Source organism: Sporomusaceae bacterium, assembly GCA_031460455.1.
Classification (GTDB): domain Bacteria; phylum Bacillota; class Negativicutes; order Sporomusales; family UBA7701; genus Anaeroselena.
Window position 1 is genome coordinate 1 of record JAVKTQ010000015.1, and the last position, 86,896, is coordinate 86,896.

General features: G+C 56.4%; 79 protein-coding genes, 2 tRNA genes and 1 rRNA gene. 12 read left to right on the top strand and 70 right to left on the bottom strand.

Going from position 1 to position 86,896, the window contains the following annotated elements; translation table 11 throughout:
- Positions 1-134 precede the first annotated feature (134 nt).
- The 3 genes from rrf to RIN56_16975 form a co-directional block, all read right to left on the bottom strand.
- Positions 135-251, bottom strand: a 5S ribosomal RNA gene (gene rrf / locus RIN56_16965).
- A gap of 12 nt (positions 252-263) precedes the next feature.
- A tRNA-Cys gene (locus RIN56_16970) sits at positions 264-338 on the bottom strand.
- Between the two features lie 5 nt (positions 339-343).
- Positions 344-418, bottom strand: a tRNA-Gly gene (locus RIN56_16975).
- Positions 419-584: 166 nt separating this feature from the next.
- On the opposite strand from RIN56_16975, the gene RIN56_16980 reads away from it, so the two are divergent.
- Positions 585-776 carry a hypothetical protein gene (locus RIN56_16980; protein MDR7868493.1) on the top strand — a complete coding sequence of 64 codons (192 nt, stop codon included), beginning with the start codon at positions 585-587 and terminating at the stop codon, positions 774-776.
- Between the two features lie 60 nt (positions 777-836).
- Here RIN56_16980 and RIN56_16985 read toward each other — a convergent pair whose 3' ends face one another.
- From RIN56_16985 to RIN56_17130, 30 genes are all read right to left on the bottom strand, one after another.
- A complete protein-coding gene (locus RIN56_16985) occupies positions 837-977 on the bottom strand; it encodes a hypothetical protein (protein ID MDR7868494.1) in 141 nt (46 codons plus the stop codon).
- A gap of 48 nt (positions 978-1,025) precedes the next feature.
- On the bottom strand, positions 1,026-1,565 hold the full coding sequence (locus RIN56_16990; protein ID MDR7868495.1) for a hypothetical protein: 540 nt from the start codon (positions 1,563-1,565) through the stop codon (positions 1,026-1,028).
- Positions 1,543-2,748 (bottom strand): amidohydrolase family protein, encoded by a 1,206-nt coding sequence (locus RIN56_16995; protein MDR7868496.1) that lies wholly within the window; start codon positions 2,746-2,748, stop codon positions 1,543-1,545. The genes RIN56_16990 and RIN56_16995 overlap by 23 nt, the downstream gene beginning before the upstream one ends.
- A gap of 27 nt (positions 2,749-2,775) precedes the next feature.
- Complete coding sequence (locus RIN56_17000) at positions 2,776-3,729, bottom strand: methylenetetrahydrofolate reductase (GenBank protein ID MDR7868497.1); 954 nt, start codon at positions 3,727-3,729, stop codon at positions 2,776-2,778.
- Positions 3,726-4,394: a methylenetetrahydrofolate reductase C-terminal domain-containing protein gene (locus tag RIN56_17005; protein ID MDR7868498.1), complete on the bottom strand. Its 669-nt coding sequence runs from the start codon at positions 4,392-4,394 to the stop codon at positions 3,726-3,728. The genes RIN56_17000 and RIN56_17005 overlap by 4 nt, the downstream gene beginning before the upstream one ends.
- Positions 4,391-4,837 (bottom strand): hydrogenase iron-sulfur subunit, encoded by a 447-nt coding sequence (locus RIN56_17010; protein MDR7868499.1) that lies wholly within the window; start codon positions 4,835-4,837, stop codon positions 4,391-4,393. Before RIN56_17010 ends, RIN56_17005 begins: the two co-directional genes overlap by 4 nt.
- Positions 4,834-9,267, bottom strand: a complete 4,434-nt coding sequence (locus tag RIN56_17015; protein MDR7868500.1) for an FAD-dependent oxidoreductase — start codon at positions 9,265-9,267, stop codon at positions 4,834-4,836. Before RIN56_17015 ends, RIN56_17010 begins: the two co-directional genes overlap by 4 nt.
- Positions 9,268-9,272: 5 nt before the next feature.
- Complete coding sequence (locus RIN56_17020; GenBank protein ID MDR7868501.1) at positions 9,273-10,139, bottom strand: CoB--CoM heterodisulfide reductase iron-sulfur subunit B family protein; 867 nt, start codon at positions 10,137-10,139, stop codon at positions 9,273-9,275.
- Positions 10,136-10,693: a 4Fe-4S dicluster domain-containing protein gene (locus RIN56_17025; GenBank protein ID MDR7868502.1), complete on the bottom strand. Its 558-nt coding sequence runs from the start codon at positions 10,691-10,693 to the stop codon at positions 10,136-10,138. Before RIN56_17025 ends, RIN56_17020 begins: the two co-directional genes overlap by 4 nt.
- Positions 10,694-10,737: 44 nt before the next feature.
- The gene (locus RIN56_17030; protein MDR7868503.1) at positions 10,738-12,015 is read right to left on the bottom strand and encodes an OFA family MFS transporter; all 1,278 of its coding nucleotides are present in this window, start codon (positions 12,013-12,015) and stop codon (positions 10,738-10,740) included.
- Between the two features lie 60 nt (positions 12,016-12,075).
- The gene (locus RIN56_17035; protein MDR7868504.1) at positions 12,076-13,743 is read right to left on the bottom strand and encodes a formate--tetrahydrofolate ligase; all 1,668 of its coding nucleotides are present in this window, start codon (positions 13,741-13,743) and stop codon (positions 12,076-12,078) included.
- A 64-nt stretch (positions 13,744-13,807) separates the two neighbouring features.
- The gene (folD, locus tag RIN56_17040; protein MDR7868505.1) at positions 13,808-14,659 is read right to left on the bottom strand and encodes a bifunctional methylenetetrahydrofolate dehydrogenase/methenyltetrahydrofolate cyclohydrolase FolD; all 852 of its coding nucleotides are present in this window, start codon (positions 14,657-14,659) and stop codon (positions 13,808-13,810) included.
- A 135-nt stretch (positions 14,660-14,794) separates the two neighbouring features.
- A complete protein-coding gene (locus RIN56_17045) occupies positions 14,795-15,493 on the bottom strand; it encodes a DUF1638 domain-containing protein (protein ID MDR7868506.1) in 699 nt (232 codons plus the stop codon).
- A 40-nt stretch (positions 15,494-15,533) separates the two neighbouring features.
- Positions 15,534-16,253: a GntR family transcriptional regulator gene (locus RIN56_17050; protein MDR7868507.1), complete on the bottom strand. Its 720-nt coding sequence runs from the start codon at positions 16,251-16,253 to the stop codon at positions 15,534-15,536.
- A gap of 3 nt (positions 16,254-16,256) precedes the next feature.
- Positions 16,257-18,053, bottom strand: a complete 1,797-nt coding sequence (locus tag RIN56_17055) for an ASKHA domain-containing protein (GenBank protein MDR7868508.1) — start codon at positions 18,051-18,053, stop codon at positions 16,257-16,259.
- Positions 18,054-18,261: 208 nt separating this feature from the next.
- Positions 18,262-18,531 carry a CooT family nickel-binding protein gene (locus RIN56_17060; protein MDR7868509.1) on the bottom strand — a complete coding sequence of 90 codons (270 nt, stop codon included), beginning with the start codon at positions 18,529-18,531 and terminating at the stop codon, positions 18,262-18,264.
- Between the two features lie 64 nt (positions 18,532-18,595).
- Positions 18,596-19,387: a methyltetrahydrofolate cobalamin methyltransferase gene (locus tag RIN56_17065; protein ID MDR7868510.1), complete on the bottom strand. Its 792-nt coding sequence runs from the start codon at positions 19,385-19,387 to the stop codon at positions 18,596-18,598.
- Positions 19,388-19,420: 33 nt separating this feature from the next.
- On the bottom strand, positions 19,421-20,395 hold the full coding sequence (locus RIN56_17070; protein ID MDR7868511.1) for an acetyl-CoA decarbonylase/synthase complex subunit delta: 975 nt from the start codon (positions 20,393-20,395) through the stop codon (positions 19,421-19,423).
- A gap of 31 nt (positions 20,396-20,426) precedes the next feature.
- On the bottom strand, positions 20,427-21,179 hold the full coding sequence (locus RIN56_17075) for an AAA family ATPase (GenBank protein ID MDR7868512.1): 753 nt from the start codon (positions 21,177-21,179) through the stop codon (positions 20,427-20,429).
- Positions 21,164-23,068, bottom strand: coding sequence for an ASKHA domain-containing protein (locus RIN56_17080; GenBank protein ID MDR7868513.1), 1,905 nt, complete (start codon positions 23,066-23,068; stop codon positions 21,164-21,166). The genes RIN56_17075 and RIN56_17080 overlap by 16 nt, the downstream gene beginning before the upstream one ends.
- A gap of 21 nt (positions 23,069-23,089) precedes the next feature.
- Positions 23,090-24,424, bottom strand: a complete 1,335-nt coding sequence (acsC, locus tag RIN56_17085; GenBank protein ID MDR7868514.1) for an acetyl-CoA decarbonylase/synthase complex subunit gamma — start codon at positions 24,422-24,424, stop codon at positions 23,090-23,092.
- A 78-nt stretch (positions 24,425-24,502) separates the two neighbouring features.
- A complete protein-coding gene (gene acsB / locus RIN56_17090) occupies positions 24,503-26,632 on the bottom strand; it encodes an acetyl-CoA decarbonylase/synthase complex subunit alpha/beta (protein ID MDR7868515.1) in 2,130 nt (709 codons plus the stop codon).
- A 20-nt stretch (positions 26,633-26,652) separates the two neighbouring features.
- Positions 26,653-28,608, bottom strand: a complete 1,956-nt coding sequence (gene cooS / locus RIN56_17095; GenBank protein ID MDR7868516.1) for an anaerobic carbon-monoxide dehydrogenase catalytic subunit — start codon at positions 28,606-28,608, stop codon at positions 26,653-26,655.
- A gap of 24 nt (positions 28,609-28,632) precedes the next feature.
- Positions 28,633-29,400 carry an AAA family ATPase gene (locus RIN56_17100; GenBank protein ID MDR7868517.1) on the bottom strand — a complete coding sequence of 256 codons (768 nt, stop codon included), beginning with the start codon at positions 29,398-29,400 and terminating at the stop codon, positions 28,633-28,635.
- Between the two features lie 63 nt (positions 29,401-29,463).
- Positions 29,464-30,108, bottom strand: a complete 645-nt coding sequence (locus tag RIN56_17105; GenBank protein ID MDR7868518.1) for a DUF3786 domain-containing protein — start codon at positions 30,106-30,108, stop codon at positions 29,464-29,466.
- Positions 30,109-30,262: 154 nt separating this feature from the next.
- Entirely contained in the window at positions 30,263-30,631 is a 369-nt protein-coding gene (locus RIN56_17110) for a hypothetical protein (protein MDR7868519.1), read from the bottom strand.
- Positions 30,624-31,217 (bottom strand): GTP-binding protein, encoded by a 594-nt coding sequence (locus tag RIN56_17115; protein MDR7868520.1) that lies wholly within the window; start codon positions 31,215-31,217, stop codon positions 30,624-30,626. Before RIN56_17115 ends, RIN56_17110 begins: the two co-directional genes overlap by 8 nt.
- A gap of 136 nt (positions 31,218-31,353) precedes the next feature.
- Entirely contained in the window at positions 31,354-32,490 is a 1,137-nt protein-coding gene (locus tag RIN56_17120) for a uroporphyrinogen decarboxylase family protein (GenBank protein MDR7868521.1), read from the bottom strand.
- On the bottom strand, positions 32,491-33,120 hold the full coding sequence (locus RIN56_17125; GenBank protein MDR7868522.1) for a cobalamin-dependent protein: 630 nt from the start codon (positions 33,118-33,120) through the stop codon (positions 32,491-32,493). It abuts the gene before it with no gap.
- Between the two features lie 51 nt (positions 33,121-33,171).
- Positions 33,172-33,972 (bottom strand): methyltetrahydrofolate cobalamin methyltransferase, encoded by an 801-nt coding sequence (locus RIN56_17130; GenBank protein ID MDR7868523.1) that lies wholly within the window; start codon positions 33,970-33,972, stop codon positions 33,172-33,174.
- Between the two features lie 353 nt (positions 33,973-34,325).
- On the opposite strand from RIN56_17130, the gene RIN56_17135 reads away from it, so the two are divergent.
- Positions 34,326-35,720 (top strand): sigma 54-interacting transcriptional regulator, encoded by a 1,395-nt coding sequence (locus tag RIN56_17135; protein ID MDR7868524.1) that lies wholly within the window; start codon positions 34,326-34,328, stop codon positions 35,718-35,720.
- A 51-nt stretch (positions 35,721-35,771) separates the two neighbouring features.
- Here the strand turns inward: RIN56_17135 and RIN56_17140 are convergent, their stop codons facing one another.
- The 13 genes from RIN56_17140 to RIN56_17200 form a co-directional block, all read right to left on the bottom strand.
- The gene (locus RIN56_17140) at positions 35,772-37,040 is read right to left on the bottom strand and encodes an MFS transporter (protein MDR7868525.1); all 1,269 of its coding nucleotides are present in this window, start codon (positions 37,038-37,040) and stop codon (positions 35,772-35,774) included.
- 41 nt (positions 37,041-37,081) lie between these two features.
- Positions 37,082-37,897: a methyl-accepting chemotaxis protein gene (locus tag RIN56_17145; protein ID MDR7868526.1), complete on the bottom strand. Its 816-nt coding sequence runs from the start codon at positions 37,895-37,897 to the stop codon at positions 37,082-37,084.
- 22 nt (positions 37,898-37,919) lie between these two features.
- Entirely contained in the window at positions 37,920-38,711 is a 792-nt protein-coding gene (locus RIN56_17150) for a hypothetical protein (protein ID MDR7868527.1), read from the bottom strand.
- Between the two features lie 151 nt (positions 38,712-38,862).
- Positions 38,863-40,293: an S-layer homology domain-containing protein gene (locus RIN56_17155; GenBank protein MDR7868528.1), complete on the bottom strand. Its 1,431-nt coding sequence runs from the start codon at positions 40,291-40,293 to the stop codon at positions 38,863-38,865.
- Positions 40,294-40,401: 108 nt separating this feature from the next.
- Positions 40,402-41,694, bottom strand: coding sequence for an MFS transporter (locus RIN56_17160; GenBank protein MDR7868529.1), 1,293 nt, complete (start codon positions 41,692-41,694; stop codon positions 40,402-40,404).
- Positions 41,695-41,748: 54 nt separating this feature from the next.
- Positions 41,749-42,039 (bottom strand): ferredoxin family protein, encoded by a 291-nt coding sequence (locus RIN56_17165; GenBank protein ID MDR7868530.1) that lies wholly within the window; start codon positions 42,037-42,039, stop codon positions 41,749-41,751.
- A complete protein-coding gene (locus tag RIN56_17170) occupies positions 42,036-43,319 on the bottom strand; it encodes an FAD-dependent oxidoreductase (GenBank protein MDR7868531.1) in 1,284 nt (427 codons plus the stop codon). Before RIN56_17170 ends, RIN56_17165 begins: the two co-directional genes overlap by 4 nt.
- 27 nt (positions 43,320-43,346) lie before the next feature.
- The gene (locus RIN56_17175; protein ID MDR7868532.1) at positions 43,347-44,273 is read right to left on the bottom strand and encodes an electron transfer flavoprotein subunit alpha/FixB family protein; all 927 of its coding nucleotides are present in this window, start codon (positions 44,271-44,273) and stop codon (positions 43,347-43,349) included.
- A 17-nt stretch (positions 44,274-44,290) separates the two neighbouring features.
- The gene (locus tag RIN56_17180) at positions 44,291-45,070 is read right to left on the bottom strand and encodes an electron transfer flavoprotein subunit beta/FixA family protein (protein ID MDR7868533.1); all 780 of its coding nucleotides are present in this window, start codon (positions 45,068-45,070) and stop codon (positions 44,291-44,293) included.
- 25 nt (positions 45,071-45,095) lie between these two features.
- Positions 45,096-46,235 carry an acyl-CoA dehydrogenase family protein gene (locus RIN56_17185; protein ID MDR7868534.1) on the bottom strand — a complete coding sequence of 380 codons (1,140 nt, stop codon included), beginning with the start codon at positions 46,233-46,235 and terminating at the stop codon, positions 45,096-45,098.
- A gap of 31 nt (positions 46,236-46,266) precedes the next feature.
- Positions 46,267-47,409, bottom strand: coding sequence for an acyl-CoA dehydrogenase family protein (locus tag RIN56_17190; protein MDR7868535.1), 1,143 nt, complete (start codon positions 47,407-47,409; stop codon positions 46,267-46,269).
- Positions 47,410-47,414: 5 nt separating this feature from the next.
- Complete coding sequence (locus RIN56_17195) at positions 47,415-48,989, bottom strand: acyl CoA:acetate/3-ketoacid CoA transferase (GenBank protein MDR7868536.1); 1,575 nt, start codon at positions 48,987-48,989, stop codon at positions 47,415-47,417.
- Between the two features lie 320 nt (positions 48,990-49,309).
- Complete coding sequence (locus RIN56_17200) at positions 49,310-50,725, bottom strand: sigma 54-interacting transcriptional regulator (GenBank protein ID MDR7868537.1); 1,416 nt, start codon at positions 50,723-50,725, stop codon at positions 49,310-49,312.
- Positions 50,726-51,004: 279 nt separating this feature from the next.
- Here RIN56_17200 and RIN56_17205 point away from each other — a divergent pair, with 279 nt between their 5' ends.
- From RIN56_17205 to RIN56_17215, 3 genes are all read left to right on the top strand, one after another.
- Positions 51,005-51,970 carry a hydrogenase small subunit gene (locus tag RIN56_17205; GenBank protein MDR7868538.1) on the top strand — a complete coding sequence of 322 codons (966 nt, stop codon included), beginning with the start codon at positions 51,005-51,007 and terminating at the stop codon, positions 51,968-51,970.
- A complete protein-coding gene (locus RIN56_17210; GenBank protein ID MDR7868539.1) occupies positions 51,967-53,364 on the top strand; it encodes a nickel-dependent hydrogenase large subunit in 1,398 nt (465 codons plus the stop codon). The genes RIN56_17205 and RIN56_17210 overlap by 4 nt, the downstream gene beginning before the upstream one ends.
- Positions 53,365-53,430: 66 nt before the next feature.
- On the top strand, positions 53,431-54,033 hold the full coding sequence (locus RIN56_17215) for a ferritin-like domain-containing protein (protein ID MDR7868540.1): 603 nt from the start codon (positions 53,431-53,433) through the stop codon (positions 54,031-54,033).
- A 345-nt stretch (positions 54,034-54,378) separates the two neighbouring features.
- On the opposite strand, the gene RIN56_17220 is transcribed toward RIN56_17215, so the two are convergent.
- The 4 genes from RIN56_17220 to RIN56_17235 are packed head-to-tail and all read right to left on the bottom strand — an operon-like array spanning position 54,379 to position 60,305.
- Positions 54,379-55,470, bottom strand: a complete 1,092-nt coding sequence (locus RIN56_17220) for a GNAT family N-acetyltransferase (protein MDR7868541.1) — start codon at positions 55,468-55,470, stop codon at positions 54,379-54,381.
- 58 nt (positions 55,471-55,528) lie between these two features.
- On the bottom strand, positions 55,529-56,677 hold the full coding sequence (locus RIN56_17225) for an ATP-binding cassette domain-containing protein (protein ID MDR7868542.1): 1,149 nt from the start codon (positions 56,675-56,677) through the stop codon (positions 55,529-55,531).
- A gap of 4 nt (positions 56,678-56,681) precedes the next feature.
- Positions 56,682-57,884, bottom strand: a complete 1,203-nt coding sequence (locus RIN56_17230) for an efflux RND transporter periplasmic adaptor subunit (protein MDR7868543.1) — start codon at positions 57,882-57,884, stop codon at positions 56,682-56,684.
- A 24-nt stretch (positions 57,885-57,908) separates the two neighbouring features.
- Entirely contained in the window at positions 57,909-60,305 is a 2,397-nt protein-coding gene (locus tag RIN56_17235; GenBank protein MDR7868544.1) for an FtsX-like permease family protein, read from the bottom strand.
- Positions 60,306-60,993: 688 nt separating this feature from the next.
- Here RIN56_17235 and RIN56_17240 point away from each other — a divergent pair.
- The 4 genes from RIN56_17240 to RIN56_17255 all read left to right on the top strand — a co-directional run bounded on the left by RIN56_17240 (position 60,994) and on the right by RIN56_17255 (position 63,427).
- Positions 60,994-61,677 (top strand): CAP domain-containing protein, encoded by a 684-nt coding sequence (locus RIN56_17240; GenBank protein ID MDR7868545.1) that lies wholly within the window; start codon positions 60,994-60,996, stop codon positions 61,675-61,677.
- A 162-nt stretch (positions 61,678-61,839) separates the two neighbouring features.
- On the top strand, positions 61,840-62,742 hold the full coding sequence (locus RIN56_17245) for a hypothetical protein (GenBank protein MDR7868546.1): 903 nt from the start codon (positions 61,840-61,842) through the stop codon (positions 62,740-62,742).
- A 120-nt stretch (positions 62,743-62,862) separates the two neighbouring features.
- Entirely contained in the window at positions 62,863-63,090 is a 228-nt protein-coding gene (locus RIN56_17250) for a hypothetical protein (protein ID MDR7868547.1), read from the top strand.
- A 112-nt stretch (positions 63,091-63,202) separates the two neighbouring features.
- Entirely contained in the window at positions 63,203-63,427 is a 225-nt protein-coding gene (locus RIN56_17255; protein MDR7868548.1) for an IS3 family transposase, read from the top strand.
- Between the two features lie 146 nt (positions 63,428-63,573).
- On the opposite strand, the gene RIN56_17260 is transcribed toward RIN56_17255, so the two are convergent.
- Both RIN56_17260 and RIN56_17265 read right to left on the bottom strand, forming a co-directional pair.
- On the bottom strand, positions 63,574-64,629 hold the full coding sequence (locus RIN56_17260; GenBank protein ID MDR7868549.1) for a glycosyltransferase family 9 protein: 1,056 nt from the start codon (positions 64,627-64,629) through the stop codon (positions 63,574-63,576).
- Positions 64,630-64,633: 4 nt separating this feature from the next.
- Positions 64,634-65,866 carry a glycosyltransferase family 4 protein gene (locus RIN56_17265; protein MDR7868550.1) on the bottom strand — a complete coding sequence of 411 codons (1,233 nt, stop codon included), beginning with the start codon at positions 65,864-65,866 and terminating at the stop codon, positions 64,634-64,636.
- Positions 65,867-66,008: 142 nt separating this feature from the next.
- Here RIN56_17265 and RIN56_17270 point away from each other — a divergent pair, with 142 nt between their 5' ends.
- The 3 genes from RIN56_17270 (at position 66,009) to RIN56_17280 (ending at position 67,665) form a co-directional block, all read left to right on the top strand.
- The gene (locus tag RIN56_17270) at positions 66,009-66,986 is read left to right on the top strand and encodes a glycosyltransferase (GenBank protein ID MDR7868551.1); all 978 of its coding nucleotides are present in this window, start codon (positions 66,009-66,011) and stop codon (positions 66,984-66,986) included.
- A gap of 63 nt (positions 66,987-67,049) precedes the next feature.
- Positions 67,050-67,364, top strand: a complete 315-nt coding sequence (locus RIN56_17275) for a hypothetical protein (protein MDR7868552.1) — start codon at positions 67,050-67,052, stop codon at positions 67,362-67,364.
- 25 nt (positions 67,365-67,389) lie between these two features.
- On the top strand, positions 67,390-67,665 hold the full coding sequence (locus RIN56_17280) for a hypothetical protein (GenBank protein MDR7868553.1): 276 nt from the start codon (positions 67,390-67,392) through the stop codon (positions 67,663-67,665).
- Positions 67,666-68,296: 631 nt separating this feature from the next.
- Here the strand turns inward: RIN56_17280 and RIN56_17285 are convergent.
- The 18 genes from RIN56_17285 to RIN56_17370 all read right to left on the bottom strand — a co-directional run bounded on the left by RIN56_17285 (position 68,297) and on the right by RIN56_17370 (position 86,717).
- Positions 68,297-69,238 (bottom strand): NAD(P)-dependent oxidoreductase, encoded by a 942-nt coding sequence (locus RIN56_17285; protein MDR7868554.1) that lies wholly within the window; start codon positions 69,236-69,238, stop codon positions 68,297-68,299.
- 11 nt (positions 69,239-69,249) lie between these two features.
- A complete protein-coding gene (locus RIN56_17290) occupies positions 69,250-70,230 on the bottom strand; it encodes a zinc-binding dehydrogenase (GenBank protein ID MDR7868555.1) in 981 nt (326 codons plus the stop codon).
- Between the two features lie 104 nt (positions 70,231-70,334).
- Positions 70,335-71,606 (bottom strand): TRAP transporter large permease, encoded by a 1,272-nt coding sequence (locus tag RIN56_17295; protein MDR7868556.1) that lies wholly within the window; start codon positions 71,604-71,606, stop codon positions 70,335-70,337.
- Between the two features lie 33 nt (positions 71,607-71,639).
- Positions 71,640-72,170 (bottom strand): TRAP transporter small permease, encoded by a 531-nt coding sequence (locus RIN56_17300; protein ID MDR7868557.1) that lies wholly within the window; start codon positions 72,168-72,170, stop codon positions 71,640-71,642.
- 115 nt (positions 72,171-72,285) lie between these two features.
- The gene (locus tag RIN56_17305) at positions 72,286-73,317 is read right to left on the bottom strand and encodes a TRAP transporter substrate-binding protein (protein MDR7868558.1); all 1,032 of its coding nucleotides are present in this window, start codon (positions 73,315-73,317) and stop codon (positions 72,286-72,288) included.
- An 82-nt stretch (positions 73,318-73,399) separates the two neighbouring features.
- A complete protein-coding gene (locus RIN56_17310; GenBank protein ID MDR7868559.1) occupies positions 73,400-74,329 on the bottom strand; it encodes a transketolase family protein in 930 nt (309 codons plus the stop codon).
- Between the two features lie 22 nt (positions 74,330-74,351).
- On the bottom strand, positions 74,352-75,170 hold the full coding sequence (locus RIN56_17315; GenBank protein MDR7868560.1) for a transketolase: 819 nt from the start codon (positions 75,168-75,170) through the stop codon (positions 74,352-74,354).
- Between the two features lie 23 nt (positions 75,171-75,193).
- Positions 75,194-76,222 (bottom strand): zinc-binding dehydrogenase, encoded by a 1,029-nt coding sequence (locus RIN56_17320; protein ID MDR7868561.1) that lies wholly within the window; start codon positions 76,220-76,222, stop codon positions 75,194-75,196.
- A gap of 103 nt (positions 76,223-76,325) precedes the next feature.
- Positions 76,326-77,342, bottom strand: coding sequence for a LacI family DNA-binding transcriptional regulator (locus tag RIN56_17325; protein MDR7868562.1), 1,017 nt, complete (start codon positions 77,340-77,342; stop codon positions 76,326-76,328).
- Between the two features lie 360 nt (positions 77,343-77,702).
- The gene (locus RIN56_17330) at positions 77,703-78,161 is read right to left on the bottom strand and encodes an L-2-amino-thiazoline-4-carboxylic acid hydrolase (protein ID MDR7868563.1); all 459 of its coding nucleotides are present in this window, start codon (positions 78,159-78,161) and stop codon (positions 77,703-77,705) included.
- Positions 78,162-78,171: 10 nt separating this feature from the next.
- Entirely contained in the window at positions 78,172-78,495 is a 324-nt protein-coding gene (locus tag RIN56_17335; protein ID MDR7868564.1) for a 2Fe-2S iron-sulfur cluster-binding protein, read from the bottom strand.
- Positions 78,496-78,513: 18 nt separating this feature from the next.
- Positions 78,514-80,292 (bottom strand): FAD-binding protein, encoded by a 1,779-nt coding sequence (locus RIN56_17340; protein MDR7868565.1) that lies wholly within the window; start codon positions 80,290-80,292, stop codon positions 78,514-78,516.
- Between the two features lie 45 nt (positions 80,293-80,337).
- Positions 80,338-80,616 carry a MoaD/ThiS family protein gene (locus RIN56_17345; protein ID MDR7868566.1) on the bottom strand — a complete coding sequence of 93 codons (279 nt, stop codon included), beginning with the start codon at positions 80,614-80,616 and terminating at the stop codon, positions 80,338-80,340.
- A 201-nt stretch (positions 80,617-80,817) separates the two neighbouring features.
- The gene (locus RIN56_17350) at positions 80,818-81,966 is read right to left on the bottom strand and encodes an iron-containing alcohol dehydrogenase (GenBank protein ID MDR7868567.1); all 1,149 of its coding nucleotides are present in this window, start codon (positions 81,964-81,966) and stop codon (positions 80,818-80,820) included.
- Positions 81,967-81,994: 28 nt separating this feature from the next.
- Positions 81,995-83,827 carry an aldehyde ferredoxin oxidoreductase family protein gene (locus tag RIN56_17355; GenBank protein ID MDR7868568.1) on the bottom strand — a complete coding sequence of 611 codons (1,833 nt, stop codon included), beginning with the start codon at positions 83,825-83,827 and terminating at the stop codon, positions 81,995-81,997.
- Between the two features lie 15 nt (positions 83,828-83,842).
- A complete protein-coding gene (locus tag RIN56_17360) occupies positions 83,843-85,123 on the bottom strand; it encodes a TRAP transporter large permease (GenBank protein ID MDR7868569.1) in 1,281 nt (426 codons plus the stop codon).
- 4 nt (positions 85,124-85,127) lie between these two features.
- Complete coding sequence (locus RIN56_17365; GenBank protein MDR7868570.1) at positions 85,128-85,616, bottom strand: TRAP transporter small permease; 489 nt, start codon at positions 85,614-85,616, stop codon at positions 85,128-85,130.
- Between the two features lie 66 nt (positions 85,617-85,682).
- The gene (locus tag RIN56_17370) at positions 85,683-86,717 is read right to left on the bottom strand and encodes a TRAP transporter substrate-binding protein (GenBank protein ID MDR7868571.1); all 1,035 of its coding nucleotides are present in this window, start codon (positions 86,715-86,717) and stop codon (positions 85,683-85,685) included.
- Between the last annotated feature and the right edge of the window lie 179 nt (positions 86,718-86,896).

The window sequence follows — 86,896 nt, forward strand, 5'->3', positions numbered from 1 at the left end:
GAAACCTTGTCGCTGCTTGCCTTGCCTGGTCTTTTACACCAGCTCCGCTTGCGGCGACTTTGTTATATTAACACGTCCCGGAGGGCGGTGTCAATCCATCATATCTTGGAAATTTCGCTTTATTGTCAGCGAACAATCGGCGTCTCCCTAATCTCCCGGGCCGTTGCCAGCCAAGTACCTTCAGCGTGTAAGAGCTTAACTTCTGTGTTCGGTATGGGAACAGGTGGAGCCTCTTAGCTATCGACACCGAATATGTAGTTATTTGGAGGCGACACCTAGATTCGAACTAGGGTGTAAAGGTTTTGCAGACCTTAGCCTTACCGCTTGGCTATGTCGCCGTAAATGGAGCGGAAGACGAGATTCGAACTCGCGACCCTCGCCTTGGCAAGGCGATGCTCTACCACTGAGCTACTTCCGCGTCGGAGCAATAATATATCAGGATAAAGCATAAGTGTCAACTAACATCTTTTGGAATCCCCGGAGTCCAAGGCCGCTGATGGTTCCGGTTACCTTATCGCGAACTCCTGCGATTTATTTTTCCCAAAATTTGTAAGAACATCGGCTAAACTGAAGAGTATGCGCAAATGCCGTCCCGGTCAGGGGCGGCATTTACCTTACCCAAGGGAAAAACCGGCGTGCGTCTGTCGCCCACCCAGCCGCCGGTAAAACTCGTGGGCCTCGGTCCGGGCGGCGTTGCTCGACAGCACCAGCTCGGCTTCGCCATAATCGGCGCCGAAAGCAAGGCCGGGAACCTGCGTCAGGGCCGCAGCGCCTGAGGCGCAGGCCGACAGGCGAAGGTAGGGAATAAAGAAGCAGAGCGGGCGACTCTTCCCGCTTTATTGGTTCTTTTCTTGCGAATAGTTAATCGCAAGCTCATTATAGAGGCGAAAAAGCTGAATAATCATAGCCTCCATAGTGCTTACCCTCTTTTTTAGTTCTTCTATTTCCGCAAGGCTTTCTTCATTTTGGTTTTCCATGTTAGCCCCCTTGAACTTTATAGTCGCTTTATATTACTAAACGGTCTCCTATGTTGGCTCCAATATGTAAGCAGCCATCATCGCAGCTTTATCAGCCAACGACAAAATTTTTGCCGGATCTTCCGGCCTTCCGCTCTCACCGACAACAAAAATCCCGCTTTTATTAGTCAATACAGGACAGAACTGATTTGTTGCAACTGACCCATAGTCGTTCAGGGCGATGCCCAATTGTCCCGCAATGCCTGATAGCACATCCGCTGCGTCGTTTTTACTGATAAGGACGATCGCTCCCGCCCGAATTCTAATCAGCGATTGTCCCGACGATACCGCCCGGATACAGGCCACAAAGTCGCCGACTTTCCCCTCAAAGCTAACTAATTGAGCCTGCTCATACATGCAAACATCAGGATAGCGCGATATTTGAAGGGCAAGTTTTCCCGGCAGAGCCTGTGAATACGGCAGGAACGTTACCGGATGGCCCAATTCCGCCAGTTTCAACACGACGCGCAGCGCCGTGTCCTCTCCACCCAAGACGAGCGCCCTTTTTCTCAGCGCTTTTTTCTCATTATACCGCTTGGCTATCGGCAAAAATATTAACCCCCTCTTTGAATACCTGGACAACATTGCGCAAAAAGCCCATATTATCGAGAGGATTACCGCGAATAACCAGCAAGTCGGCTGCCTTGCCAGGCTCTATCGTGCCGGTGAAATCCCCGACCCCGACAGCGCTTGCGGATTTTCCGGTCGCGGCCTGTATCGCCGCCAATGGCGACAGGCCGCAAGCGGCCAACAGCGCAAGCTCCTGCCAGACTTCGCCGTGAGCCACGCCCAAAGACCCGGCGTCCGTGCCGGCAATTATACCGCTTCCGGCATTGATTCCCCGACTGACCAACGCGTAATGCCCGTTGTATATCCGCTCCAGCCCGGCTTCGGGCATCGTTGCGGCAGGATGTGACTTGCTGCAGGCGAGCATTTGCCGTAAAGGCGAAAGCGTCGGTACCCAGTAAGCCGGGCCTTCGCCAAAGAGATCAACCGTCTTTTCGCCCATTAGGATGCCATGTTCGATGGTATCAACTTTGGCGATTAGCGCACTTCTCACGCCGACAGCGCCGTTAGCGTGAACGCTGACCGGACGGCCCAGGCGCTGTGCCTCGGCCACGGCCGCCTCGATGTCATCACTGGACAACTCGGGAACACCGGTCTGTTCGGTCCGGAAGTCCACCAACCCGGTCGCCATAAGCTTGACGCAGTCCGCGCCCGCTGCGATCTGCTCGCGGACCGCCTGGGCAATTTCCTCCGGTCCGGCTGCTTCCCGGCCACCGGCGTAGTGAAAATGCCCGCCGGGGACGGATATCGACCGGTGGCAGGTAAGCACCCGCGGACCGAGTATTTTCTTTTCGCTGACAGCTCGTTTTAAGGTTGTTGCGATGCCGTAGGGACCGCCTAAATCTCTGACGGTGGTTACTCCTTTGCGGAGAGTCAGTTCCAGGTTCCGGGCGGCCCGGAAGAGCATGATTTCCCGCCCTTCCCGCAAGCGGCACCGGCGTTTCTCGATGTCGTCGATCCCTTCGAGGAATAAATGAACATGGCTGTCAATCAGGCCGGGCAGCACGGTGTAAGGCGAGTAGTCCACCGCTTGCTCGACCTGCGCTGCGGCAAAATCATCCTCGCCGCCAACCGCAACGATTTTACCGTTATCCACGGCAATAAAGCGGTCGATGCCCGGTAGAGCGCCGCTGCCGTCAATGAGCAGTCCCGCCTTAATCAGCATGATATCGCGTCCCTCATGTCAAAACGATCAGTCGATAACAGGCCGCGCCTGCAGCCCGGCGCGGGTAACAATCTCCGGCAGGACGGCTTCCCAGCCAACCGGCATGATGTGAATTCCCTTTACCCCGGCAATATTCCGGAGCTTCGCAATCAGCTCGACGGCAATGGCTTTGCCTTCTTCCTGCGGGTTCTCCGCTTTTGCCATCCGCTCGACAAGCTCGTCGGGCACGCTGATGCCGGCCACATTTTCCTTCATATATTTAAGAGCCCGAACTGACTTCACGGGTATGACCCCGGCCATGATATTCACCCGCTGGTCAAGGCCGGCACTGCGTACAAGGCTCATCCAGTTAGCAAACTGCTCGACATCGAAAATGGCCTGGGTCTGGATGAACTGGGCCCCGGCCCGGACCTTTTTGGCCAGCCGCATCACCCTCAGTTCAAGCGGGTCGCCGAAGGGGCTTTCGACCGCGCCGATATAAAAACGCGGTTCGTTTTTCATCTCCTCCCCGCTCAGCATCTTCTTCTCGTCGCGCATCATTTTTACCAGGGCGATGAGCTGGATGGAATCAATGTCGAAGACATTTTTGGCGGACGGGTGATTGCCGAAGGATTGATGATCGCCGCTCAGGCAAAGTACATCGCGGATCCCCAGGCTATAAGCACCCAGCAGATCGCTCTGGATAGCGATCCGGTTCCGATCCCGGCAGGTCATCTGCATAATGGGATTGCCGCCGTGCCGCAGGATATGCACTGCGCCGGCGATGCTGGAGAGCCTGACGACAGCGCTTTGGTTGTCGGTGATATTAAACCCGTCGCAATATGTTCTGGATTCCTCGGTGTGATGAATTATACTGTCCGCCGAGGCTCCTTTTTGCGGGCCGATTTCCGAGGTAACGACAAATTCGCCCCTGGCGAATAGCCTCTCCAGTTTGCTTTCCGTCGTAAACTCCCGCCCGTCCTGTGTTGCCGGTTCACTCATAGGAGCACATCCTCCCTTACATACTTGCGGGGACCGCCGTCGCGGGATTTCGACCAGTCCTTCACCGGAAAGATCTCGCCCAGGGCGGCTTCCCGGCCCTGGCGCTTCAGTTGTTCATAGATAAGCGTCCAGGCGCACGGGGTGTCCGGGTTGACTTCGCATTTGCCGCCCTGCGAGCCGCCGCACGGACCATTGAGGATGCTCTTCGAACAGCGAATGATCGGGCAGATGCCGCCGGTGCGGGCCAGGATACACTCGCCGCAGAGGGCGCAGCGCTCCTCCCAGATGCCGTGTTCGGTCGTGCCGCCGATAAACTTCGTATTCTGGGCCGGGATGATTACCTTGTCCGGATACCGCTCAGCCAAGTACTGGACACCCACTCCGCAGGCCAGCGACACGACGCATTCGGCCGCCTGCACTTTCTCCGCAAGCTTGTCGACATACTCTTTGTCGCACTGGCGCTCCAGCGTTTCCGTCGCCGTATCGATCGGCTTGCCATCTTTTTTCCGCAGAATACGCAGGCTGGTGGCCAGAATATCCACTTCTTTCTGGCCGCCGGACAAGCAAACGGTTACACAGCCCCCACAGCCGACAACAAGTACCTTTTTGGCATCCTTGATGCTTTCCGCTATCTCGGCCAATGGCTTTTGTTCGGCGACGATCATGCTTCTTCACCATCTTTCTTTGTCTGGCTATGCGCCTTGTTCAAAGGACTCGGCCCCAGCGCCCGGATGCGCTCGGTCATCTCGTTGGCGATTTCCGCGAACCGCGGCCCCATCGAGCTCGACAAATTATACATCTCCAGCCGCTCGCCGCCGATGCCCAGTTCGTCGAGGAGTTTTTTAACATATTCCACCCGCTTGCGGGCTCGGATATTTCCTTTGAGATAATGGCAATCGCCCTCCATGCAGCCGGCCACATAGACGCCGTCCGCCCCTTCCTCGAAGGCGGTGAGCAGCATGTTATGCTCGATCTTGCCCGAGCAGGGAAGCTCGATCATCCGGATGTTGGCCGGGTATTGCAGGCGCATGGAGCCGGCCAGATCGGCCGCCGAATATGCGCAATAGTAACAACAGAAAGCGATTATCCTCGGCTCGAAAGCACTCACGCCGACACCTCCTTGAACAGGCCGCGAATTTTGTCAAGCACCTGGTGATCTTTGTAATGCTGGAGCTGGATCGCTTTGTTCGGGCATTCCCCGGCGCAGCTGCCGCAGCCATGGCACTGGACAGGTTCGATATAAGCCTTCCAGGAGGCGTCGATACGGGGCACACTGTAAGGGCAGATGCGGACACAGGTCAGGCAGGCGGCGCATTTGTCCTGATCGACGGTGGCGACCACCCCGCCGGCCATTAGATTGTCCCGGGAAAGGATGGTGGCGGCGCGGGCGACCGCGCCCTGGGCCTGGCAGATAGCTTCGTCGACCGACTTGGGAGAATGGGCCCCGCCGCAAAGATAGATGCCCTGAGTGGGGAAATCGATCGGCCCCAGCTTGGCGTGGGTTTCGACAAAGAAGCCGTCTTCGTTGACCGGCACCTTGAGTAGCATGCCAAGCCCCCGTGCCGTATCCGAAGGGACAGTGCCCGGAGCCAGCACTACTAGCTCGGGCTTTACGGCAATAATGGTTTTTAGGCTTGGTTCATAGAAGTCGCAGCAGAGGCCGTCGCCGTCCCTGGTAACGACCGGCTTGCGGTCGGGTGTGTAAAGGATGAAGCGGATGCCTTTGGCGCGCGCTTCCTTGTACAGTTTCTCCATGAAGCCGTAGGTGCGAATGTCCCGGTAGAGGATGAAGATGTCGGTGTCGGGCTGCCGCTCTTTGAGGGCGATGGCATTCTTCAGGGCCTGCCCGCAACAGGTGCGGCTGCAGTAATTGAGCTCGTCATTACGGGAGCCGGCGCACTGGATCATGACAATTTGCCTGGCGGCCAGCGGCTGACCGGCAGCCACCATTTTTTCGAAGGCGGTAGTGGTAACGACCCTGGAATCTTCGCCGCACAAATAGCCTGTCGGCAGCCGTTCCTGGACGCCGGTGGCGACGATTACCGCGCCGTGGTCGATACTGGTTTCCGCCCCTGTTTGCCGGGCGCGGATCGTTGTGACGAAATGTCCGGCATGACCGGAGAAGCCCACTGCCTCACTGGCGGTAAACACCTTGACCAGCGGGTGGCTCCCTGTGTCGGCGATAAGTTGCCGCAGGCGGGCCTGGACGTCGTTGCCATCGAAATCCTGATACACTTCGCGGGCATGACCGCCCAGCTCGGCTTCCTTCTCCACGATATAGGCGGCGAAGCCCTGGCGGGCCGCGGTCAGCGCGGCCGTCATCCCGGCGACGCCGCCGCCGATGACCAACAGCGAATTGATAACCGGGACGGAATGGAGGTTAAGCGCCTCATGGTGCCTAACCTTGGCCACCGCCATCCGCACAAGGTCTTTGGCCTTTTCGGTGGCGTTCGCCGGTTCGCCGCGGTGGACCCACGAGCACTGGTCGCGAATATTGGCCATTTCGAAGTAGAACTGGTTAAGGCCGGCCTCCCGCAGCATTTCACGGAAAAGCGGCTGATGGGTCCTCATGGTGCAGGAGGCCACCACCACGCGATTGAGCCCCTTCTCCTCAATTATTTCTTTCATCCGTTTAAGCGTATCCTGAGAACAGGTATAGAGATTATCCTGGCAATGAATCACGCCAGGCAGCTTCTGGGCATAAGCGACAACCTCGGGAACACTTACGACCGAGGCGATGTTGATGCCGCATTCGCAGATAAATACGCCGATCCGCGGCTCCTCCGTAGTGACGTCCCGCTCCGGCGGATAGACTTTCTCGCGCTTCAAGGTATTGCGAGCGTCGGTCAGCAGTTCGCCCGCCTTGGCGGCGGCAGCGCTGGCGCTCACTACCGTTTCGGGGATATCCCGCGGCCCCTGGAAGGCACCGGCGACATAAATCCCGGCGCGGGTCGTTTCCGTCGGGCTGAACGGGGCGGTGGCGGCAAAACCGTAGGGGTTGGCCTCGATACCGACGGCAGCCATCAGTTCGCCCGCCTGTTTCGGCGGGCGAACGCCGACGGCCAGGACGACGAGGTCGAATTCCTCGTCGACGATTTCCCCGGTCTCGCTGATATATTTGATAAACAGGTTGCCGGTTACCGGGTCTTCCTTGACGGTCGAAATCATCGCCCGTACGTAGCGGACGCCGCCTCGCTGGGCCGCGTCGACGTATTTATCGAAATTTTTGCCGTAGGAGCGCATATCGAGGTAGAAGATGGTCGGCTCGATGCCGGCGTCATGTTCGCGGGCGATAAGCGCTTCCTTGGTGGAATACATGCAGCAAATGGACGAGCAGTATTCGGCTCCCCCGTCGGCGCACTCCCGCGAGCCGACACACTGGATGAAAGCCACCTTGCGGGGGGCGGCCTGGTCCGACGGGCGCACGACATGCCCGACCGTCGGCCCGGTCGACGACAACAGTCGCTCGAATTCGAGACTGCTGATAACATTCGGGTAGACGCCATAGCCGTATTCGCCCTTCAGGGCGGCGTCATAGACATCAAAGCCGGGGGTGAGCACAACAGCGCCCACCGGAAGGTCGACCGCTTCGTCGGCGTCTGCATGGCAAATAACCTGCTTTTTGCACACCTTTTCGCACTGGAGGCATTCGGAACAGATGCCGCAGTTAAGGCACCGGTTAGCCTCCTCGATCGCCACTTCCCTGGTCATGCCCAGCGCCACTTCCCGGTAGTCGCCGGCACGGTCGGCGGCGGGGGCGAAGCGCTGCGGCCGACGGGACGCCGGATTAACGGGCGTATCCGCCGGTTGGCCGATTTTGTCCTGGAAGGACTTTTCGCGTCCGGAGTCTAGCGGGCTGCCATTGAGGTATCTATCTATAGATATGGCGGCTTCGTGAGCGCTGGCCACCGCTTCAATCACCGAGGCCGGACCGTGGGCGATGTCGCCGCAAGCGAAAACACGGGCGTCGCCGGTCGCCTTGGTGATGGGATCGGCGGCGATAGTTCCCCGCGCCGTAGCCACAGCATCCTGTCCGCGGAGGAAATCAAGATCGGCCGCCTGGCCGATAGCCATGATGACGGTGTCCGCCTCGAGGAGCATTGAACACATTTCGTCGTACTGGGGATTGAAGCGCTTATCGCCATCGAAAACCGCCGTGCAGGCCCTGAATTCAACAGCGCTTACCCGGCCATCGCCGCTGCCGGCGATGCGGCGGGGGCCCCAGCCGGGATGAAGAATTACCCCTTCGCCCTCGGCCTCATCGATCTCCCATACATGGGCCGGCATCTCATCCCGCGACTCCAGGCAGACGACATGCACTTCCTCGCCGCCCTGGCGCTTGGCCGAACGGGCCACGTCCATGGCTACGTTGCCGCCGCCGATAACGACTACTTTCTTGCCAACCCGGGAGTCCTTGCCCAGATTTATATCGCGCAGGAACCCGACGCCCGGCAGAACGCCTGTCAGCCCGGCGCCCTCAATGGGCAGGTCGCGGCTTTTCTGGACGCCGGCGGCGACAAGGATAACATCGTACTGAGACTTTATTTCATCGAGAGTAATATCTGCGCCGACCCTGGTGTTGACGCGCACCTCGATACTATGCCTCAGCAGGTTATCGATTTCCCGCTGGACGACTTCCGCCGGCAGGCGGTATTGGGGAATGCCATATTTCAGCCAGCCCCCCGGACTGGGTAACGCTTCGAAGATGGTGACGCGGTAGCCTTTGGCGACAAGGTCATAGGCGGCCGTCAGGCCCGCCGGACCGCCGCCGATAACGGCCACTCTCTCTTTGCGGGTCGGGGTGAGCGGTGGGTTTTCGGCTTTTATAAGATCGTCCCAGCCATAGTCGGCCGCCGCCCGTTTGATGGCGGCGATAGCCAGCGGCTCGTCGATCTCCCGGCGGTTGCACTCCGTCTCGCAGGGATGATGGCAGATGCGGCCGCAGATGCCGGCAAAGGGCAGCCTGCGGTGGATGACCTCCAGCGCCGCGGCGAATTTACCCTGCGAAACCAAGGCGACATACCCCTGGACGTTGGTGCCGGCCGGGCAAGTCTGGCGGCACGGCGGAGTCCCGCGCTTGTCGATCAGGAAGCGGTTGGGCACCGACTGAGGGAAAAGCTTATACACCGCTTTCCTTGTACCCATCCCCTGGTTGAAGCTGTCCTTGACGTTTACCGGGCAGGCGTCGGCGCAGTCGCCGCAGGCCGTGCATTCGTTGATATCGACGTACCTGGCGTTTTTCCGCACGCGGGCGGTGAACCGGCCCGCCTCGCCCTCAAGGCCTTCCAGCCGTGAGTTGGTATGGATGATGATATTGGGGTGGCTCAGGCAGTCGCTCATCTTGGGACCCAGCAGGCACATCGAGCATTCGTTCGTCGGGAAGGTTTTGTCGAGCTGAGCCATCTTGCCGCCGATGGATGGTTCGTCGGTAACCATGTGGACAAGATAGCCGCCGCCCGCAAGGTCGAGAGCCGCTTGCATGCCGGCGATGCCGCCGCCAAGAACGAGAACGGAGCCTATTGCATCGGTGTTTGCCATATGTGTCACTCCCCTTTCGCCAGCGCCGCCAACACCGGAGCGGGATCGATGATATGCTTTTGCAGCCACTGACCTGACGCGGCGGCGCCGAACGCCACGCCCATAAGTTCGGTGAAATAGAATATGGGCATAGGCCGGGCGACCTGGGTCTGGCGTGTGTCGAGGTTGACCTGGCACAACGGACACGCGGAAACGATGGCCTGAGCGCCGGCCCTCTCAGCTTCGGTGACCAGCTTGGCAACCAGGGTCGCCACCGCGTCGGTCCGCGAAAGCGCCAAAGCGCCGCCGCAGCAGTCGGTCTTGTACGACCAGCGTTTCACTTCGGCGCCGAGAGCCGTGAGCAGGTTATCCATCCTCGTGGGGTGTTCGGAATTGTCGAAAGCCACGACGTGTTTCGGCCTGGTAAGCAAACAGCCGTAATAGGCTACCAGCCGTAAACCCTTGAGCGGGCGAACGACTTTTGCGCTTATCTCCCGCAGCATTTCCCGGCTGCTCAGGATCTCGAGGGGATGGCGGACCTGGATGGTTGCCCCGTACTTCGCTCCCATGATTTCTTCCAGGTCGGCGTTAATTGTCATGGCCTGGCCGTCCTGCCAGCGAACGGCGTGGTCGGTGGCTCTGAGCGTGTTGTAACAGGCGGCGCATGGCGCCATGACATCGTGGCCGGCCTGCTCCGCCAGGATGAGGTTGCGCATCGGCAGGGCCGCAGCCAGGAAGTGATTGGTCGCATGGGCGCACGAGGCCCCGCAGCAGTTCCAATCGTTTAGCTCGGCCAGTTCCACGCCGAGCGTTCTGCACACAAAACCGGTGGAGTCGTCATACTCGGCGGCGGTCGAATGGAGGGAGCAGCCGGGGTAATAAGTCAATTTCATTTGCCCGCCTCCCTGGCTTTACGGAAAATCCGCTTAATTTCCCCTGCCCGCCTGATCCGGTCGGGCAACAGTTTCAGCTTGTTTCTGGCCATAAACCTGAGCCCCAGCGCAAGATCCTGGGTGAAGGACGCTGTTTTCAGCTTGAACAGGCCGATAGTCCCCGCTTCGTAGGAGCGCCCGAACTGCTCCACCGTGGCCAGGAAGGACTGATGAAACGCCGCAGTCCTTGGATCGCCGGCCTTTTTCCCGCTCGCCAGCGACATCTCCCGCAGTACGTCGTTAACTTTGGAAATGTCGATGCCGTTGGGGCACCTGGCCCCGCAGGTCCTGCAGCCAATGCAGAGCCAAATGGTGTTGCTCCCCAGAACCGCCTCTTTTTCCCCATACTTGATCAACTTCAGCAGGTCGCAGTTGTATGGTTGCATGGCAAAGCTCATCGGGCAGCCGCCGGCGCATTTCTTGCACTGGTAACACAGACTGACCGGTTGCCCCGACCTGGCTTCTATTTCCTCAGAAAACTTAAGGGCTGGAGCTATGTTCGCACCTGTCGCCATAAAGCCTCCTATCACACCATGCCGCCAAGCGATGTCTCCCGAACTTATTCGCCGATTGCTATTTCCTTTAGCGGCAGCTTGGGCACAAATCTCTTGTTACTCAGGATAAAGGTAATAAACAGGCCGACCAGCAGTAGAAGCGAAGCGGATATGAAAGAATACGGGGCTGCCTGGCCGGCATAATTATCTTTCAGGAACGCCACGATCTGGGGGCCGACGATCCCGGCCAGACCCCACGCGGTGAGGATGCTGCCGTATACGACCGGCATTTGCTTGGGGCCGAAAACGTCGAGCACGAAGGAAGGCATTGAGCCGAACCCGCCGCCGTAGCACAGCAGCACATAGCATACCAGTACGCTGAAAAGCAGCGGGGTCTTGACGAATAACAATGCCAGGAAAGCGGCAACCTGGCTGCCGAGGATGAGGCGAAAGGTCTGCACACGCCCGATTTTATCAGACAGCCCACCCCAGAAAAATCGGCCCAGCCCGTTAAATACCGAACTCACGGCAATCAGCGTCGCCCCGGAAGCGGCAAGATTGGCCAATACCTTGGGATCTTTCAGTAACGCCGGCTCGACTGATTCTTTCAAGAGATCCTGGAGCAGGGGCGACTGGAAGCTGATGAACATGATGCCGGCAATTATATTGAGGAAGAATACCGTCCACATCAGGGCAAATTTGCCGGAGAATACGCACTCTTTGGCGGTAATGTCGGCCTGAAAGCCCTGCTCGCCGGCCGACACCGCCGCGATGGCGTATCCTCGCGGCGCGTAGGCTGCGGGCGGGTTAACCAGAAAGTAGCCTGCCGGCAAGGTAACAACAAGCATGAGCACGCCGATATACGAAAACACGAAGACAAGATTTCCGCCACTAACGGCCAGGAAAGCCGGCGCCAAAACTTTGGCCATAACGAGAGCCCCTAAGCCGAAGCCCATTACCACCATCCCGGTGATGAAACCTTTCTTGTCGGGAAACCACTTGGCGGCGGTAGCTACCGGCGTCACATAGCCAAGGCCCAGGCCAATCCCGCCGACGACGCCGTAGCCTAAGTACAGCAGCGGAAGGCTTTTCACGCTAAGCGCATAGGCGGCCAGCAGATAACCTAGTCCGTACAGAAGGCCGCCGGACATTGCCAGCTTTCGCGGCCCGAATCTCGGCAGATTAACGCCCCCCCAGGCAGCCGCCAGACCCAGGCAGAAAATCGCCAGGCTGAAGGCCCATGCGGCCTGCGAATTAGTCCAGTTTCCCGCGGCCATCACCGGCTGCTGGAAAAAACTCCAGGCGTAAACCGTCCCCAGGGCCAGCTGCAGCAACGTTCCCATAACAGCCACCAGCCACCGGTTTGTACTTTTTTGCGCTTCAGGTATCATATACAGTCGCCTTTAGAACAGACCGACGATTTTGCCGGTGTTGTCGATATCCATGATCTCGGCAGCCGGTTTTTTGGGGAGTCCCGGCATCGTCATGATTTCGCCCAGGATGGCTACCAGGAAGCCCGCCCCCGCCGATACCCGCACTTCCCGCACAGTTACTTTGAACCCGGTGGGCCGCCCCAATTTTGCGGCGTCATCGCTTAGAGAATACTGCGTCTTCGCCATACAGATCGGCGTTTTGTCGAAACCGAGGGCGGTCAGCCCCTGAATTGTTTTCTCAGCGGCCGGCGCATAGGCGACATCGTCCGCCCCGTAGATTTCTTTGGCAATGGCGGCGATCTTGTCTTTGATCGGCAGCTTCTCGTCATAGAGGAACCTGAACTGCTTCGGCTTATCCATAGCGGCCAGCAGCTTTTTGGCCACAGCCTCGCCGCCGGCGCCTCCTTTGGCCCACACCTCCGACAGAGCCACCTCTGCTCCCAGCGCGGTGCACTTCTCCTCGACGAAAGCCAACTCGGCCGGCGTGTCGGTCGGGAAAGCGTTGATGGCCACTACGGCCGGCAAGCCGAACTTACCGATGTTTTCGATATGCTTGGTCAAGTTGGCCAAGCCTTTTTCCAGAGCCGGCGTATTTTCCCGGCCGAGGTCGGCTTTGGCCACGCCGCCGTGGGACTTCAGCGCCCGAACGGTGGTGACGATGACAACGGCATCAGGCTGCAAACCGGCGAAGCGGCACTTTATATCGCAGAACTTTTCCGCACCAAGGTCGGCGCCGAAGCCGGCTTCGGTTACCAGGACATCGGCCAGTTTGAGGGCGAACTTCGAGGCCATCACGCTATTGCAGCCATGGGCGATGTTGGCGAACGGGCCGCCATGAATGAAAGCCGGGGTATTTTCCAGCGTTTGCACAAGGTTGGGTTTAATGGCGTCCTTGAAGAGCAGAGTGAGCGCGCCGGCCACTTTGAGGTCGGCGACGGTGACCGGCTTGTTGTCGTTGGTGTACGCTACGATGATCCGGCTGATGCGCTCTTTCATGTCTTCCAGGTCGGACGCCAGGCACAGAATGGCCATCATTTCCGACGCAACCGAGATATCGAAGCCGCCTTCGCGCGGAATGCCGTTGGCCTTACCGCCGAGGCCGAGCACGATTTGGCGCAGCGCCCGCTCGTTGAGGTCCATGACCCGCCGCCAGGTGATCCGGCGGGGATCGATGCCAAGCTCGTTGCCGTGATGGATATGATTGTCGATGATCGCCGCCAGCAGGTTGTTGGCGGTGGTGACGGCGTGAATGTCGCCGGTGAAGTGAAGATTGATGTCTTCCATCGGCACTACCTGGGCATAGCCGCCGCCGGCCGCGCCGCCCTTCACGCCGAAGCAGGGGCCGAGGGAAGGCTCGCGAAGAGCGATAACCACTTTCTTGCCCAGGCGGCGCAGGGCATCGCCGATACCGACGGTGTTGGTGGTCTTGCCTTCGCCGGCCGGCGTCGGGTTGATCGCGCTGACAAGAATGAGTTTGCCGTCAGGACGGTCTTTAATCTTTTCCCAGGCCGACAGAGAAACCTTCGCCTTATACTTGCCGTAAAGCTCAAGGTCGTCATCGCCTAGGCCAAGCTCGGCCGCCACCTGGGTTATAAGCTTCATGTTCGCTTCTTGGGCGATTTCCACATCGCTTTTCATTTGCATCCTCCATTCATTAAATCAATTTACCCAGTAATGTTTGGCGTCTGCGCCGCCCGTCCCCTTACCTGCGCTGAAGCTCGGCGGCTTTGATGGTATTGTGAAGCAGCATGGCGATCGTCAGCGGCCCGACCCCACCCGGCACGGGAGTGATATGCCCCGCCGTCTCGGCCACATCGCCAAAATTGACATCGCCGACCAGCTTGTCGCCCACCCTGTTGATGCCGACATCGATTACCGTCGCTCCCGGCTTCACCATGTCCCTGGTGACAAACTCGGGCTTGCCGATCGCCGCTACCAAAATGTCGCCTTGCCGGCAAACCTCGGCCAGATGCTTAGTTCGCGAATGGCATACAGTCACCGTCGCGTTTCTGGCCAGGAGCAGCATGGCCATCGGTTTGCCGACAATGTTGCTGCGGCCGATAATCACCGCCCGCTTGCCCTCGATGGCAATACCCTCCATCTCAAGCATTTTGACGATACCGTAAGGAGTGCAGGGTACGAGATGTTCCTTGCCAACGCAAAGGTTGCCGACATTCATCGGGTGAAAACCGTCGACGTCTTTATCCGGCCGGATACGCTCCAGCACCTTTTCGGCATTGATATGGCGGGGCACCGGCAGCTGAACCAGAATGCCGTGGACCGCCGGGTCGGCGTTTAGGCGGTCGATAGTTGCCAGGAGTTCCTCCTCAGTAGTCGTCTCCGCCAGCCTGATAACCTCCGAATTGATGCCGGTATCGAGGCAAGCTTTATGCTTCCGGCCCACATATACTTTCGATGCCGGGTCTTCGCCAACGATAACCACGGTCAGCCCCGGAGCAACCCCATGGGCAGCCTTGAAATCCTTGACGTTTTGTTTGACCGCTTCCGTCAGTCTTAAAGCGATCGCGTTGCCACTCAAAATTTGTGCCGCCATCTCTCCCGCCTCCTCTGATCACGGTTGTGCAATAAAATGCCCTTTATTATACATATATATGTATATACATTTTTCAACGCAAGATTACAAACTCCTTTTTTGCTTAGAGAATTTTCAAATAATTATTTACCCGAGCTAACCTCGCAAACTGTTTACTTGACTGACCAGGCTGTCGTCACATGAGCCCAGATCTCCCAAATGCAACTCGTCCCCCGGTTTCAGGACCACGAACTCCCCATCCCATTGGCCGAGCAGCAGCTTATGCAGCAGCCTTAGCGAGCCGGGAGCTATCGCGTGCCTTAAGCCAAGCTTGGCGGCAAACTCCTCCGTTCTGGGAGTCACGCTATCTACCGGATATGCGCCGGTATCGATTACCATCAGGCGCAGATAATTGCCGAGCATTGTTTTCATTACTCGCAAGGCGCGACTCTCACCGTAGCGGGAAACGCAACGGTTATACTCCCACAGGATGTTCTGCTCGTAATCGAGCCAGCCTTTTGTCGTAAAGTACGTCCCCATCTCCTGGGAAATAGCCCTGCGGGTCTCGCTCGACCCCAACAGCAACGGAATACAATCTTCCACCCTGGGGACAACGATCGTGAAGGCTGAGGATTTAATCCCCAGCATGCTATTCCCGCAAAAGCCGAAAGCCATAAGAACGGTATCGACATTATCAAGCATGTCGAGGTGCTCTTGTATCCGCCGGTGCAGTGCTTCCGGTCTGTTATGCAGCCCTGCTTCGACATAAATCACCGGATAGTTCACACCGGTTTCTTTCAGGGCCAGACGAAGTTCGTCTTTAATGGTCTGACAAGCCAGGATTACTGTCCGCATGCGCTTCCCCCATAAATAATCGGGCTCTGCCCCACTGCTTTTAAAGCTGCGTGTAAGAGGTGGCCTGCAATTGATAACGGTCCTTATGGCATACCATATAGGATATTCCCAGCGGAGTGCCGTCCTTAGAATATATAACCTGTCTGATCACGAGCGCGGGAGTATTGGGTTCCGCCTCCAGCAAGCCGGCTTGTTCGGCCGTAAGAACATCGACTGATATCAGCATGTCGTTGCGGACCGGCACCGTTTCCTGGTGTTTGGCGACAACTTCGGGAAAATTTGCGTATTCGAGCTGCGTTTCCAGCAGCGGCGTCGCCCGTAAATAAGGGAGATACTTTTCCTCGATGGCAACCGGTTTGTCGTTTTTATACAATATTCGTTTTAACTGCAATACCTTGCTATCGGGGGCCAGCTTCAATTCACGGGTGTAATGTTTATCGCGGACAATTTTTACCCCCAGCAATCTATAGCGGGAATTTCCCGCGTCTGCGACCGCTTGATCCTGCAAATTAATCAGAAGTTGATTCAACCGGGGCAGGCGGACAAACGTTCCCTTCCCTTTGATAGTCTCCAGCAGTCCGGCCTCCGCCAGCAAAGCCAGCCCGTGGCGCACGGTCATCCGGCTGATACCGTACGCCTCACCCAGTTGGCCCTCGGTGGGAATCATGTCGCCATCTTTCAGCTCGCCAGACTCAATCTGACGTTTTATGTCTTCAGCCAAACGATAATAGACAGGGATAAGATTGTCTCTGTTTCTCATACTTCACCTCGAAAAATCCAGATTTGCCAAAAACATCTTTTGGAAATTAGGCTGTGCCGCCAACTCGACAAATGCAACTTCGCCGGCAATGCGTTCACACCGTGCCAGTACTTCTCTGGACATCAGGGCGCGGACTGCCCCGGCCCCGGCCGCGTTCCCTACCGGTTTAATCTGTTCCCGGCAAACACCAGGTATAAGACCGATTGTCAATGCGCTGTCGATATCAATATAATTACCGAAAGCCCCCGCGAGAAGCACCGGCAACGCAGCTGCCGGACGGGCCTTATCCAACAGGATTTCTATTCCGGTACATATCGCGGCCTTAGCCAGCTGTACCTGCCGGATATCGGCCTGGGTGACGGCAATGGCCGCGCCGGTGGCGCTGTCCGCCGCCTCGACTAATACAAACTCGCTATGGCCGGCGTTAATTCTTAGCCGTTCGGCAACTTCCGGGCACAAGTCTTTTTTAGCGTCGGCGTTAAAGCGGCCGCTAGGCATGATAATCCCGGTTTTTATCAGTTCGGCAATCGCCTTTACCAACCCGGAGCCGCAAATCCCCGCCGGCTTACCGTCACCGACAGTTTTGACCCGGACACCATTATTATCAATTGATACGTCTACGATTGCGCCGGTCGCAGCCCGCATTCCGTCACGGATATGAGCTCCTTCAAACGCCGGACCGGCGGCCGTAGCGCATGCCCACAGCTTATCCCGATTACCGAGCACGATCTCGCCATTTGTCCCGAGATCCACCAACAACACCTGGTCGGGGGAAACATCCTGCTCAGTGGCAACAATAGCCGCCGTCGTATCAGAGCCGATGAAGCTGGCAATATTCGGCAGCATGATCACTTTGCCGCAAGAGTTGATATTTAGACCGATCATACTTGGGGAAAACGGCTCGATCTGTCTGAAAACCGCCTCGTAGGGTTTTACTGCCAGACTGCGCGGCGATATGCCCAAAAGCAAGTGCCCCATGGTGGTGTTGCCAGCTATTACGACGGCGTATACTTGATCTGGCGGGATACTTGCCGAATGACAAAGCACGGCAATAATCTCATTCAAACACCTTCTGACAGCCGTTGCCAAGGCTTCAAGTCCACCCGGTGCACTGCAGGACTCGATTCGCGATATGACATCGGCGCCAAAAGCAGCCTGCGGATTTGTTGCGGAATGAGTTGCGACAATTCTCTGCGCATTAATGTCGACCAACATGCCGGCAACCGTTGTTGTCCCAATATCGATCGCTACGCCGAACAGAGCCTCGATCGTGTCTCCAGGCTCCACCGCAATAACAGCGTCGTCCATTGTGACTACCGTTATCCGGCTGGCCTTTGCAGCCGCCACCTCGGCCAATTGTCTCATTATACCGGCAGCGGCGACCCGTTCCGGAGCATTGCAAGCGCGGCCAATCATTTCCTGGAGGGAATGGCGCTTCTCCAATGTCGGATACTCTGGCGCGATCACCGTCTTGCAGAGTAGCGGCCGCCCATCGTCGTCAGGCCTGACGGTCATGCTCCCCTTTGCGCTCGCCGCAGTCGGGTTTAAGGCAATTGTTATATCCCCCCGGGGATATACCTGGCAGGCTGTATATATATTGCCCGTTTCTGAGCCGAGCGGCATTCCCTTTGAATCGCCAACCTGGCCGCGGAGTAGCCGAACCTTGCATTTACCGCAGGTGCCCTTCCCGCCGCAGTTAGCTTCCAAAATAATTCCCGCATCCGTCAACGCTCTGAGCAAAGTTTGATCGCATGAACATCGGATAGTTTTTTGCCCACCGTCTATGGTAATTTCGTACATTTTTCCTAGCCCTCCCGCGGGAAAAGCGCTCTTCTTTACGCACCTATGTAAATTATTGCCGCGGTTAATATATACAACTATACTACCACAGCCATGGGTTTTTTCCTGCATAATTCTCTCAACTGAGCAGCATCGGAAGAGAAACAGAAAAAGTTTTTCATAATAGTGGCGCTTATGCCGTTACCGTCATAAGCGCCACGAATGCAAATCAGCTGGCAATGTCAGGTTTATGGGGCTGCACCAAGCAATTTTCATCAATGTCCTCTTGGTTTTTACCTGGTTTCGCCATTCGGATACGTTCGATCGTAATCCGTTGATGTAAAAGCGACACTTCTTTTATTCGGCCATTTATCGTAACTCGTTGCCCGTAAATATTCTCCAGGCAAACTTTTGTATCATTGGGCGTCACCTTCTCGACGCTCTCCATCAATAGCTCTTCCCGGCCATCTTCACAATAATATGCATTGATATTACACATTATATAGTCCTCCGTATCCGCAAAAAATCAGTTCGCTAAAGCTCATAGCGTCCAGGCCGATTGCTTATGAATGCTGGCGGAAGACTTTCTGGTAGGAATCGCAGTAAATGTCCTTGTTTAGCACCAGCCGGCCGGTGGCGATGGCGTCTACCATCATATCGTCCATGACGTCGAGGATCGCCGAGTCAAGGCCGGCAGCCATGGCCATGGTGGCAAAGGTGCGATTGATGAGCGGCCGATGGGGCGTTTTCTGGGATACGTTCGAGAGACCTATGGTCGTCCGCGGCGCCGGATTCGATAACAGCTTGATCTGACGGATGGTTTCCAGCACCTCGACGGCGTGCTCCTGGGCTACATTGACGGGAAGAGCGATCGGATCGAGGTACAGATCTTCGAAAGGCAGTCCGTAGGCGTCGGCATTGGCCACAAGTTCCATCGCGAAAGCAGCCCGGTCCTCGGCGCTTTTCGGCACGCCTTTATTAGTCATGCACAAGCCAATGATGGCCGCATTGTAATTAACGGCCAAGGGAAACAGACGGTCGATCTCCTCCTGCTCGCACTTGCAGGAATTGATCATGCCCGGCCGCTTTAACACAGGCAAGGCCGCCTCAATGGCGTCAAAGTTTGTGCAGTCGAGGCAAAGCGGCAAGTTGGTCACTTCCTGAACCGCCTCGGCCATCCATTTGAGCGTTTTCACCTGATCTTCGGCGTTGGGACCGGTATTGATGTCCAGGTAATGGGCGCCAGCCGCCTCCTGCTTCTTCGCCCACTCTTGCAGCGGCTGGGGGTCCCACTCCTGAACGGCCTTGCCAATGTCTTTGAACATCCCGTTGATGCGTTCGCCGATAAGAATCATATGTCAGCAGCCTCCTATTTCTTGCTTATCCGTTTAAACAGCCTGCGGAACCATCAGTTCGCCGATATTTTTGCGCACAAGGCTGACCGCTTCCGGGTGACGCATTACCAGGATGTGCACGCCGCCCTGCAGCAGGGCGGTTGCTGTCATGGCTTCCCAGAGAATGCCGCGCTCGCTCTGTTCGCCCCAGGCCGGGAAGTCGCCGGCGGGGGCGTTCGCTTCCTTGGCCCGCCATGCCTCGTAGCCGACGGTGGCGATGACCGGCGTCGACAGCATCTTATCGCCTTGCAGGGCGCCAAGGCGGCCCCGCTCCAGAATGGAGTAAGTATACTCGATACCGTAGCCCAGACCGCCGGCGCCGGGATCGACCACCACATGGTCAAGGCCGAGGCCCATCTCGGTAATAAGAATGTTCAGTTGTTTACAGATATTGATATCGCAGGGGGTTAGGGCGATAACGTTGTGCTTGTGAACCATGGCCGCCGCTACCACCGATTTATAATTCTCCTGCTCGGCCACGCCGATGAGAAGGTTCTCGCCGGCGGCCGCCTCGGCCACGGCCGGCAATACGACGTTATCCTTATCTTCATTGCCGCAGCCGACAACGATGAGCGGCACGCCGACGGCCGCCAGCACGCTTTTCACGATGCTGACGCATTCTTCAGGCGACTGATTTTCCAAATCGGGGTCGGCGCCGCTCAGCTTGAGGTAGATAAGCTCGGCGCCGTATAAGTCGACGCATTTCTTGGCCCAGGCCGCCGGATCGCCCAGCACGTCGGCGAACGGCTGTTTTAATACGTCGTTCCACTGCGCGGGCACGCGGCTTTGGACCTCCATGGCGATAACGGGTTTATGGGGCATCTCGCCTTCGAAATGCAGGAACGGCAAGGCCGCGTCGCCGCCGACGGTGACGACGCTCGTCCGTGTGCCCCCCTGCTCTTTGGTCGCGCCGATGGTCACGGTGTTGATTTTGCCGGTATTTCTTTCCTTGAGAATTTGCACCGCCATTTTCTATCTCCTTTCTGACTTTTCTCAGCTTTTAGATGCGGATTTTCTGCAAAATTCCGTTCACGGCTCCGACTGCCGCCGCCTCGGCCGGCAGAGTGAACAGCGGCCGGCCTTCGAGATCATAACGGGCCACTTCGCCGTCATAAGGAATCGTGCCGATCAATGTCAACCCGGTGGCAGCTATCTCCTTTTCGAGGGCTGCCAGGTCGCCGGCCTGAGTTTTGGTGATTATGAGGTAAACTTCTTTTACCGGCGTCTTCAGGCTTTCCACAAGCTCCCGCACCCGGCCGGCCGAGCGGATAGCCCGGGCTGAGGCGTCGCTGACAACGAACAGGACGTCGATATCGCTGGTGACCCGCCGGCTGATATGCTCCATGCCTGCTTCGTTGTCCATGACTACATAGGCGTAGCTGTCGGCGAGGCCGCTGAGGTGCTTGCGCAAAATGTTGTTGGGAAAACAGTAGCAGCCGGGGCCGTCCGGCCCGCCCATCACCAGCAGATCGACATCCTTGGTTTCGACCATGGACGCCTGGAGCTTGTATTCGATGAATACCTCCTGGGTCATACCGGCAGGAAGGCCCTTGGCCCCCTTGGTCTGGGCGATTATGTCGGCGATCGTCTGGCCGCGCTCGACCCCGAGGGCTTCGTTGAGATTGGCGTTGGGATCGGCGTCGACAGCCAGGATGGGCCCTTTGCCGTTTTCGATGAGGTAGCGGATAAGCAGCGACGTGAATGTCGTTTTGCCGGTACCGCCTTTGCCGGCCACCGCTATCTGCTTTGCCATTTGGATTCCTCCTGAGTTTTCATGGGATCATCGGCGACCGATGGAAAGAGGCCTAGGTCGGTATGGGGCAGGAAGAGAGCCGAGATGAATTCTTCCATGAACAGATTGCCTGCCGACAGTTCGATGTAGGTCAGCCGGCCGGCCTGTTCCTCTGCCGCCGCCAGGGCCGCGGCCGAAGTGAGGGCGGCATAGGCACCCTGGAGGGACGTGTTGCCGAGGAAGGCGTATTCGGCGGCCGGCAGATCTGGCAAAAGGCCGATATTGACGGCGTCGGCGATGTTTAGATAGCTGCCGAAGCCGCCGGCGATATAGACCCTTTCGATGGCTTCGAGGTCGAGGTCGACCATCTTCAGCAGGCTGCGGACGCCGGCGTATACAGCAGCCTTGGCGCGCAGCAGGTTCTTGATGTCGGCCTCGGCAAGAACGATGTCGATACCGGCCGCTTCCTCCGCCCAAGCCAGGACGAATTCACGCCCGGCCTGGCCGTGGCGAAGCCTGGGAGTAGGAAGGTCCTGCTGAAGCTGGCCGGCCCGGTCGATTACCCCGGCCTGCCGGAGCTTGGCCAGAGCGTCGATGAGCCCGGAGCCGCACAATCCCTGCGGCGGCTTTCCGTCGATAGTTTTATAGCTGACTTCATAGGTTTCTTTGTCGATTACGACGCCGGCAATAGCGCCCGGCACAGCCCGCATGCCATGGGTGATGCCGGCGCCTTCGAAAGCCGGGCCGGCCGAGCAGGCGCAGCTTACCAGCCAGTCGCGGTTGCCCAGCACCATCTCGCCATTTGTGCCGATGTCGAGAAAGAGGGTCAGCGGCTCCCCGGCCGCCATGCCGTTTACGGTAACGCCGGCGACGATGTCGCCGCCCACATAACTGGCCACCGCCGGCAGGCAGCAGATGACAGCCTGCGGGTGAATGTCCAGCCCGAGCTCGCCGGCCGTAACCAGGGGAAAGTGACAGGCGGCCGGCACGTAGGGCTCAAGACGGATGTTCGCCGGCGGCATGCCGAGGAAGAGATGGGTCATGGTCGTATTGCCGGCCGCCACCACCGCCCTGATATCGCTGAGAGCCACCCGGCGCCTTTCGGCCAGGGCGACCGCAAGGTCGTTGATCGTGGCGACGATGGCCCGCTGTAGGTCGGTCAGGCCCCCAACCGTCTCGTCGGTATAGATGATGCGGGTGATAACGTCGTCGCCGTAAGCGGCCTGCCGGTTATGGCTGCCTGCCTTGCCGGCGATGCGGCCGGTGGCGAGGTCGACCAGATAGGCGGCGACGGTCGTCGTACCGACATCTACCGCCAGACCCCAGAGGCCTTTGGCGGCGTCATGGGGCTCGACGGCAATGGCTGTCGCTGCGCCTCCCGAAGAGGCATAGGTTACGTCGATATTCCAGTTGCCCGCCCGCAGAGCGGCCGGAAGCGCCCGCAGTTCGGCCAAGCCGAAGCTTATGTCGAGGCCGGTGGCCCGCTTGAATTCCAGGGCCAGCCGGTCGGCGTCGCCGGTCGCGTCAAGCAGGCTGGGCGGTGTCAGGGCAAGGCTGATCTTTTTGCAGAACGGATCGAGGGAAAAGGCCTGGTAAGCCGCATAACCGTTGGCGGGAAGATCGATGAGCACTTGCTGGCCATCGAGCCTAGAGGCAGCCGGTACTTCGACCACCAGGTCGCCGGCGACAAAAGTCCTACAGGCGACCGACAGACCGTCGCGGGCCGGCGGACCCTCTGTTTCCGTCCGGCCGCTGACAACCCTGACCAGGCATTTGCCACAGGTGCCCTCGCCGCCGCAGCCGCATTTGAGACTCGCGCCCGCGAGGCGGGCGACGGTCAATAGATCGGCGCCGACGGCGACGGATACTTTTTTGTTGTCAGGCTGAAACAGCACACTGCATTTTTCCACCAGGCACGCCTCCGGTCGGGTTTAAGCGAAATTGGCTTTGGCGAAGGCCGGAATGCCGGCCGCTTCCTGCGGGCCGACAAGCACGTTCCAGCTTGACTTTTCCTTGAGTTTGCCGCTCAGAACCGCCGTATATCCCGGGATGACGCAGGTGGTGTGGTTTACTTTGTCTTTTATGCCCGAGCTTTCCAGGAAGGCGGTGATCGAGTCGGCGCTGAACTTGCCGGAGGCCCAGGAGGTGAGGACCGAAGTGCCGTCGGTGTCCACCGGCAGAATGTAGGCCGGGATCTTGCTGGCGGCCACCTCGCCTTCGACCGCGAAGTAGGTGAGGGCGAAGTTTGTGCAGATGTATACCGGCGACTGCGGCGTGACGGCGCCGATTTCGTATATCCTGGCCTCGACGGCGATGGGTTTCTGGGGATCGGTATATACGTTCTGGCGCCAGGCGAGCAGCGGCAGTATCTGGGACTTTTCGTCGGCCTTGAGGACGATGACGCCGGCGAATTTCGCGACATAGACGCTGGCCTGGATTACTTCCTCGCGCGGATCGGCCGCGCTGGTGAATGTGATGGTCGGGTAACCGAAGGGACGGAATTTCTTCTTGATGGCCAGACGGCGGATCTGGGTCTGGTCGGCCAGCACCTGGGCGGTCTCGCGGCTGCCGGTATCGATGACCAGTTCTTTGTACAGCGGGGCGATTTTCTCCACAAGGTCGGCCGTGTCGGCCAGGTTTTTCCCCCTGACCGCCAGCGGGCAGGCATTGGCTTTGGCCAGTTCGGTCATCTGCTCGTAGTTGTCGGCGGTGGCGGCGTATACCAGCGGTTTCCTGGCGGCGACCGGCGGCAGGGCGGCGGCGATGGCTTCGGGATTCTCGCTTACAAGGACGAGCGGCAGCTCAGTCAGCGAGGCGGCTTTGGCGACCGCGTCCTTGAAGGTGGCCGGGCTGCCGGACGCGTTGACGACGGCGATCAGATCGACGGCCAGTTGCTGTCCGACCCGTTCCACCTGGAGATCGTTGATTTTGGCCACCTTGGCCGCCAGAGCGTCGGCTGCCAGGGCGTCCTCGACGGTTATCGCCAGGCCGGTGGGATGGCAAAAGGTTTTGTCGTGACGGAAGATGACGGTTTCGTCGCCGAGGGCCAATGCCTTCGCGCCGGCGCCGACGGTAACCAAGCGTATGGGCGGGGCAGCAGCCGAGCCCAGGGCCTCCTTGGCTTCCTCCGACACGTAGGGGCACTGCTCTAAGGCAGCCTTGCCGGCGGCGATCGACATAGCGAAAGCCAGGCAGGTGGGTGCGCCGCACTCTTTGCAGTTCTTTTTGGGCAGTTGCTTGAAGATGTCTAAACCGGTTAAAGCCATGGTTTTTCCCCTTTCCGGATTTCCTTTATTGCGCGACGCCGCCAGGGGTAGGCGTACCCGCCCCTGGCGCCGCAAGCATTACATTATCGGATCCATCGTAAGAGCCGGATGCCCTTTTTCCTCCAGGAAGGGCAAAATTTCATCGACGGTGCAGCCGACTGTCTCGTCGGCAATCTTGTCGATAAAGTCCTCGCCCAGTCCCTGCTTGACGGCCTGTTCGGTGAAGTCGGCCCGCAGGAACTCTTTGAGCTCCTTGGGCATCCATACGATGCGGGCGATGCCGCCGTCGGCGGTGATGAACTTATTGCTGACGATGTAGCGGCGGCCGATGCCCATGAAGCCCGGCGACTGCAGACCGCCACCCACCGAACCGGCCAGCGTCGAGAACGACATGCCGCAGGGGGTGTCGCCGGCAAATTCGCGAGTAGTGACCATGACGCCGTTGGCCTCGGGGGTTATCGCCAGGATGGCCTCGAAACAGCCGCAGGAAGTCATCGGCCGGTCCATCAGGGTGTAGAGGTTGACTTCCTCCAGTGTCCGGTTGGAGGCGTTATACAGGTACTCGTTGACGTTCTGCCACATGCCTTTTTCGGCGTCAAGGCATTCGCCCTTGGCGATCGGCTGGTTAGGTCCGGTGGGAGTGATCTCGTTGGAGGCTTTGGCGTCCAGCCAACTGACGGCGCCGCACAGGCCGACCCGCTCGGGGGTGACGATGCAGACATGATTGGGAGCGAAGGACTGGCAGAGAATACAGGAGTAGAAGGTGTCGACAGCGTCGTCGGTCAGGCCTTTGAGGCGGGCGTCGCGGGCTACGTATTTCTCGCGGGCTGCTTTGATTTTCTCCTCTACCAGGGCCTGGTCGGTTAAAAGGGTGACCTGGACGCGGTCGACGATGGCCGGGTAATCGGATTTGAACTTGGCGATCAGGATCTCGCCGAGGTCGCGGATTTTGAAACCGGCGGCGGCGGCCGTTTTGGCTATCCTGATCCAGGCCAGGTCGCGCTGGGCGACATGCCACAGGCCTTCGCCGTAGTTGACGAAGTAATGGATGCGGCGCTCGAGGACGCCCTCGAAGTCTTCCTGCATCTTGCGGCCGTAGATGTCGACAATGAGGCCGAGCGGCAGACGGTCGCCCTCGTCGATGTCGGTTATTTCCGGTCCGATGACGGTTATCTTGCCGTCCTCGATTTCGTCGGGGCCGACCATCCGCACAAGCTCGAAGGCGGTGGTCTTGCCGCCGCCAAACTCCAGGTGGGCGTCGGCGCGGCGGATAGTTTCGCCTTCGAAGGCCGGACCGACGGTGATCGGCACCGGGATGTCGACGATCTTCAGTTTGATGCCGCGAAGTTCGAGGGCGAGTTTGACCATTTTGTCGTAGTCGGGCTCGGATACGAACCAGTCGGGGATTTCCTCGGCCAGCGGTTGATCGGTGACGACCGGGAAACCCATGCCGATGGCGCCCATTTCGGCGGCGATCCGGACTTCGTCGAGTTCGCCGAGAGCCAGCACAAAGGCGAAAACCCTGCGGGCCTGGTAGGCCAGAGCCTCTTCCCGCGCCCCCGGCTTGATGCCGCCGAAGGCCAGGCCGGCGCGGTAGGCGAAGTTGACGGCGTGAATGGCCTGGGTGAAGTTGCCGAGGGGAAAGGCGATGTAGTCGACCCCCAGCTTGACGTTCTCTTCGAGGAGCTGCTCGATGATGTCGTTTACCAGGAAGATCATGAGGCCCTTGGACTGGAGGTTTTTGATGAGCTTGGCCGCTTCTTTGGAGGTGCGGGCCTTGCCGATAATGACGGCGACGCCGGGGATGGTGTTGTCGACAAGCGGCACGCCGAACTTGCGGAGGATGGGGTCGGTGAGGAAACCGGTCCAGGGAGCCTCCTCCGGCTTGGCGCCGTTCAGGTAGCGGAGGGCTTCGATGATATCGGCGGCGTAGTGGGTCGCCTCGCCGGCCAATTTGGCGTTGTCGAAGGTGAGGTCTTCGCGGATATGGGTTGTGCGGATGCGGTTCAGGATGGGCGGCAGGTCGCCGAGGACGTTCACTTCGTCGCCGGAGAGCGCGGTGATGACCGGCAGGCGGTAGGCGGTATCGGGATATTTGACCGGCGTATCGGCGCCGTGTTCTTTAATGGCTTTTTCCAGCAGGATCTGGGCGTAGCTGGTGGCGATGATCGCCCCGTCGTAAGTTGCCTTGAAGAGCACTGTAGACATCTTTTTGTTCCCTCCCTTTCCTACTGGGCTTCGCTCGCGGCGTATTTGGCCCTGGCCTCGCTGCGGATGCGCAGCTTCCAGGTGCGGTCGCCAAGAGCGGCCAGCAACTTGTCGGTGCCTTTGCGGTAATCGGGTTCCATTATGAAGTAGCCGCCGAAAACGTCTTCAGCGATGCGGGTGACGACGCCGTGCACCAGCTCGCTGCCGGTGGTAGGGGCGACGACGCCGATATGGACCGGAACGCCCATGGAGACGAACCATGCGCCGATGGCTACGGCTTTTTCGGACATTGGCTCGGGGGCCGAAGCCACGAAAGGCACCTCGGGGGTATCGACGCCGAGTTCGTTGGCCATCATGGTCAGAAGGTCGACTGCCCGCGAGTTGTCGACGCACGAGCCCATGTGGAAGATGAGGGGCAGCTCAGTTTTAAGATCGGCTTTGGCGCCGATGCGCTTGAGGAAAGCTTTGAGGCCGGGTCCGGCATAGGCATCGACCGCCTCGCCGGTCAGCAGGCCGGCCATGGCGTACGCCTGGGATGCGCAGCCAGTGCCGATCATGAACACATCGGCGGCTGCCATCTGTTTGGCGATCTCCAGGTGATTTTCGTTGTGGGTGCCTTTGAGGTTGTTGCAGCCGGCAAACAGGGCAACGCCTTTGAGCTCGCCGGCCTTGATGGCGTCGGTCAGCACGCTGATCGGGTTTTCCGGGTTGACGGCGGCGAAGAGGTCCAGAAGCGCCTCCATGCTGAAGCCGGCGACCACTTTGTTTTTCTGATCGGACAGGCTGACCTTGTTGGGGTCGCGCTGTTTGTAGGATTCGATGGCCAAACGGATAATGGCCTTGGCACTGTCGGCGGCGTGCTCCTCGTCGAACTCGAAGTGGTAAGAGCCGGGTATTTTGCTGATAGGCATGGTGGTGATGATCTTGGTGTGGAAACACTCGGCCAGGCTGCGAAGGCTGGGCATGATGCACTGGACGTCGACGACGACGGCGTCGACCAGACCGGTCATGATGGCCAGCTCCTGGGTGGCGAAGTTAGTGGCGATAGCTATGCCGGAGCGCATCAGCACCTCGTTGCCGGTGCAGCAGATGCCGGAGAGCTTGAGGCCCTTGGCGCCGGCCGCCTTGGCCTCGTCCTGCATCTCGCGGGCCACGTCGACCACCATCTGGCTGAGCAGCGGGTTGTGGCCGTGCAGACAGATATTGACCATCGCAGGGTCAAGGACGCCGAGGTTGGCCTCGGAGACGGTGGGCTGCGGCGTGCCGAAAAGAACATCGGACAGGTCGGTGGCCAGGTGCTCGCCGTCGTAGTCGCCGAGGGCCACCTTGAGGCCGCCGAAGATGATGTTAATAGGATCGCTGTCGACGCCGATGTGGGTCTGGTGGAGAAGTTCGGCGATCGAGCCGTTAATGCTCGAAGGCATGATGGTAGTGTCCTTGAATTTGCGTTTGCGGCCTTCGGTGACCGTGGTCTCGATCCAGGTGCAGGGCGCGTCGTCCAGGCGGCCGAAATCGTTGAGGGCGGCTGAGGCGACGTCATAGGCAATCTCGTTTATCTGCCGGCCCGCGGTGGCGACGCCAATGCGCTCGGCCACCTTGAGGAGCTTGGCGCTGTCGGTGATTTTGTAGTCCTTGGCTTTGCCTTCGGCCACATGCAAGACAGTATTGGCGATATGGCGGCCATGGTCGGAGTGGGCTGCGGCCCCGCCGGCGATCATGCGGACGGTGTTGCGGGCGACGATGGTGTAATCCTGGGCGCCGCAGATGCCTTTGTTGGCTCCCGGCTTCTTGGGGATGATGCGGCAGGGGCCCTGCATGCAGATGCGGCAGCAGATGCCGGTGTTGCCGAAGTTGCAGCGTGGTTCCTGAGCCTTGGCCCGGTCGAAGGTGGTGAGGTAGCCAATCTTTTTGGCTTTGACCAGCATAGCTCGCGCCGCGGGGTCGATAGTGGCTTTTTCGAACTCCATTTCCGACATGTTTCAACCTCCCGTATTGTTGAATCACTTGCTGTATTTATTGGCAACCTGGCTGTATATCGCGCGCATCGCCCGTCCCAGCGGACTGCTGTCGCCGTTCGCATCCACCGGCCCGCCGCGGGCCGCTTCCAGCACCGCCTCGTCGAAGGGCAAGAGGCCGATGATCTCCTCCGGAGCAAAAGCCGTCCGCAGAAAAGCCTCGTCCTGCGGACTGCGAATTTTGTTGCCGATAATCTTTATTTCCCGTATGCCGAGGTCGCCGGCCAGCTTCTGGACTACCTTGGCGGTATTTATGCTGTTTTTGGTGGGCTCGGTAACAACCAGCATGACGTCGACCCCTCTGGCAGTGCCGCGGGTAAGGTGCTCGATCCCGGCCCCCATGTCGAGAACCACGACATCCTGCCGGTCGAGCAGCAGCGACCCGACCAGAGCGTGAAGGAAGGTATTCTCCCGGCAGTAGCAAGCCGAACCGCCCTGCTTCACGCCACCCATCCTGAAGAATCTGATGCCCCCCAGGGTAAGGCTGTAGTCGTCGAGAATATCGTCGACCTCGGGATTCAAAGTGTACATAGCGCCGCCGCCGCTGTGGGCTGCGATGACTTCCTGAAGCTCACTGACAGGCGTCAGAGTCGCCAGTACTGCGTCGTCAAGACCCAGGGCGCTGCCGAGGCTGGCGTCGGGATCGGCGTCAACCGCGTAAACCTTGAACCCGTCGCCGGCGAAAAAACGGGCCAAGGTGGCGGACACCGTGGTCTTGCCGACACCGCCCTTGCCGGATACGGCGATTTTCATAAGGGCACCTCCCTGAAAGACCGTCATAAGACGTGTTTTGCTCATTTTAGGCAGCCATATTAATTAACTCGCAGCCAGTTTCTTGGCGGCCCGCGCGAGCTGGCGCACGCAGTAGGCGGTGGCCTCGATCAGATCCTCGGTGGGCAGGTATGACGGCGCGCTGCTGTCGTAAAGAACGGAGGCGCTGGCCGGCAGTTCTTCGTCGCCGGCCCACAGGGCAAACGTGACAGGCAGCCGCGGCAAAATATTAATTTTGAGTCCATACTGTCCGTATAACGCCCTTGTGCCGCCGATAGCCCGTCCGGCCGCCGGCAGAAGGGCCGGCTGGTCGCCGAACACACCGAGAAGATAGTTTATAATTCTTTTGTTATAAGCGTCGAGGTATATCATGCCGCCGCTGGTAATTTCCTTGAAGGAGATCAAGCGGCCGCTGAGCGACAGACCACCGGCCCGCAGCAGGTAATGTAAAAGAACGATTTTCACAGTATTAGGTACAGTCTCGCCGCTGGTCGAGACCACTTCGCCGCCGGGCCAGCTGATAAGATAGTCGTCATTCACATAGCGCAGCCTGATGGCGCCGCTGGCGCCATCAAAGCCGGCCCCGCCGCTGGCGGCCATGTCGGCTGGCTGCCAGCGCCCAAATTCGGCGCAGGCTTTTCGATAGGCGAGATCGTAAGCCTGTCTGAGGTTGTCGGTCACAACCGTCATCTCCCTTTCTCCTTTGGCCGCAAAACGCAGGGTAAAGTATATATGTATATACATTTACCATCATCAACGGCTATATGTATATACAACATTCGCCTTAAATTCAAATTTTCCTACTTTTCTGGCAAGGTTTTGTGAAATTTTTATCTAATTTGTTTCAGCCCAGGCTCAGAGCCTTTTGCAGCTCAATGTCCACCGCTTTCTCCACTGTGCTTCTGCTGTAGCCGAATAACAAAACGTTGATGGTCAGTTCTAAGCAGTCGACACCGGCATCTGCCGACTGGCTCCACGCGGGCGAAGCTTTGCTGTCTACCTGGTCAAGTCTGGTGAGCGACAAAAAAAGAAACTCATCGCCGGTCGGCCTTTTGGCCATCACTTTTATGTGTCCGAGAATAATGCCGTTATAGGATAACTTCTCGCCCACGCCCAGCAAAAACTCATTCAGCAGCCTTTCTATGTCGGTCATGGTCACCGGCCTTACGAACGTAATCTGCCGGGCCTGGCTGAAAACAGTCGCGTCACTCAAGGTTAATCACTTCCTCGAACAGCTCAGGCGCCAACGGATCTGCCGCGCTGGCAGTCAGTATCGTCGCCCGGCCAATGATCGCCCTTACGTCAGCGACCGTCTTTTCTATATCCGGTCCGGCGATATCGGCTTTGTTTACGATGACCAGATCGCTCTCTTGCACCTGGGAAACGACGAGCGGTTCGAGCACTTCCTTCAATTCCGCCCAGCGGCCGGCGTCGACGATGGTGATTGTCTTGCACTTTGCGCCGCTGGCGTCGTACCGGCGAATAAGCTTGGCGACTTTGCCCGGCACTGCCAGGCCGGTCATTTCGATTATCAGCCAGTCGGGCGTTAGGGTCCTCGATATTTCGTCAACCGCACTAACAAGGTCACTGGTTATCTGACAGCACACACAGCCGCCGAAAAGCGGCTTGACGGTAAACCCTCCTGCGGAAAGCAGTTTGTCGTCAATACCGTCTTCGCCGATTTCATTTTCGATGATAGCCACCGTCTCTTGGCCCGAGGCGGTAATCCGCTTAGCCAACTGCAAAATTACCGACGTCTTGCCCGACCCCAGAAAACCGCCAAAAAGAAGAATGCGCATATTTTCCCCCTCGCATTTTCCCGGATGTTGTTGCATGCATACCGGCCCCGGTCGCACAACGGCTTTGAAATACCCGCTGCAAAACCGGGGCCATGTTTGCTAAATCGTATTCTTTTGCATGACCGCCATCGCTTGCCTAGTTATAGCGGCCGTATTTTTCGACAGCGTCGAAAAACGCCTTGACGTTTTCATGCCTGGCGTTCATGGGCAGATTGCACCCCGACGAGTACATGAAGCCTTCACCGTTCTTGAAGGTGGTGATAAGCTTCTTGGCGTACTCGTCCAGCTCGCTGGCCGAAGCGACGGTGAACAGGGCGGCCGGCACGTCGCCCTTGATGGAGCAGTGCCCTTTCAGTATTTCGTGCGCCTTGAAGATATCGGTGGCGCCGTCAACTTCCAAGACAAACTTGCCTTTCGGCAGTTCGAGGAAAAACTCCAGGTTCTTGGTCCAGTCGGCATCACAGTGCAGGATAGGCACGATGTTTTTCTCCGCCAGCTTCTCCACCAGGATTTTCATATATGGACCGACAAACCGGTCGAAGTGTTTCTTGGAGATGAATTGTCCCGCCCCGCGGACCGCCCCGACAAAAACCCGATTGTTGCCGAGCATTTTCGTCACCGCTTCGCAGCCGGCGATGGTAGCATTGTTCACTATCGGCAGCAGCTCGTCAAGCTGGTCGCCTATCTGGAACATATCTTTATAGAATTTGTCTATGGAGCGCATCATGGAAAAGTTATCAAAGGGAACCACGCCCATAATCGCTCCCCAGGTCAGGCTCTGTCCGCGGCGGAGGGTACGATCGATCTCATCCTGGCGCAGCCTCGCCATTTCTTTCTGGGCAGCCGTTACCTCCTCGCGGCTGACCTGATGAGCCCGTTCCAGGAATGTCAGCCGGTATTCCATGAACCCTTTGTCCTTGAGCAGCGCATAATCGTCTCTGGTCATGGCTTCGAACTCGATAATCTGATACTGCGCGTTGTCCTCGAGCTCCGTACCAGGCATTCTCAGGCGGCCGGGGCCGCACTTCTGACCGACGGGCGCGTAGCGGCCGTGGATCATATAAGCGTTGCTGTCCCATACCGGGAACGCTTCCCATACTTTTTCCGTGGCCTGCATTGCTTTTTCCCAGTCCCACATATACTCTTTGTTGGTGATCCCGGCAAACTGCCCGGCGTACTGCTCGATGATCGGCGCGCATACCACCCTGTCCACCGGCTCAAGGTTGATGGTCGCGACAATCCGTTCTTCGGCGGTCATGGTGTCTCTGGCCATTTAGTTCACCCCCGCGATTTTCCTGCAGGCCTCCACTGCCTCGTAAGCGTTCTTGCACACACCGTCCGCGCCCACGTATTTCCCTACGTTGGCGTCCACCGGGCCGCCTCCTACCAGGACAATGGCGCCTTTGTCCGCCGCCTTGACTGCCGCCACCGTATCCCGCATGATGTCAAAAGCGGTCGTCAGCAGACAGCACATGCCGACGACTTGCGGCTTGTGAGCCTTAACGGCCTCAACGAATGTTGCTATCGGCACATCTACCCCCAGGTCCACTACTTTGAAGCCGTTGCAGCTCAGGATCGTCGAAACGATATTTTTGCCAATGTCGTGAATGTCGTCCTTTACCGTACCCAGAACCATGGTACCGACGGTTTTCATCTCTCCACCCTCGGTAAGGGCGGAATTAAGCAGCGCGGCCGCGCCGCCGAATACGTCGGCCGACATGATCAGCTCCGACAGGTAGTAGTCGCCGGCTTCGTACAGCTTGCCGACCCCTTCCATGCCTTTTTGCAGCTGGCCAAGTATTTCCATTGCCGGAACTCCCGCGGCAAGCTGGCTTTTTACCCCCTCCAGCACCGCATCTTCATCAAGCTCGGTCATGGCCTTGACAAGGTCGATTTTACTCATGCTATTGCCTCCTGTTAATTAATAATCGTTTTTAAACAAAGTAACGGAAAGCTATTCGTACAGCCCCTTACGATGGGCCTTGAGATATTTGGCGCAGTATTTGTCCTGTCCAAGGAGGGCCCGCGAGGCGTGAACAAGGCCCATCATCGCTTTGTCGGCGGGATTCAGTATATACCCGTCCATTCCCGCCGTCATTGTCTGCACTACAAATAGCCTGTTCAATACCCCCCGATTCGGCAGGCCGTAAGAAATGTTACTCAGGCCGCAGGTAAAATGCACCGCCGGGAATTTGTCTTTTATGAGTCTGATGGCGTCCAGTACTTCCAAGCCATGTCTGTCGTTTGTACTGAGCGGCTTGACAAGCGGGTCGAGATAAATATCGTCCTGGGCTACTCCCGCTATTTCCAAGGCCTTGACCAACTCGGTGGCGATCCGCAGTCTATCCTCAGCCGAAGCCGGCATACCAGCATCTTCGATACACAGGGCCACAACTTTGGCATTAAACTCCCGCACCAGCGGGGCAACCGCCTTAAAGCGTTTTTCTTCGGCGCTGATGGAGTTAATCATCGGTTTATAGCCGGGCTTCAACAGGCTTAGCCCCACTCTCAGTGCGCCTTCGTCCGGGCTGTCGATGCACAGCGGCGTATCAACCGCCTGCTGGATGGTCTCGACTAACCACTGCATGATTTCCAGTTCCTGCCCCACCATATTCCCGCAGTTTACGTCAAGGTAATCTGCGCCGGCGTCCGCCTGCTGACGGGCCACTTCCTGAATATATCCGGCGTTTCGTGCTTCGACCGCTTCCCGTATTGCTTTGCGGCTTGTGTTGATGAGTTCTCCGATGATTAGCATCCAATCCCTCCCTTATGAATACAAGAGCCCCCGGCCCTTGTGCCAGGCAAATATCTGTGTAGCAATATCAGTGCCAAAAGCCCTCGGCGTCAGGAAAAACCGTATTATCAGCATTTTGTTGCCTTCCGTCAGCGGATACCTGCTGATTTTGGTACCTTTGCGGCGACACCCTCGCTGATTGAACGCCGCCATATGTACCGCTGATGGTACATTGGACAAAATATCATACCAAAAATATTCCATTTATGTTTCTCTATGTAACCTTAGGCGGCAGGAATTATCCCGAACAAGTATAATTAAGTATTTTCAGACTCTTTGCATTTTTCCCAAAGCCATTACGAGGAGATGACAAGATGGCTAACGATAAAAGAACCAAAAAGGACAATACCTTGAATCTCTCCGAGTTGTTCGACAAGTTTCCCAATCCTATCTTTGTAACCGATGCGCAGGGAAATGTCTTGATCTCCAACTCCACCGCCGCCATGACATTAGGGATATCCCAGGATCAATTCCTACAAGGCAATGTTAAGGACATGGTCCAAAAGAAATATTACACCAGGTCGTACGCTATAGAAGCAGTCGAGAAAAAGTGCGCTATCGGCGGTCCGCTGATTACCGCCCGCGGTATTACCATGATGTCGTCCAGTACACCGGTGCTTGACGACGACGGCGAAGTAATTCTGGTTGTTACGACAGGCTACCCCAAGGGTATAAACCCTAAACATACCAACGACGATTATATATGCAGGCGCAAACGCGAAATGGAATATCTGCGCAGCCGCGTCCTCGACAAAACCGATATTGTTGCCGAAAGCTCGGCAATGCGACAAATTCTCCTTATGGCCCACAAGATTGCCCAGACCGAGAGCCCTGTACTGTTAACAGGCGAATCCGGTTCCGGCAAGGAAGTGCTGGCCAACTATATCCACCGGCATAGCACAAGATCACAGGAGGCATTCCTTGCCGTCAATTGCGCGACTTTTCCCGAACAATTGGTCGAATCCGAATTGTTCGGTTACGAAAAAGGCGCTTTCACCGGGGCCAACACCGAAGGAAAAATGGGCCTGTTTGAAGCGGCTCACCGCGGCACGTTATTTCTTGACGAAATCGCCGAGCTGCCTCTTGCCCTGCAGTCGAAACTGCTCAGGGTACTGGAAACAGGCGAGGTTCGGCGTATCGGCAGCAACGTCGACCGCATAATCGATTTCCGCCTGATTGCCGCCACCAATAAAGACCTTGAGCAAATGACTGAACAGGGAGCTTTTCGCAGAGATCTGTATTACCGGCTGAATGTTATTCCGCTACGCCTGCCGCCGCTTAGAGAGCGTCCGGAGGATATCCTCGCGCTTTCGGCCAAATTCCTGGCTCACTTCAACAAAAAGTACGATGTTAACGTTGAGCTCGACCCGCAAACTTTGGATATCTTCCTCAAACAGAACTGGCCCGGAAATGTGCGTGAACTCCGGAACCTGATCGAGCGCAAGGTTATCTGCAGCCTGCACGACTACCCGTCCTACTGCCTTGAGATGGCAGTATCCGATACGCAAGATCGCTCCCATTCGGTCGATATCTTCAAGCAACTTGGTCTCAGCGGCACGTTGCGGGAAGTCTTATCGGCGGTCGAACAGAAATATATCCATAACGTTCTCAAAGCGTGCGGGGGGCGCATCGGCGAGGCCGCGAACCAACTGGGGATCTACCGGACGATCCTTTACCGGAAGCTAAAGTCCTACGAACAAAATAAGTAATCGCTGCAAGGATGTATCGCCCGCGATATATCCTTGTATTTTTTATCCCGACTACACCTTGCGGATCCAGAGGGCGATCATCGCCAGCATGCCGATCAGGGCGAACACCGACATAACCATTAGCCCGCCGGTATAACTGCCGGTGACCTGGATGAAATAACCGATGATCATCGGCGTAAGAGCTCCCGCGGCGCTGCCTAACGCACTTTCCATTCCGGCACCCGCGCCCAGGGCGGCAGGTGGAACAACCTTCTGGATTATCGCCCAATGTCCCGGCAGCCCGATCATCAGCGCCGTAACGGCGAGGATGAGCCAAAGCGCGGCTTCAATCTGCCCGGTGGAGTGGGCAGCCCCATAAACGCCGACCGCGGCCCCAAGCATGTGTATAACACCCAGCGTCGCTTTGCGGGGAATCTTATCTGTCAGCCACCCGGCGGCGAGGCCCCCGATCATCGATACTGCGTAAGGAGCATTGGCCCAGTAGCCCATGCTTTTCCAGGAAAAGCCCATCGCCTGTTTCAGGAAGGACGGAATCCAGGTCAACAGTCCGAAAAAGACGGCGCAGCTGAAGATATAGAAGATTACGCACAACCAGTAATCGACATTGAAAAGAAAGCTTTTCCAGAGCTGCCACATTGATGTCCCCTGGTCGGGCTTCTGCTGCGCCAGCTTCTCTTCTTCGGCCTGCAAACCGCTCTCGATATAGGCGAGTTCCTGCTGGTTTATCCTTTTGCTCTGCCGGGGATAGTCGGTGATGAAGAACCATACGAGAATGAGCGGTATGAAGCCTAAAGCCGCCAGAACAAAGAAGCTCGACCGCCACCCCCAGGTGCCGATAACCCATACCAGGAATGGCATGGCAATCGCCGTTCCCGCTGTCAGACCTACAAGCCAGACTGAATTGGCCCTGGCCCGCTCCTGGGGCGGGAACCAATTCTTCACAACCTTCATCTGCATTGGCCAGTGCATGCCTTCGCCGATGCCGAGAATAAAGCGGGCAGCAATCATGCCGGCGAAAGCCGACACCAGACCGCCGTAAAAACAGGAACCAATCCAGAAAAGGACCGCCAGGGTCATCGCTTTGCGCGGCCCGATCCTGTCGCCTAGCGGGCTCAGCAAGAACTGCGACAGCGCATAGGTCGCCATGAATACCGACATAAGCGACCCCATTGCAACCGGATCGCCCTTAATGCCCATGTCGGTCAAAAACTTTTCGTCAGCGACCAAAATTGCTACATTGACCCGGTCGAGGTACGCGACCACCAATGTCACGAACAGGATTAGGATGACCACAATCCGTTGCCTGGTGGGTTTTTCCACTCTATATGCTCCTCTCTAAGCCCGTTTTGCCGACCGCTTATCTAAGCAATCTCGGCTACTCTTTCAATATCTGCGGCCGAATTCGCCAAATCCTGCATGGTAGCTCTGATCTGATCGGTAGCAAGCAGCTGGTTGCCGCCAAGCTCGGCCGCTTGGGAGACAATCTCGACAACGACACGGATCTCCGCCTGGATGTTCTGCAAAATTTCCCTGATATCGCGCACCGATTGGGAACTGTTGTCTGCCATCTTGCGTATCTCCTCGGCGACAACGGCGAACCCCCGTCCGTGTTCACCGGCCCGGGCGGCCTCGATTGCCGCATTGAGTCCCAAAAGGTTTGAATTGCTGGCCACATCGCTGACAAACCGGAGAATGTCGTTGGTCTTGTTGATCTCGCCCAGCACCGACTCACCCGAGGATTTCGCCTTTGTAAGGTTGCCTGCAAGCTTCTCGGCCGCTTTCGACAGCTCGTCGGTCGTCGCCGCCATCTCCTCGGAGGTCGCCGCCATTGCCTGGGCTGTAGTATGGAGCTGCTCCTGTACCTTGAGGGTGGTCGCAGTGCCTATAACCCCGGAGATTGTCCCGTCCTCTTCGATTATCGGGTAACAGATGGCTTTGAGGGGAACGCCGTACACCCGCGCCGGGATAATGCCGGTTGCTATTTTGCGGGTTTCAATGGCGTTTTTTGCCAGGCCGCCTGGCGCCGGTTCCCCGATCGTCACGTTTGCCGGAAAAGTTTTCGCGTCGGCATACTTAAGAATGATAGCTTCGGCGTCGCAGAGCAGCACACTGCAGTCCCACGCGCTCACGTCCCGGATTATTTCCATTACACCGCTCAGCGCTCTCAGCTTCTCCACAGCAATTTCCTCCGCATCAACATCATTTATAATTATTGCTCGCCTCAGGAAGACGTATGGCGGATTGCCTTCGCAGACGGTCAATCTCGGTCTGCAGCCAGGCGACCTTCTCCGTGGCGCTTCTTCCATGGTCGACTAACACATAAGGGTTCGGCATCCTGTTCCGGCTTATTGCCGGTATGCTTCCGATAACAACCTTATTCAAAGAACTGCAAGCGGCCCGTTCGCGGAGAAACCGCGAAGCCTCAGCCTGTGATGCAAAAAGCGGTACAATGTGGTCGCCGCTGACCCACGCGGCCCACCATCTTTTTTTATACGGCGCGATCAGATAATCCGGTTCGTCATCCGTCTCTATTTCACCAGGCGTCTGAAGATGCTCCCCGTACCCCAGTTCATTCATCACCGCTTCATAGTTCACCTTAGGCAGCGGCGATGTCATAAATCGGTAGTAATCGGCCAGCGTTTTCTGCCAAGAAGAAGCATAAAGAAGAAACGGTGAACTTCCCAGGGCCATTTCCAGACCGGTCACGACCATTTCCAGCAGTTGAATGCTATTTATCGAATATTTAAAGGATATTTTCCAATACCTCAGAAATTTGCCGTTCTCTTCGTCGTAGTTAAAATCTGCTTTTGCGATTATTTCCCTTACCCCGTCAGTATTATTAAAAATCTCACAGCCGATTTTAACTGTGCCCGTCTGCTCGTCATCGCCTGCGGCAACCGCTAAAAAAATCGCGTCAGGGATATGGCGTCCGCGAATTACGGATTGGCCGCGCGAAAAATAAATGCGCTCTTTTGTCAGCAGGTCGATCATTTCCCGGAGCTTATAATGCCGGTATTTGACGAGCACGAGTTACCCCCCCATGCCAGGTACCCGGAATAATGGCGAAAGCATCTCAAGAATTCCGATAGAAGCCCGAATAATTATCCGGGCTTCTATCGGATTCCGAACTACTGTCGTGATTTTAGAAGTAGCAATCGACCTTGACCATATAGGTGTTATCAAGGCTGTTCGAGGTCAGGCTGGGGGTCATGGCGCGGTTTTTGACCTTAATATCCTGGTATTCGAAGGATAGGACGACGTTTTTGTCCATGACCGTCTGATACACCAGATAAAGGGCTTTTACGTTATCGGTGCCATGCATGTACGTGTTGAAGGGAGTGGCGGCGTAGGAGACGGCGACCGTATCGAAGCCGCCGGCGCCGGAGGGGATGGTTCCGGGATCGATGCTGCGATACCCCACCATCCAGGCGCTGGCGCCCCTCACGGTCGGACGGACAAGCAGGAACGATGTCTGGTAGTAGGCGGCCGTTGCGCCCGGGCCGTTGCCGTTCGACAGCTGGATGGCCCAGCCTTTGGGGCTGCCAGCAACGCCGACGGGTTTGCTCAGGGTTGTGCCGACAAAGTCGCCCAACAGGGTCAGGCCGCTAAATTTGTACTTGAAAGACAGGTCATAACCGTGGGAAGTCGAGAAAGAGCCGCTCTCGGCCAGCATACCGGTGGTAGCCGCATTGCTGGTGCCGGGGATATCGGCCCAGTAGTAGCCGAGGCCCATCTTGAAGTCTTTCGACACATCGTAGGCAAACTGGGCGGTCGTCAGCTGATTCGGGGATTTGATGGCGCCAACGGCAGTGGAGTCTTTGATGTTGCCGGTGAAGCCGATGAACTTGGTGTCGCCGAAAGTCTTGTACAAGGTGACGCCGTCGACGCCGAGCGGTTTCCCGAGAAGGCCGTTGCCGATGAAGTCGAGGGGCGTGCGGCCCAGCCGGAAAGTGTCGAGCCCGAGAAAGCCCTTGGAAGTCAGGTTGAAAGTGTCGATATAGACGGTGGACCCGAAAGGTTCAGTTGCAACCGAATTGTTGCCGAATTTGTTGCCGTAGTTGGTGGCCAGGCGGCCCTGAACGGTGGCATTTTCGTTGATGTTGCCGCTGAATTTGAGGCGCAGCCGCCAGTCGGTGGTGTCCGCCCCGCCGAGTTTGGTGGCGTTGGGATACTTGGGATCGTTGGCGAAATAGCGGAAGCGGAGGTCGCCGCCGACAAGCCAGGTGCTGGTCTTGGCTTCCACCTTGGCCATGCGGGCGCCCATGCGGTTGAGCTCGGCCGCGAACTCGGCCGACAGCTTGTCGATAAGCTTTTTCTGAGCTTCGTCGGCTTTGTCGAAGCGGTCGATGGCCTTAACGGTGGCGATGGCAAACTCGTAGCGGTTCATGAGCTTGTCGCCGCGGAAAGTGCCGTCGCCGTAGCCTTCGATTACTCCGGCTTTGGCCAGCGTGGCTACCGCGTCATAGGCCCAGTGCTTGGCAGGTACGTCGTTGAAAGTCTGGGCGGCAAACGCGGTAGTCGAGAGCGCGAAGGTAAATAGGGCAATAAGAACGATTGTCCACAGTTTTCTCACGTTTTTCCCTCCTGATATAGAGTAACGGTTGCTTTCCGACTAACTAATCTCCCGGCCGGCATCCCCCCTAGTAGCTTTTGCGCCTCCGAGCCCTAGTTTCCAAGTTTCCTAGGCTTTGACGCTGGGAGCGCTGTCGCTGGCGTTAGGCGCTTTAGGCATAGTGGTGAATATCAGCAGGACGATACCAAGCACGCCCATAGCCACGTTGAGGTAGAAGGCTTCGTTGTAGCCTTTGAAGATGTCGAACAGCCGGCCGCCGACAATACCTGCGCCGGAAACGAGGACGGCGCTGATGGCCAGCAGGTTGCCGTTGAGTTTGGGGAAGGCGGCCGGGCCGAAGAAATGGCCGAGCATGGTCTGCTGGGCGACGAAGCACCAGCCGAAACCGGCGCCGTAGCACGCGGCGGCTATGTAAACCACCGTGAGAGACGACGGGCTGGCCTGAAGAGCCAGGAAAGAGCCGACAAAGTAACAGCATAACCCGAGCATCATGACGAAGCGGGCGGGAATCCGGTCCATCAGCCAACCGCTGATGAGTCGGCCGGCGATGCCGCCCATGGTAAAGATGCCCATAGCGAAGGCGGCGTCGGCGGGATTGATACCTTTACCGCGCAGGTGCATAATCCAGTGGGCGGTGAAGAAAAAGAACGGCCATTGGCTGCAGGCGGCGGCAAGGACAGTAAGCCAGTAGGAGGCGGTTTTGTAAGCTTCGGACGGTGTCCAGGCATATTTGGTGTAGAGCGGGTTGGCGGCGGCCGCCGCTTTCTCGGCTTCGGTCGCTTCCCGGCCGTCGGGGATCTGGCCGTGATCCTGCGGCCGTTCTTTGATGAACATGAAAGCGATGATTCCGGCGATGACACAGGCGGCGGTAACGCAGAGCCAGGCGAGACGCCAATTGCCGCCGGTGGCCTGAATGAACTTGTTTATGGCCGGCGAGGCGATGAAGCCGGCAAAACCGGAAGCGGTCATAGCGATAGCCATCGCCCGGCCGCGGTACCTGACGAACCAGCGGGTAACCGTGGTCGCCAGCGGCAGCATCGTGCCCATAGCCATGCCAAAGCCATTCAAGACACCGAAACCAATGAGGTAGTGCCAGGGCTGGGTGGCCACCTGGGACAACCATACGGTACCGATGACCAGAATCACCGCGCCCATCGCGAAGGTCTTTCTGATACCGTACTTCATTACCGCCATACCGGCGGGGATGGCGCCCAGACCGACGAAAAGGTTGGTCAGCGAAAAGCCCGCGCCGTAAGTCATCCTATCCATCGGAATATCCTTGATCATGAACGAGTTGATGACGGCGCCGCCGTAAAGCGGGAAACCAAGATTGATGAGATAGATAATCCATAATACCGCAACCATGTACCAACCGTAGAATTTTTGCTCGTTGTTACCCATTTCCAGCCTCCTTCTTTGTCTTAAGGTCCGGGATACCTCAATCAGATGTATTTTTTACCCATACCTGAACGACACCCCGAAAGTACCCCGCGGATAATTCCAGCCGGTTATTCCCTTGTCCTTGCACATAACCCGGCAGGTGCCGCACTCCAGGCAGCCCGCGTAATCGAAGTTTATTTCCCCTCCCTTCAGCGTGTAAAGCACAGCCGGGCAGACCACCAGGCACGGCTTTTCGTCACACCTAGCGCATATCGATTTGTCTAGCACGATATGCGGATGGCCCTCGTCAACGGTGAACTTGTTGAGCCCAAGGAGTTCCTCGGCACTTTGCCGCTTGATTGTCATAGCGCTCTATACCCCCTCCAGCCATCGGCCAGCAACTGGCCGAAAGTGACGTGCCGCCCGACGATCTGCAGCATGGCTTTGTCCATTCTTGCCGGCACTTTGCCGTCGACGGTGAACATAAACTTCATGGCATCGTTGGCCAACGCCGGATATTCGCTGAACATGCGCGGCATCTCGAGGATTTTGTGCCAGCCGGCGAACAGCCTCATGCTGGGCATAAGGGAAAGCTTCTCCAGCTGCTTTTCGTAAAGGGGCCCGACGGCGGCCGCATCGGCGGCCTCAATAACGGCGTTGGCTGCCGCCAGGCCGCTGACGATGGCCAGGTCGATGCCGCGGATTATCATGCCGGTGTTGATGCCGAAACCGGCAGCGTCGCCGACCATGACCAGCCCGTCGCAGTAGAGCTTTTTCGGCATGCCGCTCAGCCCGACCTCAGGGACAAGATGGGCGCCGTATTCGGCCGTCGTCCCGCCCTCGATGAGCGGCGCTATGGCCGGGTGCATCTTCAGGTCCTGAAGGATTTCCTGGATTTTTTTGCCCCTTTTTGCCGCCTGCTCGGGATTAAAGACAATCCCGAGAGAAACACTGCCTTTATTGGTGTAGAGGAACATGCCGCCCGAAGTGCCTTCGGTGCAGCCGAGCGCCAGCCTGGCCGCACCTTCGTCGCCGCTCAGGTTAAAGCGGGCGGCGATGACGTCGTCCGGCAACTCGATGATTTCCTTAACGCCAACGCCGACCAGATGGGGCGTGATGTCGTCCCTAAGTCCGGCCTTCTGGCCGATGAGCGAATTGACGCCGTCGGCGGCGATAACGACATCGGCGTACATTTCGTCCTCGCCGGCCCTGATGCCGACAATTTTTCCGTTCTCCTCAAGCAGCTCGTCCACCAGAATACCAGTGGCGACCATCGCACCCTTGGCTTCGGCCTCGGCCGCGAACCACTCGTCGAAAGGAGCCCTGAGCACCGTGTATGACTGGGGCACCTCCTCGCCGAACTCGAAGTCGGCGTAATCGACAGTCACAGCGCTCTTGGCGCCGAGCATCATTATCTGCTCGCGCACAACCTTGCGCTGCAGCGGCGCCCGTTTGTAAAGGCCCGGTTCCACCATTTCCAGAGCATAGGTGTAGAGACGGCCGCCGGTGACATTCTTACTGCCGGCGGTTACGCCCCGTTCCACCAGAAGAACGCTCTTGCCTTCGCGGGCCAGCACATAAGCGCAGGCTGACCCCGCCGGTCCGGCGCCGATAATTATTGCGTCGAATTTTTCGTCAGCCGACATTTAACCAACTCCCAACGGCGGTTATTGTTACTTTTTAAGCGCGGCGGTAATGAGCGGGGCAACTTCGTATAAATCGCCGACGATACCATAATCGGCGGCTGCAAAAATCGGCGCCTTCTCGTTCGTGTCCACCGCCACGATCACTTTGGCGTCGCGGATGCCGGCGACGTGCTGCACCTGGCCGGACACGCCCAGGCTCAAGTAGAGCTCGGCTTTGATGTTCTGGCCGGAGATGCCGATATAACGCTCGACCGGCAGCCAGTGGTAGTCCTCGGCGATGCCGCGGGTGCAGCCGATTTCCGCCGACAGCGCCTTTGCGAGGTCTTCGGCCAAGGTCAGGTCTTCCTTTTTGGCCAGGCCGCGGCCGACACAGACGATACGGGCGGCAGCGGCAATATCGACGCCCTGGCGCTCTATCGGGCAAAGCTCGCTGACTTTCACCCGCGGATCGCCCCCGGTCGCCGCGAGAGAAGTAATCTGGCCCTGGCCGCCACCGGCCACCGCCTTGTCGAAGGTGCGGGGGGCGATGGTAACAACGGCCGGCAGGACAGTAGCCTCGCAGGCCACCGCCAGTCCCCCGTACTTGAGACGGGTGGTTTGCAGCTTGTCCTCGGCAATCTCGATAGTCTGCGCTTCGGTTACCAGCCCGGCGTCCAGCTCGTTGGCGACCTTTGCGGCGATATCCTTGCCGCGGGCAGTGCCGCCAATGAGGATAACTGCGGCCAGTTCCCTGGCCGCCAGCTCGGCTATCGGCTGTGCGCAGCCTTCCGGCCAGTCCTGCCCTGTCAGCAAAACGACTTTATCGGCGCCGGCGGCGGCGAGAGCAGTTGCATCAGCCTCTGAAAGAGCGACGGCGCAGAGCGAATGATTCATTGTAGCTTTAAGTCCGAGGCCAGCGGTGACGAGTTCTAAGGCAATGGCATTATTTTCGGAGAAGATGAGTATTCCCGGCATATTAAGGCTCCTTTCCTCTAACACACGCCTTCTTTGGCAAGTGCGGCGGCAAGTTTGGCGACGTTATCGGCCTGTGCTGGCTCTTTAAAGAGGACGTTTTTGCGGTTCATGACAAAGCCCTTGACCGTAAGGGTGACTGTCTTAGCGGCAAGTTGCCTGGGCGAAAGGCCAAGGTCGGCGATTTTTATCTCTTCCGAGGGTTTCTTCGCAGCGGCCAGCACCTGCTTGAGACTGGGAATACGCGGCTTGTTTATCTCCGGCACTACGCTCACCACCGCGGGGCCTTCGACTGTTACCACTTCGGTGCAGTCGCCCAGCTTGCGGGTGGCGACGACGCGGCCGTCTTCGAGCTTGAGCGACTGGACATAGGTGATCGCCGGCAGGCCGAGACTGGCTGCCAGACGTGGCGCTACCTGCTGGTTGTAGGCGTCGGCGCTCCCTTCGCCGCAGATGATCAGGTCGTAGGGACCCGTTTTGCGGGCGGCGACGGCGAGAACGCCGGCCGTCACGTAGCCGTCGGCCTTATCGGCGGCCGGGTCGGCTATGTAGTATACCTTGTCCGGCCCGCGGGAAAGGAGGTCTTTGAGCGACTGCCTCACGGCGTCGCCGCCGAAAGTAACGGCGTCAACCGTCGCTCCCTGGCCCTCCTGCAATAACACGGCTTCTTCGATGGCGTTCTTATCGTAGTCGCTTATTTTGTATTTGGCCCGGCTTAAGTCGAGCGAGGCGTCGGCGGCATTAACCCTGATATCCTGTTCGTCCAGGACCCATTTATAGCAGACAAGTATTTTTGACATTGTCTTCTCCTTTTCAATAGAGCGTTTAGGCCAACACTTCAGCAACAATCGTTTTTTCCGGGAAGTCAGCCGAGCTGCTTTTAAGGATAACGCCTTGGACGTCGCGATAAAAACGGGAAGCCGCCATCTCTTCGCTATAGCCGTACCCGCCTTCGATCTGAATGACGTCTATAAGAGCGCTCTTGCCGATGCGACCGGCAAACAACCGGATTATGGCCGCCTCCACCGCTAGCTGTTCGCCCTTATCGACGAGATCTGCCGCATGGTATACCGCCAGCCTTGTCAGGTGAATGTTCGCAGCCATCTCGGCCAGCATGGTCTGGATGGCCGGAAAGCTGGTAATCGGCCGACCAAACTGGATACGCTGCTTACCGTACTTGGCGGCATCTTCCATTGCCGCCTGAGCGATACCGACGACGATCGCCCCCTCGGCAACGCCGGTGACCGCCTGGATCTCGGCCAGTATAGCCGCACCCGCGCCCTCGCCGCCGAGAAGGCCGTCGGCGGGGACTTTGACGTTGTCGAAAACGAGTTCGGCCCATTGGCAGCCTCTGAGGCCCATCTTGCCGATAAGCCGGTTAACCTTAAGCCCGGCAGCCTTGGCGTCCACAATGAAAGCGCTGAGGCCTTTAGCGCCAGCCTCGGGATTGGTAACGGCGAATACTATGTAGACGCCGGCTGCGCCGCCATTGGCGACATAGGTCTTCATGCCTGTCAAGCGGTATGTATCGCCCTCGCGGACAGCCACCAACCTGTCGGCGCCAACGCCGGGAGCGGCGCCGGGCTCAAGGCCGGCCATCCCGCCGAGGATATCGCCTTTAGCCATGGCCGTCAGCCAGTTTTTTTTCTGGGCGTCGCTGCCCCAACGGCTGACCGCGTAAGCGGCGGCCGACGCGTGGTTCACCAGGATAGCCGCGACAGCGCCACTGACTTTGGCGAGTTCCTCGACCGTAAGGATGTAGCTCAGGTAACCCGCTTCCGCACCGCCGTATTCGCCCGGCAGATGCAGGCCGAGAAAATCGTATTCGGCCATTTTTTTGACGACTTCTCCCGGATGGGCGCCGGTTTTATCGCATTCAGCAACCGACGGCACGACGTACTCCTGGGCGAATTCCCTAGCCGTCTGCTGTATAAGCTGTTGTTCTTCCGTTAATGTGTAACTCATGCGTTAACCCCCTATCTTCATCTCGCTTTGCCTAGTCTTTGAGAAGGATTCCCGAAATGACGAGGCGCTGGATTTGGTTCGTACCTTCGTAAATCTGCTGGATTTTGGCGTCGCGCACGAGCTTTTCCACCACCGAATCTTGCGAATACCCATACGCGCCCATGATTTCCATGGCATCCGCGGCTACCCGCATACCGGTGTCGGTGGCGAAGGTCTTGGCCATGGCCGCTTCCATGGTGTAGGGCAAGCCGGCATCCTTTAGCCGCAGGCAATTGCGGACCAGCTGCTTGGCAGCCTCGGTCCGGATGGCCATATCGGCCAGTTTAAAGGCTACGCTCTGGTTGGCGGCCAGTGGTTTGCCGTTTACGTCCAGTTGGCGTTTGGCGAATTTGACGGCTTCGTCGAGCGCACGCCGGGCAATGCCCACTCCCTGGGAGGCCACCATCGGTCGAGCCATGTCGAGGGTTTTCATGGCAATTTTCATGCCCTCGCCCTCGTTACCCAGGAGATGGTTCTTGGGAATACGGACGTTTTTCAGGAGCAGTTCGACGGTGTTAGAGCTGCGAATGCCCAACTTATGCTCAACAGCCCCAACGGTAAGGCCTGGGCGTTCTTTCTCGACGATAAAGGCGCTGAGGCCTTTAACGCCAAGTGATGGATTGGTGCTGGCGAAGATAATCATAATGCTGGCAAAACCGCAGCTCGTCGCAAAACACTTCGTGCCGTTCAGCACCCATTCGTCGCCGTCCAGCTTGGCGGTGGTGGCAACAGCGCCGGCATCCGAACCGGCCCCCGGCTCGGTCAGGGCAAAGCCCGCCAGCCCACCGGCAACGATGCGGCTGAAATACAGCTTCTTCTGTTCGTCCGTTCCGGCGATAAGCAAGGGGTAGCAGCTTAGCCCGTTACCGCCGAGCGTGGTGGCAAAACCGGCGCAGCCATAGGCCCACTCCTCAACAATCGCCGCCTGCGACACCGAATCGTAACCTGCCCCGCCGTATTCGACGGGAACAGCGTTGCAGATGAGGCCGGCTTTCTTGGCCTCCTCAACAATAAACAGCGGAAATTCGCCGCTACGGTCGTATTCGGCGGCAACCGGCATAATGTGCTTGGCGGTGAATTCCCGCGCCAGCATCTGCAATCTTTGCTGCTCTGGAGTCAGCGATTTGTCTGCCATATTCATCAACCTTTCACTTTGGCTTCGATAAGCGGCTTCAGTTCGCCCCACTTCGGCCGGAAAATGCCGGCCGGCATTGTTTTCAGGTTGGGTGAAATGCGTGGTTTGAAGTCCATCAGGGCCAGCACGTCTTTTTCGAGGTCGATCCCCGGGGCGATTTCCACAAGGGTCATCTCGCCATTCTCCAGGGTGAATACGGCCCGCTCGGTCACATACACCACCGGTTGTCCGACTTTGGCCGCATATTTGCCGCTGAAGGTGATTTGCTCGACCTGGGGAACAAATTTCTTGTTTTTGCCTTCGTTGACGATGACCAGTTTGCCGTCTTTCGCGGTAACCTCAAGTCCCCCGGCGGTAAAAGAGCCGCAGTACACCACTTTCTTGGAAGTTTGCGTAATATTGACAAAGCCGCCGCAGCCGACTACCCGGCCCTTAAATTTGCTGACATTGACGTTGCCGGACGTATCTGTCTGGGCAAGACCGAGGAAAGCCACGTCGATACCGCCGCCGTCGTAATAGTCGAACTGGGCATGATGTTCAACCACGGCTTCAACGTTATACGAGTGACCGAAATTGGGCAGGCTGGCCGGAACGCCGCCAATGCCTCCCACCTCGGTAGTCATGGTCATCAGGTCACTGACGCCTTCTTCGGCGGCAATTGCGGCGACGTCGCTGGGTATGCCAACCCCCAGGTTGACGATGGCGCCGGGAATAAGTTCCATTGCCGCCCGCCGGGCAATAATTTTACGATCGTCCATCGGCAGCTCAGGGATGTTGTTAAGAGGCACCTTGATCTCGCCGGCAAAGGCCGGACTATAATAAAGTCCTTCCGTCTGCCAGCTGCTTTCCTGTTTGCTGGCGACCACGATATAATCTACAAGTATGCCGGGAACGCGAACAGCCTTGGGGTGTAGCGTTCCGGCCTTGGCCAAATACTCTGCCTGAACAATTACGATGCCGCCGCTGTTCTTAGCCGCCTGAGCCACCGGCAGCGCTTCAACCAGCGGACCCTCCTTATCCATCGTCAGATTGCCGTGTTCGTCGACCGTAGTGCCGCGAATGATCGCGACATTTATCGGGAAGGTCGGATAGAACAGCCACTCCTCCCCTTCGAATTCCACAACTTTATTGATAGGCGCGGTGGTCATGGGATTCATTTTCCCGCCGTCCAGGCGCGGATCAACGAAAGTTCCCAGACCTACTTTCGTAAAAAGGCCGGGGCGCTTGGCGGCGATTTCACGGAAAAGATGGAGGATCGAGCCCTGCGGCAGGCAATAGGCTTCGATCTTGTTCTCGGCCACAAGACGCGACATATTAGCAGAGGAACCTATATGGGCACCTATCCAGCGTTTAACCAGACCTTCCTTGCCGAGCCTGGTTGTTCCGCGCTCCTTCCAGTCGCCGATGGCCGAGGCGTGCATTAACGTTATATTCCTGGGCTGCCCCGACTCTAGAAAACGTTTCTCGATGGCCTGTGCCACCTCTTCAGCCCAGCCCGCCAGGCCAAACCCTGTGGCGGCAACTGTCGCACCATCCTTAATCAGGTTCGCGGCCTGGTCAGCGGTTATCAGTTTTGACATAAATTCAGTCCTCCTTTGGCAATAACCAGAATAATGCACCTATATAACGCAACTTATATGCCAACAAGCGAAACACATCAAATATGCCCCGCCAACACAGTCTCAGCTTAAGGACCGCTACTTTTCACCTTAATTGAAACCAGTACCTTTTTTGGAACAATCAGACAATTACCGGCCAATCAATGTACCAAAAACGGTACATTATTTCTGATAATCACTTTCAAAAGATCGACCGCAACCCTGCCGGAACAATCTGCAAGATGACCACACATCACTAGCAAAAGTGGGTATGTACCGTTCGAGGTACATACCCACTTTTGCTAGTAACTATTTTTTGTCTTATCATAGGCCTTTAGTTTTCTGTATAATACCGTCCTATAAACACCCAGTCTCTTTGACGCCTCACCGACACGACCGCCGCAGGCCTGCAGCATATATCTGATATATCGCTCTTCAATCTTACCCATTACATCTTTAAGCGTGTATTTTGCGCCAAGTTGTTTGAAATAGTCCTGGAACAGATCACGCTGAACCCCGGCAGCCATCTTGACGCTTTCATCCGGATAGTCCTGCAGCCCGCTTATTACTCGCCGCTCGACAAGGTTTCTAAGTTCCCGCACATTGCCCGGCCAACTGTACCTTTGAAAAACTTCCAGCGTATCCAAGTCAAGTTCGGCTGCCGTCTCGTAGCGCTTGTTAAAGTCGGCCAGGAATTTCTTGGCGAGAGCCATTATATCTTCGGGACGCTCCCTGAGAGGCGGGATGCGAATCGGTATAACGTTTAGCCGGTAATAGAGATCGTTTCGGAAGCTGCCCTCTTCGGTCATTTTCTGCAAATCCTTGTTGGTAGCGGCAATTAACCTAAAGCTGATTTTTCGGTCAAAGTTACTGCCGATCCGCCTAACCTCGCTAGTTTCCAGCACCCTAAGCAGCTTAGACTGAAGATGGAGAGGCAGCTCGGAAATCTCGTCGAGAAAAAGCGTGCCCCTGTGGGCAGCCTCAAACAAACCGGTCTTCCCCTCCGCCTTGGCGCCAGTAAAAGCGCCTTTCTCATAGCCGAACAGCTCAGCCTCTACCAGATTCTCGGGAAAAGTCGCGCAATTTACGGCGATAAATGCCTCGGCAGCTTGTTTACTGTGCCTGTATATATATTTTGCCAATACCTCTTTACCTGTGCCTGATTCACCAATTAACAGCACAGTGCTGTTGGTCTGCGAAAGAGTATGCGCAGCGAGCAAAACTTGGCGCATAAGCCGGCTTTCCGCCACAATATCGGCATCATCCATAACCCGATTGCGCAGGTATTCGATTTCCCTTTTCCGGCGGTCTACAAGTTCGCTCTCCTCTCTACTCTGGCAGCTTTCACCCGAATCTCCGGGATGTGCAGTCGTAATAACAAGCGTGACCTTCCCCGCTTCATCAAACACAGGCGTGCTTGTGGAGGCATAGATGAGATTGAGGTTTGTTTTGAGGACGCCGCTAACTGCACGCTTATTCTTGACCGCTTCCATCACATTTGAGTTCGTATAGTAACCCTTGCTGACAAGCTCGTTAACGTTTGTTTTCAGCAGCCTGTCCAGCGTCATATCTAAAGTCAGGGCAGTAGCCGAATTCGCGAGCAGCACATTCCCGCGGCAATCCGTTACAAAGATCGGCTCCGGAAGATTATCCAGCACCTGTTGAAGGTTTTTAGTTTCAAGAAGGTGTTCATTTATTGTTTTACGTAATCTCGCCATATTATCTCCCGCATTGTCGGCTGAGCCGTAGCATCCTGAAGCTATAGGGATGCAATTTTTATGCCAAAATCCATATGTCGACGAACACAGATCTTCGCCGGATAAGCTAAATCATAACCGTATTACTTTTTGTAACCAGGCTCCCTTATCGTTTTAAGCTTTTCCCGTTCTATCAACGCAACGCACTTGACTTGCACCTTTGGGCGGAAATTTGACGAAGAAGTAATTGCCTGACCGTTGCCTGGCATATTCTGATATAAAACTGAATCGAGGTGACTTATGGAAAAAGCCGATTTCCTGCAATTGTGCCAAGACAACGCGGACTCTAACAGCAATACGTTATCGGCCAAAATACTGCCTGCCGTTCGACAATATCTGTCGAATAATCCTGGTAAAAAACTACCGGTAATCTGGCTGGAAACAAGCGACAGCGGCGACAACAACATTGCCTTCATGAACACGACCTATCCTTACTTACACCAGGTTTTTACCGACATGATTAATCTATTATACAGCAACACCTTCATGGCGGCCCAAGGCAGCGACGCTCTCCAGCTACTGAAGCACGCCGTCGAAGGCTACTTCGGCCCATTTACCCTGATTGTCGAAGGAGCTATACCGTTAAAAGACGGCGGCATCTACAACATTATCGCCCGAACCGAGAATGGACCAATAACAGCCCTGGAAGCGGTCCATCGCCTAGGAGCAGCCGCACAGTACGTCGTCGCAGCAGGCACATGTGCAAGCTTCGGCGGCGCTTCCGCAGCCGCTCCTAACACGACGGGGTCGGTCGGAGTAAGCCAGGTACTCAATCGGCAGGTGATAAACGTCAGCGGCTGCCCGGTAAATCCCGACTGGCTTGTGGGAACATTGGCCCACCTGTTGATGTTCGGAGTTCCGGAACTGGACGACCTCAACCGGCCCAGCCTCTTCTATGGAGTTACCGTTCACCGGCATTGCCAGCGACGTTCATACTTTGACAACAAAGAGTTCGCAGAAAACCTCGGCGATATCGAGTGCATGTTTTCCCTGGGCTGCTCCGGGCCCCGCACCGGTGCCGACTGCCCATATCGGCAATGGATCAATCACGTAAGCTGGCCGGTTAAAGCAAATACCCCCTGTATCGGTTGCACAAATCAGGACTTTCCCGATGGCTCGTCGCCTTTCTTTACTCCACTACCGCAAAAATTCAAGACTGGGAAAACTGGGCAACAGCCATCGGCCGGTAAAGGAGAGAAAGTATGAGCGTAAACAAAATTCTGCTCAGTCCCGTTACCCGCCTAAGCGGCCTGCTCAGTGTGGAACTCACAGTCGATGAAGGAACTATTGTTGAGGCCGATGTCAGTAGCACCATGTTCCGCGGCTTCGAATATATCATGCGGAACAGGCATGTCACAGACGCGGTTTATATGACCCAGCGTATCTGCGGCATCTGCTCCACCGCCCACGGAGCGGTGGCCAGCTACCTTTTGGACCAGTTTTACGACAACGACATCGGCGAAAACGCCCAATATCTGAGGAATATCATGTTCGGAGCCGACTTTCTCCAGAATCATATCCGCCACTTCTATTTCTTCGGGCTACCTGACTTCGTCATAATGCCGAATGAACCGCCTTTTCTTAATCAAAACTGTTGCGACTGCCGCCTCGACATCGACGACAACCGCCGCCTTGCCGGGCATTATATCGGGGCGGTCAAAGCGGCGGAAAAGAGCCATCAGCTTCTCGCCCTGTTTGGAGGGAAGGCCCCTCACCAGCATAGCTTTGTCCATGGCGGGGTCGCGGTCGCGCCTACGGCGGATAAAATAAATCAGGCACTTTCACTTGTACGTGATGTCCTGGACTTCATCCGAACCTGTCTGCTTCCGGATACCGACCTCATCGCGAAATACTATGAAGATTACTATCACATTGGGGAAACATCGGGACAGTTTCTCTCCTTCGGGCTATTCAGCTTCGGTGGCAAAAATGAGCATAATCTGTGGCAGCCAGGCGTCTTAGATGGCGGACGGCTTACCAGGCCGAAAATCGATCTGATCCGGGAAGACATCTCCAGAGCCTGGTTCGAGCGGGGAAGAATATCGGAAGAAGATGAAACGATACCCGCTCCGCGTAAACCGGGAGCCTATTCCTGGACAAAATCCGTTCTATATCGGGGGCGACATTACGAAGGGGGACCGCTTGCCAGAATGCTCATTAATGGCTTTTACCGCGGTGGAAGATCAACAATGGACAGGATTGTCGCCCGTTCCCTTGAAACGCTTTTGATAGCCGAGCTCATCGAAGAATGGTTACAGAAGCTGCGCCCCGGAGATCCGCCTTTAAACCAGAAAAAAGAACTTGTCCGCACTGAAGCGATTGCCGTTACCGACGCCATGAGGGGCACCCTGCTCCATTGCGCACGAATCAAGCAAGACCGGGTGGAAAGATACGACATCATCACCCCCACTGCATGGAACTTTTCCCCGAAAGACGAGCACGGCCGGCGGGGTCCGGCCGAAACCGCCCTGGTCGGCACGGAGATACCAGCCCCGGAACTTAAATATGTTATCCCCGGCCGTATCATACGCTCATTCGACCCCTGCCTATCATGCGCTACACATTTATTGGAGAAACCTACAGCCCAAACCAAAACATAAAATAATTTAAACACTTTTCCTTTTTACTCATATAATATATTGACCATAATATAGGAGGGGAAACCTATGGCTAAGCACGTATGTTATCCGGCCAAAGCCGGTTATAGCTGTCCCCCGTCATGCGAGCCTGACGTCGATGAGTGCCCTAACCACCCCGATTTATACCTGCTCCGGGACGCAGCAGCGGATGAACGCGGCGCAATTGCCGACTATCTGACCTGTGCCGCCGAAACTTGTATGGATGAACTCTTTTTGGACGTGACCGAAGATGAAATGCAGCATTATGTTGAAACAATGCGATTAGTAACCCTGTTCGACCCAGTACAGGCTGAAATGTTCGAAGAGGAAGACCTCGGCTTTCTGGTGATGCAACGGCCGGTAGGCAAGCCGAAATGGGCGCCCATGAAAAAAGCCCCGGAAAAAGAGGCCGATGTAGCGGTAATTCCGCCGAATAAAAAAGATTTGCCGGCGATCCGCTGCATTACGAAGGCCATCCAAGATGAACTGCACGCTATTAATAAGTATCAGCGTTATATGAATGACGCTGAAGATTCCCGCGTAAAAGCCCACTTTTGTAAACTTATGAATGACGAAAAGGAGCATGTCGCCGAATTTACCGCGGCGCTTTTCGAACTCACCCACGAACCCCTTCCGGCGGAAACCGATTAATCAGGCGTCGGCTTCGTAAGGTTATCGCATGTATTTGCTGGTGACAAACCCCTCAGGCAATCGCTTCCTCTGCCGCTCTTTTGAGCAATACGCTAGGAGACAAAACCACCAATAAAACGTTATCGACAGATAATTTCCCCATTAATGGAACAACGAGGAGTGAAATCACTCCTCGTTGTTCTCCGGGAACCGGAATTCGGTTTGTATTCTAAAAATACACTATCGGTCAGCATCTTAGGCCCCTACTATTCTTGAATGCCTCGTGCGACTGGAGTAAATTTTCGCAACGGGTCAACGTTTATCCTTCTGTCTCGTTATTAGTCCAAGATTTTGTCCGTATCCCCATCACGCAAATTTAAATCGGCGTTGACATACATCAAACTCCAGCACCTTGTAATGCTTGTACTCCGTACCGCCAAAATGGCTGATAAGACTTCGGGAAGGGAAATTCTCGTCCATAATCCAGCCGCTCTCACACTGGCTATACCGGTCTTTAGCAAGGCAAAAGCAGTTGTGCAGAAGGCCGAAAATCAGCCCTGATCCTCGATATTTAGGCAACACCCCAATTTCCGCGACCTTGAACCTCGTTATCCTAGGCCAGCCGATACGATATTTGATCAAGGTTGCCAAGCCGATCGACTTGCCGGGCGTAATCAGTTCGTTCAAATCAGGATGCCAAAGCACGTAGCCGACCGCCCGGCCTTCATCTTCGGCAAAGATTAAGTGCTCTCCCCGCAAGAATGGTCGGAGAGCCTCATACATTTCGCCATTCTCCTCCTTAGTCCTCTCCCAATACAAAGGATGCTCCTCAAAACACTCGTTAATCAGCCGGGTATAGATTTCAACCTCCCGCTCCAACTGTTTAAAGTCAGCTACGCGGTACTTGAAACGTTTATTCAGCCTGGCGAACAAAGACCGGTATTTAACAAAACCAAGCGACGCAAGATCGAAAACATATGATGCCAGGCCATGCTCATTGTCGGCATGGCCTTTTAAATAATCATAGTAATATGGCGGATTGAATGAAGACCAAAAGGACACCGGCTTGTCAAAATTGTCGCATAAAAGACCCATACCGTAATTCATATGACCGTTTATGCCTACGATTACCTTGCCGATCCCCCGTGCAGCCGCGCTTCTCTTCGCGTGGTCCAGCAGCATCATGATAGCGGTCCGGTCATCCAGCGCCTCAAAAAAGGCCATACTCAGATACCCCGGGAGCTTCTCGCTGGAAATAAGCACTGTGGCAGCCAAAAGTTTACCGCCATCATAAACGCCGGCAAGAGACTTTTCGATATGCCTGCTGAAAGGACTCTGGCCGCTGACAATATCTTTAATCAGCGGCGACATACTGTCACGATATTGGTGATAATGGCGGTAAATATCGGTTGTTAACGCCCCATAATCGCGCCACTCAAAATCCGGCCTAATCTCCATACGCACCCCCGCTGATAAATCCGGACCCCGAATTCCGTGCGAGCCGGCCAGTTGCCTCTTACAGCTCTATTTGCGCCGGTGGTAGCGGGTAGGGGTTCCTGTAGCTTTCTACCAACTGTCCGTTGCGCATCTTGAAAATGCGGTCAGCCATCGCCGCAATAGCGGTATTATGGGTAACGACCACCACCGTCCGGCCGTCGGCGCGACACAAGCGCCCGAGAAGTTCCAGCACGACCTTGCCGCTTTTGCTGTCAAGCGCTCCCGTCGGTTCGTCGCAGAGCAGGATTTTCGGCTGTTTGATAAGGGCCCGGGCGATAGAGACCCGTTGCTGCTCGCCGCCGGAGAGCTGCGAAGGAAAGTGGTCCAGCCGGTCCGCAAGGCCCACCTCCTGAAAAACTTCGGCCAAGGATAACGGGTTATCCGCCATTTCGGCGGCCAGGAGGACATTTTCCCCGGCCGTGAGGTCTGGGATCAGGTGGTAAAACTGAAAAATGAAGCCGACTTCCTGTCGCCGGTAACGTGTCAGGAGACGGTCGTCCGCCCCGGCGACCTCCACGCCTGAGTACAGGATCCGCCCGCCGGACGGCTGATCCATGCCGCCGATGAGATTCAGCAGGGTGCTTTTGCCGCAGCCGCTCGGACCAAGGATAACGACCAACTCTCCCGGGTAAATGTCCAGACTGGTCGGATGCAGCGCCTGAACAGGGACGGCGCCTGTCGTATAAGTCCTGCTGACATTTTCCAGGACAACCAGGGGAATTTGCGGGGCCGCATCCCGGAGTACCGCGAGTTTTTCGCCGCTTTCCCTTCTTTTCCACTCCGCGGCGGTCTGGAGCACGTTTTTGATTTCGGGGATGTGGCTAACATCGCGAAAAGCGACCACCATGCCGATTTTCTCGGGGACTTCCGTCTGCCCGGAATAAACCAGGCTGCATTTCAAAAAGAGCAATTTGCGGATTCGCCCGGTAAAAAAGGGGACAACAAACATATCTCCGGGGTACTGCTGCAGAACAAAATTCAAAATGACCTGGTTGAATTCATCGTTCTCCGCATGGTCGAAAAAGTGAAGCCCAAATGGCTGGTTCACCACCTCCACCTGCTGCATTTCCAGTATCTCGGCGGCCGCTGCATTGAAAACATCGATTCTTCCTTGCATGGTTAGGGCCATGATGCCCTCGGCACAATAATCCCCGTTGATGGCCTTCACCGCCTTAATTCCTTGCGTCGCTGATGCGAACGCGCGCTCTTTCGGTAATCTCCCCTCTTCTGGCGGTTATGACGGTATCCTGCGGCTTGAGGCCCTCAAGAATCTCCGCCTGCACCCTGTTTTTCAGGCCGACCGTCACCTTGCGGCATTCAGCCCGGCCGGCGGATACTATCCAAACCTCATACTGACCCAGGGCATTCATTACCAGCGCTTCCCGGGGAATGAGCAACGCATCGTCCTTGAAACGGGTGATGATCGAAACCTTCACCTCATAGCCGGAACGCAGGTTGCCCCATTCGGGCAGATCGGCGATGACCCGCACTCGGCGCTGAATGACGCCCAACGCCGACACCTTTTCGAACGCCTGCGGATAGATGTCGCTGACAGTGCCGGTGACCGGGGCCGCAAGCACGGGTGAACCGACCGTCACCTTTTGGCCAAGGGCAACATACCCCATGTTGTCACTAAGAACGTCCACATTGACACGGGTCCGGCCAGCTTTGCCGATTTTGGCGACAACCGCCCCCTGGACAACATACTCTCCTTCTTTGGGCACCAAATAAATCACGGCGCCATCTGCCGGACTCTTGACGGCGAGCTGGTTCACTTTCCGGTCGGCGGATTGCTGCTGCCGGCGCAGAGCCGTCAACTGCCGCTCCAAATCGCCGGTGATTTCGCCGGTCGAGTATGTCCGGCTGCGCAGCCTGTCCAGCGCCAGCTTGGCCTCGTCGAATTCCTGCTGGCTTATGGCCCCGGCCGCCAGCAGAGCTTTTCTCTGGGCGAATTTCCTTTCCGCGTCGGTAAGTTCATACAGGGCGATTTGGCGATTGTTCCGGGCGTCATTCAGGGATGCGGCGACCCGGTTGGCCTGCGCATCGGTATTTTCCCGCAGCGAATCGGTTTCCGGCGAGTCCAGGAGCAGGAGTGTCTGGCTTTGCTTCACCTTTTGCCCGCGCTCGACTTCCAGTCGTCCTATATAGCCGTTCACCGGCGCCAGGACGTCATATTCCTCGTCAGCCTGGATATAACCGATTTCATCCACCGTTACCGTGATGCTGCCGCGGGTTGCCTTGGCGGTGCTCACCTCAACGGCGCCGGCGAAGAAAAACAAGTACAGCAGCCACAGTCCAGCAGCCGCAGCGATGCCGGCAACCAGCTTATTCCTATGGCCATCTAATAAATTCTTAGGTTTCTCCGCTGCAAACATCCCTGACCTCCCTCGTTTTCCAGCCTAATCCCGATTATTCAACACTTCAACCACGGACAAATGCTTGATCCGGAGCATCGCCAACAGGTGTCCGGCCACAGCGAAAAGCGCTGTCAGGCCAGCCGCGATAAAGTATGTGGAAGGATACACGATCAGCGGCCAAGTAAAAGATTCGTTGCTGGCCGCCGTCAAGAAAGAAAACCCGGCGCTTTTCCCCAGCGGAAACCCCAGCAGCAGTGCCAGCGCGAGCGTCAGCACGATTTCGTTGAAAAGAAGCACAGCTACTTGATCCAGACTCCAGCCGATAACCCGCAGAGTGGCCAATTCACGCTGCCGGTCGCTCAAGTTTAACACCGACGTGAGGAAGACGATCGTGACGCCCAGTAAGCCGGCAATCGCGATCATGATACACGTGAAATACGTCATGCTTCCTACCAATTGGGCAAATATCTCAACCCAGGCCGCTTTGCTCTGCGCGTAGGCCACCTCCGGAATCGCCAGCAAACGAAGCTCCAGATTCGGAAAAGATTCCCGGTCTGTCTTCAACAGCAGGACATTGATCGCGTCTCTTTCACGCACAAGTCGCTGGACGGCCGCCTGCGACATAAAGGATACTCCCCCAAGGTCCTGTTGGGCGATGCCCACGACCCGGAAAGCATCCTGATAAGAGTCGCCCCTTAGCGGCCGAGTCCGGATCTGGACCCGGTCGCCTACTGACAGGCCCAGTTTCTCCGCGACTTTCGAGTTCAGCAGGATGCCTTCCTCCGGGATAGCGAGCGCCCTTCCCGCCGCATTGAAAGGTTGAAGCATCCGGCCGGCGGGATTTACGCCGAAGATGACCCCTTCTTTGGGTTCCCTTTGCGCCCCTTCCCGCTGCAGCGGCGAGAAACTGGCGTTAATTTCGAGAACCGGCTCGACATCGCGGATACCGTCCCAATCCCGCAGGTACAAGACATCCCCGGACTTAACGGCATTGTTCAGGCCGACGTAATAGTCATAACGGTTTTCCTGCGTAAAAAAACGCACGCTCAGGTAATGCCGCGAATCGAGATAACAGAGGGAAAGGACCAGCATCGCGACAGTAACTGTCAAACCGGTCGCGGTGACCGCAAAACGCCCGCGGTTACGGGCGATCGAGCGCAGGGTCATCTTCCAGGAACTGAACAGGCCTTGTTGCCAGGTACCGGCTGCAGTGTTCGGCCGCGACCGATTATAGGCGACCGCCGCGCTCAAAGCCTCGGACGGTTGGAGGCCGGCAATCTTGCGGGCCGAAAGCAGACTGACGCCGATTCCGGCCAGGACCGACCCTATTATGATCGCGGCGAGTATCGCCGGCCCGGTAGCCTCATAGCGGCCGGGAAGAGCAAGAAGGCCGGCGAAGGTTGCGAAGGAGTCCGCCCCCAACACCGATCCCGCCGCGAGGCCGAGCAGCATTCCCGCCAGCGTGACGGCCAACGCGTACGCTGCAAAATATACCGTCACCGTGCGCGTTTCGCAGCCGAGCGCCTTCATCACGCCGATCTGGCGCTGCTGCAGGCTGATGTACCGGTGCAGGCACATATACATGATTCCGGCCGCAGCCGCAAAAAAACCGGTGGGAACAATGGCCGTGCTTGATCTCAGACCGTCAATCTGGGAAGCGACATGCTTAACGCTCGCCTGCTCTTTGCTGGCATAACTTGCGACCAGCCCATACGGCTCCAGGAGATTCCGGATACTGTCCGCCACCAGCAGGGCATTGGCGCCGCCGGAGAAACGGACCAAGACCTGGTTGACCTCGCCCTCCATATCCAGTATCTTTTCGGCATTGCGCCGCGGAACATGGAAGACGGCAAAATCTCGCCGGTCGGGAAAATCACGGTCGCTGCGCATCTTGAAGAGATAGTCGGGACTGGTTGCCGCGCCTTCCACGATAATAAGAGCCTGCCGTTTTCGGGCCATGATGCTGAGCTCCGCGCCGGCCTGCAGCCGGTGGGCGGCAAAATACTGGGAATCCACATAAGCTTTGATGCCGAAATCCGCCCGCAGATTTTCCTCCGTGGGCACAGGGCCGGCAACAACACAAAAGCCATTAACAGGCGCCGTTTCCCCCGGTTCGAAACTCAGCATCCGGCCGACGCCGCGCGGGACCCCGTCCTCCATGACCTTAACATCTTCCTGAATCCGGCCGGTCACCTGTTCGACCCCGGGAAGCGACTCGATCGAACGCAGCACCGTCACCGGCGCCCGCTGCACATGAAAATAATGGTCGGCAGCGCGCGTATCCTGGTAAAAATCCGCCTGCACCCGGGTCAAGTTTGACAGGGCAAGGTTCATTCCATAATAACAGCCGACGCCTAATGCAATCAGGACAGCCATCGCGGCGAACTGACCGGCTGTTTCGGTTATGGCTCGCGCTAGCTTGTGCCACAAAACGCCCATTTTCTTTGACCTTCCCCAGCAGATATCCCCAGGAAGCAACAGCCAGAAACGACAACCATTGACACCAATTTAATTCTAAGGTGTTTTCGCCAGCAGGTTTTCGGCTCCTCCAAAGTGGTACCGTGACCCTGCAAATCCACTCACAATTCGCTCGCCTATGTACCGGGGTAAAGCGATGCACGGCGGGGGACAGGTCACTTATGACATGCTCCCTATTTCAAGACCGCCTCGCGCCAACAAAAACCACCATTTTATCTACTTTCTCTAGCAATATTACTATATTTTTGCAAATATTGAACTATACTAAAGTATAGTCAGAAGAAAAAAAAAGTATAGGTTTTGCTATACTTTACGTGATCTTCTGCTATGAGTATCAAGTTTATTTAAGACAAAATACTTAGCCATACAATTTATAGGCAGAGATGTATCGCGAGCTGTGGTGTGCCGAAGTAGACGCTCGGCACGGCAAATTGCTATCCGCCCAATTGAACCGACGGTCGGAGTTTGGTCATTTGGGATGTTACCCCATGAGGCCAACAATCCCGTGTATCACACCGATAGGTGCAGAATTAGCTCAGCATTCTTCGTATTCCGTATCTAAGGAGCTTTGACGAAGATGCAACAGTGAACATCGGACGCTATAATAGTGTGAGTAACCGGAACGAATTCACACAAGGGAGGAAAGACTGTGAAGCTTCGGATTATCGTCGTCACCGCTGTTACTTTCGTTTCTCTTGCCAGTTCAATAGTTCCGGCAGCTGCCGCTACATTCTACCGAACACAATCGCCCTATTCGTATCAGATGATGACTCTTTATCAACAACTCTTCGGCTATATACCGAGGACGCCACCCACTCCTACTCCTTCGCCCGCACCGGCTCCATCTCCAGTTCCAACTCCTACACCTTCACCGACGACACCTACGCCTGCGCCCACACCGGCTCCAGCGCCAGCTCCGGCTCCTGGCACGGATATATTAAACGCGCCGTTGACTGCACTGGAACAGCAGATGGTAAGCTTGGTCAATCAGGAACGCACCAGCCTCGGCCTACAGCCCCTGCAGGTTGATGCCCGTTTGGTGAAAGTGGCCAGGATGAAAAGCACGGATATGATCAAAAACAGCTATTTTGGCCATACTTCGCCAGTCTACGGCTCTCCCTACGATATGATGAAGGCTCAAGGAATAACCTACCGCGAGGCTGGTGAAAACCTCTCCGGTGCCGGCTCTGTCGAGAAAGCCCATACCGGGCTGATGAACTCTACCGGGCATCGTGCAAATATCCTTAATCCTTCCTTCACGCGGTTAGGCATCGGTATCGTTAAAGGCGGCCCGTATGGTTATATGTTCACCCAGGAGTTCATCGGTCTGTGATTATTGACACCGCCCATATGGGCGGTGTCAGTATTTAGGTCGTTATTAAAATCCTAGTAAGATCAATTTTTCAACACGCTGGCAGCCGGAAATAGAAAGAAACCCCGGAAACCAGGGTTTCTATCCAAGATTATTCTACCAGCCCATTGGGGCGGGCATGTGATGATCATCGCACTCGTCTTTGTGTTTTTTGTCGTTGCAGAAGATGTTGATGACACAGTTGCCGTCATGGTCCTTACCGCCATCCCATTTCCCGTCGGGCTTCTTCTCGTTGCAGAAGATGTTGATGACACAGTTGCCGTCATGGTCCTTACCGCCATCCCATTGCCCGTCGTGCTTCTTCTCGCCGCAGAAAATGTTGATGATACAGTTGTGCTTTCTCTCGGAGGGGTGGGGCTCTCTGGCAGTATCCTCGACTTGCTCGGTTTCTTCTTCCATCGTTATCACCTCCTTCCCAGCGATTTGGATATTAAGGGCTGCGTTGAATCGGCAGATCAAGCGCCAGTCAGCGGGAAGGAAGAGATACGCCCCTCCCTGAGAGCCAGGGTTGCAGAGCGGGAGCCACTACTTGTCATCGCATTTGTCGTCGTCCTTTTTATCGTCATCGTAGCAGCTGATATTGATGATGCGGGCCTTTTCGTCGCTGCGGTTGCAGCTTATGTTGATAACATGGTCCTCCTCGTGGCACTCGAAGTCATGTTCCTCCTCGCACGGGCACTCATCCCCATGGTGGTCATGGTCTTCGCATTCGTCCTTGTGCTCGTCGCACGGGCAATTTACGCCAGGGATGATGAACTGAATGTTTTCTACATTAATGGCGACACATGTACCTTCGGGAACCTTCGGGCAGCATTTCCGGCAAAAGGGACGGGTCAGCTGAATCAGGATAAATTCGTGACGGACGTGGTGATGTGGCGGGTGTACGTCCCCGAGGAATGTACCGGTCAGAGATACGCAGTCATCAAGCACCACCGTTATGACCAAGCCGCAGGCAAGATCGAACCCCTTTTCTCTTGGAAACCTCAAGCCACTCCCCTCCTTGTTTCCGTGTCTTCATTTCTATAATATTCACGGCAGCAGGGAACTGTGATATGTTAAGAGCGGGAGAGACGAGGACGGCCGTGGAACCGTCTCCACGACCGTCAAAGCCCGGATGATTGTTCAGATAAAATCGCAGCATTCGTGGTGACAGAAATTATGGCTGCATTTTTTGCACACAAGGTGGCACTCTTTGTGGTGGCATTCGCAGCACTTATGGGGAAATTTGAAGCAGCATTCGTGGTCAAACTCATGGTGGCACTTGGGGCATTTGTGAAAGTGACGGTAGGACATCCTTGGACCTCCTTTCGGCGGGCATCGGCAATAGCATCTACGTTACATAATATGCATGTCGGCTGCGGCGTGCTACCATAATAGCCGGTGAGCAATATCCCTCGCTCGCGGGCCTCCGGAGGCCGGCACTTTTTTGCAACGCATCTACCCGCAGTGAACAGCACCCCTTAAGGTAGACACAGGAAGAAAAACCATGACCGCGAGCATGTCAAGAAAAGGTAATTGCCTGGATAATGCGGCAATAAAAAACTACTCCAGGCACCTGAAAGCCGAGCTCCTTTCTCTTAAAAAGTGTACTTCCGCAGCAGAGCTTGGACGGACCGTCAAAGAATATATCAGCTTCTACAACAAGGAACGTATTCAAATCAAATTAAACAAGCTGGCACCGATTGAGTACCGGCGCCAGCTCAAAGCTTAGGTTTATTATCGCTGTCTACTTTTTGGGGGCTTGACTAGTAGTACGCAGGATTTTTGTTGTTGAAGAGGGTGGACTCCGCTGAGGGCAAAAAACTTATTTTATTCTGAGCATGGAGCAATCTTGCGGGGGAAATTCCCCTGCTTATATTAAGGTGTTTTAGCTGAGACTGTCAATATTCCCGTGGCAGCCTTAATAACGTCGTCTGGACGGATGCGCCACATACATTCGTTGAAACGGCAGCTTTTTTTTATTGATTCGTCCTTGTGCCAGCAAGGAGCACATTCCATGGGCTTAGTCAGTACGACATCACCAGGATTTCGCGGGCCCCAGACTCTCGGGTCGGTAGGTCCCATCAACGCAACCACCGGAGTCGAAAAAGCCTGAGCAATATGCATCGGGCCGGTGTCGACCGTGATAAGAAGATCGGCCGCTCTAATCAACGCCGCGAGTTCTCCTAAAGAAAGAAGCCCGCCTAATACTTCGGCAACATTTCCTGCGGCGGTGTTGATGCTGCGAAGAGCGGTCAGCTGCCGCAAGCTTCCCAGGAGATAACAATCGGCAAATTCGGCCAGTGTTCGCAATACTTCTACGTACCCGTTATCCGTCCAGTTCTTCTGGGGATCGTCGCTGAATGGGCACAAAAGAACTATCGGTCGCCCGTTATCTTGTAGACGCGGCAGTTTCATATTCAGGCTTGATTCCTCTTCGTCACTTACAAGAAATTCAATGTTGGTGTCTTCTGAAGTGATGCCAAGCATAGCCAGCAACGCCAGCTGATATTCCGTTTCATGCCTTATTACAATCGGATCTAATGGCAACATATGGGTCAAAAATTTGCCGCCGCCGTGTGTATCGAAGCCGGCGCGATATACGGCGCCACTTAGAAAGGCCATCATCGGGTCGGCGGAGCCGTGGCGGGAGGATAGGGCCAAATCATATTTCTTCTGGCGCAATGCTTGAATCAATTTCATTAACTTTGCCCGGTCCCGCTGCCAATTCTCAATACCGTAGAAAATTACATTGCTGACATGGGGGTTGTGGAAAGCCGCTTCCCCTTGGGGCATGCTGACCAGCATGTCGATTTCCGCATGGGGAAAGTACTTCTTCAGGGCCCTCGTTGTCGGACATGACAGGACGATATCGCCGATGTGGGTTATAGTAACCATCAAAATTTTGTTAATCTGTTCCGGTAGAATCAGCAAACAGTCACCTCCCGCTAGAAGGGAATTTGTCATGCTGCATAGCGGTGGATAGAGCGTTGACGAAGTTGGCGGCAATCTGTTGCCAATCAAACTTCGACTTGGTCAAAATGTAGGCTTGGTGGGCCAAACTGGCGGCCAGCGAGGGATTATTCAGCAGCTCGCCAATGCGGTCAGCCATTGCTGCGCACTCGCTTACTAGATAATGCAGTCCATCGTTTCCGCCGATTCCCCTTGATCCCAGATAAGTTGTAATAACCGGCAGGCCGGCTGCCATATACTCCAACATTTTCAGATTGGTGCCTGAACCGGATTGAACGGGGTTTAGCGACACATCAGCCAGGCTGAACATACGGTATTTTTCCTGTTCGCTGACGACGCCGAGCAGAGCGACATTGCCCGGCAGCTTGCGGCTGGTGAGTGCTTCACACAGGCTTCCTATCAGTAGGAATTTTACGCCGGGCAACGCTTTGGCCAGCTCGATCACTTGTTCCGCCGCCCTGACACTTGGCGGGAATTTGCTCCCCGTATACACTGCGCAGGGCTGAGGCATGTTCTGGGCAGCTTTAAGTCGCTGCCTGTGTTCATAAGAAACGAACGGGATTGCCCCAATGTCGGCTCCATTCGGCACGACGATGAATTTGCCGGGGGAAATGCTATAGAGGCTGGCCAACTTGCCGGCATCCTCCTGAGAGCAGGTTGCTATAAGCCGGCTTTGCTCACACGCCGCCTTCTCCGACTGCTCGATATCCGCCAGCAGGTAACTTAAACTGGCAGGCAGGATTTGGCGGTGCAACTCGCTTTCCACGTTATGTGCATCATATAATATCATACGATCGGCGCCCAGTTCCTGTGTTTCTTTGTATAGATAAGGGTGAGACAGTATAACGATGTCGGCATCCTTAAGCTGCTCTTTCACTACATGGCTATATTCTGGTGTCAGGCTTGCCGCCTTGGGTGTGATGGCGCAGGTTACAAAACCGATTTCCCGGAATAACTCGTGCTCCAGTCGGCAATGAGGAAAACTCTTAGGGACTTGTATCTCTTGTAGCCCCGGCGCGAGCGTTTTATTCGACCGTCTATCGGAAAGACAGAGAATGACCACGTCAAAAGAACGGGCCACATACTTATATAAGTGAAAAACCCGCCCCTGCCCGCCGCTGATCGGTGGGTACACTGGGAAGGGGTTGAGAACCAGAATTTTGGGTCTTGATTTAGCGATCATCGAAAGCACATCCATTCTTCTGGCGGAAGATGCCGGCGGGAGAGGATGATAGATTATATGTAGCGATCAAAAAAATAAATGCGGGTATTGCCCGCATTTATTTTGTCACGCCTGAATACAGATTCTTAAGAATTAAGGCCGTGGGGAGGAAATCCTCTTGCGAGTTCTATTTCTCGAAAGCCATTCCATGTGGATCGACGGTTTGCCGAACGGATTTCGCGATGCCGGGCACGATGTCCTCATATCCGGACCCCTGACGGGAATGAATATCCCGGCGCTTATCGCCGATTATCATCCTGAACTCATCGTTATGCTCGGTTGGACGGAAGAGCATGTAGGCGTGAAAAGAAAATGGATAAGGGAGCATGTTACAACAAGCGGGATACCGTTTGTTTACTGGGCAACGGAGGATCCGATTCACGTCCGGGTGCTGACGGTACCGTTCATCACGCAAGTTCAGCCGAATTTCGTCTTCACGGTAAGCAAAGAGATGGTGCCATATTATGAAAGCCTGGGATTTCCGTCGGCCCATCTTGATTTCGGCTACCATCCATGCGTTCACAAGCGGGCTGAAAAAGTGGACAGTTACGCCTGCAGCGTTGCCGTAGTGGCTAACGCTTACCCAGGTGTCATCCAAATCTATTCGCAGTTTTACCGGCTACAGTCGCTGCACACCCTCATCAGCCCGCTCCTGAAAGCGGGTATCCGCGTTGATTTCTGGGGAACGCGCTGGAACGAGATGGCGGCTATCCTTGGCTCCCGGCTGCCCAAGGATTGTTTGCACGGCTATTTGCCATATGCGGAAGCGCACAAGGTGTACAACTCGGCCGACATTGTCCTCGGACTTCAGAATACGACTAGCCAGGTTACTATGCGGACATATGAGATACTCGGTTCCGGAGGCTTTTTGCTAACATCGGATACGCCGGCCGTAACCGATTTGTTTGAGCCGGGCCGCCATTTGGTCGTGGCAAAAGCCCCGGACGAAACGGTGGAGATAGTCCGTTATTACCTGGATCATCCGCAGGAACGGGCGGAGATCAGCCGTGGCGGCCAGGCGGCCGTCGCCTGTCACAGCTATAAACACCGGGCCGAGTATATGGTCGCCATGTTGCGGCAGAGAAAATTAATTTAGCCGGTTCCCAGCGGCTGGGCGCCAACATAAAAATATAGTAAGAGAACATAAGGAGGTAACAATATGACCGTCTGCCAGGATATATGCTGCCAGGATTTTATCGATGAAATACAGTGCGAAAAGGGCACCACCGTGCTCTTGTACACTCTAGACGGATTTGTATACTTTGCCCGGATCGAAAAAATATTCAACAAAACCATTGCTCTGTTAGTACCGGGCGCAGGCCAAAACCATGTGCTCATCAGACATCCGGACCAGACATTTTGTCCTCAGGGCTGCTCATGCATCAAAGAAGAATTTACGCTTCTCGATCTGTGCAAGGTTGTCGCCAAGACGCCGCACCTGTCTTGTTTACCCCCAGGCTTAATCGTGTCCTAATTTTCTATGGAAGGAGGAACCTGTTGTGGACGACCATTTTATCCATGAATGTGAAGAGAATGAGACGCTCGCTCATCTGCTAAAAAAGGGAATTAACCATGTCATCGACGTGATAGTTTTGGGGGGATGGCTTTATACCGGCAAATTAGTCGAAGTCGAGGACGGGCAGGTAATTCTGTGCGATGTTACGGTTACCTCGTGTGGCGGGATGACCTTGAGTTCATTCGAAGTGCCGAAAGTTAGGATATGTTTGGATACGATAATATCGGCGGGTAAACCCGATCTATGTTCTGCGGAATAGTCGTTAGTGGTTAGCTCTGTAGGGAACCCGCGGGTTACGCGGGTTTTTCTTGTACGAGGAGGTCTTATTTTGAGGATCGGGGTCGATGTGCGACCGCTAGGTTGGGGACTGCCGGCCGGCATTCCAAGAATGATGAAAAATATTCTCAAGGAATTGATGTTGTCTGACACTGAAGGGGTACCTGTTTGTGTAGCAGCTGCGGTTCTTAGGTGAAGGTATGGGTGGCAATAAGGACGGCAGAAGAAACAATCCAAAGCCGAACGGCATGCGAAAACCGGAACCCAGAGGAAAAGGAATCCCTCATAAAATGGCAGTGGCAGTATAAACTTAAGAGCAGGCATAAAAGCCTGCTCTTTCCCGTACTCAATAAACTTTACTGCTATTATTCATCCTCTTTATCATTAAGGCTTCAGCATGTCATCAACACGCTATTCGAGCAGAAACAACAATAAACCGGCGCCACAAACATGCAAAATTCAAACGCCACTTTCATGCAAAATCAAATCGGCGTTGACATTGCTTCCATCCCTAGTCATTAGCGTAGTCCCCAGGCTATATTTGGCTTGCCCTAATCCTGATGCCGATGAAGAGGGTTATGACGATGGCCCGGTCTCTGGATCCGCCCCTATACTCATTGATTTTTGAGAAACATGCAGTTTACCCGCAATTCATCGACACATTCACGAAAAGCGGCCGCCAGGGAATATTCCGTTTTGAAGCCAAGAATACGCTCGGCGCGGGCGGACGAGAGGTGCGGGCCCCACATCGGCCGCTTTCCCGGCAAGACGGCGATTTCCGCTTCGGGGTACAGTTCCTGCATGACCGAAGCTGCCTCGCGGACGGTGGCGATATGGCCGCAGATGTTGAAGACGCGGCCTGCCGACGGGTCGGCGTCGCAGGCCAGGAGCACCGCTCTCGCCAGGTCTTTGACATACAGCCAGTCGACAAGCTGGTCGCCGCAGTTGAGGGTGACCGGCGCGCCGGCCGCCGGGCCGTGGAAGAGGTCGTAGGCATAGGTGGCCGCGCCGCGAAACCACCGGCCACTGCCGAAAACAATGGTCGGGCGCAGCGCTATATTGCTGACCGCCAGCTTTGTATGATAATGTTCGGCCATCGCTTCGCAGAAAACCTTATACGCCCCGTAAACGTTCAGCGGATGACAGGAAGCGTCTTCGTCTATCGGCAGGCGGCCGTATTTCGCGTCTTGGCCGTAAACGGCGGCCGAGCTTGTCCAGACGACTCTATTGACGGCGAACGCCCGCGCGGCCTCAAGAACGTTGAGGAACCCGCGGCAGTTGACGTCGATCCCGGCGGACGGGTCGGCCTCGAGTTTGCCGATGTCGGTAGCGAACGCCAGGTGGATGATGGCTGTGACCGGGTATTCGGTCAGAACCCTCCGCAACTGGCCAGCGTCGGTGACATCGCCGCGCTCCACGACCACGCCTGCGGTCGCCCCGCCTAGTCTTGCCGTGCTGCCCGAGCGGCTGAAAACGACCGCTCGCCGACCGGCGTTCACCAGTGCTTCTACGACCGCGGCCCCGACGAAGCCGCTGCCGCCTGTTACGAGATACATCGTCAAATCGCCTACATCTCTACCACGGCCCGCAGCGACCTGGACCGGTGGGCGGCCAGCATGTCGATGGCCGCGTTTATTTCTTCCAAGGAAAAAGTATGGCTGATCATATCCTTCACCGTTAATTCGCCTGTTTCAACTAGCCTGATTAGCTTCGGCAAGGCGCTCTGTAGGCTGGCGTACGACCCGGAAATATCGACCTCATCCTTGAATAGCCGCAGAGGATCGACGGTGAACGGCCGGGTAGCGGCGCCGACCAGGACGACGCGGCCGCCCCGGCGGACGCTGGCGACAGCCTGCTCGTATGTCTCAGGCCTGCCGACAAACTCCATCGCCGCGTCCACCTCGGCAACCAAATGCTTAAGCGCCGTAGGAATATTGACGTCCGGGACCGCCTGCAAGGTTTTCCAAGCTCCTTTGGTCATAGCTCTTTCCAGTTTCCAATCTTCACGGTCGATAGCAACGACCCTGGCCCCATAAATCTTCGCGGCCACCTGCACCGCGTTCAGTCCCAACACGCCGGTGCCAAAGACGGCCAAGACCTGACCCTCGGCGAGCCCGAGCTTGCCGACGGCGTGGGCGGCGGTCGACAGGGCGTCGGCGATCAGCGAACCTTCGCCAAACGAAATCGCGTCAGGCAGCTTTATCAAATTGACGGCCGGTACCTTGATAAAGTCGGCATAGCCGCCGTCGACGTCCAGGCCGAGAGTTTTTATATCCCGGCACAAGTTCTGCCGGCCTTCCCGGCAACGGTCACAGCGGCCGCAGGTTATGCATTGATAGACAAGCACTCTGTCCCCCGGCTGCACGTTTGCCGCCGGGCCCACGGCCTCCACCACGCCGGCCAGTTCATGCCCCAGGATGAGCGGCGGCTTGTGGCGGGGAAAGTAGGTACCTTTGGCTATGTTTACATCGGTATGGCAGATGCCGCAGGTTTTGACCCGTAGAAGAACCTCGCCGGACCCCGGAACAGGCTCGGCCCTTTCCTCCAAGACAAGTTCTCCTGGTCCCCGATATATGGCAGCTCGCATCGTTAATCCCCCTATTATAAGGAAGGCACCGCCGGCTTTGCCAGCCGACGGCGCCTTATGACCAATTATTTGCTAAACATGTGCGGCAGGAACATTACCGAACTGGGTACATAGGTTACGAACAGCAGGACGCCGAAGCAGATGAACACCCACCACCAGATCGAGATAATCAGCTTGTCGAGCTTGACGCCCGTCGCCATGAGCGTGGTGTTGAACACCGTCCCCACCGGCGGGTGCATCAGGCCGATAGTGAGGTTGAAGCACACCAGCAGGCCGAAGTGGACGGGGTCGAAGTGATAGGCCTTGATTATCGGCATGAAAACCGGCACGAGGATCATGACCGCCGGGACGGCGTCCATGAACATGCCGATGCAGTACAGGAGGATATTGATGAGCAACAGCACGACGTAAGGGTTGTCGGTCAGCGACAGCATCATGTCGGCGACCAAGACAGGCACCCTGTCCATCGCCAGCGTCCAGCCAAAGATGCCGCCCATCGCGCCGATGATGAGGATGGAGCCGCTCAGCACGCCTGTCTTTACAAACACCGGGACGAGATCGCCCGGCTTTATTTTTTTGTAAACAAGGGTGCCGATCAGCAGGGTAAGCACCGAGGCGACGGCGGCGGCTTCAGTGGGGGTGCAGATGCCGAGGGCGATAGCGGCGAGCACGGCTACCGGTGCGGCGATGGAGAAGAAGGCGCCTTTGAAAGTCCGCCATACTTCGGGCCAGCCCAGCCAGTTGGTCGCGGGGTATGGATACCAGCGGCCCATGAAGAATATCGCCGCGGCCAGGGCAAGTGCCAGGTACAGACCGGGCATGACGCCGGCGAGAAACAGCTCGGCGATCGAGACGCCGCTGGCCACCCCATAGATTACCATCAGCATCCCTGGAGGAATGAGTGGCCCGAGAACCGATACCGAGGCGATCAGTCCGGCGGTGAACTCTTCATTGTAGCCGTCCTTTTTCATCTCCGGGTACAAGGTGGAGGACAGCAGCGCCGCTTCGGCGTTAGCCGAGCCCAGCGGCCCGCCGAGCAGGAAGCCGACGATAACCATCACATAGGCCAAGCCACCCTTTATGCTGCCCACCAGGGCACGGGAAAAAGCCAGCAGCCTTGCCACGTCCCCGGAAAGCTCCATCAGCTCTCCGGCCAGGATGAACATCGGGATGGCCAGCAAGCCGTAGTTGTTGGCAGTGACGAACAGCCGCTGCGGCAGGGATATCATTAGGTCGGGTTCGATCGCCAGTATATAAGTAAAGCCTGCCAGGCCAAGCATGAAGGCAATCGGCACACCTATGCACATGGCGACAATGAATACGATGGCTACTAACACCGACGGCTCACCTCCCGACAGGCAACACGGCGGCTAGACATACGAACCGGTCGTCTTTTCACCGTCGTCCTCCCCCTTCCGGACAAGGATATCGTACGTTTCGACCACCATGTGAATAAGCATCATGAGGGCGGAAAGCGGTATAATCGCTACAAATACCCATATCGGCATATCGAGCGACGCTGTCTTCTGCCTCATGGTAACCGGCGACATCAGCAGCTGAACGCCGAAATAGGCAATCGCGATGAGCAGGACCATGCCCAGCAGGTTGGCTATGATCATGACAACGAGTTTCTGCGTTTTCGGCAGCTTGTTGACGAGCAGCTCGATTTTCGCCAGCATTTTCTGGCGCAAGGCCACATAGCTGCCGAAAAAGGTAACGAGGACCAGTAGATAGGTCGATATTTCATCGCTCCAGGTCAGGGGCGAGTTGAAGAAATAGCGAAAACAGACTCCCACGAACATTATCAAGGTTTGGATACAGATGGCCCCGGCGGTGATGACATTGGCCACCCACCCCAGGGCACCGTCCACCGTGCGTAAAACGGCTACTACCTGGCCCATTATACATCTCCCCCCGGTTATTAGCCGGCCTTCAGCGGCGGCTGACAGCCCCGCGGGCGCCAGCCGGGGGGCGGGAATTCTTTCAATTCCCGCCCCGTCCGGTAAACGGCGCCTGTTATTTTTTCTGCATCGCCCTTACTGCGTCGACGAATTCTTTGACTTCAGGGATTTCCTTGGAGTACTTTTCGATGACCGGTTTTACAGCTTGAACGTATTCGTTTGCGTCGATGGTGTTGATTTTGACGCCTTTGTCTTTCATCACCTGCATATACTTGTCGTTGGCGGTTTTGGTGATCGCCAGAGAAGCCTTGGCCGCTTCCTCGGCCGCCTCCTGCATGATCTTCTGGTCTTCGGGGCTGAGCTTATCCCAGGTCTTCGGACTCATGACAAGGATGACAGCATTGTTGAAGTGACCTGAAATGGTGATGTATTTGGTTACGTCGTAGAACTTGCTGGCGTTGGAGCCGATGACGTCGCTCTCAAAGCCGTCGATCGTGCCGGTCTGCATCGAGGTATAGACTTCGGTGTAGGGGATGGGCGTGGGGTTGGCGCCAAGCGCCCTGAAAATGTCCATATGGATCGGGGATTGCATGGCCCGAATTTTCATGCCCTTCATGTCAGCCAAGTTCTTGATTTCCTTGGTTGTATGGAAATGGCGGAAAGGCTGATAGGTAAAGGTTAGCGCCTTTACCTTGGTTTCCTGTTCGAGTCGCTTCAGCAGCTTTTTACCCGGTTCGCCCTGCTCCGCTCTATACAGCAGATCATAATCGTTGTTGAAGATGTAAGGCATATCGGTGCCCACCAGCACTTTTGTGAAAGCGGACACGACCGGGGCTGAGATGACGCCGGCGTCCAGAGTACCGAGCTGAATGGCTTCGAACATATCGCGGTCTCCACCGAGCTGGCCGCCAGGGAACAGGTCGAATTCGATTTTGCCCTTGGACTTTTCTTTGACCGTTTTGGCGAACGTCACCGCCGCCACGGTGTAGGGATGATCATCCTGATAGGCTACGACCCAGCCGAGGCGCAGTTTCTTGGGGCCCTCGGCCGGCTTCTTGGCGTCGGAACCGCCGCAGCCGCCGATAATGAGTGTGGCCGCCATCACTGCCACCAGGAGAAGACCAATAATCGTTCTGCTCTTTTTCACATTACTTCCTCCCTTTTCAGTTCGTAATCCGCCCCCTGAAAGATACCCTTCCTTTCCTCCACTCCCCCTTGCCGTAATCTAATCATCGTTTTATCAATTCCTTGGCCACGGCGCAGATGTTGGCCACCGACATCCCATACTTATCCCACAGCAACTCGGCCGCCGCGGTATCCCCAAACACATCAGGAATACCCAGCCTCCTGACCTTTACTTTCGCGCCTTCCTCGGCCACCGTTTCGGCCACTGCGGCTCCCAGGCCGCCAATCACGTTATGCTCTTCCAGCGTGATTATCCCCCTGGTCTCGGCAACCGCCCGGACAATGGCATCCTTGTCCAGCGGTTTGAGGGTATGCATATCGATAACCCGGGCACCGATCTTGTCAGCCCGCAGTTTTTCCGCCGCCTTCATAGCCCGGAGGACCATCACCCCGGTGGCAACGATGGTTACGTCGTCGCCTTCGCAGACGGTTACGGCCTTGCCAATTTCGTAGTCTAGCTCTTTATAGATCACCGGACTGTCGCCCCGGCCCAATCTCATGTATACCGGACCGTCATATGCGGCCGCCGCGGCAACCGCCAGCCTCGTCTGGACGGCGTCTGAGGGAGCAATCACCGTCATGTTGGGAATGGCTCTCATGATCGCCAGATCCTCTTCGCAAAAGTGCGTAGCCCCGGCTGTCCCTACGCTCAGACCGGAGTGAGTCGTCACGATCTTAACGTTGAGCCGCGGGTAGCAGATCGAAGTCCTCACTTGCTCGGCGCCCCGCATGGCCGCAAATACGGCAAAGGTGCTTACGAACGGAATTTTACCGCTCAGAGCCAACCCGGCGGCCGTTCCTATCATGTCCTGTTCAGCGATCCCCATATTATAGTAGCGGCGCGGGTACTTCTCCCCAAACTTGAACGTCCGCGTCGATTCTGCGAGGTCGGCGTCGAGGACGAAAATATCCTCGTTCCTGCCGCCCAACTCGACAAGGACGTCGCCGTAGGCGTCCCGGGTCGAAACCACCAGGTCTCTGGTTTCCAGCAACATCTTATTCACACCCCAATTCGCGCTTAGCCTGTTCGTAAAGATCGCCGGCAGGGGCCTTGCCGTGCCACTCGACCTTACCCTCCATAAAGCACACGCCCTTGCCTTTCAGCGTTCTGGCAATAACCATTGTCGGCTTACCCTCGACCTTCCGGGCCTCATCCACGGCATCAAGGATCTGTCGGTAGTCGTGGCCGTCGATTTCGATGACATGCCAACCGAAGCACCGCCACTTGTCGGCCAGTGGTTCCACTCCCATCACTTTCTCGGTCGGGCCGTCGATCTGCAGCCCGTTCCTGTCGATAAAAGCGGTAACATTGTCCAGCCGGTAATGGGCGGCAGACATGGCCGCCTCCCAAACCTGGCCCTCCTGAACCTCGCCGTCCCCCAGCAGAATGTATACCCGGCTGTCCCGACCGTCGTACTTGGCGGCAATCGCTATGCCATTGGCGACTGAAAGACCCTGCCCCAGGGAACCCGTAGTCATATCCACGCCGGGAACCTTGTTCATGTCGGGATGACCGGCCAACTTGCTCCACGGGCGCCGAAAAGTTGCCAACTCATCGACCGTGAAGTAGCCCCGTTCCGCTAGCACACCATATAGCAAGGCGCTGGCGTGGCCCTTACTGAGGATGAATCGGTCGCGGTCCGGCCATTTGGGCTCCTCCGGTCTGACGCGCATCACTACGAAATACAAAGCGGTGACGATTTCCACGCCCGACAGGCAGCCACCCGGATGTCCCACTCCGGCATCGCCGATCATCCGAATGATATGGCGGCGTATTTTCTGTGCTTTATCCGCCAAGCTGCAAACGTTGTCCATAATGAATCCCCCGTCCTGTCAGATTAGTCTTCCGGGTACATTACTATTTTCAAACCTTGCTTACTCTCGAAAGCCGCAAAAGCCTTTTCCCACTCGGCCATAGTGTATTCCCCCGAAACCACCGGTTCCAGACGGATTTTCCCCGTCGCCAGCAAATTCAGGGCCCGTTCCCACGACGACCAGCGCTGGCTTTGCACACCGACGATTTTCAGTTCCTTGACGACAACCTTGTCCATATCGATGCCTATGCGCTTGCCAAACAGACCCATCTGTGTATATTTACCGCCCTTTTTGATCGCCTCCAGACAGGCGTTCACCGAATGCTCGTTCCCCGAGCACTCGAACACAACATCGGCGCCATAGCCGTTGGTCAGCCCTCTTACATATTCAGCCAGATCCTGCTCCTGGACGTTGACCGTATAATCGGCGCCTAACTCTCTGGCCAGGGCCAGACGGTCCTTGTCGATATCGGTGCCGGACATTATAACCCTTGCCCCTTCAGCTTTAACCGCTTGGAGCATCAGCAGGCCGATCGGCCCAGGGCCGGCCACCAGCACCGTCTGATTGGCGGAAACCTCGGTCAGTTCCATGCCGTGAATGACACAGGCCAATGGCTCAATCACCGCCCCCGCCTTGAAAGAAACATTATCCGGTATCTTATGGGCCAATTTCTCTTCGACAATGACATACTTGGCGAAACATCCATTAACACCCCAGCCAAGACCGAGCCGGTTCGAACAAAGATTATACTGACCGACCCGACAGAAGGCGCAGGTTTCGCACAAGCGGGCCGGAGCCTCGGCTGTCACCCGGTCGCCAATTCTGAAACTGCTGACCCCTTCCCCCAGGGCAACAACCACGCCGGCAAACTCATGCCCGAGAACGACCGGCGGAGTATAGCGAAAACCGTCATGAAGAATGTGAATATCAGTCCCGCAAACCCCGGCCGCCTTTACCTCCACTTTTATTTCACCTTTCTGCGGCTGCGGTTCAGGTACATCGGTATACACCACATTGCCTAACCCTCTCTTCTCTTTGACAACAGCTTTCATAAGCTACATCCTCTCTTTTGATTATGGGAACGTTCCCACAACGAGAACTTTTTTTACTTTTACTCTAACCAATTGCCGTTTAGCTGCCGCCGGCCACAAGTCCCTACGCACGGACCCCGCTACTTTTTCTGATAACCAGTTCGGTTGGAAGAAGCACCTTTTCAAAATGCTTATCGCCCAGACCGCGCACCCGTCTAAGCAACAATTCCACCGACAGACGGCCGAGATCGTATTTGGGCTGCCGCACCGTTGTTAGCGAAATATTGGGGAAGGAAGCAAGTTCGATATCATCGAAGCCGACGATAGCTATATCGTCCGGTACGGATCTTTTCTTCTCCTGGCAAGCCTGCCAGGCTCCCATCGCCATCAGGTCGTTGGCGGCGAAGATCGCTGTCACCCCGGAAAACTCCAAGAGCCTGGCGGCTTTTTCGTAACCAGTCCCAAACCGCAGGTTGCCTGGGGTTATTATCGTCTCATCGACCTCCAGGCCGCTATCCCGCAAAGCTTTTTCGTAACCCGCCCTTCTTTCCAGGCTCGTGGAAGATTTGAAGCCCCCGCCGATATGAGCGATACGGGTATGCCCCAGGTGGGTGAGGTGCTTCGTGGCCTCATAAGCGCCAGTCATATTGTCAACGACGACACAGTCGGTCTCCAAATAGTCAAAGTAGCGATTGACGAGGACAGACGGCACGCCCTGGCAACCGGCGAAGCCCAGGATCTCCCGGCTGCCGCTGTATGAGGTGAAGACAATCCCCGACACCCGGTAGCCGATCATCAGCTCGACGTACATTTTCTCTTTCTCCGGGTCGCCGTCGGTGCTGCAGTAAATCACATGATAACCTTCGGCGCCGGCGGCGTCTTCCACGCCTCTGGCTATTTCGGCGAAAAACGGGTTGCGGATATCTTCGGTGATAAACGCCAGGGCGTTGGAGCGGCCTGTGACCAGACAGCGGGCAACGCTGTCCGGCAAGTACCCGCTGCTGTCGATCGCCGCCAACACATCCCGCCTCGTCTTCTCGCTCACCGCCGGATGATTGGTAAGCACTCTGGAAACAGTGGAATCGGACACCCCGGCCAGCCGGGCGACATCCTTGATGGTGAACCGTCGCCGCTTCAACACGCCACCAGCCTTTCCAGACCGCCGGATTATTCGTGCGGCTAAGCTCAACCCGCCGCGAAACAGCAGTCTCTTGTGACAAAAAGAACGTATTGGGAACGTTCCCAAAACTCCGCAAAAAAAGAACCGGCTTTACTCTCTTTAGTTGATGATCGACCGAAGGATTCCGCTGGTTCGAAAAAGGCCGCATTCTACATTATCGCACAATGTTCTTTTATGTTTGTATTTATTCCCTATTTATCCGAAAACTCCTCTAGAGATAGCCAATTATTTCTTCATAAAAAACCTCGTGACGAGCACCCGCCCGGCCGCGTCCGGCTTTTCACCTGCCTGCGGCGGGCGGGTGCCCGTCACGCGCCGCAATCACTCTTTGGGGCTGATGCGGAAATCGCAGACGGCGTCCCCTCGGCCCCTGCACTGCGGACGGTCAAGCTTCATCCCGAAGGCGTCCAGCAACACGTGGTCAATCGAGCAGTACAAGTACCCCAACTTGTGGCCGGCGGCGCCGTATTGCGCCCATATTTCCTCCATCGGGCAACGGGTGATGACCGTAGGGTTATTCGGGTCGGTCACCCAACCTATCGCGGGCATCTCCCGGACTTCCCGGTAGGTCTCGTACGCATCGGGGTCCAGGCCGCGTTCCCTGGCCTCTTCCTTCATATTTTCAACCCTGACCTGACCGAATTTGCGGATAGCGTCGAGCACGGCTGCCGTGCCCCGCTCCTCGCCCAACTGTTCGATCATCTCATTGGCCATGTGATAGTATAGGAGCCCGAGCAGTTTCGCGAATCTCACACACGGATCTTCTGTGCTTCTTATCATAAGTGTCCCCCTACTGCCCCGTCTTGACGACCAGATCCTTGAGCACGACCGCCGCCGAGAGCGGCTCGAGCGTAACGTCGCCGGCGATTATCGTCTGGCACAGCAGGCCGGGCTTGCCGTTGATCCTGCCGGTGCAGCGCCCGCATATCCCCAGGGCGCAGCCGGCATGATCATAGTAAGCGAGCGTACTGTCGAGGTTCTGGTAAATGTAGTCTAGGGCATCCATGGCGCTCATCCCGGCCTGGAATGGCACCTGATAATCTTCGTAACGGGGCTGCTTATCGACGGACGGGTCGAAGCGGAAAACCCTGACTTTGATGTTTGCGCTGGCCATATCCTCACCTTCTCCCTGCTAATGTTTGCCGCCGGTATCGGAATGCGACGCCATCATCTTTTTCATGAACTCCAGGTAGGGGGTCTTTCCGGTCGGCAGCGCCATGCCGGTGACGGTCACCGGCCGCGGGGTGATTTCGAAACCGTCCCCGGCCCGGCGGACAACGTTTTCTACCAACCACTGGTCGTTGTCGGTCAGCGGACAATCCTCGCGATAGTGCACGCCGCGGCTTTCGGTGCGGATCAGGGCGCTGACGGTCGCGATCTCGAGCAGCTGGACCATGTTGCCGAGTTCGAGGGCATCCAACCATTCCTTGTTATAAATCCGGCTTTTGGATTGAGTGGCAAGGTTGGGGAGCTGCTCCCTGCGGACGTTTTCCAGAAAGCCCCGGAAGGCCTCCAGTTCTTCCCGGTTGCGGATTGGTCCAAGGTTTTTATGAGCCGCCTCCTGGACAATGCGCCTGACCTTCGCGGGGTTAAGTCCATCTGAACGCCGAAGGGGCTCCTCAGCCGCGGCTTGGAGGCTGAACAAGGTTTCCCTGCCGGGCGCGAGGATTTTGGCGGTTTGCGCGTAGCAGGCGGCATTGTCCCCGGCGTCCGCTCCCTGGACGAGCATTTCGGTGATGGCGGCAAATACCCGGTTGGCACCGAACGCCCCCAGCGCGCACTCGCCGGCGGCATAAAGACCCCGCAGGTCGGTTTCGAAACGATCGTTGACGACCAGACCGCCGTCGAAGTATTCGGCGGCGCTGCCTACTTCGACTGGTTCGTTGTTTTTGAGCATTTGCCCCCAGTTGGAAAGGTCGATGGCCTTATATCTCCAGTCCGGACACATCAGGGCGGCGACCTGTTCGATTTTTTCCCAGGGGACGTCGCCCCGGCTGTAGTAAACGCCGCCGTTCGGCGAGCCCTTTCCTTCCCTGACCTCTCTCATGGTGGCGTGAGAAATGAAGCTTTTGTTCCACTCTGTTGTTATCCCGACCTTGACGGTATAGGGGTCGTACTTCTGGAGAAACTCTTCCCCCAAGCTATTGGTCAGACGCCCGCCGCCCGCGAGCAGGCTCAGCACATAGGGAGCGATGCTGCCCATCCAGGCGGGCGGGCTGAGAAAGACGTTGCAGCAAAAGGTGATGAACTCCATATTACCCAGGGCGGCTCCCGCCCGATAGCCCATGGCTAGCCCGTCACCGGCGAGGTCGCGCATGCCGGTAGTAGGCCAGAAAGCCTTGTGCCAACCGCCGCTGGCCATGACTACAGCTTTGGTCCTGAATTCGATGAAGTCGCCGGAACGGACGTCAAGGCCCAGTGCACCGATAACCGCCCCATCGTCAGTAACAAGGTCCAACAAGGTTATATCCTCAAGCAGTTCAACGCCGACGGCTCTTGCCTTCCTGAGCAGGGCGTCCATAATACCCGTCCCGGTCGTAAAAATCATTCTTTGATCGGATATTTTGATGTGTATGCCCCACTCGATCAGTTCCCTCAGACATTGGGGCGCTCTGCGGATATACTGCTCGACAAGTTTCTGGTTATTTAGAAAGCAACCCTGGGTGATGATGTCGTTCATAACCTTTTCTGGGGAGTCGTTCGGGTCGCCGGCCAATCCCTCAATCTGGCTCATGCTCCTGCCGTCAAGGGTAAAGTCAGCCCCGGCCATAGGTGTCGCGCCACAGCGGGCCAACGGCCCCTTACTCGCCAGTGTGACTCTAACGCCTCGCTGACGGGCGCCGATTGCCGCCCTGAAGCCGGCACCACCGCCGCCCACTACCAAGACGTCGGTCTCAATTACTCTATCCATTGTCATTCGGCCTCCTTTTGTGCTCGCGACACTGCCTTTTCCAGATCAACCGCCGGCCAATGGCAAAATAAATTTAACGACGTCGCCGTCATTTACCCGGATGGTGACATCAGCCAAGCGATCGTTGACCATGACAATCACGGAACGGAGAAAATTGTCCCCCCTCCCGTAATTGTCGATTCGTTCGAAATAAGATGCTAAATCCGGCCGGGAGCGCAGCATTCGGATAAAATCGTCGATGTCCATGCCACCGTCAAGCGTTATGCTGTGTTCGATTTTGTTGGCCCGATGAGCAATGGGCGGAAAAAACTTTATCCTTACCACAGGCTCCTCCTTAATCCGTTTTGCCTAAATAAAGCCATCAAACAACTCCAATATATGATCACGCGTATTCAGCGATTTTTCCATAGAGAGAAAAGCTCCATAGATATATCTTTCCAAATCTGAAAGCACTACTGCGGAGCGGAGGCGCCCCACGAACGAGAGCGGCGTGCAAAGCAACCTGTGCATGCCGCTCCCGTATTTTTAGTATGCTTTACGTAACAAGTCAAGGATTTCCTGCTCACTGGCAAAACGGGGATTGAACTTGAGTTGGATGCTTTTCAGAGCATCCTTGGCCACGAGCGGCAAAACCTCTTCCTTGGCGCCGACATGGCGGAGGCGCTCAGGAACACTAATATCACGGGCGAGCTTGGTTACGGCCGCAACCGCTTTTTCCGCGAGGGAACGTGCGGACTCGCCAGGCGCACCGAGGCCAAGCGCCTGGGCGATCGCCGCGTATTTTTCCACCGCCGCCGGCAGGTTGAACTCCATCACATACGGCAACATGACCGCGTTGGCCAATCCGTGCGAGACATGGAAGTGGCCGCCCAGTGGGCTGGCGATGGCGTGGGCAAGCCCCAGAAACGCGCTGTTAAAGGCGATTCCGGCCAGCAGAGACGCCTGGATCATATTATCCCGGGCTTTTAAGTTGTCGCCACGATGAACGGCAAGCGGGAGACTGGCCATTATCATCTTGATCGCCTGAATGGCGAAGGCGTCGGTGGCCGGTTGGGCGATTACCGAACCATAAGCCTCCACCGCGTGGGTCAACGCGTCCATGCCGGTGTATGCCGTAATCGCCGGCGGCAGCTTAACGGTGAGCTCGGGATCAAGAATGGCGACCCGCGGGGCGATTAAGGGACTGGAGATGGTGAATTTCTCGTTATTGTCAGGATCGCTCATAACAGCAAAGATAGTAACTTCGCTGCCGGTGCCCGCCGTGGTAGGGATGGCAATGACCGGCAGAGTAGGCTTCAATATCTTGCCGACGCCGGCGTAGTCCTTGAGATAACCACCGCTGGTCGTCAGGAGCGCCGCTGATTTAGCCGCGTCCATCGAACTGCCGCCGCCGATGGCGACAAGTACTTCAGCCTTCATCTTCTTAGCCTGTTCAGCCGCCTTGCTGGCGGTGGCGATACTTGGGTCGGATTCAACATCGGCAAAAACATCGACTTCGAGGCCGGCTGCCTTTAGTTGGTCGGCAACCGCCGCCGGTATACCGGTGCCGTTCAAGCCCGGATCGGTTACGATCAGGACTCGACTAGCGTCGAAGCACTTGGCTTCCCTGGCCGCTTCGGCTACCGAGCCTGCCCCGGTGACAATCTTGGTCTGCATTAGAAACTGACTTGCCATTCTGTACTCGCCTCCTAATTGATCGCGGCTAGCCGATTGCCAAACGGGTCAACAACTCGGCCTTGGGTTTGCCTTTGTCGTCCCAGCCCCGCAACGTATAATATTCCGGGAGCATCGCGGCAAGATCGGGCAGGTTGTCGGCCGCGCCACCCTCGCCCCGCGCCTGGTGGAGAATGCGATCCGGCAGGGTATCGTCGGTTACGTCCAGTCCGCAGTTGATGTTATATTGGCGTTTGAGGTTAAAGATTCGCTCACCGGCGATGAGAAGCTCCTCGGGAGCCATTTCTACACCTGTCACTTTCCGGTACCAGTTGGTGAGGATAGTAACGCCGATACCGCCGAAGATATCGAATTTGCAAATGCACAGCGAATCGAAAAGCGCCATAAAGTTCTGAAGTTTGATGACCAAGTCGGCCTTGCCGACGGCGGTGAAACGTTCCAACGGAGCGTCGATTCCTAGGTCCGGGGCGCTCAGCGCCCGCTCGTACGCGTGGCTGAAAGCCTGGAGATGGCAGGCGCCGCGCGGCGAAGTCGCGTATCCCAGGGCAATGCTGGTATAGGCCCGGGGATCATGGGCCGGCAGGGAAACCCCCTTTGAGTGCATGGCGAAACATTCGACCGCTCCGCCGATGGCTTTGGCCGCACGTACCAGTCCCTGGTTCAGGACGGCGCCGAAACCGATATTTTTCCCCATTTGATGGATGAGGGCGATAACGGTGGCGCCGTTACCCCATTCCAGCTTCAGACCAGCCTGGGTTTCGCTGATCAGGCCTCTCTCGTATGCCTCCATCGCCATGGCGACGGCGTTGCCGACCTCGATAGTGTCCAGACCGTAGCGGTTGCACAGCTCATTCGCCTTGGCGATAACTTCGAGGTCGTCTACCAGACAGGACCCGCCGATCAATCCCAGGGTCTCGTACTCCGGACCGCCACCCTTGACCTGCGCGTACGGCCCGGTCTCGACGGCTACGTGGCGGCCACAGCCGACCACACAGCCGGCGCAGTAATAGTTCTTCTTAGTAATCGACTCTTTCATAGCCGGGCCGCTGATCTTGGCGGCCCCTTCTTCCCATTTGCCTTTCTGCCAGTTCTTGACGGGGAAGTCGCCGGTCTGCTCGCAGCCGAGTACCAGGCCGGCAGTCCCGAAATTCTTCAGCCCCCCGGTCTTGCCGATGAAGTCCGGAAGGAATCCCTTAAGGTCGTCGTCGAGACCGTCCTGGTCAAAAACAGGTACTTCGCCGCTGCCGTGCACAACGACGGCCTTCAGGTTTTTCGAGCCCTGGACGGCGCCCACCCCGCAGCGGGCCGCCGCCCGGCCCTCGATGCCGTCGGTAAAGATGCCGGAGATAAGGGCCAGGTTTTCGCCGGCCGGCCCAATGCAACTGACGACAGCGTCAGCATCGGTGACTTGCCGTAAAGCCGCATCGGTCTCATAGGTATCCAGGCCCCAGAACTCGCCCGCGTCCCGGAATTCGACCGTACTGTCGTTAATCCACAGATAGACGGGTTTTTCGGCTCGCCCCCGGATAATAACGCCGTCATAGCCGGCCCTTTTCAATTCTCGACCCCAGGTGCCACCGACGCTCGCCTCGCCCCAGGCCCTGGTCAGGGGGGACTTGAAGACCGCCGAGTGCCGGCCAGTGCCGGTTATCTTCGTGCCGGTAATCGGCCCGGTCAGCAGGCACAGCAGATTATCCGGCCCAAGCGGGTCGGTGTCGGGGCCGGTGCCGTCATAGAGAATTCTGGCGCCAAGCCCCGCGCCGCCTATGTACTGTCTGAGCATTTCTTCGGGAAACCGCCTTGCTGCGGTGGTTCGGGAAGTCAGGTCAACATACAGGAAACAGTTGTGATAACCTTTCATTATAGATCTCCCTCACTAATGTTTGAAGACAGTCCGGGGCAGGAAGGTTACGATATCGGGCACATAGGTTATGAGTAGCAGCACCGCCATGGCAACGCCAACCCATATCCAGATGGGACCGACCAATTTCTTCAGCGATGTGCCGGTTACAATCGAGGTGGTAAATAGGCCAACACCGACGGGAGGGGTAAGTAAGCCAACGATGAGGTTAAAGCTGACCACTAAACCGAAATGTAGGGGATCGATACCCAGTGTCTGGATGACCGGAAGAAATACCGGAACGAGGATGATTATGGCGGCGATGGTCTCCATGACCATGCCAACGAAGAGGAGAAAGATATTGATTAAGAATAAGGCGACGTATTTATTCGAGGTCAGAGCGAGCATTGCGTCGGCTATTTGCTGGGGGATCTGGTCAAGGGCCATCGTCCAGCCAAGGATGTTCGCCATGGCGACGATAATCATGATCGAAGCGCTGACCACGCCGGTCCGTTCCAATATTCCGGCGATATGGGAGAATCTGAGCTTCTTGTAAACGACTACGCCGAGAAACACGGCAACCACCGAGGCGGCGGCGGCCGATTCGGTCGGAGTCGTAATCCCGCCGAGGATGCCGCCAAGGATGATTACCGGCACCAACAGAGACGGCGCAGCCTTGAGGAAGCTGGTTGAGACCTCGTTCATCGTGGCCTTTGTCCGGACAGGCCAAGACGCTTTCCGTCCAAGCCACCAGATGATGGCCATGTAGCCGCCGGCAAGCAGAAGGCCCGGCCCGATGCCGGCGAAGAAGAGTTCGCCGATTGACAGATTAGCTGCGACGCCGTAGACGATGAAAACCATGCTCGGCGGAATAATCGGGCCAAGGATGGATGTGGCGGCAACCAGACAGTTGCTGAACACTTCGTCATAATCGTCTTTGCGCATTTCCGGATACATAACTTTGCCCAGGAGAGCGGCGGCGGCGTTGGCCGAACCGAGCAGGGCGCCGAGGAAAATGCCGACAACTACGGTCACATAGGCTAAACCGCCCTTGATGTGACCGATGAAGGCGCGCGACATGTTGGCAAGAGCTTCGGTAATGCCGCCGAAGCCCATCAGCTCGCCGGCCAGGACGAACAGGGGGATGGCCATGAGGCTGAAATTGTCGGAAGCGGCAAACATCCGCTGGGGAAGCATATCGAGAAGCCTAGCGTTATCCATCATCAGAGCGTGGATTGTTCCGGTAAACCCGAGGGCAAAGGCTATAGGAAGGCCAGCGATCAACGTAACGGCGAAAACAACGGCAATTGTTATCATCTTCTCACTCCCCCTTACGGCATAAGTCGGTCACCAGCCGGAAGACGGACTGCAGCAGCAACAGCCCCAAACCCAGCGGCATAGCCATATAGACATAGGCCATCGGCAACCGCATGGCCGGGGACTTCTGTGAAAGAACGCTCGGCATATTAACCAGATTAAGGCTGCAATAGAGCAGAAAGGCTAGCAGGGCACAGTTGGCTATTGAAACAAGGACTGATATCCATTTTTGAACTTTTGGCGGGAACCGGGTCACAACAAGGTCCATGGCTGCCAGCTGCCCCGCCCGCAAAGCAACGGCGGCACCGATGAAAGTCATCCAGACAAGGGCATAGCGGGCCAGTTCCTCGGCCCAGACGAGGGGATTGCCCAGAAAGTAGCGCCAGATGACCTGCAAGGTGACGACAATAGCCATAGTAGCGACACATAGCTGCGTCATCCGACGGGCGAAGATATCAAGGGCTTTACCAATTTTGTCGATTATTAAAAGCATATCCTTCCCCCCTAGGAGTTGCCGGGGGGCCCGGCGCATAGGCCCCAGAAGCCCCCCGTCCCAACATTACTTCGTTGCTTTGGCCTTCTTCACGAACTCCGCGACAATCGGATCCATGGCGCTATATTTGTCGTCGATACTTTTCGTAGCCTCTATGAAGGGAGCCCTGTCGGCATCGGAATACTCTTTCAGGGTTACGCCCTTGGCCTTGAGTTCGGCAACAGCTTTCTGTTCGATCGCGGCGATGTCTTTGACATTCTCTTCGACAACTTCCTTGGCGCTGTCGACAATTATCTTCTGGTCTTCAGGCGACAACGATTGGAATCGTTTCAGGTTCATCATCAAGATGGCCGGCCAGGTGAAGTGTTTGGAAAGGGTGACGTTCTTGGCCACTTCATAGTGCTTTTCCATCAGGATGGCGCTGAGGTCCATCTCCAGGCCGTCAATAACCTTGTTCTGCAGGCCGCTGTAGATTTCGCCGTAAGGCATCGGGGTGGGGCTGGCGCCGAGCGCCTTAAAGATATCAAGATGGAGCGGCGTCTCCGCAACGCGGAATTTCAGGCCTTTCATGTCGGCAGGCGAACTGACGGGTTTCGCGACGGTGACGAGGTGACGGAAGCCGGCGTTATACACGGCCAGGCCTTTGACCTGATTCTTTTCCAGACCGGCCAGGAGCTTGTCGGTAACCGGGTCCTTCATAACCTTGGTATACTGTTCCCAGGTGGTGAACAGGAACGGCATTTGCAAAGCAGTAGCCAGCGAAGTGGTCGAACCCATCGGCGCAGCCGATATCTCGGCCATATCGAGGGCCCCCTGCTGAACTTGTTCGAAAAGCTGGCGGTCGTCACCCAGCTGGCGGGCCGGGTAAACGACAATCTTAATTCGGTTGTTACTCTTCTCGGCGACCTTTTTGGCGAACTTTTCGCACGCTACATTCATGGGGTGGTCTTTCTGCACCACATTACCAAGCTTCAGTGTAACCTGTGCGCCTGCTTTTTTGTCGTCCGCCGCCTTGTTGCCGGAACCACAGCCCGCGGCTACAAGGCTGACCATCAACAAGACTGTGAGAATTGCGAGAGCTTTCCAGTAACTTTTTTTCACAAATAATCCCCCTCATTTTTGTGGTTTGTTCACCTTGATGCCAAAACTCCTAGTATCCCCCCTCCTGGCGTTGCTCTATATCAACCTGACCATCTTAGGAAAAGCTGGTTATCGATTCCTAGCGCGTCAGCTATCCTTCCCACCATGATCTTCACAAGTCCGTCGATTGTTTCCGGTCG

What these genes read in the sequence shown, in the direction of transcription:
- RIN56_16980 (MDR7868493.1), top strand. Translation starts at nt 585, where the DNA reads ATGCCGTCCCGGTCAGGGGCGGCATTTACCTTACCCAAGGGAAAAACC.
- RIN56_16985 (MDR7868494.1), bottom strand. Translation starts at nt 977, where the DNA reads ATGGAAAACCAAAATGAAGAAAGCCTTGCGGAAATAGAAGAACTAAAA.
- RIN56_16995 (MDR7868496.1), bottom strand. Translation starts at nt 2,748, where the DNA reads ATGCTGATTAAGGCGGGACTGCTCATTGACGGCAGCGGCGCTCTACCG.
- RIN56_17000 (MDR7868497.1), bottom strand. Translation starts at nt 3,729, where the DNA reads ATGAGTGAACCGGCAACACAGGACGGGCGGGAGTTTACGACGGAAAGC.
- RIN56_17005 (MDR7868498.1), bottom strand. Translation starts at nt 4,394, where the DNA reads ATGATCGTCGCCGAACAAAAGCCATTGGCCGAGATAGCGGAAAGCATC.
- RIN56_17015 (MDR7868500.1), bottom strand. Translation starts at nt 9,267, where the DNA reads ATGGCAAACACCGATGCAATAGGCTCCGTTCTCGTTCTTGGCGGCGGC.
- RIN56_17020 (MDR7868501.1), bottom strand. Translation starts at nt 10,139, where the DNA reads ATGAAATTGACTTATTACCCCGGCTGCTCCCTCCATTCGACCGCCGCC.
- RIN56_17025 (MDR7868502.1), bottom strand. Translation starts at nt 10,693, where the DNA reads ATGGCGACAGGTGCGAACATAGCTCCAGCCCTTAAGTTTTCTGAGGAA.
- RIN56_17030 (MDR7868503.1), bottom strand. Translation starts at nt 12,015, where the DNA reads ATGGGAACGTTGCTGCAGCTGGCCCTGGGGACGGTTTACGCCTGGAGT.
- RIN56_17035 (MDR7868504.1), bottom strand. Translation starts at nt 13,743, where the DNA reads ATGAAAAGCGATGTGGAAATCGCCCAAGAAGCGAACATGAAGCTTATA.
- folD (MDR7868505.1), bottom strand. Translation starts at nt 14,659, where the DNA reads ATGGCGGCACAAATTTTGAGTGGCAACGCGATCGCTTTAAGACTGACG.
- RIN56_17045 (MDR7868506.1), bottom strand. Translation starts at nt 15,493, where the DNA reads ATGCGGACAGTAATCCTGGCTTGTCAGACCATTAAAGACGAACTTCGT.
- RIN56_17050 (MDR7868507.1), bottom strand. Translation starts at nt 16,253, where the DNA reads ATGAGAAACAGAGACAATCTTATCCCTGTCTATTATCGTTTGGCTGAA.
- RIN56_17055 (MDR7868508.1), bottom strand. Translation starts at nt 18,053, where the DNA reads ATGTACGAAATTACCATAGACGGTGGGCAAAAAACTATCCGATGTTCA.
- RIN56_17060 (MDR7868509.1), bottom strand. Translation starts at nt 18,531, where the DNA reads ATGTGTAATATCAATGCATATTATTGTGAAGATGGCCGGGAAGAGCTA.
- RIN56_17065 (MDR7868510.1), bottom strand. Translation starts at nt 19,387, where the DNA reads ATGATTCTTATCGGCGAACGCATCAACGGGATGTTCAAAGACATTGGC.
- RIN56_17070 (MDR7868511.1), bottom strand. Translation starts at nt 20,395, where the DNA reads ATGGCGGTGCAAATTCTCAAGGAAAGAAATACCGGCAAAATCAACACC.
- RIN56_17075 (MDR7868512.1), bottom strand. Translation starts at nt 21,179, where the DNA reads ATGGCAAAGCAGATAGCGGTGGCCGGCAAAGGCGGTACCGGCAAAACG.
- acsC (MDR7868514.1), bottom strand. Translation starts at nt 24,424, where the DNA reads ATGGCTTTAACCGGTTTAGACATCTTCAAGCAACTGCCCAAAAAGAAC.
- acsB (MDR7868515.1), bottom strand. Translation starts at nt 26,632, where the DNA reads ATGTCTACAGTGCTCTTCAAGGCAACTTACGACGGGGCGATCATCGCC.
- cooS (MDR7868516.1), bottom strand. Translation starts at nt 28,608, where the DNA reads ATGTCGGAAATGGAGTTCGAAAAAGCCACTATCGACCCCGCGGCGCGA.
- RIN56_17100 (MDR7868517.1), bottom strand. Translation starts at nt 29,400, where the DNA reads ATGAAAATCGCCGTATCCGGCAAGGGCGGTGTCGGCAAGACCACGGTG.
- RIN56_17105 (MDR7868518.1), bottom strand. Translation starts at nt 30,108, where the DNA reads ATGACGGTTGTGACCGACAACCTCAGACAGGCTTACGATCTCGCCTAT.
- RIN56_17115 (MDR7868520.1), bottom strand. Translation starts at nt 31,217, where the DNA reads ATGCGCATTCTTCTTTTTGGCGGTTTTCTGGGGTCGGGCAAGACGTCG.
- RIN56_17120 (MDR7868521.1), bottom strand. Translation starts at nt 32,490, where the DNA reads ATGGCCAGAGACACCATGACCGCCGAAGAACGGATTGTCGCGACCATC.
- RIN56_17125 (MDR7868522.1), bottom strand. Translation starts at nt 33,120, where the DNA reads ATGAGTAAAATCGACCTTGTCAAGGCCATGACCGAGCTTGATGAAGAT.
- RIN56_17130 (MDR7868523.1), bottom strand. Translation starts at nt 33,972, where the DNA reads ATGCTAATCATCGGAGAACTCATCAACACAAGCCGCAAAGCAATACGG.
- RIN56_17135 (MDR7868524.1), top strand. Translation starts at nt 34,326, where the DNA reads ATGGCTAACGATAAAAGAACCAAAAAGGACAATACCTTGAATCTCTCC.
- RIN56_17150 (MDR7868527.1), bottom strand. Translation starts at nt 38,711, where the DNA reads ATGATCGACCTGCTGACAAAAGAGCGCATTTATTTTTCGCGCGGCCAA.
- RIN56_17160 (MDR7868529.1), bottom strand. Translation starts at nt 41,694, where the DNA reads ATGGGTAACAACGAGCAAAAATTCTACGGTTGGTACATGGTTGCGGTA.
- RIN56_17165 (MDR7868530.1), bottom strand. Translation starts at nt 42,039, where the DNA reads ATGACAATCAAGCGGCAAAGTGCCGAGGAACTCCTTGGGCTCAACAAG.
- RIN56_17170 (MDR7868531.1), bottom strand. Translation starts at nt 43,319, where the DNA reads ATGTCGGCTGACGAAAAATTCGACGCAATAATTATCGGCGCCGGACCG.
- RIN56_17175 (MDR7868532.1), bottom strand. Translation starts at nt 44,273, where the DNA reads ATGCCGGGAATACTCATCTTCTCCGAAAATAATGCCATTGCCTTAGAA.
- RIN56_17180 (MDR7868533.1), bottom strand. Translation starts at nt 45,070, where the DNA reads ATGTCAAAAATACTTGTCTGCTATAAATGGGTCCTGGACGAACAGGAT.
- RIN56_17185 (MDR7868534.1), bottom strand. Translation starts at nt 46,235, where the DNA reads ATGAGTTACACATTAACGGAAGAACAACAGCTTATACAGCAGACGGCT.
- RIN56_17190 (MDR7868535.1), bottom strand. Translation starts at nt 47,409, where the DNA reads ATGGCAGACAAATCGCTGACTCCAGAGCAGCAAAGATTGCAGATGCTG.
- RIN56_17195 (MDR7868536.1), bottom strand. Translation starts at nt 48,989, where the DNA reads ATGTCAAAACTGATAACCGCTGACCAGGCCGCGAACCTGATTAAGGAT.
- RIN56_17200 (MDR7868537.1), bottom strand. Translation starts at nt 50,725, where the DNA reads ATGGCGAGATTACGTAAAACAATAAATGAACACCTTCTTGAAACTAAA.
- RIN56_17205 (MDR7868538.1), top strand. Translation starts at nt 51,005, where the DNA reads ATGGAAAAAGCCGATTTCCTGCAATTGTGCCAAGACAACGCGGACTCT.
- RIN56_17210 (MDR7868539.1), top strand. Translation starts at nt 51,967, where the DNA reads ATGAGCGTAAACAAAATTCTGCTCAGTCCCGTTACCCGCCTAAGCGGC.
- RIN56_17215 (MDR7868540.1), top strand. Translation starts at nt 53,431, where the DNA reads ATGGCTAAGCACGTATGTTATCCGGCCAAAGCCGGTTATAGCTGTCCC.
- RIN56_17220 (MDR7868541.1), bottom strand. Translation starts at nt 55,470, where the DNA reads ATGGAGATTAGGCCGGATTTTGAGTGGCGCGATTATGGGGCGTTAACA.
- RIN56_17230 (MDR7868543.1), bottom strand. Translation starts at nt 57,884, where the DNA reads ATGTTTGCAGCGGAGAAACCTAAGAATTTATTAGATGGCCATAGGAAT.
- RIN56_17235 (MDR7868544.1), bottom strand. Translation starts at nt 60,305, where the DNA reads ATGGGCGTTTTGTGGCACAAGCTAGCGCGAGCCATAACCGAAACAGCC.
- RIN56_17245 (MDR7868546.1), top strand. Translation starts at nt 61,840, where the DNA reads ATGATCATCGCACTCGTCTTTGTGTTTTTTGTCGTTGCAGAAGATGTT.
- RIN56_17255 (MDR7868548.1), top strand. Translation starts at nt 63,203, where the DNA reads ATGACCGCGAGCATGTCAAGAAAAGGTAATTGCCTGGATAATGCGGCA.
- RIN56_17265 (MDR7868550.1), bottom strand. Translation starts at nt 65,866, where the DNA reads ATGGATGTGCTTTCGATGATCGCTAAATCAAGACCCAAAATTCTGGTT.
- RIN56_17275 (MDR7868552.1), top strand. Translation starts at nt 67,050, where the DNA reads ATGACCGTCTGCCAGGATATATGCTGCCAGGATTTTATCGATGAAATA.
- RIN56_17285 (MDR7868554.1), bottom strand. Translation starts at nt 69,238, where the DNA reads ATGTATCTCGTAACAGGCGGCAGCGGCTTCGTCGGGGCCGCGGTCGTA.
- RIN56_17300 (MDR7868557.1), bottom strand. Translation starts at nt 72,170, where the DNA reads ATGGGCCAGGTAGTAGCCGTTTTACGCACGGTGGACGGTGCCCTGGGG.
- RIN56_17315 (MDR7868560.1), bottom strand. Translation starts at nt 75,170, where the DNA reads ATGGACAACGTTTGCAGCTTGGCGGATAAAGCACAGAAAATACGCCGC.
- RIN56_17320 (MDR7868561.1), bottom strand. Translation starts at nt 76,222, where the DNA reads ATGAAAGCTGTTGTCAAAGAGAAGAGAGGGTTAGGCAATGTGGTGTAT.
- RIN56_17330 (MDR7868563.1), bottom strand. Translation starts at nt 78,161, where the DNA reads ATGATAAGAAGCACAGAAGATCCGTGTGTGAGATTCGCGAAACTGCTC.
- RIN56_17335 (MDR7868564.1), bottom strand. Translation starts at nt 78,495, where the DNA reads ATGGCCAGCGCAAACATCAAAGTCAGGGTTTTCCGCTTCGACCCGTCC.
- RIN56_17340 (MDR7868565.1), bottom strand. Translation starts at nt 80,292, where the DNA reads ATGGATAGAGTAATTGAGACCGACGTCTTGGTAGTGGGCGGCGGTGGT.
- RIN56_17350 (MDR7868567.1), bottom strand. Translation starts at nt 81,966, where the DNA reads ATGGCAAGTCAGTTTCTAATGCAGACCAAGATTGTCACCGGGGCAGGC.
- RIN56_17355 (MDR7868568.1), bottom strand. Translation starts at nt 83,827, where the DNA reads ATGAAAGGTTATCACAACTGTTTCCTGTATGTTGACCTGACTTCCCGA.
- RIN56_17360 (MDR7868569.1), bottom strand. Translation starts at nt 85,123, where the DNA reads ATGATAACAATTGCCGTTGTTTTCGCCGTTACGTTGATCGCTGGCCTT.
- RIN56_17365 (MDR7868570.1), bottom strand. Translation starts at nt 85,616, where the DNA reads ATGCTTTTAATAATCGACAAAATTGGTAAAGCCCTTGATATCTTCGCC.